Raw genomic sequence first — 112,235 nt, forward strand, 5'->3', positions numbered from 1 at the left:
GCCGGCTGCTGGCGCTGCTGCGGCAGAGCCCCTTGCACGAGACCTACGGCGACACGCTCGACCATCTGCAGGCCAAGGGCCCGGTGGCGGCGACGTTCGATTTGTTGCAGCCGCTCCATGCGGATGAGCAGGCGCGCAGGAAGCTGGCCGGTACTGTCGAGCTGAAGGGCGCGAGGCTGGCGGAAACGCGCTGGGATCTGGTGTTCGACAACGTGCACGGCAAGGCGAAGTACGACGACGGCGGGTTCGCCTCGGGTCCGTTGCAGGTCGTGCACGAGGGCCAGCCGGGCGTGCTCGGCCTGCGCGCCGGCAGCGGAACGCGCGACCGCACCCAGGCGTTCGAGGCCGACCTGTCCGCGATGGTGGATGCCGATCGCCTGCTCGATCGCGCCCCGGAAATGGCGTGGTTGAAGCCCTACATGGAAGGGCGGTCGGCGTGGACCGTGGGCGTGAGCATTCCACGCACCGCGTCGGGTGCGCCCGAAGCCCCCACGCAACTGAGCCTGACGTCCGATCTGGTGGGCACGGCGATGAGCCTGCCCGCGCCGATGCGCAAGTCCCCGGCGACACCGTTGGCGACCACCGTGCGGGCGCCGCTGCCGATGGGCAGTGGTGAGATCGACGTGGCGTTCGGTGACCTGCTGGCGCTGCGTGCACGCAGCACCAACGGCCAGACCGGTGTGCGCGTGGTGCTGGGCAGCGACGTGGTGAAGGACGCGCCCCCGCCGTCCGGCCTGGTGGCGACCGGCCGCACCGGCACGCTGGATGCGCTGGAATGGGTGGCGGTCGCGCGGGGCGGCGGGGAAGGCGACGGCCTGCCGTTGCGCCATATCGATGTCACCGCCGAGCGGCTGCTGATGATCGGTTCGGTGTTCCCCGATACGCGGCTGCAGCTGGCGCCGGCGCAGCGGGCGCTGGCGGTGTCGCTGGACGGCGACGCCCTGTCAGGTGCGCTGCTGGTGCCGGATGCGAAGGGTGCGCCGGTGGCAGGCAAGCTCGCGCGCGTGCATTGGCGCAAGGCGGCGTCCACGGGCGCGGAGGCGTCCGCGGGCGCCGTACGCACGGCCACCGATGACATCAACCCGGCCGAGGTGCCGCCGCTGTCGCTGGATGTCGAGGACCTGCGTTTCGGCAACGCGCGTCTGGGCACGGCCAAGCTGCGCACGCGACAGCAGGCTGACGGCCTGTATGTGGACCAGCTGCAGTTGCGCTCGCCCGGCCAGCAGATCGATGTGCGCGGGCAGTGGACCGGGACTGGCGATGCTGCGCGTACGCGTTTCGCCGCCGAGGTGAAGAGCGAGAACTTTGGTGTGCTGTTCGACGATCTTGGGCTCGGCGACCGCGTGGGCGGTGGTCACGGGCAGGTCACCGCGGATGCCGGCTGGCCCGGCAGCCCGGCCGCGTTCCGGCTGGCCGCGCTGGAGGGCAGCGTGAAACTCGCCGTGCGCGATGGCCACCTGCTCGAAGTGGAGCCGGGCGCCGGTCGCGTGCTCGGCCTGCTCAGCGTGGCCGAAGTGCGGCGGCGGCTGATGCTCGATTTCAGCGACTTCTTTTCCAAGGGGTTCGCGTTCAACCGCATCGATGGCGATATCCGCATCGGCGGTGGGCTGGCGCGCAGCGACAACCTGCTGATCGATGGCCCCGCGGCCGAGATCGCGATCCGTGGCGACACCGACCTGCGCGCCGAACGCTTCGACCAGACGGTCGACGTGAAGCCGAAATCCGCCAACGTGCTGACGGCGGTCGGCGCTGTGGCCGGAGGCCCCATCGGTGCCGCGGTCGGTGCGGTGGCCAATGCGGTGCTGAAGAAACCGCTGGCCGAGATGGGCGCCAAGACCTACCGCGTCACCGGCCCGTGGAAATCGCCCAAGGTCGAAGTGGTGGGGCGCGAACAGTCACGCGCCCGTGACGACGACGACCGCACCGATCGCGCCGGCGCCCCCTGACGCCGGCGTACATGGCCGCGGCGCGGCTTGCCGACGCCGTCCTTCGCCCCCATGGTAACGACATGACCCTGCCGATCTCGCTCGCCGAAACCCGTCTCCTCCTCCCTGCCGGGCTGGACCCCTCCGGACTCGACCGTGCATTCGGCACGCTGCTGGGGCCGGGCATCGACTTCGGCGACCTGTATTTCCAGCACGCCCGCCGCGAGAGCTGGACGGTCGAGGACGGCATCGTGAAAGACGGTGCGCATTCCATCGAACAGGGTGTCGGCGTGCGCGCGATCTCGGGCGAGAAGACCGGCTTCGCCTACTCCGACGACATCAACGCGCAGGCGCTGCTCGATGCGTCCAAATCCGCGCGCGCCATCGCCCGTGATGGTGCCGCGCACGCGCCGCGCACGCTGGTGCGTAGCGGCGGTCGCGCGCTGTACGCCGGCGACGATCCCATCGATGCGATGGGCAATGACGCCAAGGTCGAAGCGTTGCGTGCGGTCGACCGTTTCCTGCGTGCCGCGGACCCGCGCGTGCAGCAGGTGACGGTCAGCCTGTCTGGCGGTATCGACACCGTGCTGGTCGCGCGCAGCGACGGCGTCCTCGCCTCCGACGTGCGCCCGCTGGTGCGCCTGAACGTGCAGGTGATCGTTGAACAGAACGGTCGTCGCGAATCAGGTTATGCCGGCATGGGCGGCCGTTACGGCTATGCCGAGCTGTTCGCCGACGGCAAGCCCGAGGATCTCGCACGCGAGGCGCTGCGCCAGGCCTTGGTGAATCTGGACGCCATCGACGCGCCGGCCGGCGTGATGCCGGTGGTGCTGGGCAGCGGATGGCCGGGCGTGCTGCTGCACGAAGCCGTCGGCCACGGCCTGGAAGGCGATTTCAACCGCAAGGGCACCAGCGTGTACGCCGGTCGCATCGGCCAGCAGGTCGCATCGAAGGGCGTCACCATCGTCGACGACGGCACGCTGCCGGGTCGTCGCGGTTCGCTCAACATCGACGACGAAGGCACGCCGACGAACTGCACCACGCTGATCGAGGACGGTGTACTGGTCGGCTACATGCAGGACACGCACAACGCGCGCCTGGTGGGCGTGGCGCCCACCGGCAACGGCCGCCGTGAGTCCTTCGCGCACCTGCCGATGCCACGCATGACCAATACCTACATGCTGGCCGGGCAGGACGATCCGGAGGACATGATCCGCTCGGTGAAGAAGGGCCTGTACGCGGTCAATTTCGGTGGTGGCCAGGTCGACATCACCAGCGGCAAGTACGTGTTCTCCGCAACCGAGGCCTACCTGATCGAAGACGGCCGCATCACCGCGCCGGTGAAGGGCGCCACGCTGATCGGCAACGGCCCGGAGACCATGCAGAAGGTGAAGATGGTCGGCCACGACCTGGCACTGGACCAGGGCGTCGGTGTCTGCGGCAAGGACGGCCAGAGCGTGCCGGTCGGGGTAGGCCAGCCGTCTTTGCTGATCGAAGGCCTGACCGTGGGCGGGACGAAGGCGTGACGACTATGAAGGCGAAGATCGCTGCGCTTGATCGAGTTCCCGGATGTAGCGGAGCAGGAATCTCGGCGTGCCGTATTTGTGCTTCATCGCCTGCGCTTTCTGGACCAGTGCTTTGAGTCGTTTGCGGTCGGCGGCCGGATACGAGGCCAGAAAGTCCTCGACGGCGGCCAGGCCTTCGGCGATCAACCTGACGCGCCACGCTTCATGCCTGGTCAGGTCCTCGCGCTGCGGCACCTCAGTCCTCGTCGTCACTTCCATGATCCGGGGCATCCGCTGCGGATGCCAACAGGTCCCGCACCTCGCGGAACAGTTCGCGGAAGGCGCGCGGCGGTTTGTTTTTCGCCTTTTCGTCGGCGGCGTTGCGCACCAGCTGGCGGAGCTTCTGCCGATCGGCGGTCGGGAACGCGTCCAGCAGGTCCGCCAGCGCCTGGTCGCCGCCGGCCAGCAGCCGGTCACGCCACTGCTCGGCCTGGTGGAGGCGGGCGGTTTCGAGCCGCGCCGCTTCGCCGCCTTCGTCCATCGCATCGCGGATCGCCTCCAGCACCTCGTCATCCTCGCGCCGCATCTGCTTGGCGAGGAACTGCAGCTGGCGCTTGTGCGCGATGTGCGAGGTGATGCGCTGCGTCTCCACGATATGGGGCATCAGGTCCTCGGGAATCGGCAGGCGCGCCAGTTGCGCGGCCGGCAGGGCCACCAGCTTCTCGGCCAGGCCGCGGATCTCCAGCGCCTCACCCCGTTGCTGGGTGCGGCTGGGGCCAAGGAATTCGCCGGTTTCGGGGTCGCGTCCGCGCATGGTGAAGCCTCTCTTTCGGTTCCGCCGCATCGTGCGGAAGCCTGATCACATATCGATCCGGCGCCCGGGCGCGGATCACAGGACACAAGGATAAAGCATTGAACGCCACCGCCCTGACTACCCCCGACGACAGCCTCGCCCGGCTCGAACGCCTGGAGACGCTGTCGCAGCGCCTGCTGGAGCGCGCGCGGGCGCACGGCGCCACCCAGGCCGAAGTGAGCTGCAGCGAGGAGACCGGGCTCAACGTCAACGTGCGCCTGGGCGACGTGGAGACGGTGGAATCCACCCGCGACCGCGGCATCGGCGTGACCGTGTACTTCGGTCAGCGCAAGGGCAGCGCCAGCACGGCCGACCTGCGCGAGGAGAGCCTGGAGGCCACGGTCGTCCAGGCGTGCGCGATCGCCCGCTACACCGAGGACGACACGGCCTCCGGCCTTGCCGACGCGGCGCTGATGGCGCGCGAGTTTCCCGATCTGGATGTCTGGCATCCGTGGGCGCTCGATATGGACCACGCCGTGGACCTCGCGCTCGCGTGCGAAGCGGCCGGGCGCGATGCCGATGCACGCATTGCGAATTCCGATGGCGCCTCCGTCGGCAGCGGCGAGAGCCTGTCGGTGTACGCCAATTCCCATGGCTTCATCGGCCGCGAACGCGACACCCAGCACACGATCGGCTGCGCGCTGATCGCCGGGCAGGGCGACGGCATGCAGCGCGACGGCTGGTACAGCACGGCGCTGTCGCACCTCGAACTGCAAGACCCGCTCACCATCGGCCGCAAGGCGGCCGAACGCACCTTGTCGCGCCTGCAGCCGCGGTCGCTGGCCACCGGTGAGTATCCGGTGCTGTTCTCGGCGGAGGTCGCGCGTTCGCTGGTTGGCCACCTGCTCGGCGCGGTCTCGGGCGGTGCGCTGTACCGGAAGGCGAGCTTCCTGCTCGACCACGTGGGCCAGCGGATCTTTCCGGACTGGTTCGCCATCGAGGAGCTGCCGCTGCTGCCGCACGGCCTGCGCTCGTCGGCCTTCGATGCCGAGGGCGTGGCGACGAAGCGCTCGCACCTGATCCGCGACGGCGTGCTGGAGCGCTACGTGCTGGGCAGCTATTCGGCGCGCAAGCTGGGGCTGCAGACCACCGGCAATGCCGGCGGCGTGTACAACCTGCAGGTGAAAGCCAACGCCGGCGGCTTCGACGAGCTGCTGGCGGGCATGCGCACGGGCCTGCTGGTCACCGAGCTGATGGGGCAAGGCGTGAATGGCGTGACCGGCGATTATTCGCGCGGTGCGGCCGGCTTCTGGGTCGAAGACGGTGTGCTGGCCTACCCGGTGGACGGCATCACCATCGCCGGCAACCTCAAGACGATCTTCGCCGGCATCGAAGCGGTGGGCAGCGACGTGGATCGCCGCTCGCATGTCGGTGTCGGATCGCTGCTGGTGGGCCGGATGACCGTCGCGGGCGAATAGGGTCCCGCAAGCGTCGGGTGACCCGCCGTGCCATGGATTGCCGTTATGCTTGGGGAGCGGAGTCCACGGCGGAGCCGTGGTACTCGACAGCCCTACCACCATCCATGGGGAACCCTGCATGAGCGAATTCGACAACGTCACCGCACCGCCGCCGCCGCCGTCCGGCAGCCCGGGCGCCGAAGAGAAGCAGTGGGCGCTGTTCGCGCACCTGTCTTCGCTGGTCGGCCTGATCATCCCGTTCGGCAACCTGCTCGGCCCGCTGGTGGTATGGCTGATCAAGAAGGACACGCTGCCCTTCGTCAACGACCAGGGCAAGGAAGCGTTGAACTTCAACATCACCATCCTGATCGCCGCGATCATCTCCGGCATCCTGACGCTGATCGTGATCGGCCTGCTGCTGCTGTTCCTGGTCGGCATCGCGTGGCTCGTGCTGACGATCATCGCCGCGATCAAGGTCAGCAACGGCGAAGCCTACCGGTATCCGTTCGCGCTGCGCCTGATCAAGTAAGCGATCATCGCGCGAAAGGAAAAAGCCCGGCATCGCCGGGCTTTTTTCATGCCTCCGTTCAATGCGTCCGGTGGATGGCGAGGTCGCCGAGCGCGCGCAGCGCATCGGCGCGACCATCGTAGGGTGCCAGCGCTTCGCGCATCTGCGCATCCAGTTCGGCGAGCTTCGCCTTCGCGCCATCCATGCCGAGCAGGGCCGGGTAGGTCGACTTGGCCTGGGCGATATCCTTGCCGGCGGTCTTGCCCAACTGGGCGGAGCTGGCTTCGATGTCGAGGATGTCGTCACGCACCTGGAACGCCAGTCCCAGCGCGGTGGCGAAGGCGTCCAGCCGTTCGAGCGTCGCCGTGTCGGCGCCTCCGGCCAGTGCGCCCATGCGCACCGCGGCGCGGATCAGCGCGCCGGTCTTCAGCGCATGCATCCGTTGCAGGTCGTCCAGCGACTGCTGCGTACCGGTGGCATCGATGTCGAGCGCCTGGCCGCCGCACATGCCGGCCGCACCGGAGGCCTGCGCCAGCGTCGCGAGCCAGTCCACGCGCAGCGTTGCAACAGCATCGGCGGCGGCGAGGTGCTCGAATGCACGCGTCTGCAGCGCGTCGCCGGCGAGGATGGCGGTCGCTTCGTCGAATGCGATGTGCACGGTGGGTTTGCCGCGGCGCAGGTCGTCGTCGTCCATCGCCGGCAGGTCGTCGTGCACCAGCGAGTAGGCATGGATCAGTTCGACCGCGGCCGCGGGGGCATGCAGCGCGGCTTCGTCAGCGCCCAGCAACGTGCCGCTGGCGTACACGAGCAGTGCGCGCATGCGCTTGCCACCACCGAGCACGGCGTGGCGCATGGCGGCGTGCAGGCGCTGCGGGGCGGCGTCGGCGGGCGGCAGCGCCCGGTCCAGATAGTCTTCCAGCGCCGTCGCCCAGAGGGCGAAGCGGGAATCAGCGGCCATCGGGGGCGGGAGCGAAGGGTTCGCCGCTCTCGGGCCGTTCGGGGTCGGTGAGCAGGCGCACGCGCAGTTCGGCCTGTTCGAGCGCCGCCTGGCATTGCCGGTACAGGCCCACGCCGCGTTCGTAGGCGGCGAGCGAGGCTTCCAGGGTCAGGTCGCCGTGTTCCATCTTCTCGACCAGTTGCTCGAGTTCGTCCAGCGACTGTTCGAAATGGGCGACGGGCGAAGCGTCGGCGGGAATCTTCTTGGCCATACGGCAAGTGTGGGGATCGCCTGCGGCCAGGTCAAACAGCAGGCGCCGGGATCAGCCGCGATGCCACACCAGCCGTCGTCCTGCCGCGCGCAGCCAGGCGTCGCAGGCGGCGGACAGGACCAGGTCGCCGGCGGCCCAGAGGACGTCGTCCTGCCACAACAGCGGAAGCTGCCGTCGTTCCCAGGGGGGAATGCCCAACGACTGCAGTACGTCCTTCAAAGCATGCCGGTGCGAGCGGGCAGGAAGTGCGATGCGCTCGCCGCCGCGGCGTCCGGTCACGCGCACCGGCATGTCGAACGGAGCCCCATCGCCTTCCAGTGACAGCCAGCCGCCATCGGGCAAGGGCAGTGTTTCCGCGCCGCTCCAGTCGGTCTGCCAGCCCTCCGGCAGGGCGGGGCGTCGGCGTTCGGCATGCAGCAGATCGCGCCAGCGCCGAACGATCGCGCCGTGCCAGGCGAACTCGGCCTGCGCATCCGGGCGGGCATCGAGCAGTTCCGCATCGATCCTGGCGACGCCTTCGGCAGGAAGCGGCGGCAGCGCGAGCCCGTCGATCCAACGCCGCAGTGCCCGTGCGCGCGCGGCAGCAGCCGCATCGCGCAACGGCGCGACACGCAGGGCGGCCGGATCCGCCGTGGCGGCGGAGGCGAGCAGGTCGCGATCCTGCTTTTCCAGCAGATCGGTGGCCTCGGCACTCAACGCGGCGCTGCGCGCGAAGGCCGCATCCACCTGCGGCCAGCGTTGCCGCAACAGTGGCAGCACCTGGTGGCGCAGGACGTTGCGATCGAACGCAGTGCCGGCATTGCTGGGATCCTCGATCCACGACAGCGATGCTGCGCGTGCGTATGCCTCCAGGTCGGAACGTGGCGAGTCCAGCAATGGCCGCCACAGCCAGCCCGTGCCGAAGGGACGCCAGGCGCGCATGGCCGCCAGGCCCTCGGGGCCCGAGGCGCGCAATGCCCGCAGCAGGAAGGTCTCTGCCTGATCGTCACGATGGTGGGCGAGGGCGATGATGTCGCCCGCCTGCATCACCTCGGTGAAGACGGCGTGGCGAGCGCGTCGCGCGGCGGCTTCGACGCCCTCGCCCCGCGTCATGTCGACGTGCACGCGATGCACCTGCAAGGGCACATCGAGTGTCCTGCAGAGCGCAGCGCAATGCGTGGCCCAGGCATCGGCGTCCGGCTGCAATCCATGGTGCACGTGGATCGCATGGAGCCCGCCCGCGCGCAGCGTTCCCTCCTGCGTGAGCCGGTGCAGCAGCACCGTCGAGTCCAGTCCGCCGCTGAAGGCCACCCATACGCGTCCCGCGACCGGTGGTGGCGACAGGGCCAGCGAGGGAGCAGGGGGGCGGTGCATGCGCCCATGCTAGCGGCGATGCGTGCCGGGTGCAGCCGGCGCATGCCTGTGATCGAGGTGGCGTTGACGGCGCGTGAACCGGTTCATGGCGATCATGGGCAGGACACGCCACGAAGGAGAACGCATGACGGCTTCGACCGCCTCCCCCTCTGCGCAGGAACAACAGCGGCAGCGCGCCCTTGATCGCTATCACGTGGTGGACAGCTTGCCGGCCACCGTCTACGACGACCTGGTGCAAGTGGCCGCGGCGCTCTGCGGCACGCCGATCGCGGTGGTGTCGCTGATCGACCGCGATCGCCAGTGGTTCAAGGCGCGCCTCGGACTGGAGGATCACGAGACCACGCGCGACACTGCCGTCTGCGATCACGCGATCCGCCAGCCGGACGAGCTGCTGGAGGTCCAGGACCTCAGCGAGGACGCGCGCTTCAACGACTTCCCCATCGTCACCGGAGACCTGAAGGCGCGCTTCTACGCGGGCATGCCACTGGTGACCGGCGAAGGCGAGGCCATCGGCACGGTCTGCGTCGTCGACACGCAGCCACGTCGGCTCAACGGACAGCAGAAGGCCTCGCTGCGGTCGCTGGCGCGGGTGACGATGGCCTTGCTCGACGCGCACCGCGCGCAACATGAAGTCCAGGCGCTGGCCGCGCTTCAGTCCGATACGTCTTCCCCGGTGTCAGCGGCCGTCTCCGCAACGGACAAGCCGGACGCGACAGGTCCCGTGTACACCGTGGCCATCATCGAGGTGCAGGGCATGGCCGAGGCCGCTCGACGGCTGGGCGATCGTGCGCTGGAGCGGCAGCTGCAGGCATGGGCCCCCGACTTCGATGCCTGCGTGAAAGCCGCCCAGGGCGACCACGTCAGCCGCGTCACCGACAGCCCCGAGTACATTGCGCTGCTGCATGGCGACAGCCGTGAGGACTGCGTGGAAGCGCTTCGGCAGCAGGCGAAAAGGGTGGGGCAGCGCGATGGGTTGTCGCTGCTGGTAGGCGCGGCAACCGCGTCGCCGGGCGAGGTCCTGCATCGGGTCTACCTGCGCGCGGAGGAAGACCTCAGCCTGCAGAAGGACATCGCGGCGAACGCACGCGCCGCGGCCTGACGCTTCACTGCACGCGCTGCAGGATCACGATCACCGCGCCGGCGCAGCAGGCCGAAACGAACAGGCCGAGGACGAGGTGCTGGCTGGCGCCGTTCCGGTGGAAGCGCCAGCGGTTCACCGCCAGCACCGCGATCAGCACCACGACGAACACCGCCGTGGGCAGATACCACCACGGCATCGAAAGCAGGTTCATGTCGCCTCCGGGCATCGCGGCGGAGAAGGCCGCGATGTCAGGATGCGCCGGGGGCATCGCCGTCGCCTTGATCGCAATCAAGCCGCGAACGCGGCGCTGGGCGCTCAGGCGCGCGGCAAGGCCGCCAGTTCCCGCTTGGCCACCTCGATCCAGTCGCGCTGCTCGCGCTGGTAGTAGCGCGGCGCGGCGTCGGAGCGGTCGAGGATTTCCTGGAACACGCTGCGCGCGCGGGCATGCTCGCCCTGGCGCTTCAACAGCAGACCGTAGCGGGCGCGTGCTTCCTCGCCCGGGTAGCCCTGCACCACGGCTTCGTATTCGTGGAGGGCCGCCGCCGCGTCGGCGGTGTCCTCGACCGCGCGTGCGTACAGCAGATGGCCGTCGGCGGAGCGGAAGCCGGGGTTGGCGGCGATCAGCGCGTCCAGTGTCGCGCGTGCCTTCGCGGATTCGCCCAGTCCGAACTGCGCTTTGGCCAGCCCCAGCATCAGGTCCGGGTCGGTGGCGTACAGGCCTTTCAACGCTTGCTCGAACAACTCGGCCGCATGCGCATAGTCGCCGCTGCGCAGGCTCTCGTCGGCCAGCCGCCTGCGGTTTTCCGGCGTGTCCGCCGCCTTCAGCAGCCTGGCCGCATCGCGGCGGTCGCGGTCCGGGTCGATGCGGTTGCGCACATTGCGCACCGTGCGGCGTGCCGACGGATGATGGCGCAGCTCGGGCAGGATCTCGGCGATGAAATAGATGATCGCCGAGAGGAACGGGAACACCAGCAGGATGAAGACCCAGTACAGCGGACGTCCGGTACGCACCACGTGCACGCAGCAGGCGATCTGCACGGCGTAGGTCAGCAACAGGAGTGGGCTCATGCGGGAGTGGCGTGCCGGCGGAGGAGGGTCAAGCATCCGTCATCCGCGCGGTCGGCGCCAGCGCGGGGAAGAGGCCGGTATGCGCGTGCGCCGCGCTGCGTTGTGCGGCGCCTGTCACAGCCACACGTGCGACTGCTCTGCGACGATGCCGCGTCCTGCCATCGGATGGCGCACGGTCCGCTTCGGGGAAAGAAGTGGACGTGCTGCCGGCGTTCCCCACGCGTCCCCCACGGAGTCGGTGCCCGATGTATTCCCCCATGTTCGTCCGGCGTCCCCGCGCGTCGGTGTTGTCCTTGCTGGCCGTGATGTCGCTGGCGGCGTGCTCCGCTCCGGCCGACGAGTCGGGCGATGCGCCGTTCTGGAGTCGCGCGCGTCCCATGTCCGCGTCCACGCAGAGGGACGCTGGCGCGACGGCGATCGCTGCGGCCGCCGAACCGCAGGCGGCACCGCCGCAGAACATCAACGTCGATCCCGTGCCGCCGGCCCGCTACCGTATCGCCAGCGTGCTGAGCGGCCTGTGCATCGAGGTCCGCGACGGCAGCACCGCCAACGGAACGCCGCTGGTGCAGTCGGCCTGCGACGCCACGCTGCATCGGCAGTTCTACGACGTCATGGAGACCGCGGCCGGGCAATACCGCCTGCGCAACCTGGCGACGCAGAAGTCCGCCGACATTCCCGCCGCTTCCACCGCCGATCACGTCGTCGTGCAGCAGTGGGACGACAACGGCAGCGGTGCGCAGCGGTTCCGTCTGCAGCGCATCGACACCAGTGATCGCTATCGCATCGTCAACGTCAACAGCGGCAAGTGCCTGGGCATTGTCGGCGCGGCGGTCGCAGCGGGAACCGCCGTCGAACAGATCGCCTGCGCGACGGTGCCGGCCCAGCAGTTCCGCCTGGGCGCAGGTGAGCCGCAACCGGTGCGGCAGAATGGCTCGCAGCCGCTGTTGCCGCCACCGCCCGCGGTGCCGCCGTCGGCCACCTACCAGCCGCTGCTATGGCCCGACGACGCGGCGCCGATCCACTACACGCAGGACGATGGCACGCTGGTCACGCATGTCGGTGGCCGCGTGCGCGACCGCCATGCGCGCGAGCCCATCGTTGACGACAGCTACCAGGTGTTCCCGCCGCACTACTTCGAGCGGCGTACGCACGAAATCCTGATTTACGACGATGCCGTGCCTGGCACCTCCGGCGAGCAGCGCGTCCTGACCGTCGTGGTGAAGCCGCAGCACTACTGGTACGGCACCAACTTCCGCCACGGCTACATCGGCCGGCGCAGCGAGGATCCGCTGGAGCCGACGTCGGTGGCGCTGTACGCCGACAACGGCGGCATGAAGCTGCTGCCCGGTGGCGTGGCGGCGCAGACGCCGATCGCCAACTATGCACAGCTGGGTCAGGATCCCAACGGCAACTACACGCCGCCGGCGGGCACGCCGGGCAACGCCTTCGTGCTGGTGAATGAGATCCGCACCGCCGCCAACGAGGCACACCGGGCGCTGCGCAAGGGCGATCTGGTGGAGTTCGAACTGGGCATCTTCCTGGCGGGCAATCCGGACGTCATCGGCCGCTTCAACTACTACGCCGAGGCGCTGGTCTACCGTGCCGGATCGCACGGCATCGTGTCGTGGTACCGCGGGCCGGGTTACGGCGTGCAACGGCCGCTGGATTCGCTGGCGATGCCAGCCGGAGCGCTGTCCGCCGGTCCATGGATGACGCTGCACGAGGACACCTCCAGCGAACCGTTCCGCATGCTGCAGCAGGCCTCGCACAACGTCGCCGGCTACAACATGCAGCCGTGGGCGGAAGGGCGTCGGTTGATCCACACCTCCTTCGCCAGCGGTCGCCACTCCGAGGAGAGCAACACCGTATTCACCACGCACGCGGGCAAGACCGCGCCACGCTTCTCGCAGACGCGCTGCGTGGACTGCCATACCGGCAACGGCCGAAGCTCGCCGGTCGTGGGCGCACCACTGAACCGCCTGGGGGTGTTCGTGGGTGTGGCGGGTGCAGGTACGCAGGCGCCGGACGCGCGCTTCGGCCTGCGGTTGCAGCAGGGCACCTATCGCGAAGCCGGCGCGAACATTGATGGGCGCGAAGCCGAGCTGGTGCTGACCGGCTACACCGAACTGCCGGGCCGCTACGCGGACGGCACAGGTTACGTGCTGCGCCGGCCGAACTACGCCTTGCGCGATCGTGCCGGCCAGCCGCTGGCGTTGCCGACCGCGTTGTCCGTGCGCGTCGCGCCTTCGCTGATCGGCCTCGGTCTGCTGGAGGCCGTGTCCGAGCAGCAGTTGGAGCGACTGGCGCTGGCGCAGCGGGGCGATCCCGACGGCGTGGCCGGGCGACTGCAGATCGTGGCCGATCCGCGCGATGCGGGTGTCAGCCGAGTCGGCCGCTTCGGCTGGAAGGCGGCTGCCGCCACGCTGGAGCAGCAGGCCGCGCTGGCGTTCAACACCGACATGGGCGTCACGTCGCCGCTGATGTCGTCACTGGAATGCGCGCGCGGCAGCCAGGGCACGGCCTGTGCGCAGGTCGACACCGGCAGCGCGAAACTGACGGCGGCCGACATCCACCAGACCACGCTCTATCTGAGCCTGCTGGGCGTGCCGCCGCGGCGCGATTTCGACAACCCGCTGGAGCAGGATGCACAGGCACGGGCGCGCCAGTTGCGCGTCAAGCGCGGCGCGCAGGTGTTCGAGGCGGCGCGCTGCAGTACCTGCCATACACCGGAGCTGCAGACCGGTCACCATCGGTTCGTCGAACTGCGCTACCAGACCATCCGTCCTTACAGCGATCTGCTGCTGCATGACATGGGCCCTGAACTGGCCGACACCTATGTCGAAGGCCGGGCCACCGCGCGCGAATGGCGCACGCCGCCGCTGTGGGGCCTGGGCCTGGCAGCGTCGATCGATCCCAACGTGCGCTACCTGCACGATGGTCGCGCGGCCACGCTGGAAGAGGCGGTGTTGTGGCACGGCGGCCAGGGAACGGCGGCGAAGCAGCGGTTCGAGGCGATGAGTGCCGAGGACCGGCGCGCGCTGGTGGATTTCCTCAAATCGCTGTGACCGCGCGCTCCGCCCTGTTGGCGTGACCTACGGAGTCGCGACAGCCTTGAGCCTCTCGGCACAGTCCGGTGGCGAGAGTCGGGCCACCGCACGTGGAAGCGCGGCATCGGGATCGAATCCTTTGGCCCGCGCGGCGACGTCGCGATAACGCTGGCCGAACCGTTCCGGATTGCGGCAGGGATCGTAGTAGGAAGGTCCCTTCATCAGCGCGATGAGCAGCAGGCGTTCCTCAGGGACGAGCTCGGCCAAGGGGCGGCGATACCAGGCGTGCGCCGCCTGCTCGATACCCGTGGCGTTGCGGCCGAATCCGCTTTCCGCGAGCAGCGTGTCGACTATCCGGTCCACGCGCCAGTGGCGGCTGACCTCGATCGTGGCGGCCAGGTTGATGAGGTGCCAGCGCGTCGCGCCCGCCTGACCCGCTTCTCGTCGGATCATCAGGGCGCGTCCTGCGTGGCCGAGCAGCCGCAGCTGGGAGCCGAGGGGTTCGCGTTGCCGGCCCGCGTTGTGCCAGAGCCCGTAGCTCCAGACGCTGAGAGGATTCAGGCGCGGCACGTCTTCGATGCCGCCCGCTTCCATGTCCAGGTAGAGCGCGCGCAGCTCGGGCGCGGCGCGGTAGCGAGTCGGCTCGAGGTCGTCGGGAAGGCCGGACACCCCATAGGCATACAGACCGAAGCACAGGCCCACGACGAGTACGGCGAGGACCAGCAGGGTTCCGAGGAGGGCTCTGATCCAGGCCATCCCCGGCGAAGGCTCAGGCGGCCTCGTAGGCGCCGTAGCCGCGCAGGCGCTCGTAGCGCTTCTGCAGCAACTGGTCGACGGGCAACTGGTCCAGTGTGGCCAGTTCGTTGAGCAGCACGGCCTTCAGGCGCACGGCCATCTGCCGCGGATTGCGGTGCGCGCCACCGATGGGTTCGCGCACCACCTTGTCGACCAGGCCCAGCCCGTGCAGGCGCTTGGCGGTCAGGCCGAGCTGCTCGGCGGCATCCTTGGCCTTGGCGGCGTCCTTCCACAGGATCGACGCGCAGCCTTCTGGCGAGATCACCGAATAGGTGCCGTATTCCAGCATCAGCGTGCGGTCGCCGACGCCGATCGCCAGCGCGCCGCCGCTACCGCCCTCGCCGATCACCGTGCAGATGATCGGGATCTTCAGCTCGGCCATTTCCATCAGGTTGCGCGCGATGGCCTCGGACTGGCCGCGCTCTTCCGCGCCCACGCCCGGATACGCGCCCGGGGTGTCGATGAAGGTCAGCAGCGGCAGCTTGAAGCGCTCGGCCATCTTCATCAGCCGCAGCGCCTTGCGGTAGCCCTCGGGGCGCGGCATGCCGAAGTTGCGGGCGATCTTGCTCTTGGTGTCGCGGCCCTTCTGGTGGCCGATGATCATCACACTGCGGCCGTCGATGCGGCCCAGGCCGCCGACGATGGCGGCGTCGTCGGCGAACGCGCGGTCGCCGGCCAGCTCCTGGAACTCGTCGCAGAACACCTTGATGTAGTCCAGCGTGTACGGCCTCGCAGGATGGCGGGCCAGCTGCGACACCTGCCACGGCGACAGGTCGCGGAAGATCTGCGCCGTGCGCACCCGCAGCTTGTCCTGCAACGCATGGACCTCGGCATCGACATTCACCGCCGGGCCGGTACTGGCGGCACGCAGGTCCTGGATCTTGGCTTCCAGATCGGCGATGGGCTGTTCGAAGTCGAGGTAGTTCGGATTCATCTGCGGGCCATGGGCCGGAAAGGGGGAAAGTGTAGCCGAAGCGGTCCGGCGGTCACGTACGGGGGGGTAGGGCCGTGATGGCGCGCACGCGGCGCGTCAGTTAGCCCAGGGCCGGCTGAAAGCGGGCTTGGCTGCACGCACGCCGGGCATGGCGCGCAGGGCGTCGAGCAGCTCGGCATCCACGCGGACGGCCTTCTGGCCGTTGAGGTCCAGCATGCCGGCGATCGCAGTGCTGTCGGCGGTCATCAGCAGGTCGAGGCGCAGCGGTGTGCCGCCGGGCCGATGGCGCGACAGCAGGGCGTCGACGCGTTCCCACAGCCCGGGCACTCGCAGGTCCAGGCGCAGCTGCAGGCGGTGCGCATGCTGCTGGCAGAGCTGCGCGTAATCCCACACCTGGCGGATGCGCAGGCTGTAGCCACCGCTGAACTCGTCCTCGCGCAGGCCGCCCTTGATGACCAGCACACGGTCGCGCGTCATCAGCGCGCCGAACTCGGCCAGCGCGTCGGAGAACGCGCTGCATTCGATGCGGCCGCGGCCGTCTTCCAGCTGCACGAAGACCTGGCTGTCGCCCTTCCGGCGGATGCCGACGACCTGGCCCGCGACGATCGCATTGACCTCCGGTCGCCAACCCTTCTTGTCGCCGCCGGACGAACTGGACCAGATGCGGTCCAGCTCGCTGAGGTCACTGCCGACCAGCGAGCGCAGGTCGTCGCGGTACGGGTCCATCGGATGTCCGCTGAGGTAATGCCCCAACGTTTCGCGTTCGCCATGCAGCACCTGCATCAGCGGCCACTCGTCGGTGACCTGCAGTTCGACGTGGATGTCGTCGCCACCGCTGCTGGAGCCGAACATGTCGACGATGCCGGCATTGCGGTTCTTGCTGATCTGGTCGATGGCCTTCAGCACCTCCGGCAACTGCAGCGCCAGCGAGGCGCGGTTGCGGCCCAGTGCATCCAGCGCGCCGGCGTTGATCAGCGCTTCCAGCGCGCGCTTGTTGAGCTTGGAGGAATCGACGCGCTTGCAGAAGTCGAACAGGTCGCGGAACGCTCCGCCCTCGCGACGCGCGTCGACGATGCTCTCGCACACGCCCTGGCCGACGCCCTTCACCGCACCCAGGCCGTAACGGATGCTGTTGGCATCGGTGGCCACGAACATGAAGTCCGAATGGTTCACGTCCGGCGGCATCACGTTGAGGCCGAGGCCACGCGCTTCGTCGAGGAAGCCGACCACCTTCTCGGTCTTGTCCATGTCCGACGACAGCGTGGCGGCCATGAACTCGGACGGGTAGTGCTTCTTCAGCCAGGCCGTCTGGTAGGCGACCAGCGAGTACGCGGCGGCGTGCGACTTGTTGAAGCCGTAGCCGGCAAACTTCTCCATCAGGTCGAAGATTTCGTCGGCCTTGCGCTCTTCCACGCCGCCCTTGGCGGCACCCTCGCGGAAGATCTCGCGGTGCTTGGCCATTTCGGCCGGCACCTTCTTGCCCATCGCGCGGCGCAGCAGGTCGGCGCCGCCCAGCGAGTAGCCGCCGACGATCTGCGCCATCTGCATGACCTGCTCCTGGTAGACCATGATGCCGTAGGTCTCTTCCAGCATGGTCCGCGTGCGCGGGTCGGGATACTCGAACTCCTCGCGGCCGTGCTTGCGCTCGACGAACGAGGGGATCATGTCCATCGGGCCGGGACGGTACAGCGCGTTCAGCGCGATCAGGTCCTCGAAGCGGTCGGGCTTGGCTTCCTTCAGCGCACGCCGCATGCCCGTCGATTCGAACTGGAATACCGAGCCGGTATTGCCGTTGGCGAACACGTCGCGGTAGACGCTGGCGTCGTCCAACGGGATGGTGGTGATGTCCACCGGCGGCACGCCCGCGCGCGCATGGCGCAGGTTGATGGCCTTCACCGCCCAGTCGATGATCGTCAGCGTGCGCAGGCCGAGGAAGTCGAACTTCACCAGGCCGACGGCTTCCACGTCGTCCTTGTCGAACTGGGTGACCGGGTTCTTGCCGCGTCCACCTTCGTCGTGTTCGGCGAACAGCGGGCAGAAGTCCGACAGCGGCGACGGCGCGATCACCACGCCACCGGCGTGCTTGCCGGCGTTGCGTGTGAGGTCTTCCAGCTGGCGCGCCAGGTCGATCAGGTCGCGGACGTCGTCCTCGTCGCGGTAGCGGTCGATCAGTTCCTGCGAGGCGGCTTCGCTGCTGCCTTCGCCCATCGCGTCCTTCAGTGACACGCCGAGGATGTTCGGGATGAGCTTGGCGACGCCGTCGACCAGGCCGTACGGGAAGCCGAGCACGCGGCCGGCGTCACGCACCACCGCCTTCGCCGCCATCGTGCCGTAGGTGATGATCTGGCTGACGCGGTCGCGGCCGTACTTGCGCGCTACGTAGTCGATCACCTCGTCGCGCCGGTCCATGCAGAAGTCGATGTCGAAGTCGGGCATCGACACGCGTTCCGGATTGAGGAAGCGCTCGAACAGCAGGCCGTACGGCAGCGGGTCCAGATCGGTGATCTGCAGCGCCCACGCCACCAGCGAACCGGCACCCGAGCCACGGCCGGGACCGATCGGGATGCCGTGGTGCTTACCCCACTGGATGAAGTCGGCCACGATCAGGAAGTAGCCGGGGAAACCCATCTTGCAGATGGTGTCCAGCTCGAAGTCGAGGCGCTTCTCGTAGTCCTCGCGGGTATGGCCGGGCGCCAGCGGATTCTTCTCCAGCCGCGCCTTCAAGCCGTCGTGGGACTGGCTGCGGATCCAGCTGTCCAGCGTTTCCTCGTCCGGCACCGGATACGCGGGCAGGAAGTAGGTGCCCAGCCGCATCTCGATGTTGCAGCGCTGCGCCAGCGCCAGCGTGTTGTCGATCGCGTCGGGCACGTCGGCGAACAGCTCGGCCATCTGCTCGGCCGACTTCATGTACTGCTCGGCGCTGTAGTCGCGCGGACGCTTGGGATCGTCCAGCACGCGGCCCGAGGCGATGCAGACGCGCGCTTCGTGCGCGTCGAAATCGTCCGGCGACAGGAAGCGCACATCGTTGCTGGCGATCACCGGCAGGCTGCGCGCACCGGCGGCGTGCAGGGCGAAGGCGTTGAACGCTTCTTCGCCATCGCGCTGCGTGCGCGTGAGTTCCAAGTGCAGGTCGTCGCCGAAGGCGCGCTGCCAGTCGGCCAGGTGCTGCTCGGCGAGGTCATGGCGACCGGTCAGTGCCAGGCGGCCTGCCAGGCTCTGCCGGCCCATGATCGCGAACAGGCCCTGGTGATCGGCGCGTAGCCAGTCCGGATCGATGGCGACGCCGTCGGTGCGGTGGCCTTCCATCCACGCGCGAGACAGCAGGCGCGACAGCGACAGGTAGCCTTCGCGGTCGCGGCATAGCAGCGTCACCGGCCACGGCGCGTCGCTGCCGTCGGCGACCAGCAGATCGGCGCCGGCGATGGGCTTGATGCCCACGCCTTCGGCGGCCTTGTAGAACTTCACCAGCGCGAACAGGTTGTTGCGGTCGGTGACCGCGAGCGCGGGCATGCCCAGTTCCACCGCCCGACTCAGCAGGTTCGCCTGCTTGGCTTTCTTGGGATCGGCATGGTCCGGCTTCTCGGGCACGCGGATGATCGAATCCGCGAGCGAGAACTCGGTGTGCAGGTGGAGGTGGACGAAACGGGAAGACATGCCGGCTCGGAGTGCTGTCAGGGCAGCGTACCGGCGGGGGTGGGGTGGGGCAAGGCTTGACTTTCCGGCGTCGCGGAACGGCCCGCAAACGACAAAAAAGAGGCCGCCCGGGGAAAGGCGGCCTAGGGGAAAACCCGAGGGCTCGGGGTGGGGTGGGCGCGGCTCTCTGCGGAGCCGCGCCCGGATCGAATGGAGGTGGATCAGTGGATGCGGAACATCGGGACCGGTTCAGGGGCGTAGCTGCTGAAGCGCACCTGCCGCAGGTGCCACTCCAGTGCCGCCTCGGCATGGCGTGCGGCTTGCCAGTCGGCGCGGGTATAAGCCAGCGTCTCGGGCGGGCAACCGCGCAGTTCTGCTTCGAGACTGCGCAGGCGACGGAAATCAAGATAGTGAGCGGTCTCGTCCGCGATCAGCAGCCAGGTGGCTTCGTCGAGCTGCGTGTCGCCATCGCGGAGCGAAGCGGCGGCCTGCAGCAGGCGCGCACGCAAGGCGGCATCCTGGGACCAGTCACGGTCGGCCAACAGGCTGCGCAGCAGTTGCGCGCGCGTGTCGTCGATGGGACGTGGCGGATGAGGAGAGGAAACAACGGCATGCAACACGGTCATGGCGCACCTCGTGGGGGAAGAGGGCTCCCGGCGCAGGGAGCGCGGGATGCAGGGCCATGGTGCCCTTGCGATGCGATATGCGCGCCTGCTGGAAGCCATCGTGACCATGGGCACCGTGCCGATGGTCACGCGCGGTGACGCGGGTCCGTCAGCGCCGGTCGAGTGCCTTGCGCACGGGTGCGAAGCTGCGCCGGTGGTGGGCGCACGGGCCATGCTGCGTCAGCGCGGACAAATGTGCGGGCGTGGGATAGCCCTTGTGCACATCGAAGCCGTACTGCGGGAATGTCGCGTGCAGCTGCACCATCAGGCGATCGCGCGACACTTTGGCCAGGATCGAGGCGGCCATGATCGCCGGTTCGATGGCATCGCCGCCGACCAGCGTTTCGGCCATGCAGTTCATGCCCTTCGGCGCTCGGTTGCCGTCGATGCGGACCAGGTCCGGCAGCGGCTGCAGGGCGGCGACGGCGCGGCGCATGCCTTCCAGCGTCGCCTGCAGGATGTTGAGGCGGTCGATCTCGTCGGGCTCGACGAAGGTGACGTGCCAGGCGAGCGCGCGTTCCTGGATCAGCGGGAACAGCGCTTCGCGCCTGGCTTCGCTCAGCTGCTTGGAATCGTTCAATCCCGCGATGGGCCGGGACTCGTCCAGGATCACCGCGGCCACGGTGACCGGCCCGGCCAAGGGACCGCGACCGGCTTCGTCGACGCCGGCGACGAGGCGGACGACGGGATCGGGGAACAGCGATGCCGAGGTCATGGCGCAACGCTCCCTGTAGGAGCGACGTGAGTCGCGACCGCGGAAATGAGATCCACGGAGGCTCGTCCCTCGGTATGTACGGACAAAGAGTGTTGTCTGGCGGACGGTGATGACTTCACGGCAGTCATGATTCTCGGTCGCGACTTACGTCGCTCCTACAGAGGGGCCGATCAGTTCAGCCACCGCTTTGGCGGCGCTCGCCGACGCATCCTGGCGCAACGCCTCATGCAGTCGCACGTAGATGGGCTGCAGGGCAGCGACGGCCGCCGGCTCGCGGAACCAGCGCAGGACGGCAGCCGACAGCTGCTCGGGCGTGCAGTCGTCCTGCATCAGCTCGGGCGCGATGTCCTCGCCGGCCAGCACGTTGGGCAGCGCATAGCGTTCGACCTTCAGCAGCCCCAGTCCCTTGACGATGCGGTAGGTCAGCGGCGCGATGCGGTAACCGACCACCATCGGCCGCTTGCACAGCATCGTTTCCAGCGTCGCCGTGCCGGAGGCGAGCAGCACCACCTCGCCGGCGATCATCGCCTCGCGTGCGCGACCCTCGAGCAGATGCCAGGCGGCATCGGCGCCGTGCGCGGCGAACTGCGCTTCCAGCGCCTGGCGGCAGGCGGCGTTGGCGGCAGGCACGACGATCTGCAGGTGCGGTATCCGAGCCGCCACCAGGCGGGCGGCTTCGAAGAAGGCCGGTGCCAGTCGCCCGATCTCACCGAGCCGGCTGCCCGGCAGTACGGCCAGCACCGGTGCATCCGACGACAGCCCGAGCGCCGCGCGTGCAGCGGCCCGGTCCGGCTGCAGCGGGATGTCATCGGCCATCGGATGGCCGACGAAACGCGCATCCACGCCGTGTTTCGCGTAGATCGGCGGTTCCATCGGGAACAGGCAGAGCACGCGGTCGGCGCTGCGGCCGATCTTCTCCGCGCGCTTTTCGCGCCACGCCCAGACCGACGGACTGACGTAGTGCACCGTGCGGACGCCGCGCTCCTTCAGCCAGCGCTCGATGCCGAGATTGAAGTCGGGCGCATCGATGCCGACATAGACATCTGGCTTCCAGTCCAGCACGCGCTGGCGGAACGCCTTGCGCAGGCGCAGCAGGCGCGGCAGATGGCGCAGCACTTCGGCCAGGCCCATCACCGCGAGTTCGTTCGCGTCGAACCAGGTATCACAGCCGGCGGCGCGCATCGCGTCGCCACCGATGCCGGCGAACTCCGCATGCGGGAAGCGAGCCTTCAGTGCGGCGATCAGGCCGGCGCCGAGGCCATCGCCGGAGGCTTCGCCCGCGCACAGCGCGATGCGCAGCGGCAGTGCGGCGGGAGTCGCGTCGCCGGGCTCCCGCACCGGGTCCATCAGCGCTGCAGCGGCCGGTCGCCGCTTTCGATGAACTGGAGCAGTGCCTTCACGTCATCGCTGGCGGTGGCCTGCTCGGCAAGTTGCTGCTTGGCTTCCGCCAGTGGCAGGCCGGCGACGTACAGCGTGCGGTAGGCGCGCTTGATCGCGGCGATGCGGTCGGCGTCGAAGCCGCGCCGCTTCAGGCCTTCGCTGTTGATGCCGCGCGGCCGGCCGGCGGCATCGCCGGCGACCATCGTGAACGGCGGCACGTCGCCGCTCAGCAGCACGCCCATGCCGATGAACGCATGCGCGCCGACGCGGCAGAACTGGTGCACGCCGGCGAAGCCGCTCATGATCACCCAGTCCTCGACGACGACGTGGCCGGCGAGCGTGGAATTGTTGGAGAACACGCAGTGGTTGCCGACGATGCAGTCGTGCGCCACGTGCGTATAGGCGAGCAGCATGTTGTCGTTGCCGACGCGGGTGATGCCGCCGCCCGTGCCGGTGCCGCGGTTGAGCGTGACGAACTCGCGCACCTGGTTGCGGTCGCCGATGACCAGCTCGACGCGCTCGCCCTTGAACTTCTTGTCCTGCGGATCGCCGCCGATCGCGGCATGGCCGACGAACACATTGTCGCGGCCGATGCGGGTGGGACCGGTGACCGTGCAATGCGGTCCGATCACCGTGCCGTCGCCGATTTCCACTTCCGGGCCGATGTAGGCGAACGGGCCGACACGCACGCCCTCACCGAGCACCGCACCGGGATCGACGACCGCGCTGGGATGGATGGCGGTGGGGGCGCTCATCTCAGCGGGTGTCCTCGGCGCACAGCACATCGGCGCAGGCGACCTGTTCGCCGTTGACCGAGGCCACGCCGGTGTAGAAGGCCATGTTGCGGATCAACCGCTTCAGGGTGACGTCCAGGTCCAGACGATCGCCCGGCACCACCATGCGGGTGAAGCGCGCGTTCTCGACCTTCACCATGTAGAACATGCGGCCCGCGGTGTCGCCCTGGTGCGACAGCTGGGTCAGCAGCCCGCCGGCCTGCGCCAGAGCCTCGATGATCAGCACGCCCGGCATGATCGGACGGTCCGGGAAGTGGCCGGTGAAGAAGGGCTCATTCTGGGTGATGTTCTTGTAGGCCAGCACGCGCTTGTCCTTTTCGAACTCCACCACACGGTCCACCAGCAGGAACGGATAGCGGTGCGGCAGCAGCTTGCGGATGGTGGCGGCGTCGATCGGTAGTTGCAGGTCTAGGGTCATCAGGATTCCTTGTCGGCTGCCAGCACCCGTCGTGCGAGGGCGTCCAGTTGCTTGAAGCGGGCGGCGTTCTTGCGCCAGGTACGGTTGTCGGTGAGCGGCGTGCCGCTGGAGTATTCGCCGGGCTCGGTGATGGAACTGGTCACCAGCGACATGGCGGTGACCACCACGCGGTCGCAGATCTCCAGATGGCCCAGGACGCCGGCCGCGCCGCCGATCAGGCAGTAGCGGCCGATGCGCGCGCTGCCGGCGGCGGCGCTGCAGCCGGCCATCGCGGTGTGTGCGCCGATGCGGACGTTGTGGCCGATCTGGATCTGGTTGTCGAGGCGGACGTCTTCTTCCAGCACCGTGTCGTCGAGCGCGCCACGGTCGATGGTGGTGTTGGCACCGATTTCGCAATCGTCGCCGACCACTACGCCACCGAGCTGCGGCACCTTGATCCAGTGGCCGCTGTCCATCGCCAGGCCGAAACCATCGGCGCCGATCACGGCGCCGGGATGGACCAGCACGCGGTGACCCAGACGCACGCGCGTGACCAGGGTGACGCGGGCGACCAGTTCGCAGCCATCGCCGACCATGCAGTCGTCGCCGATCACGCAGCCGGGGCCCAAGACGGCGCCTTCGCCGACGGTACTGCGCGCCCCGATCACGACGAACGGGCCCACATGGGCACCAGGCGCGACACGCGCACTCGGATCGATGACGGCGCTCGGATGGATGCCCGGCTCACGCAGCGGCTTCTGCTCGAACAGCGCCGCCATCTTGGCGAACGCGGTGTACGGGTCCTTCGCGATCAGCACGGCGCCGGTGGCATCCGCGGCGTCATCCGCGCGCAGGACGACCACGCTCGCCCGGCTGTCCGTCAGTTGGCCGCGGTAGCGGCTGTTGGCCAGGAAGGCGAGCTGCCCCGGCTCGGCGCGGGCCAGGGTGGCCACACCGTCGATGCGCAGGTCGATATCGCCGCGCAGCTCCAGCCCGAAGCGGGCGGCCAGTTCGCCGGTGGTGAAGGAGGGGTGGGTCATAGGCCGCGTAGTTTAGCCCCTGCGGCCCGCGAACCGCTTTCACGGTGGCGTATGGTGAACAGCAGAAGGGGGGCTGCGCCCCCCTGTCTGCGGTCCAGGTTGTCTGGCGCCTACGTCAGAACGCGCCGCCGAAGGTGAACTGCAGGCGCTCCAGCTCGTCGCCGTCTTCCTTCTTGATCGGGAAGGCGTAGCTGATGGAGATCGGGCCGACTGGCGCGCGCCACAGCAGGGCGACGCCCGTCGAGGCGCGCAGTTCGCCCGCGTCGAAGTTGTCCGTCCCGTCGAACACGTTGCCGAAGTCGAAGAACGCCGAGACGCGTGCCGCGTTGGAGTCGAACAGCTTCGGGAAGATCAGCTCTACCGAACCGGTGGTCTTCAGCGAACCACCCAACGGCTGGCCACGATAGCCTGCGATCACTTCCGAGCGCGGGCCCAGCGTGTTGTCGCGGAAGCCACGCACCGAGCGCGTACCGCCGGCGTAGAAGTTCTCGAAGAACGGCAGGCCGGTGGCGACCAGTGTCTTGTCCAGCGTGCCGCCATCGGCACACGTGCCGTCGGCGCCCGGCGCGGTGGTGGTGCCCTGGCCCGGGATCTGCGGATCCGAACCATTCACGCGGCAGATGTAGCGGTAGGTGTCGGAGCCGTAGCTGTCGCCGTAACCGACTTCCGCGCGGGTGTTCAGCACGAACGAGGGGCTGAGCGACCAGTACTTGGAGAACTCGTAGTTGAGCTTGTAGTACTGCACGGTGGAGCCGGGCAACGCGATCTCCGCCGACACGCGCTGGTAGGTGCCGCCGGTGGGCATGAAGTAGTCGTTGCGCGTGTCGCGCGCCCAGCCGATCTCGGTGCGCCAGGCATGGAACGTGCGCTGGCCGACCGCATCGATGTAGTTGATGATCGACTGCGGCGTGGAGCCGCCGAACGTCAGGATCTCGTTGCTGTCGATGCCGAACAGCAGCGAGACGGTGTCGTTCTCGGTGATCGGCAGGCCCAGGACGCCCTGCGCCGCCGCGCTGGTGGTCGAGTACTGGGCGGTGTTGAAGTCCGAGTAATCGAACTCGCGCCACCACAGGTTATAGCCCAGCGACATGCCCTCGTCGGTGAAGAACGGGTTCGTGTACGAGAACGAGTAACGCTGCAGGTAGTCGCTGCGCTGTGCTTCGACGGACACGCGGTTGCCGCCGCCGAGGAAGTTGTTCTGCGACAGCTGGATCGACGTGGTCAGGCCGGACAGCTGCGAATAGCCCAGGCCGAACACGAAGCTGCCGGACGTGGTTTCCTTCACGTTGAAGACCACGTCGACCTGGTCGTTGGTGCCCGGCACGGGCGTGGTCTCCACGTCGACGGTCTCGAAGTAACCCAGGCGGCGCAGGCGCACGCGCGAGCGGTCGACCGCGACCTGCGAGAACCAGCTGCCCTCGAACTGTCGCATTTCGCGACGCAGCACTTCATCCGAGGTGCGCGTATTGCCCTTGAACACGATGCGGCGCACGTTGACGCGCGGGCCCGGCACCACTTGCAGGTTGATCGCGACGGTGCGGTTCTCGCGATCGACGGTCGGGATGGGATTGACCTCCGCGAATGCGTGGCCGATGTTGCCCAGCGTGGCGGTGATCGAGTCGGCGGTCATCTCCAGCAGGATGCGGGAGAACGTCTGCTCCGGCTTCACGATCACCAGCTTCTCGATCTCCTCCTTGGGCAGCACGGTATCGCCCGTGACCTTGACGTCGGAGATCTTGTACTGCTCGCCCTCGGTGATGCCGGCGGTGATGAACATGTCGCGCTTGTCGGGACTGATCGACACCTGCGTGGAGTCGATGTTGAAGTCCACGTAGCCGCGGTCGAGGTACCAGGAGTTCAGGCGCTCCATGTCGCCCGACAGCTTTTCCTTCGAGTACTGGTCGTCGCGGCGGTACCACGACAGCCAGCTGGACTCCTTGGATTCCCAGTTTTCCAGCAGGTCTTCGGTGGCGAACTTCTCGGCGCCGACGACGTTGACGTGCTTGATCTTGGCGGCCTTGCCTTCCTTGACCGCGATGGTGACGTCGACGCGGTTGCGGTCCAGCGGGCTGACGGTCGGGGTGATCTCGACGTTGTACTTGCCGCGGTTGTTGTACTGGCGTACCAGCTCCTGCGTCACACGGTCCAGGCTGAGGCGGTCGAAGGTTTCGCCCTCGGCCAGGCCGATGTCCTTCAGGCCCGAGGTCAGGTCCTCGGTCTTGATGTCCTTGTTGCCGGTCAGCGTCAGCTTGTTGATCGCCGGCCGCTCGGTGACCGTGACGACCAGGATGTCGCCCTGGCGGTCGAGCTTCACGTCCTCGAAGAAGCCGGTCTTGTAGAGCGCGCGGATGGACTCGCCCACGTTGGTCGGCGTGACGACATCGCCGCGCTCGATCGGCAGGTAGGTCAGCGCCGTACCGGTCGAGATGCGCTGCAGGCCGTCGATGCGGATGTCGGTCGCCGTGAACGAGCCTTGGCTCAGCGGCGCGGCGGCCAAGGGCGCGGCAGCGGGTTCCGTCGTCTGGGCCAGTGCCGGCATGGCGATGGCCGAAGCCAGGGCGAGGGCAAGCAGGCGGCGGGAAGGCAGTCGCGTCATCATTACATCCGGTTGGGGTGGTTCCTGCGGAGCAGGAGTGGACTGCGGGGCAGCGGTCCGGGGTGCAGCAAGGGGAGGAGCGGCCACCTTGGAGCGGGCCGGCCCGTGGAAGTTCAGGGGCATCAGGTCACCAGACGCGTCATCAGACGCAGGATGTCGTTGTAGAACGCCAGTCCCATCAGGCCCGCCAGTGCCGCCAGGCCCACGTATTGTCCGGCCACCATGTGGCGCTCGCTCAAGGGGCTGCCCTTGACCAATTCAATAAGGTAATACAGCAGGTGCCCGCCGTCCAAGACGGGGATCGGCAGCAGGTTGATGATGGCCAGGCTGAGGGACATCGCCGCCAGGAACCAGAGGAACCAGTCCGGCCCGCGCTGGGCCGAGACATTGGCAACCTGGGCGATGGTGATCGGCCCCGAGACGTTCTTCAGCGAGGCGTCGCCGGTCAGCATGCGGCGGATCATGCCCAGCGAGTCGGAGGTCAGCTTGCCGGTCTCGTGCAGCGCCGCCGGCACGGCGGCCAATGGGCCGAAGTGGAGCCGGGCATCGTAGGCAGGCATCTGCCTCTTGTCCGGGGGAGCCAGGCCGAGCGCCCAGTAGTGGCCCTTGTCCGCTTCAGGGTGCCTAGTCCAGCGGGGCGTCAGTTCGAACGCCAGCCGCTCGCCTGCACGATCCACCTCGATCATGGCCGCGCCGCCGCGCTTGCCGAGCGCGTCGACCTGGCGGGCGATGTCATCGAAACCATGCACGGTGTGGCCGTCCACGGCGGTCACCGTGTCGCCCGGCTTCAGTACCCCGTCCGCCACCGCGCCGGGTGTGACCTTGCCGATGACGGCAGGCGTCACCCAGTGCTGCCATACGAGCCCGCTGAGGCCGATGGCGTTCTCCTGGTCGAAGCCGGCCGGCAGCCGCGACAGCGGCAGGGTACGCGTGGCGCTGGACCCCGAGGCCGTTTCGACCTCCACGGGGAGGTCGTCGCCATCGATCGCCGCCTTGGTCAGCACGATGGACGCATCGGTCCAGGTGTCGATGGTGCGATCGCCGACCCGGACGATCCGGTCGCCACGCTGGAAACCGGCGTCGGCGGCGATGCCGGAGACGCTGCCCAGGGTGGCTGAGTAGTCCTGCTTGCCGATGACGAACATCGCCCACAGCAGGATCACGCACAGCAGGATGTTCGCCAGCGGGCCGGCGGCGACCACGGCGATGCGCAGCCAGACGGACTTGCGGTTGAAGGCCTGGTCGAGCTGCGCGGCGGGGACCTCGCCCTCGGCTTCGTCCAGCATCTTGACGTAGCCACCCAGCGGAATGGCGGCGACCGCGAATTCGGTGCCATGGCGGTCGCGACGGGACCACAGCGGCTTGCCGAAGCCGACCGAGAAGCGCAGCACCTTGACGCCGCAGCGGCGCGCCACCCAGTAGTGGCCGAATTCGTGCAACGTGACCAGCACGCCGAGCGCCACGATCATCCACCAGATTGAGCCCAGCACTTCACTCATCGGATGTCGGCGCTCATGGGGAGAGGTGGCCTGCGAGGTTGCGTTCGGTCAGTTGGCGGGCCCGTACATCCGCCGCCAGCAGGACCTCCAGCGAATCCGCCGGCGCCGCAGGCAGCGCAGCGAGGGCATCCTCGACCAGCGCGGGGATGGATAGGAAACCGATCCGGCCCTGAAGAAAGGCTGAAACTGCGACTTCGTTCGCAGCATTCAGCACAGCCGGCGCGGTGCCGCCCGCCGCCATGGCCTCCCAGGCCAGCCGCAGGCACGGGAAGGCGTCGGTATCGGGCGCCTCGAACTCCAGTCGCGGATGCTTCAGCAGGTCGAGCCCGCCCACGCCGGAATCCATCCGTTCGGGCCAGCCCAGGCCAACCGCGAGCGAGGTGCGCATGTCGGGCAGGCCCAGTTGCGCCAGCGTCGAGCCGTCGACGAATTCCACCAGCGAGTGCACCAGACTCTGCGGATGCACCAGCACGTCCAGACGCTCGCGACCGACGCCGAACAGGTGGTGGGCTTCGATCAGCTCCAGGCCCTTGTTCATCAGCGTGGCCGAGTCGACCGAGATCTTCGGCCCCATCGACCACTTGGGATGCGCCACGGCTTGGTCCCGCGTCACCTGCGCCAGCGCGGCGCGGCTGTACCCGCGGAACGGACCGCCTGATGCGGTCAGCACGATGCGGCTGACGTCGGCCTGAGCCTGTCGTGAACGCAGGCATTGGAAAATGGCGTTGTGCTCGCTGTCGATCGGAATGATCTCGGCGCCCGCCGCATCCGCAGCGGCAATGACCAGCTCGCCCGCGAGTACCAGGGATTCCTTGTTGGCCAGCAACAGGCGCTTGCCGGCGTGCGCGGCGGCCAGTGTCGAGGACAGGCCGGCGGCGCCGACGATGGCGGCCACCACGACGTCGCAGGCCGATGCCGCCACCAGCGCGTCGAGTGCCGCCATGCCGGCGTGCGCCTGCGTGGCGAGGCCGGCGTCGGCCAGCCCGTCGCGCAGGCGCGCGTACAGCGTGTCGTCGGCGATCACGGCATGATCGGGTCGATGCGCGGCGCACAGGGCGAGCAAGGCGTCCACGTTGCTACCCGCGGCCAGCACGCTGGCGCGGTAGCGGCGCGGATGGCGCGCGATCACGTCCAGCGCCGACGCGCCGATCGAGCCCGTCGCGCCCAGGACCGCCACGTTGCGGGGTGCATGCGCGGTCATGCTCAGAATCCGAAGACTTCCTTGCCCAGCACGAAGATCGGCAAGGCGGCCAGCACGCCGTCGATGCGGTCCAGCACGCCGCCGTGGCCCGGGATCAGGTCGCCCGAGTCCTTGGCGCCGACATGCCGCTTGAGGAGGCTTTCGAACAGGTCGCCGACCACCGAGAACAGCACGGTGAAGATCGCCACGACCAGCACCCCGGCCAGTTGGCCGACGCCCGCGCCCGCGATCAGCGCGCCCACCGCCGCCACCAGCATGCCGGCGGCCAAGCCGCCCAGCAGGCCTTCCAGCGTCTTGTTGGGGCTGATCCGCGGTGCCAGCTTGCGGCCCGCGAACCAGCGGCCGCCGAAGTGCCGACCCGCGAAGTAGGCACCGCTGTCGGCCGCCCAGACGATGGCCAGGGCGACGAACAACCAGATGTGGCCGTTCGGCTGCGACGAGTGGATCAGCCCCAGCGCGCACCAGGCGGGCACCACGGCGAGCGTGCCGGCGGCCAGCTTGAACACACGGGCCCAGGTTTCGTGGTCGGAGGCGAAGTTGAAGAAGCGCAGCCACAGCAGCGCCAGCAGCCACCAGGCCACACCCACCAGTGCCATCAGGCGCAGCGGCACCAGGTCGGTGGCATCGCCCGAGCCGCGCGACGCCCACACCAGCGCCACCATCACCAGCAGGTTGGCGGTCAGCAGCACGGTGCGCTGCAAGGTGTCGTCGATCTCGGCGAGCTTGAACCACTCCCACAGGCCGACCAGGAACACCAGCGCGGCCAGCATCGCCAGCCAGGACGTGGGTAGCAGCAGGATCGCGCCGATGGCGAAGGGCGCCATCACCAGTGCGGCGATGACACGGGTACGGGTCGCGCTCATGCGGGGGAGTCCTCGGTGGCGTCGCCGGAGACCTGGGCACTGGTCAGGCCGAAGCGGCGCTCGCGCTGCCCGAAGTCGTCCAGCGCGCGCTGCAGCAGCGCGGCGTCCAGGTCGGGCCACAGCACGTCGGTGAACCAGAGTTCGGTATACGCCAGCTGCCACAGCAGGAAGTTGCTGATGCGGTGGTCGCCGCCGGTGCGGATGAAAAGATCGGGGGGCGGCAGGTCGGCCAGTGCGACGTGCGCGCCGAGCGCGGCTTCGTCGATGTCCTCCGGCCGCAGCCGGCCGGCCGCGACGTCGGCGGCCAGTGCGCGTGCCGCGTGCGCGATGTCCTGGCGTCCGCCATAGCTGGCGGCGATGACCAGGTGCAGGCGCGCGTTCGCGTGGGTCAGGGCTTCGGCGGCGTCCATGCGGGCACGGATGTCGCTGGAGAAGCGGGTACGGTCGCCGATGAAACGCACCCGCACCTCGCGCCGGTGCAATTCGTCGACTTCGCGGTCGAGGGCGTTGAGGAACAGCTTCATCAGCGCGCCGACTTCTTCTTCCGGGCGTCCCCAGTTCTCGCTGGAGAACGCGAACAGGGTCAGCGCGCGGATGCCGCGCTCGAGGCAGAAATCGATGCAGACATTGACCGCGCGCGCACCGGCACGGTGGCCGATCACGCGCGGACGGCGACGGCGTTCCGCCCAGCGCCCGTTGCCGTCCATGATGACGGCCAGGTGGCGGGGCACGGACGCGGGGACGGCAGGGGACATGGCAGTCCTCAGACCGCCATCAGTTCCTGTTCCTTGGCCTTGACGACGTCATCGACGTCCTTGATGGACTTGTCGGTGAGCTTCTGGATCTCGTCCTCGGTCTTGCGCTCTTCATCCTCGGTGATCTGCTTGTCCTTCAGCAGGTCCTTGACCTGCTGGTTGGCATCACGGCGGATGTTGCGGATCGCGACCTTGGCGTCCTCGCCCTCGCTGTGGACGACCTTGGACAGCTCCTTGCGACGCTCTTCGGTGAGGGCGGGCAGGTTCAGGCGGATGGTGGTGCCGGCGGTATTCGGGGTCAGGCCCAGGTCGGAGGCCAGGATGGCCTTCTCGACCGCGCCGACCATCTGCTTCTCCCACGGGGTGATCGTGAGCGAGCGGGAATCGGAGATGGTCACCGTGGCGACCTGGCTCAGCGGCATGTCGGAGCCGTAGTAATTGACCTTCAGGTGCTCGACCAAGGCGGTCGACGCCCGGCCGGTGCGGACCTTCACCAGCGTGTGGCGGAGCGCCTCGATGCTCTTGGTCATGCGCGCCTGCGCGTCTTTCTTGATGTCGTTGAGCATCGCCCTTTCCGTTGCAAAGCCTGTAAACGACCGATTATAGGGCGATTCGCAGCCGCTGCCGACCGCCTGCCGGCCGTTCAGTGCGAATGATGCGGCGCCGCATCGTGCAGGTCGTGGCCGCAACCGGCGCCCCGTTCGATCTGCAGGGTGGCGTGGTTGATGCCGAAACGGTCGTCCAGTGCATGCACGGTGGCATCGATGAAAGCGTCGTGATCGTCCTCGCGCGCCCGTACCAGATGCGCCGTCAATGCGATCTCGTTGGCGCCCAGCGACCAGATGTGCAGGTGGTGCAGGGCCGAGACGCCTGGCTGTGCCAGCAGGAAGACGCGGACCTCGTCCGGGTCCACGCTGCCCGGCACGGCGTCCATGGCGGCGTCGAAGCTGTCGCGCAGCAGACCCCACGAGCCGACCGCTACCACGACCGCGATCAGCAGTGCAGTGGCGGGATCCAGCCACGCCCAGCCCAGGGTCGCCATGCCGATGCCCGCCAGGACGGCGGCGAGCGAGACGGCGGCATCCGCAAGCAGGTGAAGGAACGCGCCGCGCTTGTTGAGGTCGTGCGCATGCCCGTCCTTCACCAGCCAGGCCGCACCGAGGTTGACCAGAATGCCCAGCGAGGCGACCACGATGACCGGCGTGGCGGGAATCTCCGGCGGAGCGCTGAAGCGCCGGAAGGCCTCCCAGCCCAGCGCGCCGGAGAACACGACCAGCAGGACCGCGTTGGCGAGCGGCGACAGCAGCGTCGCGCGGCGCCAGCCGTAGGTGTGGCGGCCACTGGGCCGGCGGCCGGCGAGGGCCGCCGCCCCCCAGGCCAGCGCCAGTCCCAGCACGTCGCCCAGGTTGTGCAGCGCGTCCGACAGCAGCGCCAGCGAATTGGTGTGGAAGCCGTAACCGGCCTCGAGGGCGGTGTAGGCCAGATTGATCAGGGTGACCCAGGCGAAGGTACGCGTGGCCGATGCCTGTGGATGGGCGTGCGCCCCGTGCCCGTGGTGATGTCCGTGTCCCATGGCGGACTAGCGTGCCGGCCGCGGTGGCCGGACACTATTACAGCGGCGCAGGGAGCGCGCCGCGCCTCAGTTGCGACCCTTCACCAGCGTGCCGACATGCTCGCCGCGCAGGATGCGCATCAGGTTGCCGGGCACCGACAGGTCATAGATGCGCAGCGGTACGTCGCTGTCGCGGCACAGCGCGAACGCGGCGGTGTCCATCACCTGCAGATCGCGGGCGATGACGTCGTCGTAGGTGAGCTGGTCGTAGCGCACGGCGTCGGCGTGCTTGCTGGGGTCCTTGTCGTAGACGCCGTCCACCTTGGTGGCCTTCAGCAGCAGGTCCGCGCCGATCTCGATCGCGCGCAGCGCGGCGCCGGAGTCGGTGGTGAAGAACGGGTTGCCGGTGCCGGCCGCGAAGATGGCGATGCGGCCCTTCTCCAGGTGTCGGATCGCACGGCGGCGGATGTAGTCCTCGCACACGTCGTTGATCTTGATGGCGCTCATGACGCGGCACTTGGCGCCGAGCTTCTCCAGCGAATCCTGCATGGCCAGTGCATTGATGACCGTGGCCAGCATGCCCATCTGGTCGCCGGTGACGCGGTCCATGCCGCCGGCGGCGAGGCCAGCGCCGCGGAAGATGTTGCCGCCGCCGATCACCAGGCCGATCTCGGCGCCGGCGTCGCGCGCCTCGATGATCTCGCGGGCGATGCGGGTGATCACGACCGGGTCGATGCCGTAGTCCTCGGCCCCCATCAGCGCTTCGCCGGACAGTTTGAGCAGGATGCGGCGATAGGCGAGGGGAGCGGGCATGGGGTTCTCGGCGTGGGGGCAAACGCGGCAATTCTAGCCGAGAGCCCGGCCCTCAGTCGCCGGGTTCGTAGATCGCATAGAGCTTGCGCGCCGTTTCCAGCACTTCCCACGTGCCGGTGAAACCCGCCGGCACCACGAAACTCTGGCCGGCCTCCAGCGTCACCACCTCTTCACCGTCGTCGCCGCGCAGGCGGACGCGGCCACTGAGCAGGTGGCAGAACTCGTGCTCGGTGTACTGCACGCGCCAGGCACCCACCTCGCCTTCCCATACACCGCAATGGAACCGTTCGTCCTGCGACGAGTAGGCGTTGCCGACGGCCTGTTGCGGCTGGCCTGCCACCAGGCGTTCGGAGGCGACCGGTGCGCGCGTGGCGGCATCCGGTGTGTGCGGCACGACAACGATGCGGGGCATGGGCGGTACCTGGAGGGCGGGATGGCTATGATGGCGTCCTCTTTCCACTGTCATCAAGGAACGACCATGGCCGTGCGCACCCTGCAGGAATTCATCGCTTCGTCCCGCGAAAAGGACGCCAGCCCGGAGGCCTTCGAACTGGAGAGTCCGCATCTGCTCGAGGTCCGGCTGAACGGACTGGTCTGGGCCAAGGCCGGAGCCATGGTCGCGCGCAAGGGGGCGGTGAAATTCACCCGGCAGGGCGTGCTGGAGCAAGGCCTCGGCAACCTGCTGAAGAAGGCGGTCAGCGGCGAAGGCATGCAGCTGATGAAGATCGAGGGGCAGGGCCGCGTCTACCTGGCCGATGCCGGCAAGCGGATCACGCTGTTGCGCCTGGCCGGCGAGTCCATCTTCGTCAACGGCAACGACGTGCTGGCGGTCGAGTCGGGCATCGAGAGTCGCATCACCATGATGCGCAAGGTCGCCGGCATGCTGTCGGGCGGCCTGTTCAACGTGCGCCTGAGCGGCCACGGCATCGTGGCCATCACCTCGCACTACGAGCCGCTGACGCTGCCGGTGAACGCGCAGACCGGGCCGGTGTTCACCGATCCCAATGCGACGGTCGCGTGGTCGGGCAGCCTGACGCCGGAAATCATCACCGACATCTCGCTGGGCACGCTGCTGGGGCGCGGCTCAGGGGAAAGCATCCAGTTGCGCTTCGCAGGCGAAGGCTGGGTGGTCGTGCAGCCGTACGAGGAAGTGGCGCTGCAGCCGCGGCAGTAACCGCGGTGCGGTGGCGCCGGCTCAGGCGCTGGCGCCCACCGAGACGCGGTTGCGTCCTTCACGCTTTGCGCCATACAGCGCCTCGTCGGCGGCGCGCAGCAGGTCGTCGACATGGCGGAACTGCTCCAGCGTGCCCTGCGTGGCGAGGCCGGCGGAGAAGGTGATGTGCAGCGGCTGGCCATTGACGTGGGCCATGGCGGAGCCTGCCACTTCGGACAGGATGCGCCGCACCACGTGCGCGGCGGCTTCTTCGTTGATGCCGGGCAGTACCACCAGGAACTCCTCGCCGCCGTAGCGGGCGACGATGTCGCTGCTACGCACGTGCCGCATCAGCGACTTGGCGAAGTTGCGCAGCACCTCGTCGCCGACCAGGTGGCCCCAGCGGTCGTTGACCTGCTTGAAGTCGTCCAGGTCGATGAAGGCGATCGACAGCGGCCAGCCATGGCGCGTGGCGGCGTCGAACTCCTTCTCCAGCACTTCTTCCAGCTGGCTGCGGTTGTAGGCGCCGGTCAGCGGATCGCGGCGGACCTCCTCGGCCAATCGGCGTGCGCGGTCCTCGTGTTCGTCGGCCTCCTTGCGCGCGCGTGCGGCTTCCTGGATCTCTCGCAGGTTGCGCACCACCAGCAGCTCGCGCGCTTGATCCAGCAACGCCTGGATGCGGGCGGGCGGCGCGGGCGGCACGTCGAACATCGTGCACACCTCGGGCAGGGCCGCGAGCATGTCTTCGGTCAGCGCGAGGAAGGTCGCATAGTCCAGTCCGAGCCGCGTTGCGGCCTGCAGGGCGGCCTGCCGGTGGGCTTCTTCGGTGTGCGCTTCGTCCGCGCCCGCCAGCCAGATGTCGGCGACGTGGCCGGACACGGCGACGCATGCGTTGAATGTGGTGTCGGAGGCCGGCGTCTCGCTCTCCATGATGGCTTCGCGCAGCAGCGCCGGCAGGTTCCATTGCCGCGCCAGCCAGCCGCCGACGGCGGCGTGGTCGCAGCCCAGCAGCTCGCGCTCGGCCGCCAGCAACGCCGCGTTGTCCTCGGCCCGCTCGACGAGCCGTGCGTAGTCGTCGCCCAGCACTTCCATCAGGGCGAGGACGCCGATGTCCTGCAGCAGGCCGGCCAGCATCAGTTCCTCGGCCTTGCGCAGGCCGGCGTGCTGGCCCAGCAGGCGGCATGCCAGCGCGGCGATCACGCTGCGGCGCCAGACGCGCTCCTGCGCGACCGGATGGGTGCCGCTGCCGCAGCGCGCCAGCGAGAAGCCCAGTGCCAGCGTCAGCGTGGCGTTGAGTCCGAGCACCGTCAGTGCCTGCGACAGGTTCTCGACACGGCGACGGCTGGCGTAGAGCGGAGAGTTGGCGATGCGCAGCATGCGCGCGCTGAGCGCGGCGTCCAGGCCGATCGCATCGGCAGCCGTCGCCATCACCACCTCGGGATCCTGCGCAAGTTCGATGATGCGCAACGCCACGCCCGGCGGGCTGGGCAGGTTGCGGCAGTTCGAGAGCTGGGATTCGAGTTCGGGACGCATCCGGGTGCGCACTACGCTGAAGGAAAGTGGCGGGCAGCATGCCAGCAAAGCGTGACGGAATGTCAGCTTTGTAAACAATTTCGGCGCAGGATCGGCAAACTTTAGTCGCGGGCGACGAGCGGTCGTGCGACGCGACGACGCAGGTAGCGTGTATCGCAGCAAAAGAAAAAGCCGCGGTTTCCCGCGGCTTTCCCGGTGAAGCGGTGAGGTTGGCTTACGCCAGGCCCGCCTGCTTCATCACTTCGGCGGCGTAGTCTTCCACCACCTTCTCGATGCCTTCGCCGACCACCAGGCGCTGGAAGCCGATCACGTCGGCGCCGGCGGCCTTGACCACCTGCTCGACCGACTTGTCGCTGTCCAGCACGTACGGCTGGCCGTACAGGGTCACTTCGTTGACGATCTTGTTGATCTTGCCGGAGATGATCTTCTCCAGGATGTCGGCCGGCTTGGCCTTGTCCTTGTCCGACATCTTGGCCAGCTCGATTTCCTTTTCCTTCGCCACGAACTCGGCCGGCACGTCGGCGGCCTTGTTGTGCGGCGGGTTCATCGCGGCGATGTGCATCGCCAGGCCGCGGGCCAGCTCGGCGTCGCCGCCCTTGACCTCGACCAGCACGCCGATCTTGCCGCCGTGCACGTAGGCCGCGACATTGTTGGCGCTGTCGATGGCGACCAGGCGACGGATCTGCATGTTCTCGCCCAGCTTGGCGATGGCGGCGGCGCGCGCTTCTTCGACGGTCTCACCCGAGGCCAGCTTGGCGCTCTTCAGCGCTTCCACATCGGCGGCACCCGAGGTCAGCGCGGCCTGCGCGATGGCGTCGGTGAAGGCGATGAAGTTGGCGTCCTTGGCGACGAAGTCGGTCTCGGAGTTGATCTCGACCAGCACGGCCTTGCCGCCGTCCTGGGCCACGGCCACGCGGCCTTCGGCGGTGACGCGGTCGGCCTTCTTGTCGGCCTTGGCCAGACCCGACTTGCGCAGCCATTCGGCCGCGGCGTCGATGTCGGCGTTGTTCTCGGTGAGCGCCTTCTTGCACTCCATCATGCCGGCGCCGGTGCGCTCGCGCAGTTCCTTGACCAGGGAAGCGGTGATTTCCACGGGATTACCTCGGTTTAGATTGGCAAAGCCCCTCTCCCGTCGGGAGAGGGGTTGGGGTGAGGGTCCGGCGGAACCACGACGCCTGCAGCGTCGACATGCTTGCCGCACCCTCATCCGCCCTTCGGGCACCTTCTCCCGACGGGAGAAGGGAAAAACATGGCCGCCGCGCAGCATGGCGCGGCGGCATTGCAGCCGGGTTACTCGGCAGCGGCTTCGTCGGACTTCTTGCCGGCGGCCTTCTTGGCCGGGGCGCGACGGGCACCCTTGTCGTCGCCGCCTTCGGCGAACTCTTCCTCGCGCACGGTGGCGGCGTTCGGCGACGCGGCCTTGCCTTCCAGCACGGCGTCGGCGGCGGCGCGGGCGTACAGCTGCACGGCGCGGATGGCGTCGTCGTTGCCGGGGATGGCGTAGTCGACCAGGGCCGGGTCGTAGTTCGAGTCGACCACCGCGATCACCGGGATGCCGAGCTTCTTGGCTTCCTTGATGGCGATGTCTTCATGGCCGATGTCGATGACGAACAGGGCGTCCGGGAGGCGGTTCATTTCCTTGATGCCGCCCAGCGAGGCCAGCAGCTTCTCGCGCTCGCGGCGCAGGCCCAGCACTTCGTGCTTGACCAGCTTTTCGAACGTGCCGTCGGTTTCGGCGGCTTCCAGTTCCTTCAGGCGGGCGACCGACTTCTTCACGGTGGCGAAGTTGGTCAGCGTGCCGCCCAGCCAGCGCTGGGTCATGAACGGCATGCCGCAACGCTCGGCTTCTTCCTTCACGGCTTCGCGCGCGCTGCGCTTGGTGCCCAGGAACAGGATGGTGCCGCGCTTCTGCGCGACGCCCGAGATGAAGTTCATCGCGTCGTTGAACAGCGGAACGGTCTTCTCGAGGTTGATGATGTGGATCTTGCCGCGGGCACCGAAGATGTACGGCGCCATCTTGGGGTTCCAGTAGCGGGTCTGGTGGCCGAAATGGACGCCGGCTTCCAGCATCTGGCGCATGGTGACTTGAGGCATTGCAATGACTCCATCGAAGGGGAACCCACCGTCCGGTTCAATGGAGGACGGTGCCCGTGAGGGCGGGGTTCCGGGGTTGGGCCTCCCTGCGGCTTCCGTGTCCGAACCCTTCAGCGAAGGGCACCCCGGCACGGGTTGGGGCAGCAGGTGTGGATTCGTCGGTGTCGCCCGACGTGGACGGTCCGGCCGGGCAGGCCCGGGCGCGAAGCCGCGGGATTATAGCGGCCTTTCCCGCGCTGCCGCAAACCGCCCGATCCCCGTGGACGGGCGCGGGGAGCCCTGGCCGTTCAGCCCGGGCGCCAAATGGGGGATAATCGGCCAATGGCCATCCAGCTCAAGACCCCCGAAGACCTCGCCCAGATGCGCATCGCCGGCCGCCTCGCCGCCGAAGTGCTCCAGGTAGTCGCCCCGCACGTGAAGCCGGGCGTGACCACCGCCGAACTGGACCGCATCTGCCACGATCACATCGTCAACGTGCAGAAGGCGATTCCGGCCAACGTGGGCTACAAGGGCTTCCCGGCCACGGTCTGCACCTCCGTCAATAACGTCATCTGCCACGGCATCCCCAGCGAGGGGAAGGTGCTGAAGGATGGCGACATCCTCAACATCGACGTCACCGTCATCAAGGACGGCTGGCATGGCGACACCAGCCGCATGTACATCGTCGGCACGCCGTCGGTGATGGCGAAACGCCTGGTGGACGTGACCCGCGAGGCCATGTTCCGCGGCATCCGCGCGGTGAAGCCGGGCGCCACCCTGGGCGACGTCGGTCATGCGATCCAGCAGTACGCCGAAGGCGAGCGCTTCAGCGTGGTGCGCGAGTATTGCGGCCACGGCATCGGCAAGGTCTACCACGACGAGCCGCAGGTGCTGCATTACGGACGCCCCGGCGAGGGCGTGGTGCTGAAGCCCGGCATGACCTTCACCATCGAGCCGATGATCAACGAGGGTGCGCGCCACACCAAGGTGCTGCCCGACGGCTGGACCGTGGTGACCAAGGACCGCAAGCTGTCCGCGCAGTGGGAACACACCGTGGCGGTGACCGAGGACGGCGTCGAGATCCTGACCCGCGTGCCGGGCGACGACAACGACCTGTGAGTATCCCGACAGCCGCGAACGGACAGGCGACGCGGCTTCCGGATATCGGCCCGGACGTCGCCGATGACGCGGCCTGGTCGGCGGCGGCACGCGCGTCGCTCGGCCAGACCGACGCGCGACTGGACAAGCGTTTCGACCAGGACGACGGCATGGACCGCATCCTCGCGCTGCGCGCGCGGGCGGTCGACCATCTGCTGAAGGACGCGTGGCTGCGCTGCATCCCCACGGATGCGCCGATGGCGTTGTTCGCGGTCGGTGGTTACGGGCGGGGCGAACTGTTCCCGCACTCCGACGTCGACGTGCTGGTGCTCGCTGCGGCGGACGTGCAGCAGGCCCATCACGGCGCGGTGGCGCGGCTGTTCGCCCTGCTGTGGGATGCCGGCCTGCCGATCAGCCACAGCGTGCGCTCGGCAGGCGAGTGCACGGCCGCGGCGGCGGCCGACCAGAGCGTGCTGACCGCGCTGATCGAGGAGCGGCTGATCGTCGGCGAACCCGTCGACGAAGGCCTGTTGATCGACGCCATCGGCCCGGCACGGGTCTGGCCGCCGCGCGACTTCTTCGTCGCCAAGCGCGAGGAACTGCGCCTCCGTCATGCGCGGTTCGGCGACACGTCCGACAACCTCGAGCCCAATATCAAGGAAGGCCCCGGCGGCCTGCGCGACCTGCACACGCTGGGCTGGATGGCGCTGCGCACGTTCGGTGTGCGCGACCTGGAAGCGCTGGTGGGCCTGGGCCACCTGGGCCCCGACGAAGCCGTCGCGCTGGCACGCGAGCGCCGCGCGCTGGGACGCCTGCGCTACGGCCTGCACCGGGTCGCGGGCCGACCGGAAGAACGCCTGCGCTTCGATTACCAGAAGACGCTGGCGCAACGGCTGCGGTTTGCCGACGACGCCGAGAACCTCGGCGTCGAGAAGATGATGCAGGGCTTCTACCGTAGCGCTGCCATCGTGCGGCGGATCAGCGACCGCCTGCTGCAGCGGTTCGAGGAACAGTTCGACGGCGAGGCGTTGCCGGAGCCGCTGGACGAGCACTTCGCGCTGCGTCGCGGTTACCTCGCCGCGCGCCAGGGCGGCTGGCCGGCGAACGATGTCGGGCAGGTCTTCGCCCTGTTCGCCGCGTGGGCAGCCCATCCCCAGATTCGCGGCCTGCATTCGCGCACCGCCCGCGCGCTGGCGGAGTCGCTGCCGAAGCTGTCCGCCTATCCCGCGGCCACGCGGGCGCAGCGTGATGCCTTCATGGCCCTGCTGCGCGGTCCGCGCGCGGTGGAAACCCTCACCCGCATGGCCAGGCTCGGCGTGCTGGGGCAGTGGATCCCGGCGTTCGCGCGCGTGTCCGGGCGCATGCAGTTCGACCTGTTCCATGTCTACACCGTCGACCAGCACACGCTGATGGTGTTGCGGAACATCGCCGCCTTCGCTGCGGGCCGTGCGGACGAGCGCTTCTCCATCGCGCATGAGGTCTGGCCGCGCCTGCGCAAGCCGGAACTGCTGCTGCTGGCGGGCCTGTTCCACGACATCGCCAAGGGGCGCGGCGGCGACCACTCGGAACTGGGTGCGGTGGATGCGCGCGAGTTCTGCGCGGCACATGCGCTCAGCGAGGGCGACACCGCACTGGTGGCATGGCTGGTGGAGCAGCACCTGCGCATGTCGGTGACGGCGCAGAAGCAGGACATCTCCGATCCCGACGTCATCCACGCCTTCGCCGTCCTAGTCGAGGATCGCGAGCGTCTCGATTACCTTTACCTGCTGACGTGTGCGGACATAGCCGGCACCAGTCCCAAGCTGTGGAACGCATGGAAGGACCGGCTGCTGGCCGACCTGTATTTCGCCGCGCGCCGCGTGCTGCGCGAGGGTCTGGAAAACCCGGTGGCGGTGCACGAGCGGCTGGACGAAGCGCGCGGCAGCGTCCGCGCCATGCTGGAACTGCAGGGCCTGTCGGCGGCGCAGGCGGATGCGTTGTTCACCACCATGCCGGAGGAGAGCTTCCTTCGTTTCCGTCCCGAACAGCTGGCCTGGCAGGCGCATGCCATCCGCGGCGCGAATGCCGGCGAGACGCGGGTACGCGCGCGCCGCATCGCCGACGACGCGGACGCGATGGAAGTGTTCGTGCATTCGCCCGACCGTGACGGCCTGTTCGCCGCCATCCTCGCGACCCTCGACCGCATGGGCTTCGCCATCCACCAGGCACGCGTGCTGGTGGGGCCGCAGGGCGCGATCTTCGATACGTTCGAAGTGCTGCCGGCCGATGCGTACGCGCCGCGGGATCCCGACGACATCGAGCGCACGCTCGGCGAGGCGCTGGCGCGCCCGCTCGACAGCGTGCGCACCTCGCGCCGCGCCGTACCGCGGCAGCTCAAGCATTTCCGGTTCGCGCCGCGCATCGAGTTCGGCACCACGCCCGACGGGCGACGCACCATGCTCGGGCTGGTCGCGCCCGACCGTCCCGGCCTGCTGTCGGACGTGGCCCAGGTGCTGCGCCGGCAGGGATTGCGCGTGCACGACGCGCGCATCGCGACCTTCGGCGAGCGCGCCGAGGACGTGTTCCAGATCACCGACGAGCACGACCAGCCGCTCACCGACACTTCCCAGCAGGACGCGCTGCGCGATGCGCTGCGCGTCGGCCTCGAGACTCCCCCCTAACACGTATCCGGCAGACCGTTTGATGACCCGCAAAGCCAGCAAGACCGAAGAACTGAAGTCCACCATCGAGAGCGCGTTCGAGCGTCGCGCGGAACTGACGCCGCACGAGATCGAAGGCTCCACCCGCGCCGCCGTCGAGCTGGCCATCGAGGGCCTGGAAGCCGGCAAGCTTCGCGTGGCCGAGCCTGACGGCAAGGGCGGCTGGAAGGTCAACGAGTGGCTGAAGAAAGCCGTGCTGCTGTATTTCCGCGTCAACGAAATGGAACTGGTCGAAGCCTATCCCGCGCCGTTCTGGGACAAGGTGGAAGCGCGCTTCGGTGCGTTCGACGAGAACGACTTCCGCAAGCTCGGCGTGCGCGTGGTTCCCGGTGCGATCGCGCGCCGCGGCACGTACTTCGGCAAGGACGTGGTGCTGATGCCGAGCTTCGTCAACATCGGCGCGTACGTGGGCGAGGGCACCATGGTCGATACCTGGGCGACGGTCGGTTCGTGCGCGCAGATCGGCAAGCATTGCCATCTGTCCGGCGGTGCCGGTATCGGTGGCGTGCTGGAACCGCTGCAGGCCAGCCCGACCATCATCGAGGACCACTGCTTCATCGGTGCGCGCTCCGAAGTCGTCGAAGGCGTGGTGGTCGGCCACCACAGCGTGATCGGCATGGGCGTGTTCATCGGCCAGTCCACGCGCATATACAACCGTGCGACGAAGGAAATCACCTACGGCTACGTGCCGCCGGGCAGCGTCGTCGTCTCCGGCTCGCTGCCGGCCGCCGACGGTTCGCACTCGCTGTACTGCGCGGTGATCGTCAAGCAGGTCGACGAGAAGACGCGGAGCAAGACCAGCGTCAACGAACTGCTGCGCGGTCTCGCGGACTGAGCGCAGTCGCGGTGCCGTGGTCTGGCGTGGCGGGATCGATTTCAATGTCGTTCTATGGGTATTGACGTGAGGAAAGTCCAATGTCGACCCGCAACGTTCTCATCTATGTGCTGCTGTTCCTGCTGATCGGAACCAACGCGCTTTGGTGGGTCGCCGGCCGGCACCAAGGAGCCACCGAGGGCGAGGTCTTGTCGAATGCGGCGACCTCGTCCAATCCCGACTGCTATCCCGACCAGGTGGCTTGGGACATCTCCCGTCGCCAGATGGTGCCCTTGATTGCGGCGGTGCAGGCGGCAGGTGCGGATGGCGCCAGTCGTCAGTCCATCGTCGATGCCGTCCGGCGTGCTGCCGACAATCCCGATGCAGTGCGTCGCAAGATGGTGTGCATGGAACGCGATGGTGTGGAGCGCGTTGGCGCCATCGGACTCCAGTTCGACGACCACGGTCGCCTGAGAGGCGCGACCACGGTCATGTGTCCGTACTGATCAGCGCGGCTCACGGATGACCGTCGTGGCCCTGCGGTAACATCGTCGGCGGCACCCTGCGAACAATCGGATCATGACGGCGACGCTCTACGGTTTGAAGAACTGCGACACCTGCAAGAAGGCTACGAAGTGGCTGGACCGCTTCGGCGTGGCCTATTCGTTCATCGACTACCGCGACAACCGGCAGGCACCCGAGACGCTGAAGGGCTGGGCAGACAAGGCTGGTGGCTGGGACGCGCTGATCAACAAGTCGTCGACGACGTGGCGGCAGTTGCCGGAGAACCGAAAGACGCCGGGCTCCGACGCGGAGTGGAAGTTGTTGCTGAAGGAGTATCCGCAGCTCATCCGCCGCCCCGTGGTGATCGGTGGCGTGGCGGGCTTTTCACAGGGCTTCAGCGACAATGGCTTCAAGAAGCAGTTCGGAGCCGAATCGTGAGCGATGTCGTCGAGCTTTCCAGCGAACTGATCCGCCGTCATTCGGTGACACCGGACGATGCAGGCTGCCAGCAGGTGCTGGCGACGCGGCTGGCGCAGTGGGGGTTCCAGTGCGAACACCTGCGCTTCGGCGATACCGACAATCTCTGGGCAACGCACGGGTCGGGCTCACCGGTGCTGGTGCTGCTCGGCCATACCGACGTGGTGCCGCCGGGGCCGCTGTCCGCGTGGACCAGCGATCCCTTCGTGCCTACCGTGCGCGATGGCGTGCTGTACGGGCGCGGCACCGCCGACATGAAGTGCAGTGTGGCCGCGTGCACGATCGCGCTGGAGCGCTTCGTCGACGCGCATCCCGATCATCCGGGCACGGTCGCCCTGCTGGTCACGTCGGACGAGGAAGGTCCTGCACACGATGGTGTGAAGAAGGTCGCCGAGCTGTTCCGCGAGCGTGGACAGAAGATCGACTGGTGCATCACCGGCGAGCCTTCCTCGAAGGATGTGCTGGGTGACCTGTTGCGCGTGGGCCGCCGCGGCACGCTGACCGGCACGTTGCAGGTGCACGGCGTGCAAGGACATGTGGCCTATCCGCACAAGGCGCTCAACCCCATCCACAAGGCACTGCCTGCGCTGGACGAACTGGCGGCACGACAGTGGGACGAAGGCTACGAAACCTTCCCGCCGACCAGCCTGCAGATTTCCAACATCAACGCCGGCACCGGCGCCAGCAACGTCATCCCGGGCGAACTGCAGGTGGTGTTCAACCTGCGCTTCAATCCCAGTTGGACGGCGGAGAAGCTGGAGCAGGAGATCGAAGACATCTTCCGTCGGCACGGCGTCGACTACAGCATCCAGTGGCTGCGCGGCGGCGAGCCGTTCTACACGCCCGAAGGCCACCTGCGCGCCACCGCGCGTGCGGTGCTGGGCGAGTTCGCCGGTGCGCCGCCGGAGGAAAGCACCGCAGGCGGCACGTCGGATGCACGCTTCATCGCACCGCTCGGCGCGGAATGCATCGAAGTGGGGCCGGTCAACGCCAGCATCCACAAGGTCGACGAGAACATCCGCGTGGCCGACCTCGAGGCGTTGCCTGGCCTGTACCAGAAGCTGATCGAGCGGCTGATGCTGCCCGGGCAGCCCTCCTGACGCCGCCGGGCCGCCTTCTTCGCTTTCGGATGAAACAGTTGCCAAGCGCCCGGGCGAGCGGTTACGGTCGCTCCATGCCCTGCCGCACCGCCATCAATAACAACCGCAATAACCTGCGCCCGAACAACGGGACGCGGGCGATGCGGCTCTGCGACTAGGCAAAGAAAGACCTGCCGGATTCCAGAAACCCGCATCGCGAGATGCGGGTTTCTTCGTTTCCGGTCCCTGTTTCCGAACCCCACCAGGAGCTTCCTTCCATGTGTTCGATCTTCGGCATCTTCGGGCTGCAGCCCGGCGACGACGTCCAGGCCCTGCGACGGCAGTCGCTGGAGCTTTCGCAGAAGCAGCGCCATCGCGGTCCGGACTGGAGCGGCGTGTACCACGACGACGGCGCCATCCTGGTGCACGAGCGCCTGGCCATCGTCGATCCGGCGGGCGGATCCCAGCCGCTGCGCTCGGCCGATGGCGACCTGGTGCTGGCCGTGAACGGCGAGATCTACAACCATCGCGAGCTGAAGGCGGAACTGGCGCAGGACTATGCGTTCCAGACCGGCTCGGATTGCGAAGTGATCAATGCCCTGTATCGCGAAGACGAACCGGCTTCGTTCCTCAATCGACTCAACGGCATCTTCGCGTTCGCGTTATGGGACAAGGCGAAAGGGCGCGCGCTGATCGCACGCGATCCGATCGGGGTGTGCCCACTGTACTGGGGCCATGATCGCGAAGGCCGCCTGTGCGTCGCCTCGGAAATGAAGGCGCTGTCGCCGATCTGCGCCGACGTGGCGCAGTTTCCGCCGGGCCACTATTACGACACCGCCACGCGTGCGTTGGTGAAGTATTACGACACGGCCTGGCGCGACTACGCCGCCGTGGAAGGCGTGCAGGTACCGAAGGACGAACTGCGCGACGCGTTCGAGCGCGCCGTGCATCGCCAGCTGATGACCGACGTGCCGTACGGCGTGCTGCTGTCGGGCGGGCTGGATTCTTCGCTGGTCGCCGCCGTCGCCGCGCGCTATGCACGCCATCGCATCGAGGACAACGACAAGACCGAAGCCTGGTGGCCGCGCCTGCATTCCTTCGCCATCGGCCTGGAGGGTTCCCCCGATCTGGCCGCCGCCGAGATCGCCGCGAAGGCGCTGGGCACGGTGCACCACGGGTTCACCTACACCTTCCAGGAAGGCCTCGATGCGATCCCTGAAGTGATCCGTCATATCGAAACCTACGACGTCACCACCATCCGCGCGTCCACGCCGATGTACCTGCTGGCGCGCCGCATCAAGGCGATGGGGGTGAAGATGGTGCTGTCGGGCGAAGGCAGCGACGAGATCTTCGGCGGCTACTTGTACTTCCATAAGGCGCCGAACGCGCGCGAGTTCCATGAGGAACTGGTGCGCAAGCTGGATGCCCTGCACAACTACGACTGCCTGCGCGCCAACAAGTCGATGATGGCCTGGGGCGTGGAGCCGCGCGTGCCGTTCCTCGACGTCGAATTCCTCGAGGTCGCAATGAAGATGGATGCCGCGCACAAGATGATCGACAAGGCTTCTGCCGGTGCGCAGCGCATGGAGAAGGGCGTGCTGCGCGAGGCGTTCGACGGCTACCTGCCGGAGTCGATCCTGTGGCGGCAGAAGGAGCAGTTCAGCGACGGCGTCGGCTACGGCTGGATCGACGGATTGAAGGCGCATGCCGAAGCGCAGGTCAGCGATCGCGAGCTGGCGGCGGCCGACAAGCGCTTCCCGGTCAATCCGCCGCAGACCAAGGAAGCGTATTTCTACCGCACGCTGTTCGAACAGCACTATCCGGGCCAGGCCTGCGCGGAGACGGTACCGGGCGGCAAGTCGATCGCCTGTTCGTCGCCGGCCGCCATCGCGTGGGATGCGAGCTTCGCGAAGATGGCCGATCCATCAGGTCGCGCCGTCGCCGGCGTGCACGCGGCCGCGCACGTGGCCGCGTCGACATGACGCCGTCCGAACTGGTGCGCGAGTGGGTTCGTCGCTTCAACGCGGCGGATGTCGACGGACTGGCAGCGCTGTATGCGGAAGATGCGGTCAACCACCAGGTGGTAACCGATCCGCTGCACGGCCGCGAGGCGATCACGGCCATGTTCCGCACCGAATTCGGTCGCGCCACGATGGTATGCATCCTGGAAAACCTGTTCGAGGATGGCGAGTGGGCCATCCTCGAATGGCGCGATCCGCTCGGCCTGCGGGGCTGCGGGTTCTTCCACGTGCGCGATGGACGGATCGTGTTCCAGCGCGGTTATTTCGACCAGCTCAGCTTCTTCCGGCAGCAGGGGCTGCCGGTACCTTCGCATTACCTCGGCTGAGCGTTGGTCGGGCGCAGCGTCAGCGTATGGGTCGCGGCGCCGGGCAGGAATGGCGTCGGACGGCCATGGACCCAGTCGTCGTGGCCGGCGCCCCAGAACGGCGACATCGGGTGGCCGCTCTGGCCGCCCGGCATGTGGATGATGCCGTCGGCCTCGTGGCCGGGCGACACCACCATGCGTTCGGACGCGCCGAACGCCGGTCCCTGCACGCGTGGCATGGCGCCGTCACCGGCCAGCGGTTCGCCGGGCATGCACAGCTTCGGCTTGAGGAAGGCGGGCAGGGCGTTGGCCAGCGGGTGGCAGATCTTCGCGGTGTTGCGTTCGCCCCAGCGGCGCTCGGCCAGTGGACCCTGGCCGGCGAGGTCGTCGCGGACTTCCTTCGCCGCATCCTCGAGCAGCGCATCCCAGGTTGGGTAGCGGCGCGACAGCAGGTGCGCGGGGCGCTGTTCCAGCAACGGCCACACCGCGCCCTCCAACTGCGGCAGGTCGGGCATGACGAAGTCGTCGCCCAGCGCCGCTTGGGCGGGCGCGGTCAGGCCATCGGCGATGCGCGCATGCACGGCCAGGCGCCAGGCACGCACCAGCCGGTAGCTCACCGAGTCGACGCTGGCGACGCCCTCCCAGGTCCTGCCGGCATCGGCGAGCGCCTTGATCGATGCGTTGGCGGGCTGCCGCTTCGCTTCGTCCTGCAGCAGCTGCCACCAGCGCTGCAGGAACAGCGCCCGGTCGTCGAGCTGGATCGCCAGCAGGTCCTGCTCGGTGAACCGCTCCTTTGCCAGCAGGCCGTCGCGGATCTGCTGCGCGCGTGCGCCCAGCGCGTAGCCGCCATCGCCGACGCGGTCGAGTGCGGCGCCATCCAGCACGCGCGCGTTCGCCGTCCACAGGCGGTGGCTCGTCTGCGAGGTCAGTACCGGCGACAGCTGGCTGGAAATGACCCAGGGCCGGCAGCTGCCCGGCGCCAGGGGGGCTGCATCGTCCTCGGGTGCAGCGGGCGCGAGTTCCAGCGTATGCGGGCAGGACGCCGCGCGCGACGGCAGCGGACCGAGGATGCGCCAGGCGATGCGGCCGTTGTGGTCGGCGATGACCAGGTTCTGCGCCGGGGTCGCGGTGCGTTGCGCGACGGACAACGCGGCGGACAGATCGCCGGCCGCGGCGAAATCCGCCAGCCCGAAGTTCAATGAGCCCGGCTGGTGCGCGACCCAGCGCAACGCCAGCGCCGGCTGTTTGCCTTTCGCCGCATGGATGATCGGCCCGTAGCGCGTTTCCGGCATGTCCAGCGTCACCGGCTCGGCGCCGGCGACCTCGATCGTTTCGGCATGGTGCTCGACCGCGTCGCAGGTCTCCGCGGCATCGCCCTTGCCGCAGGGCTTCACCGGATACCAGTCCGCCGTGTCCGCGTAGCTGTTGGTGAAACCCCATGCCACGTGCCCATTGCTGCCCACGATGACCGCCGGCAGGCCGGGCAGGCTGAAGCCCGAGACATCGACCTTGCCACCGGGCGCGCGCGGATCCGGATAGCGCAGGCGCACGCGGAACCAGATGTTCGGCGCGCGCAGCCCCAGGTGCATGTCGTCGGCGACGATGGCGCGGCCGTCCGCCGTCAGCGCACCCGCCACGGCCCAGTTGTTGCTGCCCGGCGTGCCCTTGTCGGCCAGGCGCTGGTGCGTAACGGTTTCCGGCATCGGCAGCGTACGCAGGTCGACCTGGTCGGCGGTCGGCAGGGGTGCGTTGCCGCGCGGTTCACCCTGCAGGGCCGCATCCCATTCGGTGCCATCGTGGGTCAGCAGCGCATACAACGCAGGCGGGACCTGGCGACGGATCTTCCACAGGCCGAGCTCGCGCACGTTGTCCGCGTCCTGCAGGTCGAAATACATGGCGTAGCCGGCCAGCGCGGAGTCGGCCACTTCCCAGGCGCGCGGCGACTGCCGCAGCAACAGGTACGGCCAGGGTCGCGACTTCAGGGCGCCGAGGCCGTCGTTCACGCCGTCGGCATAGGCCTGCAGCTGCGGCATGCGGTCGCCGGCGAATCCGTCGAGCGATGCGGTCGCGCGCGCCCGCATGCGGTGCATCCGTCGTGATGTGTCCATGTCCACCGCGATGGAGCCGAACAGGCCGGACAGCTCACCGGCGGAGCTGCGCCGCATCAGGTCCATCTCGAAGTAGCGTTCCTGCGCGTGCACGAAGCCGAGCGCACGCACGGCGTCGGTTTCGCTGGCGGCCTCGATGGTCACCACGCCCAGCGCATCGCGCTGGATGCTCACGGGCGCGGACAGCCCGGGCAGCGCCTGTTCGCCATCGAGTCGGGCGAGGCTGCCCCGCATCAGCCACCACGCCACCAGCAACGCCACGACAACCAGGGCCAACAGCAGCAGCGCGATGCGCCGGGTCCACTTCAGCATTGCGGAGTCCTTGCGGTAAAGGCGTGGCGGGTGGCCGGATTATTCCACGGAAGCCAAGGCCATCACCGCCGTGCCGCGACGCCGAACGAGACTGATTCCGATTCGGTCATCGCCGCGAGGGATGGGGCATGATGCGCGCCTCGCCCCAGGAGCCGCCCCCATGAAAGGCCATCCCGACGTCGTCGACTACCTCAAGTTCCTGCTGCGTGGCGAACTCGCCGCCCGCGACCAGTACTTCATCCATTCGCGCCGCTACGAGGACCAGGGGCTCATGGCCCTGTTCCACCGCATCGACCACGAGATGCAGGAAGAAACCGAACACGCCGACGCGCTGCTGCGCCGCATCCTGTTCCTGGAGGGCGACCCGGACATGCGTCCGGAAACCTTCGTTGCCGGCAAGACGGTCGAGGAGATGCTGCAGCGCGACCTCGAGGTCGAGTACGCGGTGCGTGCGCACCTGGCCAAGGGCGTGGCGCTGTGCGAGCAGCATGGCGACTACGTCAGCCGCGAGATCCTGCTGACCCAGCTGAAGGACACCGAGGAAGACCACGCGCACTGGCTGGAGCAGCAGCTGGGCTTGATCAAGCGACTGGGCATCCAGCTGTACCTGACCTCGAAGCTGGAAGGCGAACCCGCCGCCGGGTGATCAGCCGCGGCGGAGGCGGTAGACCGCCGTCTCCAGCGCGCTCAGGCCCTCTTCGCGAAAGCGCGGCTCCTGGTCGAGGATGTCGCGCCGCTCCAGCAGCGTGTGCCGCCATGGCGCCGCAAACAGGGCCTCGACTTCGGCCTGCGCCACCGAGAACGGCGGCCCGGCCTTCTCTTCCTGCGGATACTCCAGCGTGATCAGCAGTCCCTGGCAGCCGCTGGGCGCGCTGGCATAGACGGTGTCGCGGTAGCGCAGGCGCAGGTCGGCGGGCAATGCGATCAGGGCGGCACGGTCATAAATGCTCGCCACATCCGCCAGCAGGGCCGGATCGAGGCCGAAGGCATCGCCCAGGATGATCTCGATCGGCCCGGCACTGAAATGCTCGCCGTAGCGGCTCGTCGTCCGGGCTGGCTCGAGCTTCGCTTCTTCGAAGAACTGCGTCACCGCCAGCGGCGACAGTTCGACACCCAGCACGCGATGGCCCTGCGCCGCCAGCCAGTGCATGTCCAGCGACTTGCCGCACAGCGGCACCAGCACCCGCGACCCTTCCGGCAATTGCAGCGACGGCCAGTGCTTCTGCAGCAGCGGCATCACGTCGTGGCGATGAAAGCCGATCTGGCCTTCCTGCCAACGTTGCAACCAGAAGTCGGCGTCCATTCGTGCGCTCACTCCGCTAAAGAGGGGAAACCCGGGCGTAGAGTCGAGCTTGCTCGACTTCGGTCACCGCTGACGCCTTGCCACGCAGCGGAGCAAGCTCCGCTCTACGACTTCCGTAGTTGTTGTGTCCACTAATAACGCGCCGCAGCGCGCCTGTTCTGCAAACTACTGGACGTCCAGCCCGTCGACCTTCTGCCACCCGCGCGGCAACAATCCGCCCCGCGTCGCTCGCGCGCCGACATACTCGTCCAGGTCCTTGAACGACAGGCTCATCGTGCGCTGGCCGCTCTTGACCAGCAGCGTGGCGCCCGGCGACACGGCGGCGATCGCGACCACGCGTTCGGTGCCCAGCTTGGCCTTCGGGATCTCGATGATCTTGTTGCCTTTGCCCTTGTCCAGTTCCGGCAGTTCGCTGACCGGGAAGGCGAGAAGATGGCCGGCGCTGGTGACGGCGACGATGCGGTCGGTCTCGGTGCTGGGGACTTGCGCCGGTTGCAGTACGTTCGCGCCGATCGTCAGGTTGAGCATCGCCTTGCCGGCCTTCTGGCGGCCGGTGAGGTTCTCGAAACGGGTGACGAAGCCGTAGCCGTGCGAGGATGCCAGCACGAAGCGAGCATCGTTGTCGCCCGTGGCCAGCGCCTGGAACGACGCGCCCGCGGCCGGCGAGAAGCGTCCGGTCAGCGGCTCGCCGTTGCCGCGTGCGGAGGGCAGCGTGTGGACGGCGGTCGAGTAGCTGCGGCCTTCCGAATCCAGGAACGCGACCTGCTGGTTGCTGCGCGAACGCACCGCACCCAGTAGCCCGTCGCCGTCGCGGTAGGACAGCGTGGACGCATCCACGTCGTGGCCCTTCGCCGCACGGATCCAACCCTTCTCCGACAACACCACGGTCATCGGTTCGCTGGCGACCAGTTCGGTTTCGTCCAGCGCCTGCGCGGCATCGCGCTGCACCAGCGGCGACAGGCGCGCATCGCCGAACTTCTTCGCGTCGGCGGTCAGCTCGTCCTTGATCAGCTTCTTCAGCTTGGCCTTCGATTCCAGGATGCTGGCGATCTTCTCGCGCTCGGCCTGCAGTTCGTCCTGCTCGCCGCGGATCTTCATTTCCTCGAGGCGCGCGAGCTGCTTCAGCTTGGTGTCGAGGATATAGTCCGCCTGTTCCTCGCTCAGCTGGAAGCGCGCGATCAGCGCGGCCTTCGGCTCGTCCTCGGTGCGGATGATGCGGATGACCTCATCCAGGTTGAGGAATGCGACCAGCAAGCCTTCCAACAGGTGCAGGCGACGCTCGACCTTCTCCAGCCGGTGCTTCAGGCGGCGGGTGACGGTGTCGCTCCGGAATGCCAGCCATTCGGTCAGGAACATCTTCAGGTTCTTGACCTGCGGACGCCCGTCCAGCCCGATGATGTTGAGGTTGACCCGGTAGCTCTTCTCCAGGTCGGTGGTGGCGAACAGGTGGCCCATCAGCTGTTCCGCATCCACGCGGTTGGAACGCGGGATCAGCACCACGCGCACCGGATTGGCGTGGTCCGACTCGTCGCGGATGTCCTCCAGCCACGGCAGCTTCTTGGCGCGCATCTGCGCGGCGATCTGTTCGATCACCTTCGACGGCGACACCTGGTAGGGCAGGGCGTCGATGACGATGTTGGCGTTGTCCTTGCGCCACACCGCGCGCGCGCGGACGCTGCCGGTGCCGTTCTCGTACATCGCACGCAGGTCGGAGGCCGCGGTGATGATCTCGGCCTTGGTCGGATAGTCGGGACCGCGGACGTGTTCGCACAGGTCGGCGACGGTCGCGTCGGGATCGTCGATCAGGCGGATGCAGGCGCTGACGATCTCGTTGAGGTTGTGCGGCGGCACGTCGGTCGCCATGCCGACGGCGATGCCGGTGGTCCCGTTGAGCAGCAGGTGCGGCAGGCGCGCCGGCAGCCAGGTGGGCTCCTCCAGCGTGCCGTCGAAGTTCGGTATCCAGTCGACCGTGCCCTGGCCCAGCTCGCCCAGCAGCACTTCGGCGATCGGCGTGAGCTTGGATTCGGTGTAGCGCATCGCGGCGAACGACTTCGGGTCGTCGGGCGAACCGAAGTTGCCCTGGCCTTCGATCAGCGGGTAGCGGTACGAAAATGGCTGCGCCATCAGCACCAGCGCTTCGTAGCAGGCGCTGTCGCCGTGCGGGTGGTACTTGCCGATCACGTCGCCGACGGTGCGCGCCGACTTCTTCGGCTTGGCACCAGCATTGAGGCCCAGTTCGCTCATCGAATAGACGATGCGGCGCTGGACCGGCTTCAGCCCGTCGCCGATGAAGGGCAGGGCGCGGTCCAGGACGACATACATCGAGTAGTCGAGGTAGGCGCGCTCGGCGTACTCGCGCAGCGGGATCTGTTCGAAGCCGTGGAAGGTGGGGCGGATCGTTTCGGTCATTGCGGGCGTGCGGTCTGCAGGGCGGAAAGCCCGGCCATTCTACCCGCCGCCCCGTCTCAACCGCTGCTACCGGGGACCAGCGGGCCGCCGAGCCAGAGCCAGCGTGCCAGCCAGGCGGTGGTGATGGCGATGGCCGCCGTCAGCGGGATGCCTACGCGCAGGAAGTCGCCGAAGGTGTAGCGCCCCGGGTTGAGGATCAGCAGGTTGCCGTGGTGGCCGATGGGGGTCAGGAACGAGGCCACCGCGCCCATCGCCGTGCAGACCACGAAGGGCACCGGGTTCAACCCCAGGCCGGTCGCGAGCGCCAGCGCGATCGGCGCCAGCAGCACCGTCGTCGCGGCATCGGACAGGATCTGCGTGAGCAGGGCGGCGGTGCCGAACATCACCAGCAGCAGCACCAGCGGGGACCAGTGCGCGGTGTGGTTCTGCAGCAGATCGGCCACGAGCGCCGCGGTGCCGGTCTTCTCCATCGCGATGCCGAGCGGAATCACGCCGCCGATCATCACGAAGATGCGGACATCGATCTCCTGGTAGGCGCGTTCGATGTCCACGCACCGCGTCAGCACCATCGCCACCGCGCCTGCGAGGAACGCGATGTGCGGCGCCAGCGTTTCGGTGGCGGCCGCCGCCACCGCGGCGACCATGATCGCCAGCGCGACCGGTGCGCGACGACGGGGCTTCTTCTGGCCGCCGAACGGCACCAGCATCAGGAAGCCGTGGTGCGCCGCCAGCGGCTCGAAGTTCTGTTGCTGGCCCCACAGCACCAGCAGGTCGCCCTCCTGCAGCACCATTTCCGACAGCTCGCCGTGCAGCCAGCCTTCGCGACGCCACAGGCCGACGACGACCACGCCCAGGTTCCGCAGGAAATCGATATCGGCCACGCTGCGGCCGATGAATTCCGAGTGCGGCGCGACCACCGCCTGCACCAGTTGCTCTTCGCCCAGGGCTTCGCTCTTGCCTTCCTCGCGCTTCTCGCCGTACTTGGCCACTGCGTGCAGGGCCAGGCCGGGTTCGTCGCGGATGGAGGCGATCTCGTCGGGCGACGCGCGCACCAGCAGCACGTCGCCGGCGGCCAGCACGCTGTCCAGCCGCTGGTTGCGGCGGCGCATGCCGTGGCGCAGCCAGTCCACCACCTGCAGGCGGTCGTCGAAGGTCTTGGCGAACTCGCCGCGCTCCTTGCCGATCCACGGAGAGTCTTCCTCCACCAGCAGCTCGGTGTAGTAGCGGTCCAGCTTCAGGTAGTCGCCCTGTGGCGCGTCGCTCTCGCGCTTGGGTACCAGCCAGCGCCCGAGCAGCATGTACACCGTGCCCAACACCACCAGCGCGATGCCGATCGGCGTGATGGCGAAGATATCCAGCGCCGGCAGGCCGGCGCGCTTGATCAGGTCGTTCGACAGCAGGAACGCGGGGGCACTGAACAGCGTCAGCGTGGTGCCCAGCGAGGCGGCCAGCGACATCGGCATCAGCAGGCGCGACGCGGCGAGTTTCTGGTCGCGCGCGATGCGCATCAGGATCGGCAGCATCATCGCGGTGACCATCACATGGTGCGAGAACGCGGCCAGCGCCGCGGTCGCGGGCATCACCACGGCGATCGTGCGCCATTCGCTGCCGCCGGCCGCACGGCCGATGCCCGCGCCGATGCGCTCGGTGATGCCGGTGGCCGACAGGCCGGCGGACAGCACGAATACCGCGGCAACGATGATCGCCGGTTCGCTGGCGAAGCCGGACAGCGCTTCCTTCGGGCCGAGGATGCCGGTCAGCGTCAGTGCGAGCAGCGCCAGCAGAGCGACAAGATCGACGCGCAGCTTTTCACTGATGAACAGACCCAGGGTGATCGCCAGGATGGCGAGGAACAGGATCTGCTGGAACTCCATGTGCGCCCCCTGGCGTTACGTCGTGTTGCGTGGCCGGCAGCCTACTGCGGGGCGCCGTGAGGACGTGTGAGGTCGGGAGGGCATGTGCATGCCGTCGTCGCACGAAGCCGGAAACGAAAAACCCCCGCTTTCGCGAGGGTCTTCGTTATGCGTGGTGCCCAGGAGAGGACTCGAACCTCCACGGTTTTACCCGCTAGTACCTGAAACTAGTGCGTCTACCAATTCCGCCACCTGGGCAGGTAAGCGAGGCGCGCATTTTGAGGATCGGGCGAGGGAATGTCAACGGTTCGTTCGCATGATGTTGTTCAGGCGAGGTGTACCATCCCGCCATGACCAAGAAAACACCACGAAGCGGCGGCAAGACGCCCGCCGGGAAAGGAAGCAAGCCGGGCAGCGTGTCCGCCTCCCGCACCACCGGAAAGCCGGCCAAGACCGGCAAACCCGCCAAGAAGAGCCTGCCGCCGTGGATGCCCGACGTGGCGTCCCGTCCATCGAACGCCAAGGCGCCGTCCCGTCGCCCGCCGGCCGGTCCCGCACCGCGCGCCGCCGGCCGGTTCGTCGACCCGCACGCGCAGCGCGAAGCCCAGCGGTACGAGCAGCCCATCGCCAGCCGGGAGGCCATCCTCGGCTTCCTTGAAGCCGCCGACGGTCCGCAGACGGCGGAAGAAATCGCCGGGCCGCTGGGCCTCGATGCCGCCGACCGTTTCGACGCGCTGTCCAAGCGGCTGGGCGCCATGGTCCGCGACGGCCAGCTGGTACAGAACCGCCGTGGCGGCTTCGCGCCGGTGCAGCACACCGACCTGATCGCCGGCACCGTGATCGCCAATCCCGATGGTTTCGGCTTCCTGCGCCCGGATACGGGTGGCGGCGACGACCTGTTCCTGCCGCCCTATGAAATGCGCAAGGTCATGCACGGCGACCGTGCGCTGGCCAACGTCACCGGTATCGACCGCCGTGGTCGCCGCGAGGGCAGCATCGCGCGCGTGTTGGAGCGCGGCGTCACCCGGTTGATCGGACGGTTCGGTTTCGAGGTCGGCATCGCCTACGTGGCGCCGGACGACAAGCGCATCCAGCGCAACGTACAGATTCCGCAGGACGCCACCGGCGGCGCGCGCGACGGCCAGCTGGTCGTCGTCGAACTGACGCAGGCGCCGGATGCGCGCCGTCCGCCCATCGGCAAGGTCATCGCCGTGCTCGGCGACAGCCTGACCCCGTCGCTGGTGGTCGAGGCCGCGATCCATGGCCACAACCTGCCGCACGAGTTTCCGCAGGAGGTACTGGACGAGGCCACCGCGGTACCGCTGGTGGTCGAGCCGGCGATGATCGGCGACCGCGTCGACCTGCGCACTACGCCGCTCGTGACCATCGACGGCGAGGACGCCAAGGATTTCGACGACGCGGTCTACTGCGAACCGACGCGCGACGGCTTCCGCCTGATCGTCGCCATCGCCGACGTCTCGCACTACGTCCGTCCCGGCGCGCCGCTGGACGACGAGGCGCAGAAGCGCGCCACCTCCGTGTACTTCCCCGGCTACGTGGTGCCGATGCTGCCAGAGACGCTGTCCAACGGCATCTGCTCGCTTAACCCGAAGGTCGACCGCATGACCTTCGTCTGCGACATGCAGGTCAACCGCGATGGCGAGGTGACCAGCTCGAAATTCTACGAAGCGGTGATGAACTCGCACGCGCGCCTGACCTACACGCAGGTGTGGAAGGCGGTCGGCGAGAACGACGAGGACGTCCGTGCGCAGATCGCGCCGGTGCTGCCGCACGTCGAGCGCCTGTACCAGCTCTACCAGGTGCTGGCGAAGGCGCGCACGCAGCGCGGCGCCATCGAGTTCGAAAGCTCCGAGGTCCGCTTTGTCCTCGATAACACGGGCGAGGTCACGCAGGCCGGCATGCTGGTGCGCAACGACGCGCACAAGCTGATCGAGGAATGCATGATCGCCGCCAACGTCCAGGCGGCCCTGTTCCTGCTGAAGGCGCATATCCCGGCGCCTTACCGCATCCACGACAAGCCGCCGGAAACCAAGTACATGGACCTGCTGGAATTCCTGAAGGAGTTCAAGCTGTCGATGCCGTCGTGGGGCAAGGTGCAGCCCAAGGACTTCACCAATCTGCTGAAGAAGGTGCGCGAGCGCCCCGACGCGCCGCTGCTGGAGTCTGTGCTGCTGCGCAGCCAGAGCCTGGCGGTGTACTCGCCGGACAACGTCGGCCACTTCGGCCTGGCGCTGGAGGCCTACGCGCACTTCACCTCGCCGATCCGCCGCTATCCCGACCTGCTGGTGCACCGCGCGATCAAGCACGGGCTGACGAAGAAGTCACCGGACGCGTTCCAGTACTCGGCGCGCGACATGGCCGCGCTGGCGCTGCAGTGCTCCGAGCGCGAGCGCCGTGCCGACGAGGCCGAGCGCGAGGTCGACGAGCGCTTCCGTGCCGCGTGGATGGAGAAGCACGTCGGCGGCCAGTTCGACGGCGTCATCAGCGGCGTGACCAGCTTCGGCCTGTTCGTCGAGCTGGACGAGTCTAAGGTCAACGGCCTGGTCCACGTGACCCAGCTGCCGCACGACTACTACCACTTCGACCCGGTGCGGAAGACGCTGTCCGGCGAGCGCCGCGGCCTGTCGTTCCGGCTGGGCGACCGCGTGCGCATCATCGTGCTGAAGGCCAGCCTGGAGGAACGCAAGATCGACTTCCGCCTGGTCGAGGACAAGACCAAGGACAGCGGCCTGCCGCCGCCACCGCCGCGTGGCCAACCGGTCAAGCGGAAGAAGCAGAAGTATTGATAAGCAGCCGTCATCCCGGCGAACGCCGGGACCCAGTGACTTAGTTTCCGTTGCGATAACGCTTCCACGTACTCACGCTGAAGGTTGAGTCGCTGGGTCCCGGCGTTCGCCGGGATGACGGTCGGATTTCCCCCATCTTTTCGTTGACCCCGGAGCCACCATGCCTTCCGAGATGCACACCGGCGGCTGCCAATGCGGCGCGATCCGTTTCCGCGTCACCGGTGAGCTGAAGGACGCGTCGATCTGCCATTGCCGCATGTGCCAGAAGGCGTTCGGCGCCTACTACGCGCCGTTGGTGTCGACGCGCGGCGCAGTGCTGGAATGGACGCGGGGCGAGCCGAAGCGCTTCCAGTCGTCGAACGTGGTCAGCCGCGCCTTCTGCGCCGACTGCGGCACGCCGTTGACCTACGAGGCGCCGGATGGCGTGGCGTTGGCCGCGGGTGCGTTCGACGATCCGGCCGGGCTGACGCCGTGGGTGCAATACGGCGTCGAGGGCAAGCTGCCTTACGTGGACGGCCTGTCGGCGCTGCCGCAGCGGCGCACCGAGGAGGACGAGGCGGCCGCGGCATTCCTCGCCGGGGTGGTGTCGTTCCAGCATCCGGACCATGACACGACCGCGTGGCCGCCGCGCTGAGCCGGCGGTCGGTGCGATAATGCCGGCCTTTCCAACGCGGCCGTACAGCGCATGAGCAAGCAGAACCAGTGGATCGTCGGCGTCAACGCGGTCGCCTCGGCCGTCGAGAACGATGCCGACAACGTGCGCGAGATTCTGGTCGAAGGCGGCAGCAAGAACGCGCGCCTGACCGAGATCGAAGAGAACGCCCGCCGCAAGGGCATCGACGTGCGCCGCGTCACCGGCCAGGCGCTGGATGGCGTGGCCGGTTCCCTGCGCCACCAGGGTGTGGCCGCACGCTATGCCGCTGCGCCCACCTGGGATGAGAACGAACTGCAGGGCCTCGTCGAAGCCGCCGAGGGCAAGGCGCTGCTGCTGGTGCTGGACGGCGTGCAGGACCCGCACAACCTCGGCGCCTGCCTGCGCAGCGCGGCCGCCGCCGGCGTCACCGCGGTGATCATCCCCAAGGACAAGTCGGTCGGCGTCAACGCGACCGTGCGCAAGACCTCGGCCGGCGCCGCCGACCGTATCCCGGTCGTGCAGGTCACCAACCTGTCGCGCTGCCTGCGCGATCTGCAGCAGCTCGGCGTGTGGATCTACGGACTGGCCGGTGAAGCGGAGGCGTCGCTGTATTCGATCGACCTGCGCGGCAACGTGGCGCTGGCGCTGGGCGGCGAAGCCGACGGCCTCCGTCGCCTGACGCGCGAGCACTGCGACGGGCTGGTGAAGATCCCGATGCCCGGCGACATCGAAAGCCTCAACGTCTCGGTCGCGGCCGGCGTCACGCTGTTCGAGGCCGTCCGCCAGCGGCAGTAATCAGGGAATCCCGCATGAGCATGGAACGCCGCATGATCTTCCGCCGCCTGGTCGCCTTGTCGCTGGTGGTGTGTTCCTTCTCTGCCGTCGCACGCGACGAGGTGCGCGTACGCGCGCGCGACCTCGGCGTCGCCCCGGGCATCTTCACGCCCGGTGCGTACAACGCCATCACCGATGTCGCCGGCGTGCGCGTCGGCCAGGTGACGCTGACGGAAGGTGACACCGTGCGTACCGGCGTCACTGCGATTCTGCCGCATCCCGGCAACGTCTATCGTTCGCGCGTGCCGGCGGCGGTGCATGTCGGCAACGGCTTCGGCAAGTTCGTCGGCAGCACCCAGGTCAACGAACTGGGCGAACTGGAAACGCCGATCCTGCTGACTTGCACGCTGTGCGTGTGGAAAGCCGCCGATGCGATGGCGGACTGGATGCTGTCGCAGCCCGATATGCAGCAGGTGCGCTCGCTCAACGTGGTGGTCGGCGAGACCAACGACGGCGGCCTCAATGACATCCGGGCGCGACCGGTCACGGCCGATGCCGTTCGCCGCGCATTGCAGAGCGCGTCCGAGGGTCCGGTGCAGGAAGGCAGCGTCGGCGCCGGTACCGGTACCGTGGCGTTCGGCTGGAAGGGTGGCATCGGTACGTCCTCGCGCACGCTGCCCTCGTCGCTCGGCGGCTGGACCGTCGGTGTGCTGGTGCAGAGCAATTTCGGCGGTGTGCTGCAGGTGTCGGGTGCGCCGGTGGGACGTGAGCTGGACCGCTACGCCTTCCAGAAGGCGGTCGCCGTGCAGGCCGATGCGCGTCGCGGGTTGGCGGATGACCGCGGCGATGGCTCGATCATCATCGTCATCGCCACCGATGCGCCGTTGAGCGACCGCAACCTGCGTCGTGTCGCCTCGCGCGCGATGATGGGGCTGGGCCGCACCGGCAGTTCGGCCTCCAACGGCAGCGGCGACTACATCCTCGCGTTTTCCACCGCGGACTCGGTCCGTCGCACGTTCGACGCGCCGCGCCTCGAGACATCGGAGCTGGCCAACGAGCAGATGAGCGCCGTGTTCCAGGCCAGCGTGGAAGCGGTGGAGGAGGCGATCTACAACTCGCTCTTCATGGCCACCACGGTCAGCGGCAACGGCGAGACCGTCGAGGCGATCCCGCTGGATCGCGTGCGCCGGATCCTGAAGCAGCACGGTATCGCACCGTCGACGAAGTGAGCCTCCGCGATCAGTGCACGACGTTGCGGATGAAGCGCAGCGGCGTGTCGCCGTCGTTGCGGTAGGCGTAGTCGCAGTCGCTGGGGAAGACGAAGAAATCACCCGCCGCGACGACGTGTTCGCGGTCCGGGAGTTCGATCACCAGATTTCCCTCGATGACGAAGAACATCTCGTGCCAACCGGCCGGATCGGCCGCCGAGGTGTAGCGGTCGCCCGGCATCAGCGTCCACGCCCACAGTTCGACATCGTGCGCGGCCGGGGCGGTCGCCAGCAGCACGCCCTGCGAGCCCGGCGTGCGCCCGCTCCAGGCCAGCGCCTCGATGCGGTCCAGGCCCGGCGCACTCGGCGGTTTCACCAGGTCGGCGAACGTCACCTTCAACGCTTCGGCGATGCGGTCCAGCGTATTGAGGCTGACATTGGCATCGCCGGATTCGATGCCCACCAGCATGCGACGGGACACGTCCGCGGCGACCGACAGCGCCTGCTGGCTGAGGCCCGCGTCCGTCCGCAGGCGGCGAATGTTCTCGGCGACGTGTTCCAGCACACTCATAGGCAGGGGTTGCGCACTATATTGCGCATCCGGTAAGCTTCGGTCTGCGCAATATAGTGCGCAATTCGTTATCCCTTCAAGCGCGGCGCCCGGGCGTCCGCAGGTCGTGCCGTCATGTCGTCCCCGAATTCCCACGCAACCCTCGCCTGGCAGCCGATCGCGCTGCTGCTCGTCGCGATGCTCTCCATCCAGGCCGGCGCCTCGATGGCGAAGAGCCTGTTCCCGGCCGTCGGCGCCACCGGCGCGACGGCGCTGCGCCTGGCGCTGGCGACGCTGATGCTGGTGATCGTGTTCCGGCCTTGGCGCGCGCGGGTGACCCGGGAGCAGTGGCCGCTGCTGATGTTCTACGGTGCCTCGCTGGGCCTGATGAACCTGCTGTTCTACAAGTCGCTGGAAACCGTGCCGTTGGGCATCGCAGTCGCGCTCGAATTCACCGGACCGCTGGCCGTGGCGCTGTTCGGCTCGCGGCATCTGCGCGATGTGATCTGGGTGGTGCTCGCCGTCGTCGGCCTGGTGCTGCTGGTGCCGGAGCAGGGCAATCAGCCGCTGGATCTCACGGGCGCGGCCTACGCGCTGGGCGCGGGCGCGTGCTGGGCGATGTACATCGTGTTCGGCCAGAAGGCGGGCAACGCGCACGGGCCGCAGACGGTCGCCATCGGCAGTTGCATCGCCGCGGCGGTCGCGGTGCCGTTCGGCGTGGCGCATGCGGGTACCGCCTTGTTGGCGCCGGTACTGCTGCCGGTCGCGCTGGCCGTGGCGCTGCTGTCCACTGCGATTCCCTACAGCCTGGAGATGGTGGCGCTGACGAAGATGCCGACGCGCACGTTCGGCATGCTGATGAGCCTCGAGCCGGCCATCGCCGCGCTGTGCGGGCTGATGTTCCTGCACGAGCGGCTGTCGATGCTGCAGTGGCTGGCGATCGCCGCGATCATCGTCGCGTCCGCCGGTGCGGCGATGACCTCGCGTCCTCCGGTGCAGACCGCGGCCAACGGCGAGGCGTAGGTCAGTCGAGCAGGGCCAGGTAGAGCGCCAGGTCGTCGGTGGAGAAGCAGCAGAAGATCACGTCCGGCGGCGCGTTCGAAACGGACAGCGCCGCGCGCACCGTATCGACCGCGACGCGAGCCGCAGCGTCCGCGGGATAACCAAAGATGCCGGTGCTGATGCAGGGGAAGGCGATGCTGCGAAGGCCGTGCTTCTCGGCCAGTGCGAGGCTGTTGCGATAACACGCGGCGAGCAGCGCCGGCTCGCCTTGTTCCCCACCACGCCAGACCGGGCCGACGGTATGGATCACATGGCGTGCCGGCAGGCGATACCCCTTCGTGAGCTTCGCCTCACCCGTCTTGCAGCCGCCGAGCAGACGGCATTCGTGCACCAGCTCCGGACCGGCCGCGCGATGGATCGCGCCATCCACGCCGCCGCCGCCGAGCAGCGAACTGTTCGCTGCGTTGACGATGGCGTCGACCTGCAGGGTGGTGATGTCGCCACGCAGCGCGTGGAGGGCCATCACTTGTACTCGCCGATGACTTCGATGGTTCCCACGATGTTGTCGTTGAACAGCTCCAGTTCCTCCGCGGGTACCCACCACTCGGTATGGTGCGCGCCGCCGACCTTCTGGATGGGGTAGCGGGACATGAAGTCCTTGCGCACCCTGAAACGCGTCACGTAGCCCACGCCGCTGTCCTTGATATTCCAACGCTCCGCGATCTCGGCGGCATACTGTTCGTTGGTGACCGGGTAGAAGATCGGCTGCTCGGGCAGACGCGGTGGCCAACGACGGAACTCGCGCTGGGCCAGCAACGCCAACTCCTCAGGGCCGGTAGGCCGGTACATCGTGATCGTGTCCTGTTCCGGTTCGGAGACAGACGCTGAGGCGAGCGGCTTCGGCCACATGTTCACGATGTTGCAGAACAGGCGTGCGGTCTGTTCGGCATCGTAGACGGCCGAATGCGCATCCTCGGCGTTCCAGTCGAAACCGGCTGCCTGTACGGCGCGGGCGAGCACGGTCTGGCCGTAGGCCACGCCGGCCAGCGTCACCGTGTCGAACACGCTGAAGGGGTGGAACGGGTTGCGCTTGTGCGCCACGCGCGCGACCGCGGCGTTGAGGAAGTTGAGGTCGAAGTGCGCGTTGTGGCCGACCAGGATCGCGCGCTGGCAGCCATGCTTCTTCACCGCCGCGCGGACGGGCGCGAACACGTGATCCAGCGCATCCTTCTCGTGCTTGGCGAAGCGGAACGGGTGGTCCAGGTCGATGCCGGTGACTTCCAGCGACTTCGGATCGATCTCGGTGCCGGGGGCCGGGTGCAGGTGCACGCTCGAGGTCGTGCCGCAGACCAGCAGGCCGTTCTCGTCCAGGTCCAGCGGCACCGCCGCCAGTTCCAGAAGGGCGTGCCTGTTCCAGTCGAAGCCGCCGGTTTCCACGTCCACCACCACGGGCAGGTAGCCGCGGAAGCGCTGGGCCATGGGGGTGATACGGGCGGTCTCGGGGGTGTTTTCCATGCGGGAAAGGGTAGCAGAGGGCCGGGACGCTTCCTTGGCTGGAAGCCCAACCGCGATCCGGACTTTTGCCTGTGGGAGCGACGTCAGTCGCGATTGCCTGCCGACGTGCACTCTGCCCATCGCGACTGACGTCGCTCCCACAGGTCAGATCCTGGGATGGGTCCCCAGCACCGTGCCCTCGTCGCGCATGCGCGCGAGCATCGTAACGCCCTGCTCGATGAAGGCGGGTACGTCACCCACGCCGGCTTCCATGGCCAGCTGGCGCAGGGCATCGGAACCGGTGCGGCCGCCTTCCCCAAGCAATTCCACCAGCCGGTACACCAGCGGCGAGATCGCAGCGAACCGTACCTGGAAATCCGTGTCGCGACGTACCAGCAGCAGCGTCGGTTCGGTCAGAGGTGCATCCGGCTGAAAGTCCGGACCGATGCGATGCACAGGCCACTGGTAGGCCAGCGCCCAGGCGAACGGCGACAGCACGGGTTCGCCGGCCAGCAGGTCGCCGCCGGCGACATGCGCAGGCACGGTGTCGTCGGCGATCTGCAGGGCCAGTTCGACCCATTCGTAATGCGCGAGTTCGCGCAGCCATGGCGGAAGCGCGCCGTCGTCGCGGGATTCCAGATAGCGGATGAACTCGCGCGCGATCTCGGGGAACAGGGGGGTATGGCTGCGGTGCGTCGCGTAGAACTGTCGGACGAGCGCTCGCCATGCCTCGTAGCCCAGCGTCTTGCGGATCACCGGGAAATTGCCGGCCAGCAGGCCTTCGATGTTGTTGAAGAACAGGTCGCGGTAGATGGCGAGGCGACGTTCCTCCATGCCGGGCGGTGGCGGATGCGCCGACGGATCGCGTAGGTGCCGCGCCAGCGCGAACTGCTGGTCGTGCAGCGTGTCAGCCATGGACGGCCTGCGTTGCGCCCGTGCGGGCCACACCCTGCAAGGCGCGGATACGTTGCAGTTCGTCGGCCAGTTCGGCGAGCGGCGGGAAGTTGAAGTCGCGCTCCAGCAGGGTGGGGCGCACGCCATGGGTGTCGTAGGCCAGCGCCAGCAGCGACCACACATCGTCCTTCACCGGGGCGCCGTGCGTGTCGACCTTCAGGTCCTCGGCTTCGTCGTAGTGGCCGGCGATGTGGTACGACGCGATCCGCGCCGACGGCATGCGCGCGAGGAACTCACGCGCGTCGTAACCGTGGTTGATCGCGTTGACGAAGATGTTGTTGACGTCCAGCAGCAGGTCGCAGTCGGCTTCGTCGAGTACGGCGATGACGAAATCCACTTCGGGCATCGCCTGGTAGGGAGCGGCGTAGTAGGAGACGTTCTCCACCGCGATGCGCCGGCCCAGCGCGTCCTGCGTCTGGCGGATGCGTGCGGCGACGTGATGGACGGCTTCCTCGGTGAACGGGATCGGCATCAGGTCGTACAGGTGGCCGTCGTCGCTGCAGTAGCTGAGGTGTTCGCTGTACAGCGCGACACCATGCCGGTCGAGGAACCGACGCGTGCGTGCGAGGAAGGTGTCGTCCAGCGGCGCCATGCCGCCGAGCGACAGCGACAGTCCGTGGCAGGTCAACGGGTGGCGCGAAGACAGCGTCTGCAGGGCTTCGCCATACCGGCCGCCGACGCCGATCCAGTTGTCCGGCGCGCACTCGAGGAAGTCGAACGCGCCTGCCGGCGCCGCCACCAGTTCGTCCAGCAGGGCGCGGCGCAGGCCCAGGCCGGCGGTGTCGGGAGAGAGAGGGGTGCCCATGCGCGAGGTCATGGCGGGTCCCGGTGCGTCGCCGGGACCCGCATCGACCGATGACGTCTTACTTGTCGCCGGTCTTCTTGTCGCCGCCGCACTTGCCCTCGCCGCATTTGCCTTCACCGCACTTGCCCTCGGCGCCCTTGGTGCCGGCATGGGCCTTGTGCTCGGCCGCGTCGATGAAGCCGTCCTTGTTGGTGTCGATCTCGGCGAACTTGGCCGCCTTGTCCGGATGCGCGGCGGTGAACTCGGCCTGCGAGACCTTGCCATCCTTGTCCGTGTCGGCCTTGGCCAGGCCGCATTTGCCTTCGCCGGCCTTGGCGGTTTCGCCGGCGGCCAGCAGATAACCCTGTGCCAGAGGTTCCATGGCGAAGGCGGAACCGGTCAGGGCGAGGCCGCCGACCAGGGCGATGGCGACAGCGGCGGGCTTGTTCGTCTTGGACATCGTCATGCTCTCCAATGGGGTGCGACGGGGGCCGCACGGGAAGTGGCGACAGTGTAGACGTTGAGCGTTAGATCGCCGTATGCGGATCCCTGAACGCAAACACCCCGCGTGGGAGCGGGGCATCTGCGGTGCTGCAATGCGGAAGGTCGGGGATCAGACTGCCGTGGTGCTGGTCTCGTCGCGCTTGTCGCGGGGCGGCAGCGGCTGTTCACCATGCACCAGGAACCAGACGTTCTCGGCGATGTTGGTGGCGTGGTCGCCGATGCGTTCCAGGTTCTTGGCCATGAACAGCAGGTGCGTGCACGGCGTGATGTTGCGCGGGTCTTCCATCATGTAGGTCAGCAGTTCGCGGAACAGCGCGGTGTAGTGCGCGTCCAGTTCGGCATCGCGTGCGCGGACCTGCACGGCGTACTCCGCATCGCTTTCTTGGTAGGCCGTCAGCGCATCGCGCACTTGGCGCGCGGCCAGCTTGCCGAGTGCGCGCAGGCCGGTGATCTGCGGCATTGGCGGCGCCAGGTTCAACGCGATCGAGCGCTTGGCGACGTTGGCGGCGTAGTCGCCGATACGCTCGATGTCGGCCGGGATGCGCAGGCCGGCCAGGATCACGCGCAGGTCGCGCGCCATCGGGCCACGCAACGCCAGCTGCATCAGGTCGTGGCTGACCTGGTGCTCGATGGCGTCGATGGCTTCGTCGTTGGCGATGATCCGCTGGGCGGCCTTGTCGTCGCGGCGTTCGACCACGTCCAGTGCGGCCTCCAGCTGGGCGACGGCGGTTTCGCCCATGCGCACGATTTCGCCGACCACGCGGCGCTGTTCTTCGTCGTAGCTCTTCACGATATGGTCGTGTGGTTGGGTGTTCATGGTGGGCGTGTCCTTAGCCGAACCGGCCGGTGATGTAGTCTTCGGTCTGCTGCTTGCCGGGGTTGGAGAAGATGGTCGACGTGGCGTCGTGCTCCACCAGCTCGCCCAGGTACATGAAGGCGGTGTAGTCGGACACGCGCGCCGCCTGCTGCATGTTGTGGGTGACGATGGCGATCGTGTACTGGTGCTTCAGTTCCTCGATCAGCTGTTCGATCTTGCTGGTCGAGATGGGGTCCAGTGCCGAGGTCGGCTCGTCCAGCAGGATCACGTCAGGACGCAGCGCCACCGCGCGCGCGATGCACAGGCGCTGCTGCTGGCCGCCGGACAGACCCAGCGCGCTCTGCTTCAGCTTGTCCTTGGCTTCGTCCCACAACGCCGCCTGGCGCAGCGCCTGCTCGACGCGCACGTCCATGTCGGCCTTGTTCAAGCGCTCGTGGTGGCGGATGCCGTAGGCGACGTTCTCGAAGATCGTCATCGGGAACGGCACCGGCTTCTGGAACACCATGCCGACCTTGCTGCGAAGGCGGTTCATCGGGTACTTGGCGTCGAGGATGTTCTCGCCGTCCAGCAGCACGTCGCCCTTGGCATGCAGCTTCGGGTACAGCGAATAGATGCGGTTGAACACGCGCAGCAAGGTGGACTTGCCGCAACCGGAGGGGCCGATCAGCGCGGTGACGCGCTTTTCCGGGATCTCCAGGTTGATGTTCTTCAGTGCGTGGAAATCACCGTAGTAGAAGTCCAGGCCCTTGGCCGCCAGCTTCACGCTGGCGGGCGCGGCGAGGTCGTCGTGGCGCTGCGGCGTCACCACGGCAATGCGGGCGGCGTCATTCATGGGTCACCTTGTTTCGAAGAAGGATGGTTCGCGCAATCAGGCTGAGGACCAGCACCATGCCGGTGACGAGGAAGGCACCGGCCCAGGCCAGCGAGTTCCACGAGTCGTAGGGGCTCATCGCGTACTGGAAGATCACCATGGGCAGGTTCGCCATGGACTGGTTGAGATCCGTGCTCCAGAACTGGTTGTTGAAGGCGGTGAACAGCAGCGGCGCGGTTTCGCCGCTGATGCGCGCCAGCGCCAGCAGGATGCCGGTGACGATGCCCGGCAGCGCCGAGCGCATCAGCACCTGGGTGGTCACCTTCCACTGCGGCACGCCCAGCGACAGCGCGGCCTCGCGCATCTGCTGCGGCACCAGCCGCAGCATCTCGTCGGTGGTGCGCACGATCACCGGCAGGGCGATGAACGCCAGCGCGACCGCGCCGGCCCACGCCGAGTAGTGGCCCATCTGCGCCACCATCACGGTGTAGATGAAGAGGCCCAGCACGATGGAAGGCGCCGACAGCAGGATGTCGTTGACGAAGCGGACGGTCTCGCCCAGCCAGTGCTTGTTGGCGTACTCGGCCAGGTAGGTGCCGGCGGCGATGCCGATCGGCGTGCCCAGCAGGATCGCCAGCAGGCTGATCACCACGCTGCCGAACAGGGCGTTGGCCAGGCCGCCGGGTTCGTTCGGCGGCGGCGTCATCTGGGTGAACAGGTCCAGGTTCAGGCTGCCCATGCCCTTGGTGATCGTGGTCCAGAGGATCCAGACCAGCCACATGAGGCCGAACGCGGCGGCGGCGATGGACAGCGTGAGCGCGGCGACATTCTTGACCTTGCGCCAGGTGTAGAGCGACGTGGACATCAGGTGCCCTCCCGCTTGGCGAGCTGGCGCAGCATCAGGCGGGCGATCGCCAGCACGATGAAGGTCAGCACGAACAGGGTGAAGCCGAGCAGCAGCAGAGAACCCTTGTGCAGCGGGTCGGTGGCTTCGGCGAATTCGTTGGCCACGGTCGCGGCGATCGAGGTGCCGGGCTCCAGCAGCGCCAGGCTGATCGCGTAGGCGTTGCCGATGACGAAGGTCACCGCCATCGTTTCGCCGAGCGCGCGGCCCAGGCCGAGGAACACGCCGCCGATCACCGCCGAGCGGGTGTACGGCAGCACGATGTCCCAGACCACTTCCCACTTGGTCGAGCCCAGCGCATAAGCCGATTCCTTCAGGCGGCCGGGCACGGTCAGGAAGACCTCGCGCATCACCGACGAGATGAAGGGGATCACCATGATCGCCAGCACCAGGCCGGCGGTCATCATGCCGATGCCCAGCGGCGGGCCCGACAGCAGCATGCCGACCAGCGGCAGCTGGCCGAGGTTGTCGTTGATCCAGGGGTAGACGTGTTCGCTCAGCTGCGGCGCCAGCACGAACAGGCCCCACATGCCGTAGATGATCGAGGGGATGCCGGCCAGCAGTTCGATGGCCATGCCGACCGGGCCGCGCATCCAGGCCGGTGCGACTTCGGTCAGGAACACCGCGATGCCGAAGCTCACCGGCACCGCGATCAGCATCGCGATCCCGGCGCTGACCAGCGTGCCGAAGATCGGCACCAGCGCACCGAACTCGCGCGTGCCGACGTTCCAGTCGGTGCTGGTGAAGAAGCCGAGGCCGAAGGTCTGCAGGGCTTCGCGGCCGCCCCACAGCATCGAGGCGGCGGCGGCAATCAGGGAGAACAGGACGAACAGGCCGGCGCCGGTCAGGGTCAACCGGAACAGTCTGTCGGCACGTGCGTCTTTCGCAGTGCGCACGTCCGTCAGGGAAGCGGGGAGGGCGGTGGCGTTCATGCAACCCGGGAAGTGGGGGAGGGGCGGTTGTCGCGTGAAGAGCTAGTGCACGGTGGTGCGGTTACCGCGTGATGACAGCGGGCCGCCCTGGTGGGCGGCCCGTTGCATGACAGGGATCAGAGCTTGATTTCGGCGGTCCAGTACTGCTCGATCTGGCCGACGAGTTCCGGCGGCAGCGGCACGTAGTCCAGCTCGTTCGCCTGCGCCTGGCCCTGCGCGTAGGCCCACTTGAAGAACTCCAGCGTGTGCTTGGCCTTCGTGGCGTCCTTCGGCTGCTTGTAGACCAGGATGAAGTTCGTGGCGGTGATCGGCCACGCCTGCTCGCCCGGTGCGTTGGTGATGACCAGATTGAAGTCCTTCGCGTTCGCCCAGTCGGCGCTGGCCGCAGCGGCGGCGAAGCTTTCCGGCGTGGGCTTCACGAACTGGCCGGCCGCATTCTGCAGCGAGGCGTACGACATGTTGTTCTGCTCGGCATAGGCCAGTTCGACGTAGCCGATCGAGCCCTTCAGCTGGCGCACGTAGGCGGCGACGCCTTCGTTGCCCTTGCCGCCGACGCCGCCCGGCCAGTTGACCGACGTGCCTTCGCCGACCTTGGACTTCCACTCCGTGCTGACCTTGGACAGGTAGTTGACGAAGTTGAAGGTGGTGCCCGAACCATCGGAGCGGTGCACGGTGTTGATCTTGCCGGTGGGCAGGGTGACGCCCGGGTTCAACGCGACGATCGCCGGGTCGTTCCAGGTGGTGATCTTGTGCAGGAAGATGTCCGCCAGCACGGTGCCGTTGAGCTTCAACTGGCCCGGCTGCAGGCCTTCGACGTTGATCACCGGCACCACGCCGCCGATGACCGACGGGAACTGCGCCAGACCGGCCTGCGCCAGTTCCTCGGACGAGAGGGGTTTGTCGGACGAACCGAAGTCGACGGTGGCGGCCTTGATCTGGGCGATGCCACCGCCGGAACCGATGGACTGGTAATTGATCTTGGCGCCGGTGGCCTTGTTGTAGTCGGTGGACCAGCGGGCCATCAGCGGATAGATGAAGGACGCGCCGGCGCCGGTCAGCTCGGCGGAGATCTTCTGGGCGCCCGCGGCGGTCGGGGCGGCCGTGTCACCGCCCGTCGTGGCGGCGGGGGCGTCGGTCTTGCCGCCGCAGGCAGCGGCGAAGAAGGCGGTGGCCAGGGCCAGCGTGGCCAGGCGGGCGGTACGGACGTGCATGGAGTCTCCGGACGGGTCGTTTGTGATCCACGCTATGAAATGATGTTTTTGTTACAGCGTGATGACATCGCCATCTCGCGCTGTCATGCGACGACGGGCGGGGCGGCGCCCAACAAAAAAGGCGGGCCCGAAGGCCCGCCCGGTGATGTGGCGCGGGAGGAACGCCCCATCGGGCCGGCACGGGGGAGAGATCCGTGCCGACGGGAGCGATCAGTACTTCAGGTTGGCCTTCCAGTAGGTCTCGATCTGCTGGACCAGCGCCGGCGGCAGCGGCACGTAGTCGAGCGACTTGGCCTGGGCGTCGCCGTTGGCATAGACCCAGCGGAAGAAGTCGCGAGCGTCCTTGTTGCCCTTCTTCGGCGCCTTGTACATCAGGATGAAGTTGGTGGCGGTGATCGGCCAGGACTGCGCGCCCGGGGCGTTGGTCATCACCAGGTAGAAGTCCTTCGACTTGCCCCACTCGGCGCTGGCGGCCGCGGCGGCGAAGCTCTCTTCGCTCGGCTGCACGAACTGGCCGGCGGCGTTCTTCAGGCTGGCGTACGACATCTTGTTCTGCAGCGCGTAGGACAGTTCGACATAGCCGATGCCGCCCTTGATCTGCTTCACGTACGCGGCGACGCCTTCGTTGCCCTTGCCGCCCACGCCGGTCGGCCACTGCACGGTGGTGCCTTCACCGACCTTGCTCTTCCACTCCGGGCTGACCTTGGACAGGTAGTTGACGAAGTTGAAGGTGGTGCCCGAGCCGTCCGAGCGACGGACGACGGTGATGCGCTGCGCCGGCAGGGTGACGCCCGGGTTCAGGGCGGCGATGGCCGGGTCGTTCCAGGTCTTGATCGTGCCCAGGAAGATGTTGGCCAGGGTCGGGCCGTCCAGCTTCAGCTGGCCCGGCTTCAGGCCGGCCACGTTCAGCACCGGCACCACGCCGCCGATCACCGACGGGAACTGCGCCAGGCCGTACTTGGCCAGTTCTTCCGGCTTCAGCGGGGCGTCGGACGAACCGAAGTCCACCGTGCCCGCCTTGATCTGCGCGATACCGCCGCCCGAACCGATCGACTGGTAGTTGACGCGGTTGTTGGTGGACTTGGCGTAGTCGGCGGACCACTTGGTCATCACCGGGTACACGAACGACGCACCGGCGCCGGTCACGTCGGCGGCGAACGCCTGCGCCGAGAAGGCCGAGGCGAGCGCGAGCAGCGCGACGCGGGATTTGATCGAGTTGAGCACGGAAATCTCCTGGGAGAAGGCAGGGTGGAAGGACGGGGCATGCCCGTTGGGTGGCCATTCCACGACGTTTGTGTGACAGCCCGGTGTCGGCATTGCGACAGTCGCGTGACGCCGGGCGGATCCGCGCCCGCCTGCGCTGTGTGGCGATAGAGGCGGGCATGTCGGGTGTCGTACGCGGGACGATGCGATCGGATGTCTCGCGACGCATACATATAGGAGAGGTCATCCGTGGATCGCGGGTGCTCGCGGTGCTTGCGCGTGCGTTGTCACATCACGGTCACGAAACTCACATGTGACTGCAAGATTTCACTCCCATCCTTTAGCGCATCTTTGACGGGCGCTTAATGATTTCCGAAGGTCATCTCGGAAGCGAAGCAGGGCGCCCACGAAGCCTGCGCTCTTACTTCTACTTCCACTCGGAGAGTCACCATGCGTTATTCCCTCCTGGCCGCCGCGCTCGCCGTCGCCATGGGCAGCACCAGCTTCTCGGCGTCCGCCGCCGACTCCCGCGATCAGACGATCGCCGAACTGAAGGCGCAGCTGGAAGCGCTGTCGGCCAAGGTGGCCGAACTGGAAGACCGCACCGACGCACAGTCCGACGTCAACCTCGACACGGCCGCGGCGCTGGACAAGATCACCACGGGCTCGCCGAAGATCGACACCAAGGGCGGCATCAAGGTCACCTCGGCCGACGGCAAGTTCGAAGCCACCGTCGGCGGCCGCATCCACTTCGACACCTACGCGTTCGACCGCGACATCGCCAGCACCACCGGCACCACCGAGTTCCGCCGCGCGCGCCTGACCCTCGCCGGCAAGGCCTACGGCTGGGAATACAAGATGGAACAGGACTTCGGCGCCGGCACCAACCTCGACGGCCTGCGCGATGCCTACATCGCCAAGTCCGCGCTGGGCGGCAAGTTCACCATCGGTCACTTCAAGCCGTACCGCGCGATGGAAGAGCTGACCAGCTCCAACGAACTGCTGACCATGGAGCGTCCGTTCGTCTCCGCCACCGGCCTGTTCTCCAGCCGCCAGTTCCAGCAGGGCGTGGGCTACCAGCGCGCCGGCGAGAACTACACCGCCGGCCTGAGCGTGTTCAACCTGCGCGGCGCGGCTGCGGCCCGCAACGAAGGTATGGGCTACGCCGGTCGCGTGACGTGGGCGCCGATCAACACCGACAACAGCACGCTGCACGTCGGTGGCTGGTACAGCTACGAGAACGCCAACAACGGATCGGCCGATCTGGTCGCCACGTCCAACTACGCCGGCCGTCGTGGTCCGTCGCAGACCATCGCCACCACCACCGGCGCCAGCCGCAACGAAGTCAGCGTCTACGCGCTGGAAGCCGCCGGCTCGTTCGGTCCGGCCTTCTTCCAGGCCGAGTACGCCGATGCCACCTTCGGCCAGCCGCTCGGCCGCGACCAGGACGTGACCAGCTACTACGTGCAGGGCAGCTTCATGCTCAACGGCGGGCACAAGGGTTACAAGGCCGCCACCGGCGTGTTCGCGTCGCCGAAGGTCGTCGACAAGGGTCTGTGGGAGTTGACCGCACGCTATGACTACGTCGAGAACGAGACGCTGAACCGCGAAGTCACCAGCTGGATCCTCGGCATGAACTACTACGTCAATCCGAACCTGCGCTTCATGTTCAACTACACGCAGGGCGACAACGAAGTCACCGGCGACGAGACCGCCCAGTACGCGCTGCGCACGCAGTTCGCCTGGTAACCACGGGACGCGGCAGCTTGCCGCCACCGTGCGAACGCAAGGCCCGGGATCGCATCCCGGGCCTTGTCGTTTCCGGACTCCGGATCCGGACGACCATGACCATTGGCAGGGGTCCGTCGCGCTCCACGCGGAGACACTGGGGGACGGCCCGGGCACCTGTCCCTGTGGCCGAGGGATGGGGATCCTTCCAGAACCAGGGGGCGTGGTGAAGCATTTGGCGTGTGTTGCAGCGGTGGCGTTGTGGGCGGGGATGTCGATGGCGGGGCCGGTACGGGCCGCCGAGCCGGTCGACCTGGACATGGTGGCGAAGATCCGTAGCGAGGCGCTCCATCGCTCGCAGGCCGCCGCGAACCTGAAGGAGCTGACCGAGACCATCGGGCCGCGGCTGACCAACTCGCCCAACTACACGCAGGCCAGCGCCTGGGCGCGCGGCAAGCTGTCCGGCTGGGGCTTGTCCAACGTCCACGACGAGGTCTACGACCCGGCATTCGGCCGCGGCTGGGCGTTCCGCGCGTCGCGCGTGGAAATGCTGTCGCCGCGCCAGTTGCCGGTGCATGCGCTGCCGAAGGCATGGACGCGCGGGACCGACGGTCCGGTCGAAGGCGAGGTGGTGCTGGCATCGTTCAAGACGCTGGAGGACATCGAGAAGCAGCGCGGCAAGCTGCGCGGACGCATCGTGCTGGTCGACGAGGCGCGCGCCTACAAACCGTCCGAGAAGACCGATTTCCGCCGCTACACCGCCGCCGAGCTGGGCGAGCTGCAGACCTTCCCGACGCCGGAAGATGCTGCGCCCGACGCGCAACAGAAGCGCCTGGACGAGTACCGCAAGCGGACCGCACTGAGCAAGGCGCTGAACACCTTCCTCGCCGAGGAGGGCGTGCTGGCCACGCTGTCGATCAGCTCCTGGGACAACGGCATCATCCGCGCGACCGGCGGTGGCGCGCGCAAGGCCGGCGAACCCGTCGGCGTGACCGAACTGGTCCTGCCGGCCGAGCATTACAACCCGCTGGTGCGTGCGGTGCAGGGCAAGCAGCCGGTGCGCCTGCGCATCGATGTGGATTCCGCGTTCACCAGCGAACAGGATCTGCCCGCCACCAACACCTTCGCCGAGATCCCTGGCAGTGGGAAGGCGGATGAAGTGGTGATCATCGGCGCGCACCTGGATTCCTGGCATACCGGTACCGGTGCCAGCGACAACGGCGCCGGCGTGGTCGTGATGATGGAGGCCATGCGCATCCTCAAGACGATCGGCGCGAAACCGCGGCGCACGATCCGCCTGGCGTTGTGGGGTGGCGAAGAGCAGGGCCTGCATGGATCCGCGGGCTACGTCGCGAAGCACATGGCCGATTATCCGGAACCGACCGATCCGGAACAGAAGGCACTGCCGCGCGCTTACCAGCGCGGGACCGGTCCGCTGCAACGCCGGCGCGGCTACGACCGCTTCTCGACCTACTTCAACTTCGACAACGGCACCGGCCGCATCCGCGGCATCTATGCGCAGGAGAACCATGCAGCCGTGCCGATCTTCAAGGCGTGGCTGGAGCCGTTCAACGACCTCGGCGCGAGCATCGTCACCACCCGCAACACCGGCAGCACCGACCACATCTCGTTCGACCGCGTCGGCCTGCCGGGCTTCCAGTTCGTGCAGGATCCGGCGGACTACTTCACCCACGTGCACCACACCCACCTGGACACCTACGACCACGTGGTGCCGGAAGACCTGAAGCAGGCCGCGGCGATCATCGCCTCGTTCGCGTACCACGCGGCGATGCGCGAAGAGCGGCTGCCGCGCAAACCCTTCATCGAGCGGGACGCGCAGTAAGCGTTGACGCAACAGGCGGCGGCGTCAGGCCGCCGTCTTTTCCTTGAACCGGCAGAGATCGTGGGTCACGCACTGCGGACAGTCCGGCTTGCGCGCCGGCCCGCAACAGCATGTGTGCGCCTTTCGCAACGAGGCCGCGCCGGCGGCAGATGGTCCTGCCGCATCAAGCGGCGGTTTTTTCCTTGAATCGGCAAAGAGCGCGGATCACACATTGCGGGCAATCCGGTCTACGGGCCTTGCAGACGTAACGGCCGTGCAGGATGAGCCGGCCCGCAACAGCCCATCGGCGCCCTCTGAAACGAGGCCGCGCCCGCGGCAGACGATGCCACCGCATCAGGCGGCCGTTTTTTCCTTGAACCGGCAAAGGTCGCGGATCACGCATTGCGGGCAATCCGGTTTACGGGCCTTGCACACGTAGCGGCCATGCAGGATCAGCCAGTGATGCACATCCAGCATGAACTCCGCCGGCACCACCTTCAGCAGCCGGTCCTCCACCGCGCGCACATCCTTGCCGGGCGCCAGGCCGGTGCGGTTGGAAACGCGGAAGATATGCGTGTCCACCGCAATGGTCGGTTCGCCGAACGCGGTGTTCATCACCACGTTCGCGGTCTTCCGGCCGACACCGGGCAGCGCTTCCAGCGCTTCGCGCGAACGCGGTACGTCGCCGCCGTGTTCGTCGATCAGGATCCGGCAGGTGGCGATGACGTTCTTCGCTTTCGCGTTGAACAGGCCGATGGTCGAGATGTACTTCTTCAGCCCATCCTCGCCCAACGCGAGGATCGCGGCAGGCGTGTTGGCCACGGGGAACAGCCGCCGTGTCGCCTTGTTGACGCCCACGTCGGTCGCCTGCGCCGACAGCGTCACCGCGACCAGCAGTTCGAACGGCGTGCGGTACTCCAGTTCGGTGGTCGGCTTGGGATTGAGTTCGCGCAGGCGCGAGAACAGCTCGACGACCTCGGTGCGACTCAGCGTCGCACTGCGCCTGGGGGCTGGCGTCATGGTTTCATCCTCTCGGCCGCCTTCGCCTTGGCGCGCGCAAGGATCGCGGCGGCACCGGTCGGCAGGGCAGGGCGAGCAGGCTGGACACTGTCCGTCAGCTCGGTGGCCTTCAGCCGGCGCGCGTCCCGTTCCTCTGCGCGCCGCGCCAGCCTGGCCTCGCGCTGACGGTAGCGTTCCCGTGCGTCCCATGCCGTGCGCAGGCGCTGCTGCACCTGCATCACTTCAGCAATGCGGTCGTCTGCGGAGCCGCAGGCCTGGAAGGTCATCAGTCCTGCCTTGATCGCGGCATCGACGTCACTGGTTACAAGCAGGGCATGCAGTGCACGCGCCTGGTCGCAACGAGGGCAGGACGGAATGGTCACGCGTATCGCCGCGCTTCAGTGGCCGGTGAAGGCAGGCTTGCGGCGCTCGACGAAGGCGCGCGTGCCTTCGCGCATATCGTCCGTGGCGAACATCAGGCCGAACTGCGCGCTCTCGTACTGGAGGCCTTCCTCGATGCCGCACTCACCGCCGATATTGACCACGTCGAGCGTCGCACGCAGCGCGAGTGGCGCCGAGGCGGCGAGCTGGGTGGCGATCTTCAGGGTTTCGGCCTCCAGCTCCGCCGCGGGTACCACGCGGGTGACGATGCCCAGCTGCAGTGCGCGCTCGGCCGTAATCGGCGTGCCGAGCAGGCACAACTCCAGCGTGGCGGACCGCCCGGCCAGGCGCAGCAGGCGCTGGCTGCCGCCGAACCCCGGGATCAGGCCCAGGTTGATTTCCGGTTGGCCGACCTTGGCGCTGTCCGCGGCGATGCGCAGGTGGCAGCCCATCGCCAGTTCCAGTCCGCCGCCCAGGGCGAAGCCGTTGACCATCGCGATCACGGGCTTGGGCAGCGTCTCGATGGTGCGCATCAGCTTCTGGCCGCGCAACGAAAAATCCCGGCCCTCGGTCGGGCGCAGGTCCGCCATCTCGGCGATGTCGGCGCCGGCGACGAAGGCTTTGGGGCCGGCACCCGTGAGCACCACGACCCGCACGGCGGCATCGGCCGCCGCCTCGTCGAACGCCGTTTGCAGGGCGTCCAGGGTGTCGGCATTGAGGGCATTCAGTTTGTCGGGACGGTTGACGGTGATGCGGCGGATGCCGGCGTCGTCGGCGACAAGGACAAGGCGTTCGGACATGGGTTTTCCGGGGATTTTTGTAAATTTTGAGTGAAATCGGAACTCTGCCGACAAGGCCCGGTCAGAGCCGCCTGTCGTCAGTGGCGGTTAAGCGCCCCGGCGGCTATCCTAGCGCGTCCATTCCAGACGGTATGCCGCCGTCGCCCTATCTTCGGAGAGTGTGTTGATGAAGTTGCGTTCGATTGCGGTCGCTGTTGCGGCATTCGCCATGGCCGGTAGCGCCCTGGCCCAGGACGTCTCGTCCGAGAAAGGCAAGCTGAGCTACTACTTCGGTTACGACTACGGCAACAACCTTGCCGAACTGACCGCACGTGGTGAGCAGCTGGACATCAATTCCGTGGTGAAGGGCCTGCAGGACGCCTACGCCAAGAAGCAGCCGGCCCTGACGGCCGACCAGCTGAAGCCGGCACTGGAAGCCTTCCAGAAGCGCGAGCAGTCCCGCGCCCAGCAGGCCAAGGCCGAATACGACAAGGTCGCCGGCGAGAACAAGACCAAGAGCGACCAGTTCATCGCCCAGTACAAGGGCCAGGCGGGCGTGAAGACGCTGGCCAGTGGCGTGCCCTACAAGGTGATGGAGAACGGTACCGGTGCGAAGCCGACGCAGGCCAGCACGGTCGAGCTGCTGGTGTCCGGTCCGTATCCGTTCGGCCAGCGTCCGGCGGAAGCCCGTCCGCCGCAGCCGATGAAGGACCTGAAGATCAGCGCCGTCGAGATGCCGGCGATGCGAGAGGCGCTGCTGCAGATGCCGGCCGGTGCCAAGTGGGAAGTGGCGCTGCCGCCGGACAAGGCCTATGGCGCCGACCCGCGCACCGGCTTCCCGCCGAACGTGGCCGTCGTGTTCGAGATCAAGCTGGTCAGCGTCAAGTAATTCCAGCAGTCGTTACATCCCCTGCGCCGGCCTTGTGCCGGCGCAGTGCTTTTCAGCGCCGGGTGGCGTTTCCGCGCTACCCTCCGCAGGTGCCAGAAGAAATGAATACCGCATTCCGCGCCGTGCTCAGTCCGTGCATCGGCGTCTGCACGCTGGACGACGACGGGCTGTGCGAAGGCTGCCTCCGCACCACTTCCGAAATCGCGCGCTGGTCGCAGATGAACGATGACGAACGCCTGCGTCTGATGGAGCATGTGCTGCCTGCGCGCGAACACGCGCGCGCGCCGTTCGCGCTCGAGCCGCGCTTGCGCGAGGGCGGGCACCTGCGTCGCGCCCTGCATCCGCTGGGCGACGTGCCGAGCGCGGCAGGCTGGAACCATGACGAGCTGATCGACCTGCTGCCACCGGGCCCGCTGGCCGAGGCAGCGGTGCTGGCGGGACTCGTCCCGCGCGGGAACGGCACGCAGGTGCTGCTGACACGCCGTACCGATGGCCTGCGCCATCACGGGGGACAGGTGAGCTTTCCCGGTGGCCGCGTAGAGCCCTCCGATGCCGACGCGGTCGCAGCGGCACTGCGCGAGAGCTACGAGGAGATCGCCTTGCCGGCGTCGCAGGTCGAGCCGCTCGGCTTCCTGGACCCCTTCACCACCATCAGCGGGTTTCGCGTGGTGCCGGTCGTTGCGCTGATCGATCCCGCATTCGTGCCCGTGCCCGAGCCGAACGAAGTCGCCGACGTGTTCGAGGTTCCGCTCGATTACCTGCTGTCGCCCGACAACCTGCGCCGCGTCGAGGTCGACTATCGCGGGCGGCGGCGTGTGGTGCTCGAATACGCATGGCCCGGGCAGCGCATCTGGGGCGCAACCGCCGCCATCCTGTTCAACCTGCGGCAACGGCTGGAGCAACTTGCATGAACTGGACGACCCTTGTCGATGCTGCTGCGTTGTCCAACGCCCTCGACGATCCGGAATTGCGGCTGGTCGATGCCCGTTTCGTCATGCTCAACGCGGCGCCGGAAGCCGGTCGCCATGCCTACGCGGAATCGCATCTGACGGGTGCCGTTTACGCCGACCTCAATCTTGACCTGTCGGATCTGTCGAAGGTCGGTGCCGGCCGGCATCCGTTGCCTGACGAAGGGGCGTTCACCCGCAAGCTGGGTGAGTGGGGCATCGGGCCGTCGCATCAGGTGGTGGTCTACGACGCGGGCGACGGCAGCATGGCGGCGGCTCGTCTGTGGTGGCTGCTGAAGCTGCTCGGTCATGTCCGCGTGGCGGTACTCGACGGCGGCCTGGCGGCGTGGCGCGCAGCGGGAGGCGAGGAAACTTCCGAGGTTGCCGCGCGTTCGCCCATTGCGGCGTATCCATCGCACTTCGACGCCGGCCAACTCGTCGATGCGCCGGACATCCTCGCGCGGCTGGACGCGGACAGCGGCTGGCTCATCGATGCGCGGGCCGCCGAACGCTTCCGTGGCGATGTCGAACCCATCGATCCGGTCACCGGGCATGTTCCCGGCGCACTCAACCGTCCGTTCGCGCAGAACCTGCGGGACGGTCGCTTCAAGTCGGCTGACGAGCTGCGCACGGAGCTGGCGGCGCTGCTGGGGAACCGGTCCCCCGCGAACACCGTGCTGATGTGCGGCTCAGGCGTGACCGCCTGCCATCTGCTGCTCGCCTTCGAACATGCGGGCCTGCAGGGTGCGCGCATCTATCCGGGCTCCTGGAGCGGCTGGATCTCTGATCCGGCGCATCCGGTGGCGCGCGGCGACTGATCCGGCGGGCCGTCATGGCCCTGTCATCCGTACACGTCACGCTCCCGCGCTTCATCAGGGGGTGATCCGTGTTCCAGCGTTTTCTAACTGTCGCCTGTGTGGCGACGGCATTGTCCTGCGTTGCTTCTCCCGCGACGGCCCAGGATGCAGAGGTCGAACGCCTGCGCATCCGCGGCTCCAATACGGTCGGCGCCGAGGTGATGCCGCGCATCGTCACGGCCTGGCTGGGTTCCATCGGCTACATCCGCATCGAACGGCGGAACGTCGGTGTCGACCGCACCGAGATCGCCGCCGTCCGCGATGGCGAGCCGCTCATCGTGGAGATCGACCGACGGGGCTCCGCTGTCGGCTTCCAGGCACTGGTGGACGGCGAGGCCGAACTGGCGATGATGGCGCGTGCGCCGTCGGCGGCCGAGCGCGATGCCGGCTGGCAGCTGGGCGACCTGTCGTCGCCGGAGCAGGAGTTCTCCATCGCGCTCGATGGTCTGGCCGTGGTGGTCGATGCGCGCAATCCCGTGCGCTCGATCAGCGTGGCGCAGCTGCGTGAGGTCGCCGCCGGCCGCATCCGCAACTGGGCGCAGCTCGGCGGGGCCGATGCGCCGATCCAGGTGCACGGTGGACCCGTCCGCGGGGGCAGCCGCGAGTTCCTCGATCAGCGCGTGATGGCAGGGCAACCGGCTGCCGCCGTTCTTGCACATCCACGCCTGTGGCAGGCCGCGCGCGTCGTAGCGGACGATCCGGGTGCGCTCGCGATCGTCGAGCTGGCCACGCGTATTCCACCTAGCACACGCACGTTGGCCGTCACCGACGGTGGCGTGCCGGTGCAGCCGACGCGGCTCAACGTGGCCAGCGAGGACTATCCGCTGCTGCGCCGCTACCGCCTGTACGGCGCACCGCTGATGTCCGCGCTGGGTCGCAGCCTGGCCCTGTATGCCATCGGTCGCGAGGGCCAGCAGGCCGTCGAATCGACAGGCCTGCAGTCCATGACGCTGCGTCCCGCAGTCCAGCCGGGGCGGTTGCAGGGTGGGGCCGCCTATCGCGACGCCGTGGCCGGCGCGACGCGTATTCCCCTGGGCCTGCGGTTCAACATGGGCTCGTTGAGTTCGCTGTTCGAAAGCCGCAGCGCGTCCGACATGGAACGGCTGGTCGCGTTCATGCGGTTGCCGCAGAACCGGGGCAAGTCGGTGGTGGTGGTGGGCTTCGCGGACCACGCGCCGGGCAACCGCTTGCTGCCGACCATGTTGAGCAACGAGCGCGCGGACATCGTTGCCGACCATCTGGTCAGGCAGGGCATTCCGGTGGCGCGCTCGATAGGGTTGGGCGATGCGCGCCCCCTGGTGTCCATCGGCGGGATCAACGCACGCGCCCGCAACGAACGCGTCGAGGTCTGGTTGCGCTGACGCGGCCTACTTTTTCAGCTTGTCCACCAGCGCCCGCAACGCGGTCTGCGTATCGGGCGCATGCCAGGCATCGACGAAGCGTTCGAGCTGGATCAGCGCAGGGTCCAACGCCTCGACCAGGTCGCGCCGGGCGAGCGTGCGCGTCTGCAGCATCGGATGGTGCGGCAGGCGCAGCAGCTGCTGCAGCCATGCGACGGAGCGTGTGGTCACCTCTTCCTGGCCGACGAGTTCATCGACCAGCCCGATCTCGAGCGCGCGTTCCGCCGGAACCATCTCGCCTGCGACCAGCAGGCGTTCCGCGCGATAGGGGCCGACGACGCGGCGCATCAGGCGCTGGATGCCTTCCGGCACCACCAGCCCCACCTGCGTTTCATTCAGTCCGAGCGCGAAGGGACGCGCCGGATCCGGGCTGCGCGCCATCACTCGGTAGTCGCAGCAGAGCGCCAGCACGCAGCCACCCGCCGGGGCATGACCGGTGATCGCGGCCACCACCGGCACACGCGATTCGGCCAGCGTGCGTGCCGCGCCGAAGAACGCCTGCCACGCATCAAGCAGGGCATGGCGGTCGTCGCCGAGCGACAGCAGGTAGGGCACGTCCATGCCGGCCGAGAAGATCTTCGGATTGCCGGCCAGTACGATGCCGCGCGTGCCATGGTCGAGCGCTGCGTTGAGGGCATCGATCAGGGCGCGGCACAGGTCGGTGTTGAGCGCATTGACCGGTGCCCGCGCCAGCCGGATCTCGCGGATGTCGCCGTGGTCGGTGGTTTCGATGAGGCCCGTCATTCATCCGCTCCCTGAAGTCTGGCCAGTATCATAGGCGCATGAACCGTCGCATCGAAACGCTCTGCCTGTCCGTCCTGCTGCTTTCGTCGCCGGGCGTGGCCCTCGCAGCGGAATGCCTGCCCGTCGCAAAGGCGGCTTGGATACGCCTGCCGCCGGTCGCGATGCCGATGATGGCCGGATTCGCCCGAATCGAGAATCCGTGCAAGACGCCGGTCAGCGTCGTCGGCGCGGAGAGCCTCGCCTTCGACGATGTGTCGCTGCATGAAACACGCGAAGAGAACGGCGTCAGCCGCATGCGCGAAGTGGCCGCGTTGCCGATCGCGCCCGGAAAAGCCGCCGAGCTGAAGCCGGGCGGGCTGCACCTAATGCTGCACGGGCCCTATCAGCCGCTGGCCGCAGGCGAGAAGCCGGTGATCACGCTGAAACTGGCCGATGGCCGTTCGCTGCCGGTGGTCTTCGAGGCGCGCAAGAGCGCGCCCTGATGTCCGCGGAACGTGGTGTGGGAGCGACGCAAGTCGCGAGCTTTTCCCGAGGCTAAGAGAAGAGCTCGCGACTTGCGTCGCTCCCACAACCCCACGACGCTTCCTGTGGTTACTCCGATGCTGCGCGGATCGCGGCAGGCAATGCCGCGCTCTGGCCGGTCTGCGTATCCATCCAGACGACCACGACGTTGCCGTCCGAATAGAGCACGCTGTCGTCCTTGGCCGACACGATGCGATGGCCGATGGTGACGCTGCTGGTGCCCAGCCGGTCGACATAGAGCTCGACCACCACATCGTTCGGCCATGTCAGCGGCCGCTTGTAGTTGATGTTGTTGGCGGCGACGACCGGCGCGATGCGGTCGGTCATCGACACGTCCGGCACGGTGAGCATCCAGCGCACGCGTGCCTCTTCCAGGTACGAGATGTATTTGGCATTGTTGACGTGGCCCATGCTGTCCATGTCCCGCCAGCGCACGCTGATCGGGATCTTCGCCAGCAACTTGCGGCCGGTGTCGTGTGCGTCGCTCATCGTGCGGCCTTCTTTGTCGTGGTCTTGGTGGTCTTGGCCGCTTTCGTGGCGGATTTGCGCGGCGGCAGCACGTCGGGCTTGGCAACCGCGGCCGGCTTGGTCGGCTTCGGCGCCTTGGCGGCGGGCAGCAGCTTGGCGAGGAAGCGACCCGTATGCGAATCCGGATGTGCCGCGATGTCCTCGGGCGTGCCGGTGGCCAGGATCTGGCCGCCACGGTGTCCGCCTTCCGGCCCCAGGTCCACGACCCAGTCCGCCGTCTTGATGACGTCCAGGTTGTGCTCAATCACCACGATGGTGTTGCCGTCGTCGCGCAGCTTGTGCAGCACGGCGAGCAGGTGCTCGATGTCGTGGAAGTGCAGGCCGGTGGTCGGTTCGTCGAGGATGTACAACGTGCGACCGGTGTCGCGACGCGACAGCTCCTTCGACAGCTTCACGCGCTGCGCTTCGCCGCCGGACAACGTGGTCGCGCTCTGGCCGAGCTTGACGTAGCTCAGGCCGACATCCACCAGCGTTTCCAGCTTGCGCGCGATCGACGGCACCGGTTCGAACAGGGCCAGTGCGTCTTCGACCGTCATTTCCAGCACGTCGTTGATGTTGTAGCCCTTGTAGAGAATCTCCAGCGTCTCGCGGTTGTAGCGCTTGCCGTGGCAGACGTCGCAGGGCACGTACACGTCCGGGAGGAAGTGCATTTCGACCTTGATCAGGCCGTCGCCCTGGCAGGCTTCGCAGCGGCCACCACGCACGTTGAAGCTGAAACGGCCCGGCGAATAGCCACGCGCGCGCGCTTCCGGCACCTGCGCGTACAGTTCGCGCAACGGCGTGAACAGGCCGGTGTAGGTCGCCGGATTCGAACGTGGCGTGCGCCCGATCGGCGACTGGTCGATGTCGACGACCTTGTCGAACAGGTCCAGGCCGGTCACCTCGCGGTACGGGGCGGGTTTGTGCGAAGCGCCGTTGATTTCGTTGGCGGCCAGCGAATACAGCGTGTCGTTGATCAGTGTCGACTTGCCCGAGCCCGACACGCCGGTGATGCAGGTGAACAAGCCGGACGGAATGTCGAGATCCACATCCTTCAGGTTGTTGCCGGTGGCGCCGCGCAGGTGCAGCGTCATTTTCGGGTTGGCCTTGTGGCGTGCCTTCGGTACTTCGATCTGGCGCTTGCCGGACAGGTACTGGCCGGTCAGCGAACGCGGCGCCTCCAGCAGGTCCTGCAGCGTGCCCTGGCCGACGATCTCACCGCCGTGCACGCCCGCGCCGGGGCCGATGTCGAGCACATAGTCTGCGAGGCGGATCGCGTCTTCGTCGTGCTCGACCACGATCACTGTGTTGCCCAGATCGCGCAGGCGCGTCAGCGTGCCGAGCAGGCGCTCGTTGTCGCGCTGGTGCAGGCCGATGCTCGGTTCGTCGAGCACGTACATCACGCCGACCAGACCGGCACCGATCTGCGAGGCCAGACGGATGCGCTGCGCTTCACCACCCGACAGCGTGTCGGCCTTGCGTTCCAGCGTCAGGTAATCCAGGCCCACGTCGACCAGGAAGCCGAGGCGCTCGGCGATTTCCTTGACGATCTTGGCGGCGATCTCGCCGCGCCAGCCGGGCAGGTCGAGGCTGCGGAAGAACGCCAGCGCTTCGTCCACCGGCAGCACGACCAGCGACGGCAGGGGACGATCGGCGACGAACACGTTGCGCGCCGACTTGTTGAGACGCGCTCCCTGGCAGTCGGGGCAGGGACGGTCGCTGATGTACTTCGCCAGTTCCTCGCGCACCGCCGGCGATTCCGTCTCGCGGTAACGACGCTCCAGGTTCGGCACGATGCCTTCGAAGCGGTGCTTGCGCTGCGTGCGCCCGCCCGATTCGGTGAGATAGGTGAAGGTGATGACTTCCTCGCCGCTGCCGTACAGCACGGCCTGCTGCACGTTCTCAGGTAGCGACTGCCAGGGCGCATCGGTGTCGAACTGGTAGTGCTTGGCCAGCGAGGCGATCAGCTGGAAGTAGTAGGCATTGCGGCGATCCCAGCCACGCACGGCGCCGGCGGCCAGCGACAGCTCCGGATGCACGACCACGCGCGCAGGATCGAAGAACTGCGCCACGCCCAGGCCGTCGCACGTCGGACAGGCGCCGACCGGCGAGTTGAACGAGAACAGGCGCGGCTCCAGTTCCGGCAGCGAGTAGTCGCAGACCGGGCAGGAGTACTTCGACGAGAACAGCAGCGGTGCGGCGTCCGGCTGGTCCAGCGACATCACCTGGACCATGCCGTCGCCCAGCTTCAGGGCGGTCTCGAAGCTCTCGGCAAGACGCTGCTTGAGGTCCTCGCGCGGACGGAAGCGGTCGATCACCGCTTCGATGGTGTGCTTCTGGCGCAATGCCAGTGCAGGCACGGCGTCGATCTCGTACAGCTCGCCATCGACGCGCACGCGCACGAAGCCCTGCGCGCGCAGCTGGTCGAACACCTGCGCATGCTCGCCCTTGCGCTCCCGGATCACCGGCGCCAGCAGCATGTAGCGCTGTTCGCCGTCGAGCGCGAGCACCTGGTCGACCATCTGGCTGACCGTCTGCGCTTCCAGCGGATAGCCGTGGTCCGGGCAGCGTGGCTGGCCGACGCGCGCATACAGCAGGCGCAGGTAGTCGTAGATCTCGGTGATGGTGCCGACGGTCGAACGCGGGTTGTGGCTGGTCGACTTCTGTTCGATCGAGATCGCCGGCGACAGGCCCTCGATGTGGTCGACGTCGGGTTTCTCCATCACCGACAGGAACTGCCGCGCATACGCCGACAGCGATTCCACGTAGCGGCGCTGGCCTTCGGCGTAGATGGTGTCGAACGCCAGCGACGACTTGCCGGAACCGGACAGGCCGGTGATCACGATCAGCTTGTCGCGTGGCAGGTCGAGATCGATGTTCTTGAGGTTGTGGGTACGGGCTCCGCGGATGCGGATGAAGTCCATGGCCATCGGGTGGGGGATCCGGAAAGCGAACAAGGAAGCGTAGCGATCTGCCTAGGTGGGGGCAAATAGCGCCATTGCCAGCGAAGCAGTGGGGTCGGGTAGGCGGCCGGTCAGTCCCGGGACGTGGCCGTCGGTGCCGCGTCCGGTCGGGGCGAGCACGGGCGGCATCGCTGGGAAGATCCAGTCAAGTCATTGATTTACAATGGGGCGCCCCGAAAAGAGGCGCCGACGAGGGGCGCCATCGAGGTCAGTCTGCGCCGCATTGCGGACGAACCCTGTCCGTAAAGGCGCGCGGCGCGGGCGCCCGGGACGGGCGAGTCAGGTCAGGGTTGACCCTAACTCCATGAATCCACTACAATTCCGCTTCTGTTCGCCCTCGATGGCGGGCAGGCTCCAGAAAATAACTACAGAAACCAAGGAATCCACATGTACGCAGTCGTAGTCACGGGCGGTAAGCAGTACCGCGTGATGAAGGGCGAGACGCTCCGCGTCGAGAAACTCGAGGCCGAAGCCGGCAACGAGATCACCTTCGACAACATCCTGATGCTGGGCGATGGCGAGACCATCAGCCTGGGCGACGCCCTGAAGGGCGCCAGCGTGACCGCCAAGGTCGTCGGCCATGGCCGCGCCGACAAGGTCCGCATCATCAAGTTCCGCCGCCGCAAGCACCACATGAAGCGCCAGGGTCATCGGCAGCACTACACCGAAATCGAAATCACCGGCATCACCAAGTAAGGAGAAGCAGTCATGGCACACAAAAAAGGCGTAGGTTCCTCGCGCAACGGCCGCGACTCCAATCCGAAGATGCTGGGCGTCAAGGTCTTTGGTGGTCAGGCGATCGATGCGGGCAACATCATCATCCGCCAGCGCGGCACCCAGTTCCATCCGGGTCCGGGCGTCGGCCTGGGTCGCGACCACACGCTGTTCGCGCTGGTCGACGGCAAGGTCGAGTTCTCGGTCAAGGGCGCCAAGAAGCGCCGTACCGTGAGCGTGGTCGCGGAAGCCTGAGGCTTCCCCACACGCCGAGCGAAGGGCCCCGCCGCGTGCGGGGCTTTTCGTTTGCGGCGCTCGTTTTTCGATCCCGCATCCGTTCCATCCTTCCTCTTCTTTACCCCAGTCCAATCCCATGAAACTCGTAGACGAAGCAGAAATCCAGGTCGGCGCCGGCAACGGCGGCAACGGTTGCGTGGGATTCCGCCGCGAGAAGTTCATTCCGCTGGGTGGCCCGGACGGGGGTGACGGCGGCAACGGCGGCAGCGTCTGGCTGCAGGCCGACGAGAACCTCAACACGCTGGTCGACTTCCGCCACCAGACCCAGTTCCGCGCGCAGCGCGGCGAGAACGGCATGGGCCGGCAGATGTACGGCAAGGCTGGCGAAGACCTGACCATCACGGTGCCCGTGGGCACGGTGGTGACCAACGTCAGTACCGACGAAGTGATCGGCGACCTCACCCAGCACGGCGATCGCCTGCTGGTGGCCAAGGGTGGCAAGGGCGGCCTGGGCAACATGCACTTCAAGAGCTCCATCACCCGTGCGCCGCGCAAGGCGACCCCGGGCGAGGAGGGCGAAGAGCGCCTGCTGAAGCTGGAACTGAAGCTGCTCGCCGACGTCGGCCTGCTCGGCTTCCCCAATGCCGGCAAGAGCACCTTCATCCGTGCCGTGTCGGCTGCCACGCCGAAGGTGGCGGACTATCCGTTCACCACGCTGTATCCGAACCTGGGCGTGGTCAGCGTCGAAGCCCATCGCAGTTTCGTCATCGCCGACATCCCGGGCCTGATCGAGGGCGCCGCCGACGGCGCCGGCCTGGGCGCGACGTTCCTGCGCCATCTGCAGCGCACCCGCATCCTGCTGCATCTGGTGGACATGGCGCCGATGGAAGGCGGCGTGGAAGACGTCGATCCGGTCGAGCAGGTCCGCGCGATCGAGCGCGAGCTGGAGAAGCACGATCCTGAGTTGCTGCAGAAGCCGCGCTGGCTGGTGCTCAACAAGGCCGACCTGATGTTCGAGGACGAAGCCAAGGAGCGCGCCGAACAGATCATCGCCAGCCTCGGCTGGACGCAGCCATGGTTCCAGGTCTCCGCCATCTCGCGCGAAGGTACCTGGCCGATCATGAAGGACGTGATGGCCTTCTTCGACCGCCAGAAGGAAGAGGCGGACGAGGCGGCCCGCGAGGGCTGAGACAAGAAAAAACCCGCCGGTTGGCGGGTTTTTCTTTACCGGGAGGCGGTGGGCCTCAGCGGCCATCCTCCGCGCGCAGCGAGGCGGAATCGGCGATCACCTGCGGCTCCAGGTTCTTGTGGCGCTGGGTGGCGCTTTCCAGATTGGCCTGGCCCCATTCCAGCGACTTGGGGCTGTTGATCGTCAGCTGCGTGCCCTTGTCCCATCCGGCGAAGTCCTTGCCCGCGAACGCGTCCTGGTGCACCGGCGACAGTCCCCAGATGCCGTCGATGATGTGGGCGCGGAAGTAGTAGGTTTTTCCGGCCTCCACGTTGGCCTTGTAGAAGCGCACACCGCCATCGCCGCCGAAGACCGTGGTCATGAAGACGTGCTCGCCCGCCGGCACCTGGTAGGCCACCTTGCTGCCGGCATCCAGGATGCCAATGAACTTGGTCTCGTCGCCCGTCACGTCGAACAGCGGCACGGCGACGGCGGCGCCGACGAACTTGCCCGGTCGCATGAAGACGACGGCGGCCTTGTCCGGTTCCAGCGTCAGCGGTTCATTGGATTTGGTCATCTTGCCGGCCTGTGCCGACATCGACGCGGTGGCCAACAGGACGGCGAGCGCCGTCGCACGAAGCAGTTTCATCGTGTTCCCCTTGTTGAATTCCCCCTGCCTCTCCGGTTGGCGAGGCGTGCGCATCAGAACCGGGGCAGGGGATATGCGTCAATGGGGGGCGAGCAGGCCAAAAAAGAAACCCGCCTTTCGGCGGGTTCCCAGTGTCTTCGCGTTGCGTACCGCCGTGAATCAGGCCGCTTGCAGGGCCTTGATGCGGGCGTTCAGGCGGCTCTTGTGGCGGGCAGCCTTGTTCTTGTGGATCAGGCCGCGCGAGCTCAGGCGATCGAGGATCGGCTGGGCCGACACGAACGCGGCCTGGGCGCCGGCGGCGTCATTGGCGTCGAGCGCCTTCAGGACTTTCTTGACAGCGGTGCGCAGCATCGAACGCTGACCGGCATTGCGCGCATTGCGCACGACGGTCTGCTTGGCGCGCTTCTTGGCGGACTTGATATTGGCCACAGTGGGATTCCTGATGAATACCTGAGAGAATTCAGGGGGTGAACGGAAGACGGGTAATTGAGCCGGAAATTATGGGGCATTCAATAGGTTGCGTCAACCTGGGTCATCCCCGGGCAAAGGGCGGGCGATGAGCGGCAATCGGCTCCTGCGGTCCGCTGCCGTGTTCAGCTCCATGACCTTCCTGTCTCGCCTGTCCGGACTGGTCCGGGACCAGGTCTACGCCCACGTCTTTGGCGCCGGCGGCATGATGGACGCCTTCTTCGTGGCGTTCCGCATCCCCAACTTCATGCGGCGACTGTCGGCCGAGGGCTCGTTCTCGATGGCCTTCGTCCCGGTTCTGGCCGAGTACAAGGCCACCCGCAGCGCCGGGGAGGTCAAGGCCCTGATCGACCGGGTCGCCGGCACCCTGGCCGCCGTGCTGCTGCTGCTGACGGCCGTCGTCATCCTGCTGGCGCCGCAGATCGCCCGCCTGATCGCGCCGAACTTCGACGACGCGCAGATGGCGATGCTGACCGACCTGCTGCGGGTCACGTTCCCCTACGCACTGTTCATCTCGCTGGCCTCGCTGGTCGGCGCCATCCTCAACAGCTACCAGCGCTTCGCCATCCCGGCGCTCTCGCCGATCCTGCTGAACGTGGCGATGATCTCGGCGGCCTTCGCGGCGCAAACGTGGTTCAGCAGTTCGGTGATGGTGCTGGGCTGGGGCGTGTTCATCGCCGGTCTGCTGCAGCTGGGGTTCCAGTTGCCGTCGCTGTTCCGGCTGGGCCTGCTGCCCCGGCCGAAGCTGGATGCCGCCCACGCCGGCGTGCGCAAGATCCTGACCCTGATGGTGCCCACGCTGTTCGGCTCCTCGGTGGCGCAGTTCAACCTGCTGCTGAACACCTGGGTCGCCGCGCTGCTGATCAGCGGCAGCGTCAGCTGGCTGTACTACAGCGACCGCCTGCTGGAGTTCCCGCTGGGCATGTTCGGTGTCGCCATTGGCACGGTGATCCTGCCGCACCTGTCCAGCCGCCACGCGGAGACCGATCCCGAGGGCTACTCGAAGGGACTGGACTGGGGTTTCCGGCTCTGCCTGCTGATCGGCCTGCCGGCCTGCGCCGGCCTGATCCTGTGCGCCCAGCCGCTGCTGTCGACGCTTTTCCAGTACGGCCGCTTCGGCGCCACCGACGTGCAGATGGCCAGCTGGAGCCTGATGGCCCAGTCGATCGCCATCCCCGCGTTCCTGCTGGTGAAGGTGCTGGCGCCGGCGTTCTATTCGCGCCAGGACACCCGCACGCCGGTCAAGGCGGCGGTGGTGGCGGTGCTGACCAACGCGCTGTGTACGGTGCTGTTCTTCGCAGCGATGCTCTACGGCACCGAGCCGGGCCGGCAGGCCCTGCAGGCCGCGGGCGGCGACCTGAAGGCCGCGCTCGGCCAGGTCCAGGGCGCCCACGCATTGCTGGCGCTGGCCATCGCCATCGCCGGCTGGGTCAACGCGCTGCAACTGGCCTGGCTGCTGCGCAAGGCAGGCGTCTATCGCCGGCAGCCGGGCTGGGCCCGGTTCCTGCGCCAGATCGTGCTGGCCACCTTGGCGATGACGCTGGTGGTGCTGGCGTTCCGCTTCGTCTGGGTCGAATGGACCCCGTGGGCCTGGTGGGAGCGCGGCTGGCGGCTGGCGGTGATGGTCGGTGCCGGTGGCGGACTGTATGCCGCTCTGCTGTACCTGCAGGGCATTCGGCCGCGTGACCTGCGTGGGCATTGAGGACGGGCAGGGCCGGCTATACTTCAAGGTCTTGCAACATCCCGGATCCGCCGCCTGGCGCATCCGTCCTGACAGGAATCCATGAGCAGGCTGTTCCGTGACGTCGATGGCGGGCCTCTGTGCCCGCACGGTAGCGTGGTCTGCATCGGCGCCTTCGATGGCCTGCACCTGGGCCACCGTGCGCTGGTGCGGCATGCCGTCGCCCGTGCCCGCGCGCTGGGTGTGCCGGCCGTGGTGGTCACCTTCGAACCGCTGCCGCGCGAGTTCTTCGCCAGGGACACCCCGCCGCCGCGCCTGACCCTGGCGCGCGCCAAGGTCGAAGGCCTGCTGGATCTCGGCGCCGACCACGTCGGCCTGCTGCGCTTCGATGCCAAGCTCTCCGCGATGTCCGCCGAAGACTTCGCCCGCGTGCTGCTGTCCGGCCGCCTGGCCGCCCGTGAAGTCTGGATCGGTCCGGAGTTCCGCTTCGGTCATCGCCGCGGCGGCGATCTCGCCCTGTTGCAGGCGATGGGCCGCGAACTGGGCTTCACCGCCGGCGAAATCGAGCCGGTGCATGCGCAGGGCGAACGTGTCTCGAGTACCCGCATCCGTGAAGCGCTGAAGAGCGGCGACTTCGCCACCGTCGAGCGCCTGCTCGGCCGCCCGTACGCCATCGGCGGCCGCGTGGTGCGCGGCAAGCAGCTCGGGCGCACGCTGGGTTTTCCGACCGCCAACCTGCGCTTTCCGAAGACGCCCGCGCTGTCCGGCATCTACGCCACCTGGGTGCACGGCGTCGGCGACCAACCGTGGCCGTCGGTGTCCAGCTTCGGTACGCGCCCGACGGTCGACGGCGTCGAGCCGTTGCTGGAAGCCCACCTGTTCGACTTCGCCGGCGACCTCTACGGGCGCCACATCGACGTCGAATTCGTCGCCAAGCTGCGCGACGAACTGAAATTCCCCGATCTGCCCAGCCTCACCGAGCAGATGCACCGCGATGCCGCCGAGGCGCGCGACCTCCTTTCCGAACATCAACGACGAGCGACGGCGTGAGCCAGGACTACAAAGCAACCCTCCATCTGCCCGCCACCGAGTTCCCGATGCGCGGCGACCTGCCCAAGCGCGAGCCGGACACGCTGGCGCGCTGGGAAAGCCAGGGCCTGTACGCGCAGCTGCGCGACAACGCCAAGGGCCGCCCGCTGTTCGTGCTGCACGACGGCCCGCCGTATGCCAACGGTGCGATCCACCTGGGCCACGCGGTCAACAAGATCCTCAAGGACATCATCGTCAAGTCGCGCTACCTGGCCGGCTTCGATGCGCCGTATGTCCCCGGCTGGGACTGCCATGGCCTGCCGATCGAGATCGCCATCGAGAAGAAGTTCGGCAAGGTCGGCGTGAAGCTCGACGCGGTCGAGTTCCGGCAGAAGTGCCGCGAATACGCCGAGTCGCAGATCGAGATCCAGCGCAAGGACTTCAAGCGCCTGGGCGTGATCGGCGACTGGGACAACCCGTACAAGACGCTCGACTTTCGCTTCGAGGCCAACGAGATCCGCGCGCTGGCGAAGATCGTCGCCAACGGCCACCTGACGCGCGGCGTGAAGCCGGTGCACTGGTGCTTCGATTGCGGCTCGGCGCTGGCCGAGGCCGAGATCGAGTACGCCGACAAAGTCTCGCCGGCGGTGGACGTCGCCTACGCCGCGCGCGATGCGCAGGCGGTGGCGAAGGCGTTCGGTATCGACGTGCCCGCCGATGTCGAGGTCGCGCTGCCGATCTGGACCACCACGCCGTGGACGCTGCCCGCATCGCTGGCCATCTCCATCGGCGCCGATCTGGACTACGCCCTGGTCGAAGGCCCCACGCATGACGGCAAGCGCCGCTGGCTGGTGCTGGCCGATGCGCTGGCCGAGCGCGCGCTGCAGCGTTACGGCGTCACCGACGTGGCCGTGCATGGCCGCGTGAAGGGCGCTGCGCTGGAAGGCCTGCATTTCGCGCATCCGTTCTACGACGAACGCGACATCCCCGTGCTGCTCGGCGACCACGTGTCGGCCGAGGACGGTACCGGTGCCGTGCACACCGCGCCCGGCCACGGTCAGGAGGACTACGTCGTCAGCAAGCAGTACGGCCTGCTCGACAAGTACACCGCTGCGCAGCTCAATCCGGTCGATGGCCGCGGCGTGTATCTGCCGTCCACGCCGGCCGCGCATGGCGTCGAACTCGCCGGCCTGCACATCTGGAAGGCGAATGACACCATCATCGAGGTGCTGAAGCAGAGCGGCGCGCTGCTCGCCTTCAGCAAGCTCGAACACAGCTATCCGCACTGCTGGCGCCACAAGACGCCGATCGCGTTCCGCGCCACGCCGCAGTGGTTCATCTCGATGGAGCAGGCCAACCTGCGCGCCGATGCGCTGGAAGCCATCAAGCACGTCGGCTGGTTCCCGCAGTGGGGCGAGGCGCGCATCGCCGGCATGGTCGATGGCCGTCCGGACTGGACCATCTCGCGCCAACGCACCTGGGGCGTGCCGATCGCGCTGTTCGTGCATCGCGAAACCGGCGAACCGCATCCGCGCAGCGTCGAGCTGATGCGCGCGGTCGCCGATCGCGTGGAGCAGGGCGGCGTCGATGTCTGGTACACGCTGGACGCGGCCGAACTGCTGGGCGACGAAGCCAAGGACTACGACAAGATCACCGACATCCTCGATGTCTGGTTCGACTCCGGCGTCACGCATGAAGGCGTGCTGCTGGAGCGTGGCTTCGGCAAGCCGGCCGATCTCTATCTGGAAGGTTCGGACCAGCATCGCGGCTGGTTCCAGTCCTCGCTGCTGACCGGCGTGGCGATCGACAAGGCCGCGCCGTACAAGCAGTGTCTCACCCACGGCTTCACCGTGGACGAGCACGGCCGCAAGATGTCCAAGTCGCTGGGCAACGGCATCGAGCCGCAGGACATCATGAAGACCCTGGGCGCGGACATCCTGCGCCTGTGGATCGCCAGCGCCGACTACAGCAACGAGATGTCGCTGTCGCAGGAAATCCTGAAGCGCAATGCCGACGCCTACCGTCGCCTGCGCAACACCGCGCGTTTCCTGCTCAGCAACCTCAACGGCTTCGACCCCGTGCGCGACCTGCTGGCGCCGGCCGACATGGTCGCGCTGGACCGCTGGATCGTGCACCGCGCGTACGAAGTGCAGGAGAAGATCAAGGCGGCCTACGACCGTTACGACTTCGCCGAGATCGTGCAGGCACTGCTGAACTTCTGCAGCGTCGACCTCGGTTCGCTGTACCTGGACGTCACCAAGGACCGCCTGTACACGATGCGCGAGGATTCGCGTGGTCGCCGCAGTGCGCAGAGTGCGATGTTCCATATCGCCGAAGCCTTCGTGCGCTGGATTGCGCCGGTGCTCAGCTTCACCGCCGACGAGATGTGGGGCTACTTGCCGGGTGAGCGCACGGGCAACGTGTTGTTTGCCACCTGGTACGACGGCCTGGCGCCGCTGCCGGAAGGTGCCGCGCTGAACGCCGCCGACTTCGACCAGCTGCTGGCCCTGCGCGAGCAGGTCGCCAAGGTGCTGGAGCCGATGCGCGCCAACGGCCTGATCGGCGCCGCGCTGGAAGCGGAGATCACCGTGTCGGTGAATGCGCTGACCGCCGCCAAGTGGCAGCCGCTGGCCGAGGAGCTGCGCTTCTTCTTCATCAGCGGCGACGTCACCGTCAGCGAAGTCAGCGCCGACGAGATCTTCGTGCTGGCCACGCCGACCACCAAGACCAAGTGCGTGCGCTGCTGGCACTACCGCGCCGATGTCGGCCAGCATGCCGCGCATCCCGAACTGTGCGGCCGCTGCGTCAGCAACATCGACGGCGCCGGCGAAGACCGGGTGTGGTTCTGATGGTCGCCAAGCCGAAACCCAACGCGCTGGCCTGGCTGCTGCTGTCGGTCATCGTCATCGTGCTGGACCAATGGTCGAAGGCGTGGGTGCTGGCCTCGCTGCCCGAGTACACCGCCATCCCCGTGATCGAGGGCTTCTGGAACTGGTACCGCACCTACAACACCGGCGCGGCGTTCAGCTTCCTCGCCAACGCGGGCGGCTGGCAGTTGTGGTTCTTCACCGTGCTGGCCGTGGGCATCAGCGGCCTGCTGGGCTTCTGGCTGTCGCGTACCGCGCGCGGCGACTGGCGCCAGGCGCTGCCGTATGCGCTGGTCATCGGCGGCGCGCTGGGCAACGTGATCGACCGCCAGATCCACGGCCACGTGATCGACTTCATCCAGTGGCATTGGCGCGACCATTACTGGCCGGCGTTCAACATCGCCGACTGCGCGGTGGTGGGCGGCGCCATCGGCATCGCGCTGTTCGGGCTGTTCGACGGCAAGAAGAAAGGCGAGTGAGCCGGGTGGCATCGCGGCGGCCAGCCCTCACCCCGTTCCCCTCTCCCGCAGGCGGGCGAGGGGCGAAGGTGCCGGGCGGTTCCGTCTACGGATGCCGGTTCATCTCCCTGCGTTTCCGCCTTCGGTAGAATTCGATCCTATGGACGTCCTCCTCGCCAATCCCCGTGGTTTCTGCGCCGGTGTCGACCGCGCCATCGAGATCGTCAAGCGCGCCATCGAAACGCTGGGCGCACCGATCTACGTGCGGCATGAAGTGGTGCACAACCGCTTCGTGGTCGACGACCTGAAGCAGCGCGGCGCGGTGTTCGTGGAAGAACTGGACGAAGTGCCCGACGGCGCCACCGTCATCTTCAGCGCGCATGGCGTCGCCAAGGCCGTGCGCAACGAAGCCGACCGCCGCGGCCTGAAGGTGTTCGACGCCACCTGCCCGCTGGTGACCAAGGTGCATTTCGAAGTGGCCCGCCACTGCCGCGCCGGCCGCGACGTGGTGCTGATCGGCCACGCCGGCCACCCCGAGGTGGAAGGCACGATGGGCCAGTGGAACCGGGAAGGCGGGGCAGGGCAGATCTACCTGGTGGAAGACATCGACGGTGTCGCCACGCTGGATGTGAGCCAGCCCGAGAACCTGTTCTACACCACCCAGACCACGCTGTCGGTCGACGACACGGTGGGCATCATCCAGGCCCTGCAGGCGCGCTTCCCGGCGATCCAGGGGCCGAAGAACGACGACATCTGCTACGCCACGCAGAACCGCCAGGATGCCGTGCGCGACCTGGCCAGGCAGTGCGACCTGGTCCTCGTGGTCGGCTCGCCGAACAGCTCCAACTCCAACCGCCTGCGTGAGCTGGCCGAGCGCGACGGCGTGGAGTCGTACCTGATCGACGGCGCGCACGAGATCGACCCGCGCTGGATCGAGGGCAAGCAGCGCGTCGGCGTCACCGCCGGCGCCTCCGCGCCGGACGTGCTGATCGAGGGCGTCATCCAGCGCCTGCGCGACCTCGGCGCCGCCGGCGTCAGCGAACTGGACGGCGAGCCCGAGAGCATGGTCTTCGCGCTGCCCAAGGAACTGCGGCTGCAGCTGGTCGGCTGATCCGTCGGCGCGGAACGCTCCACACCGGCACGATACGTCGCAAAGACGGTATGGCATTGGCAGGCGTGCACGCGAACGCGTAGCGGCCCTGGTGTCGTCCCCTCGCGCTCCGGGACGACTGCTTCCATGACACGCATGTCCCGCGTCCGGCAGGTCGTTGCCGGACGCTCGCTCGTTGCCGCGATCATCGCGTACACGCCGGCCCTGTCCGTCGAAATCGGGACGGATGCCGCTGCGGTCAGATGCGTGCGATGTCCTGTGCATCGCGCCCACCGCGAATATCCCCTCGCGACGTCACGCATACGAACGTAGGTGCGACGTCCCGCGATACGCGTCACGTGCGGTGGCACGGGCGCATCAGATCAACAGGGGATAGCGAATGGAACGTCGAATCACTTTGCCGGTCACGGCAACGCAGGGGCATGCCGCCCGCGTGTCGCACACGACGCGCCTGCGTGCGGAAGGCGTGACGTCATGAGTCTCTCCGCATGCCGCATGCTGGCCGTGGTCGCGTTGGCAGGCATCGCCGGACCGGCGCTGGCACAGCAATGCGGTTTCGGGACGTACCAGTCCTTCGCTGCCCTCAACGGGCAAACCGGCTCGAGCGAGACGGTGATCAATGGCAACAACGTCTATGTGGGCACGTCCCGCGTGCAAGTGGACAACACCACCTTCGGTAACGGCACGATCACCACCAACGACATCAGCGACAACCACTACGCCGGTGAGCCGGGCATCCGCATCGGCCACAGTGCCGGCAACACCGGCAGCGAAGCCAACCGCATCCAGACTACGCTGCATTTCCGCAATCCCGATAACCTCGGCCAGTATCTGCCCGTCGGCAACCTGAGCTTCCGCCTGCACGACCTGGATGCGGGCGACAGGATGAGGGTCAACGCCTACGACCAGAACGGTGCGCTCATCACGCTGACAGCGTCGATGTATTCGTTCTATGCCAACTCGCTGCTGTCTTACGCAGGATCCAACCTGTTCCAGGCACCCGACGGCAGCACCGACGCGCTGAGCAACGGACGACGGGGCACGGTGGACATCGACCTGACGGGCTACCAGGTGTCGCGGATCGAGTTCCGCTACTGGGACCCCAACGCAAACGGGACGTACACCATCGCGCAGATGCACGGCTGCAGCGTGCCGCTCACGCTGTACAAGGTCACCCAGCCTGTCGCGGGCGGTCCTTTCGCCTTCACCCTGGCCAACACCACACGCAACACCGGCAGCACGGTGACCACCTCGGCGGCAGGCACGCCGGTGCAGGTGGACGGCAATACCGCGACCGGCATGCAGCCGTTCACCGTGGCCACCCCGGGTACCGCCGTCACGATCACCGAAAGCACGTTGCCGTCGGGCTGGAGCGTGGTGGACGCCGTCTGCACCACGGCTGCCGGCAACTCCGTCGGCAGCCGCAGCGGCGCCACGTACACGATTCCCGCGCCGAGCACGGCGGCGGGCGCGGCGTTGACGTGCACGTTCGCCAATGCACGCACGACCTTGCGTCTGCAGAAGGCCTTGCCGGGCGGCCGCATGCAGGCGGCCGACCAGTTCACCCTGTCCATCGCCGGTGCGGGCGCGCCGGCATCGGTCACCACCACCGGCAGCGGTAGCACCGCCAGCGGCGTGGTGACGCACGCCACGCCCACCGCGAACAGCGTGTACACGCTGTCCGAATCGGCGGCAGGCGGCGCGGTGCTGGCCAACTACACCACGACGTACGCCTGCACCAATACGCGGCCGGGTGGGCAGACGCCGAGCGGCAGCGGTACGACGTTCAACGTGACCCCTGCAGCGGGCGACGACCTGACCTGCACCTTCAGCAATACCCCGCGCCCGCGGGTGACGATCCGCAAGACCAGCGTGAACGGCACCGACAGCTTCACCTTCAGTGGCAGCAACGGCATCGCGAACCAGACCCTGGTCACCGCCGCCGCCGGCACGCCCGTCAGCGGCGCGGTGCAGATCCTGGCGGCGGCCAACACCGCGACCACGATCACCGAAGGTGCGCCGCCGGCGAACTACGTGCTTACCGACATCACCTGCACCGGACTGCCCACGGGTGGCACCGCCACGCCGAACCTGGCCTCGCGGCAGGTCGTGCTGGATGCGGCGGCCACCGTGGCCGGCGCGAACGTCACCTGCACCTTCACCAACACGCTGCGACGGGCGGACATCCAGGTACTGAAGACAGCCACGCCGAATCCCACGCCGAGCGGAGGCGTGGTGACGTACACGCTGGTGGTGACCAACAACGGCCCGGTGGCCGCCCCCGGGACGGTGTTGACCGATACGCCAAGCCCCGGCCTGAACTGCACCACGCCCGGCACCACCTTCGCGTGTGCCGCCGCCGGTGGTGCAACGTGTCCGTCCGCCACGGTGCCCGTGTCCACACTGCTGGGTGCCGGCATGGTGATTCCGACGCTCCCCGTGGGGGGGCAGGTCACGGCGACGCTGCTGTGCACGGTGACCGCAACGGGGCAGCCCTGAACCCGCCCGTCGGTGACGCGGTCGCGATGACGGAGGAGAGCACGCCGTCGTCGCCGCAGGATCTTCGCCGGTGACGAGATCGATCGTCCCGCGGCCCAGATTGGGGTGAGCCTGCGAACCCCAACATGCAGGGATGATCGTGCGCCATGGCATGTCGGCATGTCGCTCGTCCGTCGTCTCATCCCGCGCGACGCTCCCCGACCAGACTGTCCATCACGGACCGAGGGGATCACCGATGACGCGCATGCACCGGATGGCTTTCAGGATGTACCTGCCGACGCTGGCGTGCCTGCTGCTGGCATTCGCCTCGACGTGGTGGCTGCCGGGATGGGGGCAGTCGGCGTACCTGGCCGCGCTGGGTGATGCGCTTCGCTGGCTACCGTATGGACTGTTGGGCCTCGCCGTTTTGCTGGGGATCTTCGCGAGCCTCCGGTTGATGCGCTGGGAGACCGGCGATGCGTTGATCTGCAGCTGCGGTGGATTGCTGGGAGGTGAGCGGGAGGGACGTTTCGGCGCGTACCGGATGTGCATGGCGTGTGGAAGGAAGCGCGCGGTGGGCGGGCGGGGCTCGCATGGATGCGGCCATAGGTTGGGGTGAGCAACGCGAACCCCAACATGCGGGGACGATGACGCGTCATGGCATGTCGGCGAAGCGCCCCGCGTAACACTGCGGTATGGGGCGGCTTCGATTTGACCAGCCCTCTCTGTCCGGGAAGGAAGACGCTGTTGGGGTTCGCTGTGCTCACCTCAACCTATGCGCCCCACCAAGACGGGCTTGCCGCGAAAGCGTTGACGGACTTCCTACGTCTCCGGAGTGACCGTTGGCAGTAAAACCGACGCACTGCCGAACAAATACTTCTCCCCGTCGAACCGTTGAAACTCCCCCGTGCACCACGATGGTTCGGCGTCATCGAGTGAAGCCTCGCGGCCGAACCAGAAATCCTTGGCGGCAAGGATACTTTCTTCGACACCTCGACCCGGAAAGGCTCGACGCCAAGGCGGATTTCCTTGCCGTCGACCCTGTGAGGCTCCCGCTCAAGGAAATGTTCCTCGTCGTCTCACAGGAACACCTCGCGATGCGAGGAAACTTTCCTTGTCATCTCACTTCAGTGCCGTGTGCACGCACCTTTCTGGGTCGATGTCTCACATACGTGCGCTGCGGGCGATGCCCAGCGAAGCCGGTACGTACGAATAGGTCGCTATTGTTAGTCATTTCGCCTCGTCACCGTCTTGGATGGGTACGGGCGACGAGGTAGCGTGGACCTGCCGTCGGATGCGGCGGCATCACCTGACATGGAATCAAGGAGTGACAATGAGTCAGAACCTCGTGGACCTGCCGATCGACAGCACGCTTCTCGACCCGCTGGATGCGGCCATCACGCAGATGGAAACGTGCCTGACGGGCCTGATCTCGCTGACGCCGGAGCAGCGGCGCGGCCTGATGAAGATGGGCGAGAAGTCCGAAGCCTTCTGCCGTGCCGCGCTCAACGTGGCGCAGCAGCACAGCGGCATCATGGCGCGCGACTTCGACATCGACGCCTTCCAGCGCGACCAGCAGACGCTGGACCTGCTGCGCCCGCGCATCCTTCGCATCGCCCATCTCTACCAGCGGGCTATGGACACCGAGATGGCACTGGGCAGCGACCAGATGGTGGCCGCACTGGAGGTGTACGGCGCGCTGAAAGTCGCCGGCAAGGGCAAGAGCCTGGACGAAGCGCGCCGCAGTCTGGCCAGCCGCTGGCGCGTCAGTACGCAGGCGGCGGATGACGTGCCTGCGGGACCTCAGTCGGACTAGTCCGTCGGTAGTGGAATGTTGGATGGAACGGAACGGCCCCGCGATGCGGGGCCGTTCTGGGTCCGTGCTGCCGCTGCAACGAAGCGCGCGCGCCAGGCGTCAGGCCGCATCGGTCGCCGCCGCATAAGTTGGGGCGAGCGCACGTACCTCCAACACGAAATCAGGGCTACCTCTCGTCCGTCGACCTTCAGCCAATGCTGGTGTACCGTTCCAAGTAGATCCAGCCCATGGGTTCGTCCATGCGGCCATCGTATGTAGCCTAGTCACACAGACTGCGACGGCGTAGCCGCAAGATGGCGCTCTCGCATCAGCAGGAAGGTCGGCAAAGCCAACGATGGGCCGACCAGCATGCACGCCGCAGGAATCCACAGGCGACGCATGGCGAGCCTCCGCCCCTCTACGGCAATGAACACCAGTACCGCGATCCCCGACACCAGCACGTCAGCCCACGCAAAAGCAGACACCGGGGTTGCTATCGCCTGCTGGAGCAACAAAGGCATGTTGAGCCCGTTGGCAGACAACCATGGGATGAACTGGGACAGGGGCAAGGCCGCTCCGATGACGCAAAGCACAAGGTAGATCAGCTGCATCGGAACTCCGTTGTGGCACTGGTGGTGCTGGACAAGATGTCAATAGGATACTGCCCATGCCCTGTTGGCAGGTGTCCCCTCGTTGGTTACGCTGCCGGTGTCTCGGGGCAAGCAGGGGATTCCATGCGTAAGACGGTAAGCGTCATGTCCGCCCGTTGGGCCGCTTGTTTGACACTGGCTGCCGGTGCGGTCTTCTACGCACAGGCGCAGGAGTACAGGGACACTGCCGTACCCAATGCCCAGATACCGAACGTCCTGCGCGACGTCGCGCAGTGGCACGACTTCCAGCATCCGGATTGCAAGTACAAGCAGCCAGTTGGGTCAGTGCGTGCCGAAGGCGAAGATGGCGATGAAGAACACTGGACCATCGTGGGCTGCGATGGACGACAGTTCACCTATCGGGTGTCTGTGATATCCCAGCATCGTGGTGGTGTCACCGTCTTGGTTGGCAACGTGGGTGGTGCCCCTGTCGAGCAGAAGCCCAAAGTAGGAAAGGGCCAGTTCAAGCCGTCGTGTGACGACATTGGCAAAGAGCTCGCCTCTTTCGGGGATGACATCGACAAGGTTCCCGATGACAAGATCAACCGAATGGCGCAGTTAGCCGCTGACAACGCAGCTTGTCAGGGTGAAGCCAAAGCAGCAGGCGACCGCTAGAGCGCAACCAGCACGCGCCTGGCCTGTTACGTGTTGCCTCTGACGCGCCGATAGTGCTCGGAGTGCAGGGCGCGGCAGGTAGCGATTGGTGTGCTTTAGGATGCGTCGCAGCAAGCGGGGACATCAAGGCTATAGCCCGCACGCGAACCTCTGACTTGTCGGTCCCGGCTTAAGTAACGTCGCCCAAGACGGGCCGGGGCGCTGGGTCGGTCCGGTAGTGCTTGATCCGTAAGGAGATCAGCGTCGGAACCAGCCGCAGGGGCGACGCATACACAATGCGCCGCTCCCCTGACTGATCTCAATGCGGATGCTCCGCATTACGGGGCATCGAAGTCCTAGAACCGCAGTGGAAACACTGCCCCGAACGCGCCGAAGTGGAGGATGGACTGGATGCACTCCATACAGGGGCGGGGCTAGCGCTAGCCAGCCCCAGACGCACTGATGGCTGAAAGCTGGCTGGGCCGGGTCGAAGTAAAGACTGGTCTTGCGAACGTAAATACGTTTATGTCTCTTGCAGCACGGCAGCGTGCTGAGCTGCTAGTAATCTCAATTTCCTTCTAATGACGGTATCTGAGATACCTGGCCTGCTAGGTCAGAGTCATGCGTTGCTCCGTCTGAGGCGACAGCGAGTCCAGCATGAGGATGCTTGCGGACCGTAGGGCCGTCGACGCTAACTAAAAATGATTGGAGGGAAGCGTGAACAGCGTCCGATCCACATTTCGTGTTCTGGCTATCGCGCTGGCTTGCACGGCCGGTCTGGTTACTGGCGAGGCCTTAGCGCTAAAGATTGACTCACATGTGTACATATCCCAGCAGGTTCTTAACGACGTAGTAGATGATGGGCAAATATCCATCGATGTTGGTGGTCAGATTAGAAGCTTTCCCGTGGATCCTGCGATCGTCAGCGCAATCAGGCAAAACCCGTCATATTTTAGAATGGGCTCGCTGGGCCCGGATGCGTTTCCGGGTGTGATAGCAGGACAGATGGTTATCCATCCTGGAGATGAGAGTCCGTTCGGTTGGGGAACAGGTGATTGGCTTAGCCACATTGAGAGCTCAGCAAAAACTCCTGAAGAGCAAGCATTCGCCGCTGGCTACAAGGTGCATGCAGCGACGGATGCCTTCTCGCACACGTACGTGAATCACTATTCTGGTGATGTTTGGGAGCTAAAGGGCGAGACGCATGTTGAAGCTCGGCACTTCATTCTCGAGTCATTCATAGCTTCAAAAAATCCCCCTATAACTAATGAACTTGGAGCCTCAGTCGGGAGTCCGCTTGATGCTATTAGGGCGCCAAGTGGCGAACTTGCCATTCCTGAAGACTTCATAGCTAGGACGCTGATCTTCACGCCAGAGGCTGGTCGATACAGTTCAGGTGCGCCACACCTGTCGTTCATGGCTAGTCATGAACGAAATATAGCGAGATCAATTGAGAAGGCGGAGAACATTGCGATTGAGATTGATCGCCTAACGGTCTTCTTCTCGACCGGAATCCTAGCAAATAAGGAAGAGGTTAGAGAGCTGAGAGATCTGGCTAGGAAGATTGGAGCGGGAGCAATTCCTTTTGATGAAGTCGAGCGCGCGATAGGGAAAATTCAGGACATCAGGAAGAACCACGCAGCAATTCCCGCTGACGTTCTGGGTGGTCTCCTAAGTGAGCTGTCAAACGTCTATAAAGAGTATGCGCGGCTACAGGGCGAGATGAACAAAGCTGCCCTCGATGCGGCGTCAATTAGCGACAAGATCAACTCATCCATCAATGCGTGCCAGTCCGGAAAAGCTGTTGCGCAAGCAGTATGCAAAACGGGAACAAGGAGCCTGTGCGAGAAGCTGAAGCTGGGTAAGAAGGCATGCGGGGCGCTGGATGTGTTTGATCCAAGTTGCATGGCGACCCAGACTCGCATCTATCACGAAGCCTTGAGAGCTTGCGAGAATATTCATGACGCGGTTCAGTTGCGCCCTCTGCTCGCGGCGGCAATTGAAGCTAAGAACAAAGCTGAGCTCGAGAGCTTAGGGCTAGGCGAACAGCTAAGAAGTGTAGCCAGCGAGATTGAGAACCTTACGGTTACTCAGATTGAGCTAGAGACGGCGCTTATGACAGCAGCCTTGAATATGGCCGAGCTCTCGTTGTCGGATATAAATGCGGTTGTAGCATCGCTCAAGACATGGCACTCAGGAATCAGGAGGGCAGGCGTTAGGTATGTCCATGCAAATGCTCAAGCAATGATAAATGCTCTGAGCCCAGATGGCGATCCGTTAGCGCCACTGATGGAGTGGGTGAGCTGCTATGGGCCAGTCTTGGCTGGAATTCCACATCCGCTGATGGATGCAGCTTGCGCTGTGGACGACGCCAGAACAAAGGCGCTGGCGTCGCTGAAGCGAGTGCTAGAGTCACTTGCAAAAATAGATATTGCTTCCAGGATGCTTCTTGAAACGGTAGAGAAGCTGGAGAAGGAGATTGCGGCGATCATTACTGAGGCAGTGATTGATGCTGTTGAAACGGTTGCCGGCGCGCCAGTGAAAGAGCTCCTGGCGATCATAAAAAAGCCTGGCTCTGTAGAGGCTGTGACGCTTGCATTCACGGAGGGGGAGTCGCTAGGTCTTCGGTCAATCCCTGACGCCGCGTACAGAGTCGCCGCCGAAATGGGGATAACGGAGAGTCGTTCTTTCTTCGATCAAGACAAATTCCATGTCGTATACAACTCAGTAGTTCTATCAAAGCTAAGCTTACTTTCGTCCCGCCAGCTGAACAAATTGGCTGAGATCGAGGGTGTCGCGGGTCAAACATCGTACGGGAGTGCTCTCTACAACCAGGAGACGAGAAGGGGCAGCAATGTACTAACTGGGGCGCTTCGATCTATAGACGGATCTTTCCACTGGTATGAACGGGGCATGCCATTCCTAAGGAGGTGGGGTCATGAGCACCCGCCAGTCGGTCGTTACACGTTCCTTAGATCAGACGACCCGGAGAATGGATTTAGACTGTGGCGCGATGAAAGGGCGCGAGATCAGTTGTTTCGTCGCATCTTCAGGGGGCCGATGATCGCGGGGATTGATGCTCCAGAAGTGATCGCGTTTCCGCCACTTCTCTTGGAGAAGTACCCATACAAGGTGTGCGAGCAGAATCCTTGGCCGCTCGAGAACTCTCCGAGCGATCCGGACGTCTCGTTGGACAACACCTGCACTCCAAACACATTGGAGTCTCTGTTCGCTCCAGATTCTTCCCGAAGAATGGAGCGCATGGACACGGTTATGTCAGTGCATAAGGCGATTGCACCGCCAGGTCCGCCGGCCGAAAAGTTAACTGAACCAGTTGAGTGGCATTGCCTATCAGCGGATCGAGCTAGTCGCGGCGCGCATCGCTGGAGCATCAAGTTCTATCCAGACGGTCTGATGCGTACTAACGTTACCTATACCACCTCGGATCTAAAGACGGATGTCTCACAGTCCGCTACCGCAGATGCAGACTTCAAGATAGTCGGAGACTTCCTGTTCGCTTTTCCAAGGCGCGCAGGGGTGATTGAGTCGCGAGATGCGCCAAAGGCGGCAACGCTTGATCGTAGATTTACGAGTCAGCCCCAACGCTATTGGATGCAGCTACCGGAGGATGGAGAGCTGCTTCTAACTAATCACGATGGCACAAAGCTGGCCTGTGTTGACCCTATCCGATTAGCGGCTCAAGAGCGACGTTCGAGTAACTGAGGTCAAGACTGAGTGCTTCCGTTGAGGAACTGCATGAGATGCCAGCGACAGCCAATCCTGCACTAGACCGATATCCCCCTCCTATCTCTCTCAGCATTTCGGACGTGCAAAGTCCTGCTCCTCGGACTGGACGCGTCCTTGCTCCGACACGCACAAGGTCGCTTCGTACTACGACATGTTGAGGGAAGCGGGGTAAAGCACGCATCCGAGCTTTAGGGTCCGCCTTCCGCCCCACCCCACACCCGGCTTCCCAGGGGCTTATCACTCCACCGCCGACACCCCCGCATTGACCCGCCCCCACCCCAACCCCTAAAATTCGCGGCTCCGCCGGAATAGCTCAGTTGGTAGAGCGGCGCATTCGTAATGCGTAGGTCGTAGGTTCGATTCCTATTTCCGGCACCAGTTGTGACAAAGCCCCGCTTCGGCGGGGCTTTGTTTTTCCGGGTCTCGCCCGTGGAGACGGCGGGCCGATACAGTAGCCGCTCGCCTTCACGACAGGTTCCCCGTGGCCAAGACCTCCGCCAAGTCCCGCACCGCCTACGTCTGCACCGAATGCGGGGCCGAGCACAGCAAGTGGCAGGGCCAGTGCGCCGACTGCGGGGCGTGGAACTCGCTCAGCGAGATCGTGCTGGAGGCCGCGGCCGGGTCACCCGCCGCCGCCCGCCGCTCCGGTTGGGCCGGCAAGGCCGAAGCCCCCAAGATCACCGCCCTCAAGGACGTCCGCCACAGTGAAGAGGCGCGCGTAACCACCGGCATCGGCGAGTTCGACCGCGTGCTGGGCGGTGGCCTGGTCGAAGGCGCCGTGGTGCTGGTCGGCGGCGACCCCGGCATCGGCAAGTCCACCCTGCTGCTGCAGGCGCTGGCCCGCATGTCGGCCAGCCTGCCGGCCCTGTACGTCACTGGCGAGGAGTCGCTGGCCCAGGTCGCCGGCCGCGCCGTGCGCCTGGACCTGCCGCTGGACAACCTGCAGGCGCTGGCCGAGACCGGCATCGAGAGCATCCTGCAGCACGCCTCCGTCGCCCGGCCCAAGCTGATCGTCGCCGACTCCGTGCAGACCCTGTGGACCGAATCGCTGACCGCCGCCCCCGGTTCCGTCAGCCAAGTGCGCGAGAGCGCCGCCCGGCTGGTGCGCTACGCCAAGGAGACCGGCACCGCCGTGTTCCTGGTCGGCCACGTGACCAAGGAGGGCGGTATCGCCGGCCCGCGCGTGCTGGAGCACATGGTCGACGCCGTGCTGTATTTCGAGGGCGAGAGCGGCAGCCGCTTCCGCGTGCTGCGCGCCTTCAAGAACCGCTTCGGCGCGGTCAACGAACTGGGCGTGTTCGCGATGGGCGAGAAGGGCTTGAAGGAAGTGCCCAACCCGTCGGCGATCTTCCTGTCCGGCAGCGCCCAGCAGCCCGGCAGCTGCGTGATGGTCACCCGCGAGGGCACGCGCCCGCTGCTGGTGGAAGTGCAGGCGCTGGTCGACAGCTCGCCGCTGTCCAACCCGCGCCGCGTGGCGGTGGGTCTGGAACAGAACCGCCTGGCGATGCTGCTGGCCGTGCTGCACCGGCACGGCGGCGTGGTGGTGGGCGACCAGGACGTGTTCGTGAATGTCGTCGGCGGCATCCGTGTGCAGGAAACCGCGGCCGACCTTCCCGTGTTGCTGGCCGTGCTGTCCTCGCTGCGCGACCGCCCGCTGGCCGAGAAGACCGTGGCCTTCGGCGAAGTGGGCCTGTCCGGCGAGATCCGCCCGGTACCCAACGGCGAAGAGCGCCTGCGCGAAGCGGCCACGCACGGCTTCAAGCGCGCCATCGTGCCCAAGGGCAACGCGCCTAAGTCGGGCGCGTTCAAGGGCCTGGAAGTGGTGGCGGTGGAGCGGTTGTCGCAGGCGCTGGAAGCGGCGGCGGAGTAGACGGTGCCCTAACGCCGCGCTGCTAGCATGCGGCACGGCCCACGCAACGTGGCCGCATAACGCGAGGGAGGCGACTGTGAAGGGAATTTGCAGTGTCGTGGGGAAGCGCGCGGGGTGGGTCGCAGTGCTGTTGTGGGTCGCGATGACGATGACGGCGTACGCGCAGAACGTCGTCGATCACCTGAAGGTCCCCGGACCGATCGCGTTCTCCGGTGAAACCTTCCGCCTGGCATGGAGCAGCCATCCCAGCGACCGCCTCTACAAGCAGGAATACCTGCCCGCCGGCCAGACACTCAAGCGTTACCAGGGCATGCTGATGCTCGACCTGATGTTCGACGGCGTGACGCCGCGCCAGAAGGCGGAAGCGTTTGCCGCGACCCTGCAGGCGCGCAAGAAAACGGACCCGGTGGTCAACTTCCAGCTGCTGCAGGGCGACAACGGCCAGGTGATCCTCGACTTCGTGTTGTCCGGCAAGCAGCCCAACGGTGAGATCATCATCGAGTGGAACGCCTACCGTTACAGCGCGCTGGGCGAGGGCGTGCAGATGGTGGGCATCAGCCGACGCGCCTACGGCGACGCGGCGGCAGAGGATTTCCTGCGCAACCGGCTGAAGGCCTTGCGTGACCGCGACATCACGGCGCTGGCGGGCCTCGAGATGAGCGCGACGCTGCCGGCGAAGTGACGCGTCGCGATAGTGGATGCGGAGCGGGGGGCGGTGACGCCGCGCCTACAGGCGCATGCCCAGCCAGATGACGGCCTCGGTCGAGACGCGCACGACGGGGGTCAGGATCGGCGGCCAGAACGCGCCTGCCTGCATCGCGTCGCGACCGTGATCGTGGTGTTCCTGTTCTTCCGCCACGATGCGCGACACGGCATCGAAGGCGTCGGAATCGATGGGCTCGAGCTGCCGCCGTTGCTCGATTAGATGCTGCACCACCACGCTTTCGACGGCATACGTGGTGGCCGCGATGGCGGACGGTCCCAGCAGGCCGGTCAGCAGCCCCAGCGTCCAGCCGCCGGCGCCGCACAGCAGATAGCTGCGGCAGCGACGAACACCACGCGCCTGGAGCCGCTCCCGGAACAGTGCGCGATGGCCACGTTCGTGTTCGAGGAAGTGCCGGAGCAGGGGCACCAGCTGTGGCGCCGTCCAGCGCGCCATGAGGATCTGTGCGCGGTAGATGTTGACCGCGCCGTGTTCGCCCGCGTGATCGACCTTCAGGATCCGGTCGCCCAGCCGCGTGCTCAACCGCGCCTCAGCACCATCTCGTAGACGAACTTGCTGCCGAAGAACGCGAGCAACAGCAGCACCATCGCGGTGAGCGTCCAGTGCACGGCCTTGGCGCCGCGCCAGCCGTAGCGCCAGCGGCCGATCAGCAGGGCGCCGAAGGTCAGCCACGACAGCACGCTCAGCACGGTCTTGTGGGTGAGCTTCTGGACCAGGAAATTCTCGACGAACAGCACGCCGGTCAGCAGCGTGGCGGTCAGCAGGATGAAGCCGACCGTGATCGTGCGGAACAGCAGGTCTTCCAGTTCCGTCAGCGGCGGCAGGGCGCGCAGCCACACATGGAACTCGCGCCGGCGCAGGGCGCGCTCCTGCGCCGACAGCATCACCGCCAGCAGCGCGGCGATCGCCAGCGCGGCATACGCCAGCAGGGCCAGCCAGGCGTGCAATTGCACGCGCCAGTCCAGCCCGACCGACGTCTGGTGCCCGTAGACGTGGTAGAGCGTCAGCATCAGGGAGGCCAGCGGAAAGGCGACCACGCCCAGGGCCGCCATCCGGCCGCGGACCGCGACCAGCAGCGTCATCGCCGCCATGCCCAGCGACACCAGCGACAGCGCGGCGAAGAAATGCATGTCCGGCCCGCCCGGCGTGCGCCAGGCGACCAGCAGGTGGTAGGTGCCATGCAATACCACCGCCGCCAGGGCCGGCCAGGCCCAGGGGCGCGGCGCATCGCCGGTGTCGCGGGTGACGGAACGGACCACCAGGCCGGCGGCCAGCAGATAGAGGGCGACGGCGATGAGAATGATTGCCATCGGGGAAGTGTCGCACAGCGGACGGCGCCGGCGCAGGGGCGCTCGCGGCCGTGATGCGCGTGCAACGGAGGTCGCGGGCGGGGCCGCTATAATCGCCGTCCGTTTTCCCTGGTCCTGCCCGCCCTCATGTTCGAATCCCTGACCCAGCGACTCTCCGGCACCATCGAGCGCCTGCGCGGCCGCGGCCGCCTGAGCGAGGAGAACATCCGCGAGGCAACCCGCGAAGTACGCATCGCGCTGCTGGAGGCCGACGTGGCCCTGCCGGTGGTGCAGGCGCTGATCGAGCGCATCAAGGTGCGCGCGGTCGGCCAGGAAGTGCTGAAGTCGCTGACCCCCGGCCAGGCGCTGATCAAGGTGGTCCGCGACGAGCTGACCGCGGTGATGGGCTCGCAGGCCAGCGACCTCAATCTCAACGTGCCCGCGCCCGCCGTGATCCTGATGGCCGGCCTGCAGGGCGCCGGCAAGACCACCACGGTCGGCAAGCTGGCCAAGCACCTGCGCGAGAAGCGCAAGAAGAAGGTGATGGTGGTCAGTGCCGACGTCTACCGTCCGGCCGCCATCGAGCAGCTGAAGACGCTGGCGCAGCAGGTCGACGTGCTGTTCTTCCCGTCCGACGCGGGCCAGAAGCCCGAAGCCATCGTCCGTGCCGCCATCGACGATGCGAAGAAGTCCTTCGTCGACGTGCTGCTGGTCGATACCGCCGGCCGCCTGGCGATCGACGAGGCCATGATGGCCGAGATCAAGGCGCTGCACGCCGCGGTCAAGCCGGTGGAGACGCTGTTCGTCGTCGACGCGATGACCGGCCAGGACGCGGCCAACACCGCCAAGGCCTTCAGCGAGGCGCTGCCGCTGACCGGCGTGGTGCTGACCAAGACCGACGGCGATGCGCGCGGTGGCGCGGCGCTGTCGGTGCGTTACATCACCGGCAAGCCGATCAAGTTCATCGGCGTGGGCGAGAAGCCCGACGGCCTGGACGTCTTCCACCCCGAGCGCGTGGCCAACCGCATCCTCGACATGGGCGACGTGCTGTCGCTGGTGGAGCAGGTCGAGCAGAACGTCGACCGCGAGAAGGCCGAGAAGCTGGCTGCGAAGGTCATCAAGGGCAAGAAGTTCGACCTCAACGACATGCGCGACCAGTTGGAGCAGATGCAGAACATGGGCGGCATCAGCGGCCTGATGGACAAGCTGCCGGGCATGGGCCAGATTCCCGAGCACGTGAAGCAGCAGGTGCAGCAGGGCAAGGAAGTGCCGCGCATGATCGCCATCATCAACTCGATGACGAAGAAGGAGCGCCGCAACCCGGCGTTGCTCAACGGCTCGCGCCGTGCCCGCATCGCCAAGGGCGCGGGCCTGACGCCGGCCGACGTCAACAAGCTGATGAAGCAGTACCAGCAGATGGAAAAGATGATGGGCAAGCTGGCTGGCGGCGGCATGAAGGGCATGATGCGCAACATGAAGAGCATGATGGGTGGGCGCGGCGGCATGCCGTTCCGCTGAGCCTCCGCTGTTCTATCCTGTGGGAGCGACGCAAGTCGCGATCGTGTCTCCGCTCATCGCGACTTACGTCGCTCCCACATTCGACCGAAGCGGAGATCCGGCCCGCATGACCTCGGCCTTCCTCAACGGCAGCCCCGCCAGCGCCGACGACCTGCGTGCGCTGGCACTGGCCAATTACGGCCACTTCACCTCGATGCAGGTGCGCAATGGCGCGGTGCAGGGACGTGCGCTGCATGTGCAGCGTCTGCAGGAGGCGACGCTGGCGCTCTTCGGCACACAGCTGGACGGCGACGGCGCGTTGAAGCTGGCCGCGCGGGCCCTCGATGAGGCGGGTCTGCGTGATGCGTCGGTGCGCGTCACGGTGTTCTCCACGCAATTCGATTACCGCGATCCCGCGCGCAGCGTGACGCCCGATGTGCTGGTGACGCTGTCGCCCGCCTCCTCGCCGGACAAGCCGGCTTTGCGGGTGAAGTCGTATCCGTTCGTGCGTCCGCTGCCGCAATACAAGCATGTGGGTACGTTCCCGCTGTTCCACTACCGCCGGCAGGCGCTGGCCGACGGCTACGACGATGCGCTGTTCGTCGATCCGGCGGGGCAGGTGGTCGAGGGGTCGATCTGGAACCTGGGCCTGTGGGATGGCCAGTCCATCGTCTGGCCGGAGGGCCCGGCCTTGCGGGGAACGGCCGAACGGTTGCTCCAGGCCGGCTTGGACCGGGCGGGCATCCCGCAGCGTGCCGCGCGGG

Annotated in this window: 99 protein-coding genes, 2 tRNA genes and 3 pseudogenes (2 of these 104 running past the window's edge); 46 read left to right on the forward strand and 58 right to left on the reverse strand. The window is 67.2% G+C overall.

The window, feature by feature from the left end:
* Together ACSQ1W_RS03455 and tldD are read left to right on the forward strand one after the other, a co-directional pair.
* Window positions 1–1,946 carry the 3' portion of a YhdP family protein gene (locus ACSQ1W_RS03455; protein WP_436041667.1) on the forward strand. Its footprint begins 1,888 nt before the window's first position, so the window shows 1,946 of its 3,834 coding nt (coding positions 1,889–3,834); its start codon lies off the left edge, out of view; it ends in the stop codon at window positions 1,944–1,946.
* Window positions 1,947–2,008: 62 nt separating this feature from the next.
* A complete protein-coding gene (gene tldD, locus ACSQ1W_RS03460) occupies window positions 2,009–3,451 on the forward strand; it encodes a metalloprotease TldD (RefSeq protein ID WP_192269663.1) in 1,443 nt (480 codons plus the stop codon).
* 3 nt (window positions 3,452–3,454) lie between these two features.
* On the opposite strand, the gene ACSQ1W_RS03465 is transcribed toward tldD, so the two are convergent.
* The gene (locus ACSQ1W_RS03465) at window positions 3,455–3,709 is read right to left on the reverse strand and encodes a dual-action ribosomal maturation protein DarP (RefSeq protein ID WP_436041668.1); all 255 of its coding nucleotides are present in this window, start codon (window positions 3,707–3,709) and stop codon (window positions 3,455–3,457) included.
* Complete coding sequence (gene yjgA, locus ACSQ1W_RS03470) at window positions 3,687–4,244, reverse strand: ribosome biogenesis factor YjgA (protein ID WP_436041669.1); 558 nt, start codon at window positions 4,242–4,244, stop codon at window positions 3,687–3,689. The genes ACSQ1W_RS03465 and yjgA overlap by 23 nt, the downstream gene beginning before the upstream one ends.
* A gap of 98 nt (window positions 4,245–4,342) precedes the next feature.
* On the opposite strand from yjgA, the gene pmbA reads away from it, so the two are divergent.
* On the forward strand, window positions 4,343–5,701 hold the full coding sequence (pmbA, locus tag ACSQ1W_RS03475; RefSeq protein ID WP_436041670.1) for a metalloprotease PmbA: 1,359 nt from the start codon (window positions 4,343–4,345) through the stop codon (window positions 5,699–5,701).
* A gap of 118 nt (window positions 5,702–5,819) precedes the next feature.
* Window positions 5,820–6,209, forward strand: a complete 390-nt coding sequence (locus tag ACSQ1W_RS03480) for a DUF4870 domain-containing protein (protein ID WP_436041671.1) — start codon at window positions 5,820–5,822, stop codon at window positions 6,207–6,209.
* Window positions 6,210–6,267: 58 nt separating this feature from the next.
* Here the strand turns inward: ACSQ1W_RS03480 and ACSQ1W_RS03485 are convergent, their stop codons facing one another.
* Genes ACSQ1W_RS03485 through tilS form a run of 3 tightly spaced genes read right to left on the reverse strand, consistent with a single transcriptional unit; the run spans window position 6,268 to window position 8,749 of the window.
* Window positions 6,268–7,146: a polyprenyl synthetase family protein gene (locus ACSQ1W_RS03485; protein WP_436041672.1), complete on the reverse strand. Its 879-nt coding sequence runs from the start codon at window positions 7,144–7,146 to the stop codon at window positions 6,268–6,270.
* Window positions 7,136–7,396, reverse strand: coding sequence for an exodeoxyribonuclease VII small subunit (locus tag ACSQ1W_RS03490; RefSeq protein WP_436041673.1), 261 nt, complete (start codon window positions 7,394–7,396; stop codon window positions 7,136–7,138). Before ACSQ1W_RS03490 ends, ACSQ1W_RS03485 begins: the two co-directional genes overlap by 11 nt.
* 51 nt (window positions 7,397–7,447) lie before the next feature.
* Window positions 7,448–8,749: a tRNA lysidine(34) synthetase TilS gene (gene tilS, locus ACSQ1W_RS03495; RefSeq protein ID WP_436041674.1), complete on the reverse strand. Its 1,302-nt coding sequence runs from the start codon at window positions 8,747–8,749 to the stop codon at window positions 7,448–7,450.
* 124 nt (window positions 8,750–8,873) lie between these two features.
* Here tilS and ACSQ1W_RS03500 point away from each other — a divergent pair, with 124 nt between their 5' ends.
* The gene (locus tag ACSQ1W_RS03500) at window positions 8,874–9,848 is read left to right on the forward strand and encodes a GAF domain-containing protein (protein WP_436041675.1); all 975 of its coding nucleotides are present in this window, start codon (window positions 8,874–8,876) and stop codon (window positions 9,846–9,848) included.
* Window positions 9,849–9,852: 4 nt separating this feature from the next.
* On the opposite strand, the gene ACSQ1W_RS03505 is transcribed toward ACSQ1W_RS03500, so the two are convergent.
* Both ACSQ1W_RS03505 and ACSQ1W_RS03510 read right to left on the reverse strand, forming a co-directional pair.
* Window positions 9,853–10,041 (reverse strand): hypothetical protein, encoded by a 189-nt coding sequence (locus tag ACSQ1W_RS03505; RefSeq protein WP_192269636.1) that lies wholly within the window; start codon window positions 10,039–10,041, stop codon window positions 9,853–9,855.
* Window positions 10,042–10,145: 104 nt separating this feature from the next.
* Entirely contained in the window at window positions 10,146–10,898 is a 753-nt protein-coding gene (locus ACSQ1W_RS03510; protein ID WP_436041676.1) for a tetratricopeptide repeat protein, read from the reverse strand.
* Window positions 10,899–11,143: 245 nt separating this feature from the next.
* Between ACSQ1W_RS03510 and ACSQ1W_RS03515 the strand changes: the two genes are divergently transcribed.
* Complete coding sequence (locus ACSQ1W_RS03515) at window positions 11,144–13,963, forward strand: di-heme oxidoredictase family protein (protein WP_436041677.1); 2,820 nt, start codon at window positions 11,144–11,146, stop codon at window positions 13,961–13,963.
* A gap of 27 nt (window positions 13,964–13,990) precedes the next feature.
* Here the strand turns inward: ACSQ1W_RS03515 and ACSQ1W_RS03520 are convergent, their stop codons facing one another.
* The 18 genes from ACSQ1W_RS03520 to ACSQ1W_RS03605 form a co-directional block, all read right to left on the reverse strand.
* Window positions 13,991–14,701, reverse strand: coding sequence for a transglycosylase domain-containing protein (locus ACSQ1W_RS03520; protein ID WP_436041678.1), 711 nt, complete (start codon window positions 14,699–14,701; stop codon window positions 13,991–13,993).
* A gap of 13 nt (window positions 14,702–14,714) precedes the next feature.
* Window positions 14,715–15,674, reverse strand: coding sequence for an acetyl-CoA carboxylase carboxyltransferase subunit alpha (locus ACSQ1W_RS03525; RefSeq protein WP_436041679.1), 960 nt, complete (start codon window positions 15,672–15,674; stop codon window positions 14,715–14,717).
* Between the two features lie 96 nt (window positions 15,675–15,770).
* A complete protein-coding gene (gene dnaE, locus ACSQ1W_RS03530; protein ID WP_436041680.1) occupies window positions 15,771–19,328 on the reverse strand; it encodes a DNA polymerase III subunit alpha in 3,558 nt (1,185 codons plus the stop codon).
* 200 nt (window positions 19,329–19,528) lie between these two features.
* Window positions 19,529–19,933, reverse strand: coding sequence for a hypothetical protein (locus ACSQ1W_RS03535; RefSeq protein WP_192269621.1), 405 nt, complete (start codon window positions 19,931–19,933; stop codon window positions 19,529–19,531).
* A gap of 148 nt (window positions 19,934–20,081) precedes the next feature.
* Window positions 20,082–20,687 (reverse strand): ribonuclease HII, encoded by a 606-nt coding sequence (rnhB, locus tag ACSQ1W_RS03540; protein WP_436041681.1) that lies wholly within the window; start codon window positions 20,685–20,687, stop codon window positions 20,082–20,084.
* A gap of 144 nt (window positions 20,688–20,831) precedes the next feature.
* A complete protein-coding gene (gene lpxB, locus ACSQ1W_RS03545; protein ID WP_436041682.1) occupies window positions 20,832–22,034 on the reverse strand; it encodes a lipid-A-disaccharide synthase in 1,203 nt (400 codons plus the stop codon).
* The gene (gene lpxA, locus ACSQ1W_RS03550; RefSeq protein ID WP_436041683.1) at window positions 22,034–22,822 is read right to left on the reverse strand and encodes an acyl-ACP--UDP-N-acetylglucosamine O-acyltransferase; all 789 of its coding nucleotides are present in this window, start codon (window positions 22,820–22,822) and stop codon (window positions 22,034–22,036) included. Before lpxA ends, lpxB begins: the two co-directional genes overlap by 1 nt.
* Before the next feature lies 1 nt (window position 22,823).
* The gene (gene fabZ, locus ACSQ1W_RS03555) at window positions 22,824–23,279 is read right to left on the reverse strand and encodes a 3-hydroxyacyl-ACP dehydratase FabZ (RefSeq protein ID WP_062354858.1); all 456 of its coding nucleotides are present in this window, start codon (window positions 23,277–23,279) and stop codon (window positions 22,824–22,826) included.
* Window positions 23,279–24,298, reverse strand: a complete 1,020-nt coding sequence (lpxD, locus tag ACSQ1W_RS03560; RefSeq protein ID WP_436041684.1) for a UDP-3-O-(3-hydroxymyristoyl)glucosamine N-acyltransferase — start codon at window positions 24,296–24,298, stop codon at window positions 23,279–23,281. Before lpxD ends, fabZ begins: the two co-directional genes overlap by 1 nt.
* Window positions 24,299–24,413: 115 nt before the next feature.
* Window positions 24,414–26,894 (reverse strand): outer membrane protein assembly factor BamA, encoded by a 2,481-nt coding sequence (bamA, locus tag ACSQ1W_RS03565; protein WP_436041685.1) that lies wholly within the window; start codon window positions 26,892–26,894, stop codon window positions 24,414–24,416.
* Window positions 26,895–27,016: 122 nt separating this feature from the next.
* The gene (gene rseP, locus ACSQ1W_RS03570) at window positions 27,017–28,393 is read right to left on the reverse strand and encodes an RIP metalloprotease RseP (protein ID WP_436041686.1); all 1,377 of its coding nucleotides are present in this window, start codon (window positions 28,391–28,393) and stop codon (window positions 27,017–27,019) included.
* Between the two features lie 13 nt (window positions 28,394–28,406).
* Window positions 28,407–29,594, reverse strand: a complete 1,188-nt coding sequence (gene dxr, locus ACSQ1W_RS03575) for a 1-deoxy-D-xylulose-5-phosphate reductoisomerase (protein WP_436041687.1) — start codon at window positions 29,592–29,594, stop codon at window positions 28,407–28,409.
* Window positions 29,595–29,596: 2 nt separating this feature from the next.
* Entirely contained in the window at window positions 29,597–30,457 is an 861-nt protein-coding gene (locus ACSQ1W_RS03580; protein ID WP_436041688.1) for a phosphatidate cytidylyltransferase, read from the reverse strand.
* Entirely contained in the window at window positions 30,454–31,212 is a 759-nt protein-coding gene (uppS, locus tag ACSQ1W_RS03585; RefSeq protein WP_436041689.1) for a polyprenyl diphosphate synthase, read from the reverse strand. The genes ACSQ1W_RS03580 and uppS overlap by 4 nt, the downstream gene beginning before the upstream one ends.
* Before the next feature lie 8 nt (window positions 31,213–31,220).
* Window positions 31,221–31,778, reverse strand: a complete 558-nt coding sequence (gene frr / locus ACSQ1W_RS03590; RefSeq protein ID WP_192269591.1) for a ribosome recycling factor — start codon at window positions 31,776–31,778, stop codon at window positions 31,221–31,223.
* Window positions 31,779–31,855: 77 nt separating this feature from the next.
* Complete coding sequence (locus tag ACSQ1W_RS03595) at window positions 31,856–32,785, reverse strand: cation diffusion facilitator family transporter (protein ID WP_192269588.1); 930 nt, start codon at window positions 32,783–32,785, stop codon at window positions 31,856–31,858.
* A gap of 66 nt (window positions 32,786–32,851) precedes the next feature.
* A complete protein-coding gene (pyrH, locus tag ACSQ1W_RS03600) occupies window positions 32,852–33,577 on the reverse strand; it encodes a UMP kinase (protein WP_192269585.1) in 726 nt (241 codons plus the stop codon).
* A 52-nt stretch (window positions 33,578–33,629) separates the two neighbouring features.
* Window positions 33,630–33,989 carry a cupin domain-containing protein gene (locus tag ACSQ1W_RS03605; protein ID WP_436041690.1) on the reverse strand — a complete coding sequence of 120 codons (360 nt, stop codon included), beginning with the start codon at window positions 33,987–33,989 and terminating at the stop codon, window positions 33,630–33,632.
* Between the two features lie 66 nt (window positions 33,990–34,055).
* Here ACSQ1W_RS03605 and ACSQ1W_RS03610 point away from each other — a divergent pair, with 66 nt between their 5' ends.
* On the forward strand, window positions 34,056–34,751 hold the full coding sequence (locus ACSQ1W_RS03610) for an AIM24 family protein (protein WP_436041691.1): 696 nt from the start codon (window positions 34,056–34,058) through the stop codon (window positions 34,749–34,751).
* A gap of 21 nt (window positions 34,752–34,772) precedes the next feature.
* Here ACSQ1W_RS03610 and ACSQ1W_RS03615 read toward each other — a convergent pair whose 3' ends face one another.
* The 3 genes from ACSQ1W_RS03615 to rpsB all read right to left on the reverse strand — a co-directional run bounded on the left by ACSQ1W_RS03615 (window position 34,773) and on the right by rpsB (window position 38,357).
* Entirely contained in the window at window positions 34,773–36,263 is a 1,491-nt protein-coding gene (locus ACSQ1W_RS03615) for an HDOD domain-containing protein (protein WP_436041692.1), read from the reverse strand.
* A 214-nt stretch (window positions 36,264–36,477) separates the two neighbouring features.
* Window positions 36,478–37,356: a translation elongation factor Ts gene (gene tsf, locus ACSQ1W_RS03620; protein ID WP_192269573.1), complete on the reverse strand. Its 879-nt coding sequence runs from the start codon at window positions 37,354–37,356 to the stop codon at window positions 36,478–36,480.
* Between the two features lie 197 nt (window positions 37,357–37,553).
* The gene (gene rpsB, locus ACSQ1W_RS03625; RefSeq protein WP_192269570.1) at window positions 37,554–38,357 is read right to left on the reverse strand and encodes a 30S ribosomal protein S2; all 804 of its coding nucleotides are present in this window, start codon (window positions 38,355–38,357) and stop codon (window positions 37,554–37,556) included.
* A 321-nt stretch (window positions 38,358–38,678) separates the two neighbouring features.
* On the opposite strand from rpsB, the gene map reads away from it, so the two are divergent.
* The 8 genes and pseudogenes from map (at window position 38,679) to ACSQ1W_RS03665 (ending at window position 47,354) form a co-directional block, all read left to right on the forward strand.
* On the forward strand, window positions 38,679–39,455 hold the full coding sequence (gene map, locus ACSQ1W_RS03630) for a type I methionyl aminopeptidase (protein WP_436041693.1): 777 nt from the start codon (window positions 38,679–38,681) through the stop codon (window positions 39,453–39,455).
* A gap of 2 nt (window positions 39,456–39,457) precedes the next feature.
* On the forward strand, window positions 39,458–42,094 hold the full coding sequence (glnD, locus tag ACSQ1W_RS03635; RefSeq protein WP_436046084.1) for a [protein-PII] uridylyltransferase: 2,637 nt from the start codon (window positions 39,458–39,460) through the stop codon (window positions 42,092–42,094).
* Window positions 42,095–42,140: 46 nt separating this feature from the next.
* Window positions 42,141–42,968, forward strand: a pseudogene (dapD, locus tag ACSQ1W_RS03640) (2,3,4,5-tetrahydropyridine-2,6-dicarboxylate N-succinyltransferase); the annotation flags it as partial.
* Window positions 42,969–43,048: 80 nt separating this feature from the next.
* Complete coding sequence (locus ACSQ1W_RS03645; protein ID WP_436041694.1) at window positions 43,049–43,453, forward strand: hypothetical protein; 405 nt, start codon at window positions 43,049–43,051, stop codon at window positions 43,451–43,453.
* Between the two features lie 73 nt (window positions 43,454–43,526).
* Window positions 43,527–43,889, forward strand: coding sequence for a Spx/MgsR family RNA polymerase-binding regulatory protein (locus ACSQ1W_RS03650; protein ID WP_436041695.1), 363 nt, complete (start codon window positions 43,527–43,529; stop codon window positions 43,887–43,889).
* The gene (gene dapE / locus ACSQ1W_RS03655) at window positions 43,886–45,028 is read left to right on the forward strand and encodes a succinyl-diaminopimelate desuccinylase (protein WP_436041696.1); all 1,143 of its coding nucleotides are present in this window, start codon (window positions 43,886–43,888) and stop codon (window positions 45,026–45,028) included. Before ACSQ1W_RS03650 ends, dapE begins: the two co-directional genes overlap by 4 nt.
* Window positions 45,029–45,285: 257 nt before the next feature.
* On the forward strand, window positions 45,286–46,989 hold the full coding sequence (asnB, locus tag ACSQ1W_RS03660; protein WP_436041697.1) for an asparagine synthase B: 1,704 nt from the start codon (window positions 45,286–45,288) through the stop codon (window positions 46,987–46,989).
* Window positions 46,986–47,354: a nuclear transport factor 2 family protein gene (locus ACSQ1W_RS03665; protein WP_436041698.1), complete on the forward strand. Its 369-nt coding sequence runs from the start codon at window positions 46,986–46,988 to the stop codon at window positions 47,352–47,354. Before asnB ends, ACSQ1W_RS03665 begins: the two co-directional genes overlap by 4 nt.
* On the opposite strand, the gene ACSQ1W_RS03670 is transcribed toward ACSQ1W_RS03665, so the two are convergent.
* The gene (locus ACSQ1W_RS03670) at window positions 47,342–49,753 is read right to left on the reverse strand and encodes a penicillin acylase family protein (protein ID WP_436041699.1); all 2,412 of its coding nucleotides are present in this window, start codon (window positions 49,751–49,753) and stop codon (window positions 47,342–47,344) included. The genes ACSQ1W_RS03665 and ACSQ1W_RS03670 overlap by 13 nt on opposite strands.
* Before the next feature lie 160 nt (window positions 49,754–49,913).
* Between ACSQ1W_RS03670 and bfr the strand changes: the two genes are divergently transcribed.
* On the forward strand, window positions 49,914–50,399 hold the full coding sequence (gene bfr / locus ACSQ1W_RS03675; protein ID WP_225589205.1) for a bacterioferritin: 486 nt from the start codon (window positions 49,914–49,916) through the stop codon (window positions 50,397–50,399).
* Here the strand turns inward: bfr and ACSQ1W_RS03680 are convergent, their stop codons facing one another.
* The 4 genes from ACSQ1W_RS03680 to ACSQ1W_RS03695 all read right to left on the reverse strand — a co-directional run bounded on the left by ACSQ1W_RS03680 (window position 50,400) and on the right by ACSQ1W_RS03695 (window position 55,576).
* Window positions 50,400–51,056 (reverse strand): thiopurine S-methyltransferase, encoded by a 657-nt coding sequence (locus ACSQ1W_RS03680; protein WP_436041700.1) that lies wholly within the window; start codon window positions 51,054–51,056, stop codon window positions 50,400–50,402.
* 165 nt (window positions 51,057–51,221) lie between these two features.
* Complete coding sequence (gene parC, locus ACSQ1W_RS03685) at window positions 51,222–53,465, reverse strand: DNA topoisomerase IV subunit A (protein ID WP_436041701.1); 2,244 nt, start codon at window positions 53,463–53,465, stop codon at window positions 51,222–51,224.
* A 56-nt stretch (window positions 53,466–53,521) separates the two neighbouring features.
* Complete coding sequence (locus ACSQ1W_RS03690; RefSeq protein WP_436041702.1) at window positions 53,522–55,339, reverse strand: SLC13 family permease; 1,818 nt, start codon at window positions 55,337–55,339, stop codon at window positions 53,522–53,524.
* A gap of 152 nt (window positions 55,340–55,491) precedes the next feature.
* Window positions 55,492–55,576 (reverse strand) — tRNA-Leu (locus tag ACSQ1W_RS03695).
* 92 nt (window positions 55,577–55,668) lie between these two features.
* On the opposite strand from ACSQ1W_RS03695, the gene rnr reads away from it, so the two are divergent.
* The 4 genes from rnr to ACSQ1W_RS03715 all read left to right on the forward strand — a co-directional run bounded on the left by rnr (window position 55,669) and on the right by ACSQ1W_RS03715 (window position 60,762).
* Window positions 55,669–58,125, forward strand: a complete 2,457-nt coding sequence (gene rnr, locus ACSQ1W_RS03700) for a ribonuclease R (RefSeq protein WP_436041703.1) — start codon at window positions 55,669–55,671, stop codon at window positions 58,123–58,125.
* Window positions 58,126–58,285: 160 nt separating this feature from the next.
* Window positions 58,286–58,759 (forward strand): GFA family protein, encoded by a 474-nt coding sequence (locus ACSQ1W_RS03705; RefSeq protein ID WP_436041704.1) that lies wholly within the window; start codon window positions 58,286–58,288, stop codon window positions 58,757–58,759.
* 51 nt (window positions 58,760–58,810) lie between these two features.
* Window positions 58,811–59,554: a 23S rRNA (guanosine(2251)-2'-O)-methyltransferase RlmB gene (rlmB, locus tag ACSQ1W_RS03710; protein WP_436041705.1), complete on the forward strand. Its 744-nt coding sequence runs from the start codon at window positions 58,811–58,813 to the stop codon at window positions 59,552–59,554.
* A 14-nt stretch (window positions 59,555–59,568) separates the two neighbouring features.
* A complete protein-coding gene (locus ACSQ1W_RS03715) occupies window positions 59,569–60,762 on the forward strand; it encodes a P1 family peptidase (RefSeq protein ID WP_436041706.1) in 1,194 nt (397 codons plus the stop codon).
* Window positions 60,763–60,772: 10 nt separating this feature from the next.
* Here the strand turns inward: ACSQ1W_RS03715 and ACSQ1W_RS03720 are convergent, their stop codons facing one another.
* Window positions 60,773–61,312, reverse strand: a complete 540-nt coding sequence (locus ACSQ1W_RS03720; RefSeq protein ID WP_436041707.1) for a helix-turn-helix domain-containing protein — start codon at window positions 61,310–61,312, stop codon at window positions 60,773–60,775.
* 114 nt (window positions 61,313–61,426) lie between these two features.
* On the opposite strand from ACSQ1W_RS03720, the gene rhtA reads away from it, so the two are divergent.
* On the forward strand, window positions 61,427–62,314 hold the full coding sequence (gene rhtA, locus ACSQ1W_RS03725; protein ID WP_436041708.1) for a threonine/homoserine exporter RhtA: 888 nt from the start codon (window positions 61,427–61,429) through the stop codon (window positions 62,312–62,314).
* Window position 62,315: 1 nt separating this feature from the next.
* On the opposite strand, the gene ACSQ1W_RS03730 is transcribed toward rhtA, so the two are convergent.
* The 12 genes and pseudogenes from ACSQ1W_RS03730 to pstS (ACSQ1W_RS03785) form a co-directional block, all read right to left on the reverse strand.
* Window positions 62,316–62,816: an O-acetyl-ADP-ribose deacetylase gene (locus ACSQ1W_RS03730; RefSeq protein ID WP_436041709.1), complete on the reverse strand. Its 501-nt coding sequence runs from the start codon at window positions 62,814–62,816 to the stop codon at window positions 62,316–62,318.
* Window positions 62,816–63,202: an ADP-ribosylation/crystallin J1 gene (locus ACSQ1W_RS03735; RefSeq protein ID WP_436046086.1), complete on the reverse strand. Its 387-nt coding sequence runs from the start codon at window positions 63,200–63,202 to the stop codon at window positions 62,816–62,818. Before ACSQ1W_RS03735 ends, ACSQ1W_RS03730 begins: the two co-directional genes overlap by 1 nt.
* Window positions 63,185–63,808 (reverse strand): annotated as a pseudogene (rnt, locus tag ACSQ1W_RS03740) (ribonuclease T); the annotation flags it as partial. The pseudogene rnt and the gene ACSQ1W_RS03735, both read right to left, overlap by 18 nt.
* Before the next feature lie 144 nt (window positions 63,809–63,952).
* Complete coding sequence (locus tag ACSQ1W_RS03745) at window positions 63,953–64,702, reverse strand: HvfC family RiPP maturation protein (RefSeq protein ID WP_436041710.1); 750 nt, start codon at window positions 64,700–64,702, stop codon at window positions 63,953–63,955.
* The gene (locus ACSQ1W_RS03750) at window positions 64,695–65,546 is read right to left on the reverse strand and encodes an HvfB family MNIO-type RiPP peptide maturase (RefSeq protein ID WP_436046087.1); all 852 of its coding nucleotides are present in this window, start codon (window positions 65,544–65,546) and stop codon (window positions 64,695–64,697) included. The genes ACSQ1W_RS03745 and ACSQ1W_RS03750 overlap by 8 nt, the downstream gene beginning before the upstream one ends.
* A gap of 58 nt (window positions 65,547–65,604) precedes the next feature.
* Window positions 65,605–65,985 (reverse strand): HvfA family oxazolone/thioamide-modified RiPP metallophore, encoded by a 381-nt coding sequence (locus tag ACSQ1W_RS03755; RefSeq protein ID WP_436041711.1) that lies wholly within the window; start codon window positions 65,983–65,985, stop codon window positions 65,605–65,607.
* Window positions 65,986–66,138: 153 nt separating this feature from the next.
* Window positions 66,139–66,846, reverse strand: coding sequence for a phosphate signaling complex protein PhoU (gene phoU, locus ACSQ1W_RS03760; protein ID WP_436041712.1), 708 nt, complete (start codon window positions 66,844–66,846; stop codon window positions 66,139–66,141).
* 13 nt (window positions 66,847–66,859) lie between these two features.
* Window positions 66,860–67,678 carry a phosphate ABC transporter ATP-binding protein PstB gene (gene pstB, locus ACSQ1W_RS03765; RefSeq protein ID WP_213605259.1) on the reverse strand — a complete coding sequence of 273 codons (819 nt, stop codon included), beginning with the start codon at window positions 67,676–67,678 and terminating at the stop codon, window positions 66,860–66,862.
* Window positions 67,671–68,522, reverse strand: a complete 852-nt coding sequence (gene pstA / locus ACSQ1W_RS03770) for a phosphate ABC transporter permease PstA (RefSeq protein ID WP_192269497.1) — start codon at window positions 68,520–68,522, stop codon at window positions 67,671–67,673. The genes pstB and pstA overlap by 8 nt, the downstream gene beginning before the upstream one ends.
* Window positions 68,522–69,493 carry a phosphate ABC transporter permease subunit PstC gene (gene pstC, locus ACSQ1W_RS03775; RefSeq protein ID WP_436041713.1) on the reverse strand — a complete coding sequence of 324 codons (972 nt, stop codon included), beginning with the start codon at window positions 69,491–69,493 and terminating at the stop codon, window positions 68,522–68,524. The genes pstA and pstC overlap by 1 nt, the downstream gene beginning before the upstream one ends.
* A 116-nt stretch (window positions 69,494–69,609) precedes the next feature.
* A complete protein-coding gene (gene pstS / locus ACSQ1W_RS03780; RefSeq protein ID WP_436041714.1) occupies window positions 69,610–70,704 on the reverse strand; it encodes a phosphate ABC transporter substrate-binding protein PstS in 1,095 nt (364 codons plus the stop codon).
* A gap of 210 nt (window positions 70,705–70,914) precedes the next feature.
* Window positions 70,915–71,916 (reverse strand): phosphate ABC transporter substrate-binding protein PstS, encoded by a 1,002-nt coding sequence (gene pstS, locus ACSQ1W_RS03785; protein ID WP_436046089.1) that lies wholly within the window; start codon window positions 71,914–71,916, stop codon window positions 70,915–70,917.
* Window positions 71,917–72,357: 441 nt separating this feature from the next.
* Between pstS (ACSQ1W_RS03785) and ACSQ1W_RS03790 the strand changes: the two genes are divergently transcribed.
* Together ACSQ1W_RS03790 and ACSQ1W_RS03795 are read left to right on the forward strand one after the other, a co-directional pair.
* Window positions 72,358–73,656 carry an OprO/OprP family phosphate-selective porin gene (locus tag ACSQ1W_RS03790; protein ID WP_192269484.1) on the forward strand — a complete coding sequence of 433 codons (1,299 nt, stop codon included), beginning with the start codon at window positions 72,358–72,360 and terminating at the stop codon, window positions 73,654–73,656.
* A gap of 250 nt (window positions 73,657–73,906) precedes the next feature.
* Window positions 73,907–75,478, forward strand: coding sequence for a M28 family metallopeptidase (locus ACSQ1W_RS03795; RefSeq protein WP_436046091.1), 1,572 nt, complete (start codon window positions 73,907–73,909; stop codon window positions 75,476–75,478).
* A gap of 163 nt (window positions 75,479–75,641) precedes the next feature.
* On the opposite strand, the pseudogene ACSQ1W_RS03800 reads toward ACSQ1W_RS03795, so the two are convergent.
* The 4 genes and pseudogenes from ACSQ1W_RS03800 to ACSQ1W_RS03815 form a co-directional block, all read right to left on the reverse strand.
* Window positions 75,642–75,743: pseudogene (locus tag ACSQ1W_RS03800) on the reverse strand (endonuclease III); the annotation flags it as partial.
* A 68-nt stretch (window positions 75,744–75,811) separates the two neighbouring features.
* Window positions 75,812–76,477, reverse strand: coding sequence for an endonuclease III (nth, locus tag ACSQ1W_RS03805; RefSeq protein ID WP_436041715.1), 666 nt, complete (start codon window positions 76,475–76,477; stop codon window positions 75,812–75,814).
* Window positions 76,474–76,833, reverse strand: coding sequence for a hypothetical protein (locus ACSQ1W_RS03810; protein WP_436046092.1), 360 nt, complete (start codon window positions 76,831–76,833; stop codon window positions 76,474–76,476). Before ACSQ1W_RS03810 ends, nth begins: the two co-directional genes overlap by 4 nt.
* Before the next feature lie 21 nt (window positions 76,834–76,854).
* Complete coding sequence (locus ACSQ1W_RS03815) at window positions 76,855–77,637, reverse strand: enoyl-CoA hydratase/isomerase family protein (protein WP_192269474.1); 783 nt, start codon at window positions 77,635–77,637, stop codon at window positions 76,855–76,857.
* Window positions 77,638–77,803: 166 nt separating this feature from the next.
* Here ACSQ1W_RS03815 and ACSQ1W_RS03820 point away from each other — a divergent pair, with 166 nt between their 5' ends.
* From ACSQ1W_RS03820 to ACSQ1W_RS03835, 4 genes are all read left to right on the forward strand, one after another.
* Window positions 77,804–78,505, forward strand: coding sequence for an FKBP-type peptidyl-prolyl cis-trans isomerase N-terminal domain-containing protein (locus ACSQ1W_RS03820; protein ID WP_213605251.1), 702 nt, complete (start codon window positions 77,804–77,806; stop codon window positions 78,503–78,505).
* Window positions 78,506–78,606: 101 nt separating this feature from the next.
* The gene (locus ACSQ1W_RS03825) at window positions 78,607–79,416 is read left to right on the forward strand and encodes a CoA pyrophosphatase (RefSeq protein WP_436041716.1); all 810 of its coding nucleotides are present in this window, start codon (window positions 78,607–78,609) and stop codon (window positions 79,414–79,416) included.
* Window positions 79,413–80,270 (forward strand): sulfurtransferase, encoded by an 858-nt coding sequence (locus ACSQ1W_RS03830; protein ID WP_436041717.1) that lies wholly within the window; start codon window positions 79,413–79,415, stop codon window positions 80,268–80,270. Before ACSQ1W_RS03825 ends, ACSQ1W_RS03830 begins: the two co-directional genes overlap by 4 nt.
* Window positions 80,271–80,338: 68 nt before the next feature.
* On the forward strand, window positions 80,339–81,670 hold the full coding sequence (locus tag ACSQ1W_RS03835; RefSeq protein ID WP_436041718.1) for a substrate-binding domain-containing protein: 1,332 nt from the start codon (window positions 80,339–80,341) through the stop codon (window positions 81,668–81,670).
* 6 nt (window positions 81,671–81,676) lie between these two features.
* Here the strand turns inward: ACSQ1W_RS03835 and ACSQ1W_RS03840 are convergent, their stop codons facing one another.
* The gene (locus ACSQ1W_RS03840) at window positions 81,677–82,453 is read right to left on the reverse strand and encodes an enoyl-CoA hydratase/isomerase family protein (protein ID WP_436041719.1); all 777 of its coding nucleotides are present in this window, start codon (window positions 82,451–82,453) and stop codon (window positions 81,677–81,679) included.
* 38 nt (window positions 82,454–82,491) lie between these two features.
* Here ACSQ1W_RS03840 and ACSQ1W_RS03845 point away from each other — a divergent pair, with 38 nt between their 5' ends.
* Window positions 82,492–82,935 (forward strand): copper chaperone PCu(A)C, encoded by a 444-nt coding sequence (locus tag ACSQ1W_RS03845; protein ID WP_436041720.1) that lies wholly within the window; start codon window positions 82,492–82,494, stop codon window positions 82,933–82,935.
* A gap of 109 nt (window positions 82,936–83,044) precedes the next feature.
* On the opposite strand, the gene ACSQ1W_RS03850 is transcribed toward ACSQ1W_RS03845, so the two are convergent.
* Together ACSQ1W_RS03850 and uvrA are read right to left on the reverse strand one after the other, a co-directional pair.
* Window positions 83,045–83,464, reverse strand: a complete 420-nt coding sequence (locus tag ACSQ1W_RS03850; protein ID WP_062355033.1) for an acyl-CoA thioesterase — start codon at window positions 83,462–83,464, stop codon at window positions 83,045–83,047.
* Window positions 83,461–86,412 carry an excinuclease ABC subunit UvrA gene (gene uvrA, locus ACSQ1W_RS03855; protein WP_436041721.1) on the reverse strand — a complete coding sequence of 984 codons (2,952 nt, stop codon included), beginning with the start codon at window positions 86,410–86,412 and terminating at the stop codon, window positions 83,461–83,463. The genes ACSQ1W_RS03850 and uvrA overlap by 4 nt, the downstream gene beginning before the upstream one ends.
* A gap of 420 nt (window positions 86,413–86,832) precedes the next feature.
* On the opposite strand from uvrA, the gene rplU reads away from it, so the two are divergent.
* From rplU to cgtA, 3 genes are all read left to right on the forward strand, one after another.
* Window positions 86,833–87,141 (forward strand): 50S ribosomal protein L21, encoded by a 309-nt coding sequence (gene rplU, locus ACSQ1W_RS03860; RefSeq protein ID WP_062355039.1) that lies wholly within the window; start codon window positions 86,833–86,835, stop codon window positions 87,139–87,141.
* A gap of 12 nt (window positions 87,142–87,153) precedes the next feature.
* Window positions 87,154–87,414, forward strand: a complete 261-nt coding sequence (gene rpmA / locus ACSQ1W_RS03865; protein WP_062355042.1) for a 50S ribosomal protein L27 — start codon at window positions 87,154–87,156, stop codon at window positions 87,412–87,414.
* Window positions 87,415–87,532: 118 nt separating this feature from the next.
* Entirely contained in the window at window positions 87,533–88,585 is a 1,053-nt protein-coding gene (cgtA, locus tag ACSQ1W_RS03870) for an Obg family GTPase CgtA (RefSeq protein ID WP_436041722.1), read from the forward strand.
* 55 nt (window positions 88,586–88,640) lie between these two features.
* On the opposite strand, the gene ACSQ1W_RS03875 is transcribed toward cgtA, so the two are convergent.
* Complete coding sequence (locus ACSQ1W_RS03875; protein WP_436041723.1) at window positions 88,641–89,213, reverse strand: hypothetical protein; 573 nt, start codon at window positions 89,211–89,213, stop codon at window positions 88,641–88,643.
* 159 nt (window positions 89,214–89,372) lie between these two features.
* Complete coding sequence (gene rpsT / locus ACSQ1W_RS03880; RefSeq protein WP_062355047.1) at window positions 89,373–89,642, reverse strand: 30S ribosomal protein S20; 270 nt, start codon at window positions 89,640–89,642, stop codon at window positions 89,373–89,375.
* A 127-nt stretch (window positions 89,643–89,769) separates the two neighbouring features.
* On the opposite strand from rpsT, the gene murJ reads away from it, so the two are divergent.
* From murJ to ACSQ1W_RS03920, 8 genes are all read left to right on the forward strand, one after another.
* Window positions 89,770–91,383 (forward strand): murein biosynthesis integral membrane protein MurJ, encoded by a 1,614-nt coding sequence (gene murJ, locus ACSQ1W_RS03885; protein ID WP_436041724.1) that lies wholly within the window; start codon window positions 89,770–89,772, stop codon window positions 91,381–91,383.
* Window positions 91,384–91,464: 81 nt separating this feature from the next.
* Window positions 91,465–92,412 carry a bifunctional riboflavin kinase/FAD synthetase gene (locus tag ACSQ1W_RS03890; protein ID WP_436041725.1) on the forward strand — a complete coding sequence of 316 codons (948 nt, stop codon included), beginning with the start codon at window positions 91,465–91,467 and terminating at the stop codon, window positions 92,410–92,412.
* Entirely contained in the window at window positions 92,409–95,240 is a 2,832-nt protein-coding gene (ileS, locus tag ACSQ1W_RS03895; protein WP_436041726.1) for an isoleucine--tRNA ligase, read from the forward strand. Before ACSQ1W_RS03890 ends, ileS begins: the two co-directional genes overlap by 4 nt.
* Window positions 95,240–95,737: a signal peptidase II gene (gene lspA / locus ACSQ1W_RS03900; RefSeq protein WP_436041727.1), complete on the forward strand. Its 498-nt coding sequence runs from the start codon at window positions 95,240–95,242 to the stop codon at window positions 95,735–95,737. The genes ileS and lspA overlap by 1 nt, the downstream gene beginning before the upstream one ends.
* A gap of 139 nt (window positions 95,738–95,876) precedes the next feature.
* Complete coding sequence (ispH, locus tag ACSQ1W_RS03905) at window positions 95,877–96,827, forward strand: 4-hydroxy-3-methylbut-2-enyl diphosphate reductase (RefSeq protein ID WP_436041728.1); 951 nt, start codon at window positions 95,877–95,879, stop codon at window positions 96,825–96,827.
* A gap of 474 nt (window positions 96,828–97,301) precedes the next feature.
* Window positions 97,302–99,326 (forward strand): prealbumin-like fold domain-containing protein, encoded by a 2,025-nt coding sequence (locus ACSQ1W_RS03910; RefSeq protein WP_436041729.1) that lies wholly within the window; start codon window positions 97,302–97,304, stop codon window positions 99,324–99,326.
* Window positions 99,327–99,561: 235 nt separating this feature from the next.
* Complete coding sequence (locus tag ACSQ1W_RS03915; protein ID WP_436041730.1) at window positions 99,562–99,924, forward strand: hypothetical protein; 363 nt, start codon at window positions 99,562–99,564, stop codon at window positions 99,922–99,924.
* A gap of 714 nt (window positions 99,925–100,638) precedes the next feature.
* Complete coding sequence (locus ACSQ1W_RS03920; RefSeq protein ID WP_225589197.1) at window positions 100,639–101,121, forward strand: hypothetical protein; 483 nt, start codon at window positions 100,639–100,641, stop codon at window positions 101,119–101,121.
* A gap of 263 nt (window positions 101,122–101,384) precedes the next feature.
* Here the strand turns inward: ACSQ1W_RS03920 and ACSQ1W_RS03925 are convergent, their stop codons facing one another.
* A complete protein-coding gene (locus tag ACSQ1W_RS03925; protein ID WP_436041731.1) occupies window positions 101,385–101,711 on the reverse strand; it encodes a DUF2834 domain-containing protein in 327 nt (108 codons plus the stop codon).
* A 123-nt stretch (window positions 101,712–101,834) separates the two neighbouring features.
* On the opposite strand from ACSQ1W_RS03925, the gene ACSQ1W_RS03930 reads away from it, so the two are divergent.
* From ACSQ1W_RS03930 to ACSQ1W_RS03950, 5 genes are all read left to right on the forward strand, one after another.
* On the forward strand, window positions 101,835–102,365 hold the full coding sequence (locus tag ACSQ1W_RS03930; protein ID WP_436041732.1) for a hypothetical protein: 531 nt from the start codon (window positions 101,835–101,837) through the stop codon (window positions 102,363–102,365).
* A 696-nt stretch (window positions 102,366–103,061) separates the two neighbouring features.
* Window positions 103,062–106,067 (forward strand): hypothetical protein, encoded by a 3,006-nt coding sequence (locus ACSQ1W_RS03935; RefSeq protein ID WP_436041733.1) that lies wholly within the window; start codon window positions 103,062–103,064, stop codon window positions 106,065–106,067.
* 326 nt (window positions 106,068–106,393) lie between these two features.
* Window positions 106,394–106,469 (forward strand) — tRNA-Thr (locus tag ACSQ1W_RS03940).
* A 103-nt stretch (window positions 106,470–106,572) separates the two neighbouring features.
* A complete protein-coding gene (gene radA, locus ACSQ1W_RS03945) occupies window positions 106,573–107,961 on the forward strand; it encodes a DNA repair protein RadA (RefSeq protein WP_436041734.1) in 1,389 nt (462 codons plus the stop codon).
* A 124-nt stretch (window positions 107,962–108,085) separates the two neighbouring features.
* Entirely contained in the window at window positions 108,086–108,643 is a 558-nt protein-coding gene (locus ACSQ1W_RS03950; RefSeq protein WP_436041735.1) for a hypothetical protein, read from the forward strand.
* A 45-nt stretch (window positions 108,644–108,688) separates the two neighbouring features.
* Here the strand turns inward: ACSQ1W_RS03950 and ACSQ1W_RS03955 are convergent, their stop codons facing one another.
* Both ACSQ1W_RS03955 and ACSQ1W_RS03960 read right to left on the reverse strand, forming a co-directional pair.
* The gene (locus ACSQ1W_RS03955; protein ID WP_436041736.1) at window positions 108,689–109,207 is read right to left on the reverse strand and encodes a demethoxyubiquinone hydroxylase family protein; all 519 of its coding nucleotides are present in this window, start codon (window positions 109,205–109,207) and stop codon (window positions 108,689–108,691) included.
* Window positions 109,204–109,995: a cytochrome C assembly family protein gene (locus tag ACSQ1W_RS03960; protein WP_192269408.1), complete on the reverse strand. Its 792-nt coding sequence runs from the start codon at window positions 109,993–109,995 to the stop codon at window positions 109,204–109,206. Before ACSQ1W_RS03960 ends, ACSQ1W_RS03955 begins: the two co-directional genes overlap by 4 nt.
* Window positions 109,996–110,121: 126 nt before the next feature.
* On the opposite strand from ACSQ1W_RS03960, the gene ffh reads away from it, so the two are divergent.
* Together ffh and ACSQ1W_RS03970 are read left to right on the forward strand one after the other, a co-directional pair.
* Entirely contained in the window at window positions 110,122–111,492 is a 1,371-nt protein-coding gene (gene ffh, locus ACSQ1W_RS03965; protein ID WP_162339050.1) for a signal recognition particle protein, read from the forward strand.
* Between the two features lie 106 nt (window positions 111,493–111,598).
* Window positions 111,599–112,235, forward strand: the 5' portion of a protein-coding gene (locus ACSQ1W_RS03970) for an aminotransferase class IV family protein (RefSeq protein ID WP_436041737.1). It continues 164 nt past the right edge of the window; only the first 637 of its 801 coding nucleotides appear in the window; its start codon is at window positions 111,599–111,601; its stop codon lies off the right edge, out of view.

This window comes from Pseudoxanthomonas sp. LjRoot143 (assembly GCF_964252945.1).
Classification (GTDB): domain Bacteria; phylum Pseudomonadota; class Gammaproteobacteria; order Xanthomonadales; family Xanthomonadaceae; genus Pseudoxanthomonas_A.

What these genes read in the sequence shown, in the direction of transcription:
- tldD (WP_192269663.1), top strand. Translation starts at nt 2,009, where the DNA reads ATGACCCTGCCGATCTCGCTCGCCGAAACCCGTCTCCTCCTCCCTGCC.
- ACSQ1W_RS03465 (WP_436041668.1), bottom strand. Translation starts at nt 3,709, where the DNA reads ATGGAAGTGACGACGAGGACTGAGGTGCCGCAGCGCGAGGACCTGACC.
- yjgA (WP_436041669.1), bottom strand. Translation starts at nt 4,244, where the DNA reads ATGCGCGGACGCGACCCCGAAACCGGCGAATTCCTTGGCCCCAGCCGC.
- ACSQ1W_RS03480 (WP_436041671.1), top strand. Translation starts at nt 5,820, where the DNA reads ATGAGCGAATTCGACAACGTCACCGCACCGCCGCCGCCGCCGTCCGGC.
- ACSQ1W_RS03485 (WP_436041672.1), bottom strand. Translation starts at nt 7,146, where the DNA reads ATGGCCGCTGATTCCCGCTTCGCCCTCTGGGCGACGGCGCTGGAAGAC.
- ACSQ1W_RS03490 (WP_436041673.1), bottom strand. Translation starts at nt 7,396, where the DNA reads ATGGCCAAGAAGATTCCCGCCGACGCTTCGCCCGTCGCCCATTTCGAA.
- tilS (WP_436041674.1), bottom strand. Translation starts at nt 8,749, where the DNA reads ATGCACCGCCCCCCTGCTCCCTCGCTGGCCCTGTCGCCACCACCGGTC.
- ACSQ1W_RS03500 (WP_436041675.1), top strand. Translation starts at nt 8,874, where the DNA reads ATGACGGCTTCGACCGCCTCCCCCTCTGCGCAGGAACAACAGCGGCAG.
- ACSQ1W_RS03505 (WP_192269636.1), bottom strand. Translation starts at nt 10,041, where the DNA reads ATGAACCTGCTTTCGATGCCGTGGTGGTATCTGCCCACGGCGGTGTTC.
- ACSQ1W_RS03510 (WP_436041676.1), bottom strand. Translation starts at nt 10,898, where the DNA reads ATGAGCCCACTCCTGTTGCTGACCTACGCCGTGCAGATCGCCTGCTGC.
- ACSQ1W_RS03515 (WP_436041677.1), top strand. Translation starts at nt 11,144, where the DNA reads ATGTATTCCCCCATGTTCGTCCGGCGTCCCCGCGCGTCGGTGTTGTCC.
- ACSQ1W_RS03520 (WP_436041678.1), bottom strand. Translation starts at nt 14,701, where the DNA reads ATGGCCTGGATCAGAGCCCTCCTCGGAACCCTGCTGGTCCTCGCCGTA.
- ACSQ1W_RS03525 (WP_436041679.1), bottom strand. Translation starts at nt 15,674, where the DNA reads ATGAATCCGAACTACCTCGACTTCGAACAGCCCATCGCCGATCTGGAA.
- dnaE (WP_436041680.1), bottom strand. Translation starts at nt 19,328, where the DNA reads ATGTCTTCCCGTTTCGTCCACCTCCACCTGCACACCGAGTTCTCGCTC.
- ACSQ1W_RS03535 (WP_192269621.1), bottom strand. Translation starts at nt 19,933, where the DNA reads ATGACCGTGTTGCATGCCGTTGTTTCCTCTCCTCATCCGCCACGTCCC.
- rnhB (WP_436041681.1), bottom strand. Translation starts at nt 20,687, where the DNA reads ATGACCTCGGCATCGCTGTTCCCCGATCCCGTCGTCCGCCTCGTCGCC.
- lpxB (WP_436041682.1), bottom strand. Translation starts at nt 22,034, where the DNA reads ATGGACCCGGTGCGGGAGCCCGGCGACGCGACTCCCGCCGCACTGCCG.
- lpxA (WP_436041683.1), bottom strand. Translation starts at nt 22,822, where the DNA reads ATGAGCGCCCCCACCGCCATCCATCCCAGCGCGGTCGTCGATCCCGGT.
- fabZ (WP_062354858.1), bottom strand. Translation starts at nt 23,279, where the DNA reads ATGACCCTAGACCTGCAACTACCGATCGACGCCGCCACCATCCGCAAG.
- lpxD (WP_436041684.1), bottom strand. Translation starts at nt 24,298, where the DNA reads ATGACCCACCCCTCCTTCACCACCGGCGAACTGGCCGCCCGCTTCGGG.
- bamA (WP_436041685.1), bottom strand. Translation starts at nt 26,894, where the DNA reads ATGACGCGACTGCCTTCCCGCCGCCTGCTTGCCCTCGCCCTGGCTTCG.
- rseP (WP_436041686.1), bottom strand. Translation starts at nt 28,393, where the DNA reads ATGAGTGAAGTGCTGGGCTCAATCTGGTGGATGATCGTGGCGCTCGGC.
- dxr (WP_436041687.1), bottom strand. Translation starts at nt 29,594, where the DNA reads ATGACCGCGCATGCACCCCGCAACGTGGCGGTCCTGGGCGCGACGGGC.
- ACSQ1W_RS03580 (WP_436041688.1), bottom strand. Translation starts at nt 30,457, where the DNA reads ATGAGCGCGACCCGTACCCGTGTCATCGCCGCACTGGTGATGGCGCCC.
- uppS (WP_436041689.1), bottom strand. Translation starts at nt 31,212, where the DNA reads ATGTCCCCTGCCGTCCCCGCGTCCGTGCCCCGCCACCTGGCCGTCATC.
- frr (WP_192269591.1), bottom strand. Translation starts at nt 31,778, where the DNA reads ATGCTCAACGACATCAAGAAAGACGCGCAGGCGCGCATGACCAAGAGC.
- ACSQ1W_RS03595 (WP_192269588.1), bottom strand. Translation starts at nt 32,785, where the DNA reads ATGGGACACGGACATCACCACGGGCACGGGGCGCACGCCCATCCACAG.
- pyrH (WP_192269585.1), bottom strand. Translation starts at nt 33,577, where the DNA reads ATGCCCGCTCCCCTCGCCTATCGCCGCATCCTGCTCAAACTGTCCGGC.
- ACSQ1W_RS03605 (WP_436041690.1), bottom strand. Translation starts at nt 33,989, where the DNA reads ATGCCCCGCATCGTTGTCGTGCCGCACACACCGGATGCCGCCACGCGC.
- ACSQ1W_RS03610 (WP_436041691.1), top strand. Translation starts at nt 34,056, where the DNA reads ATGGCCGTGCGCACCCTGCAGGAATTCATCGCTTCGTCCCGCGAAAAG.
- ACSQ1W_RS03615 (WP_436041692.1), bottom strand. Translation starts at nt 36,263, where the DNA reads ATGCGTCCCGAACTCGAATCCCAGCTCTCGAACTGCCGCAACCTGCCC.
- rpsB (WP_192269570.1), bottom strand. Translation starts at nt 38,357, where the DNA reads ATGCCTCAAGTCACCATGCGCCAGATGCTGGAAGCCGGCGTCCATTTC.
- map (WP_436041693.1), top strand. Translation starts at nt 38,679, where the DNA reads ATGGCCATCCAGCTCAAGACCCCCGAAGACCTCGCCCAGATGCGCATC.
- ACSQ1W_RS03645 (WP_436041694.1), top strand. Translation starts at nt 43,049, where the DNA reads ATGTCGACCCGCAACGTTCTCATCTATGTGCTGCTGTTCCTGCTGATC.
- ACSQ1W_RS03650 (WP_436041695.1), top strand. Translation starts at nt 43,527, where the DNA reads ATGACGGCGACGCTCTACGGTTTGAAGAACTGCGACACCTGCAAGAAG.
- asnB (WP_436041697.1), top strand. Translation starts at nt 45,286, where the DNA reads ATGTGTTCGATCTTCGGCATCTTCGGGCTGCAGCCCGGCGACGACGTC.
- ACSQ1W_RS03665 (WP_436041698.1), top strand. Translation starts at nt 46,986, where the DNA reads ATGACGCCGTCCGAACTGGTGCGCGAGTGGGTTCGTCGCTTCAACGCG.
- ACSQ1W_RS03670 (WP_436041699.1), bottom strand. Translation starts at nt 49,753, where the DNA reads ATGCTGAAGTGGACCCGGCGCATCGCGCTGCTGCTGTTGGCCCTGGTT.
- bfr (WP_225589205.1), top strand. Translation starts at nt 49,914, where the DNA reads ATGAAAGGCCATCCCGACGTCGTCGACTACCTCAAGTTCCTGCTGCGT.
- ACSQ1W_RS03680 (WP_436041700.1), bottom strand. Translation starts at nt 51,056, where the DNA reads ATGGACGCCGACTTCTGGTTGCAACGTTGGCAGGAAGGCCAGATCGGC.
- parC (WP_436041701.1), bottom strand. Translation starts at nt 53,465, where the DNA reads ATGACCGAAACGATCCGCCCCACCTTCCACGGCTTCGAACAGATCCCG.
- ACSQ1W_RS03690 (WP_436041702.1), bottom strand. Translation starts at nt 55,339, where the DNA reads ATGGAGTTCCAGCAGATCCTGTTCCTCGCCATCCTGGCGATCACCCTG.
- rnr (WP_436041703.1), top strand. Translation starts at nt 55,669, where the DNA reads ATGACCAAGAAAACACCACGAAGCGGCGGCAAGACGCCCGCCGGGAAA.
- ACSQ1W_RS03705 (WP_436041704.1), top strand. Translation starts at nt 58,286, where the DNA reads ATGCCTTCCGAGATGCACACCGGCGGCTGCCAATGCGGCGCGATCCGT.
- rlmB (WP_436041705.1), top strand. Translation starts at nt 58,811, where the DNA reads ATGAGCAAGCAGAACCAGTGGATCGTCGGCGTCAACGCGGTCGCCTCG.
- ACSQ1W_RS03715 (WP_436041706.1), top strand. Translation starts at nt 59,569, where the DNA reads ATGAGCATGGAACGCCGCATGATCTTCCGCCGCCTGGTCGCCTTGTCG.
- ACSQ1W_RS03720 (WP_436041707.1), bottom strand. Translation starts at nt 61,312, where the DNA reads ATGAGTGTGCTGGAACACGTCGCCGAGAACATTCGCCGCCTGCGGACG.
- rhtA (WP_436041708.1), top strand. Translation starts at nt 61,427, where the DNA reads ATGTCGTCCCCGAATTCCCACGCAACCCTCGCCTGGCAGCCGATCGCG.
- ACSQ1W_RS03730 (WP_436041709.1), bottom strand. Translation starts at nt 62,816, where the DNA reads ATGGCCCTCCACGCGCTGCGTGGCGACATCACCACCCTGCAGGTCGAC.
- ACSQ1W_RS03735 (WP_436046086.1), bottom strand. Translation starts at nt 63,202, where the DNA reads ATGTGGCCGAAGCCGCTCGCCTCAGCGTCTGTCTCCGAACCGGAACAG.
- ACSQ1W_RS03745 (WP_436041710.1), bottom strand. Translation starts at nt 64,702, where the DNA reads ATGGCTGACACGCTGCACGACCAGCAGTTCGCGCTGGCGCGGCACCTA.
- ACSQ1W_RS03750 (WP_436046087.1), bottom strand. Translation starts at nt 65,546, where the DNA reads ATGGGCACCCCTCTCTCTCCCGACACCGCCGGCCTGGGCCTGCGCCGC.
- ACSQ1W_RS03755 (WP_436041711.1), bottom strand. Translation starts at nt 65,985, where the DNA reads ATGTCCAAGACGAACAAGCCCGCCGCTGTCGCCATCGCCCTGGTCGGC.
- phoU (WP_436041712.1), bottom strand. Translation starts at nt 66,846, where the DNA reads ATGAACACCCAACCACACGACCATATCGTGAAGAGCTACGACGAAGAA.
- pstB (WP_213605259.1), bottom strand. Translation starts at nt 67,678, where the DNA reads ATGAATGACGCCGCCCGCATTGCCGTGGTGACGCCGCAGCGCCACGAC.
- pstA (WP_192269497.1), bottom strand. Translation starts at nt 68,522, where the DNA reads ATGTCCACGTCGCTCTACACCTGGCGCAAGGTCAAGAATGTCGCCGCG.
- pstC (WP_436041713.1), bottom strand. Translation starts at nt 69,493, where the DNA reads ATGAACGCCACCGCCCTCCCCGCTTCCCTGACGGACGTGCGCACTGCG.
- pstS (WP_436041714.1), bottom strand. Translation starts at nt 70,704, where the DNA reads ATGCACGTCCGTACCGCCCGCCTGGCCACGCTGGCCCTGGCCACCGCC.
- ACSQ1W_RS03790 (WP_192269484.1), top strand. Translation starts at nt 72,358, where the DNA reads ATGCGTTATTCCCTCCTGGCCGCCGCGCTCGCCGTCGCCATGGGCAGC.
- ACSQ1W_RS03795 (WP_436046091.1), top strand. Translation starts at nt 73,907, where the DNA reads ATGTCGATGGCGGGGCCGGTACGGGCCGCCGAGCCGGTCGACCTGGAC.
- nth (WP_436041715.1), bottom strand. Translation starts at nt 76,477, where the DNA reads ATGACGCCAGCCCCCAGGCGCAGTGCGACGCTGAGTCGCACCGAGGTC.
- ACSQ1W_RS03815 (WP_192269474.1), bottom strand. Translation starts at nt 77,637, where the DNA reads ATGTCCGAACGCCTTGTCCTTGTCGCCGACGACGCCGGCATCCGCCGC.
- ACSQ1W_RS03820 (WP_213605251.1), top strand. Translation starts at nt 77,804, where the DNA reads ATGAAGTTGCGTTCGATTGCGGTCGCTGTTGCGGCATTCGCCATGGCC.
- ACSQ1W_RS03825 (WP_436041716.1), top strand. Translation starts at nt 78,607, where the DNA reads ATGAATACCGCATTCCGCGCCGTGCTCAGTCCGTGCATCGGCGTCTGC.
- ACSQ1W_RS03830 (WP_436041717.1), top strand. Translation starts at nt 79,413, where the DNA reads ATGAACTGGACGACCCTTGTCGATGCTGCTGCGTTGTCCAACGCCCTC.
- ACSQ1W_RS03840 (WP_436041719.1), bottom strand. Translation starts at nt 82,453, where the DNA reads ATGACGGGCCTCATCGAAACCACCGACCACGGCGACATCCGCGAGATC.
- ACSQ1W_RS03845 (WP_436041720.1), top strand. Translation starts at nt 82,492, where the DNA reads ATGAACCGTCGCATCGAAACGCTCTGCCTGTCCGTCCTGCTGCTTTCG.
- ACSQ1W_RS03850 (WP_062355033.1), bottom strand. Translation starts at nt 83,464, where the DNA reads ATGAGCGACGCACACGACACCGGCCGCAAGTTGCTGGCGAAGATCCCG.
- uvrA (WP_436041721.1), bottom strand. Translation starts at nt 86,412, where the DNA reads ATGGCCATGGACTTCATCCGCATCCGCGGAGCCCGTACCCACAACCTC.
- rplU (WP_062355039.1), top strand. Translation starts at nt 86,833, where the DNA reads ATGTACGCAGTCGTAGTCACGGGCGGTAAGCAGTACCGCGTGATGAAG.
- rpmA (WP_062355042.1), top strand. Translation starts at nt 87,154, where the DNA reads ATGGCACACAAAAAAGGCGTAGGTTCCTCGCGCAACGGCCGCGACTCC.
- cgtA (WP_436041722.1), top strand. Translation starts at nt 87,533, where the DNA reads ATGAAACTCGTAGACGAAGCAGAAATCCAGGTCGGCGCCGGCAACGGC.
- ACSQ1W_RS03875 (WP_436041723.1), bottom strand. Translation starts at nt 89,213, where the DNA reads ATGAAACTGCTTCGTGCGACGGCGCTCGCCGTCCTGTTGGCCACCGCG.
- murJ (WP_436041724.1), top strand. Translation starts at nt 89,770, where the DNA reads ATGAGCGGCAATCGGCTCCTGCGGTCCGCTGCCGTGTTCAGCTCCATG.
- ACSQ1W_RS03890 (WP_436041725.1), top strand. Translation starts at nt 91,465, where the DNA reads ATGAGCAGGCTGTTCCGTGACGTCGATGGCGGGCCTCTGTGCCCGCAC.
- lspA (WP_436041727.1), top strand. Translation starts at nt 95,240, where the DNA reads ATGGTCGCCAAGCCGAAACCCAACGCGCTGGCCTGGCTGCTGCTGTCG.
- ispH (WP_436041728.1), top strand. Translation starts at nt 95,877, where the DNA reads ATGGACGTCCTCCTCGCCAATCCCCGTGGTTTCTGCGCCGGTGTCGAC.
- ACSQ1W_RS03910 (WP_436041729.1), top strand. Translation starts at nt 97,302, where the DNA reads ATGAGTCTCTCCGCATGCCGCATGCTGGCCGTGGTCGCGTTGGCAGGC.
- ACSQ1W_RS03915 (WP_436041730.1), top strand. Translation starts at nt 99,562, where the DNA reads ATGACGCGCATGCACCGGATGGCTTTCAGGATGTACCTGCCGACGCTG.
- ACSQ1W_RS03920 (WP_225589197.1), top strand. Translation starts at nt 100,639, where the DNA reads ATGAGTCAGAACCTCGTGGACCTGCCGATCGACAGCACGCTTCTCGAC.
- ACSQ1W_RS03925 (WP_436041731.1), bottom strand. Translation starts at nt 101,711, where the DNA reads ATGCAGCTGATCTACCTTGTGCTTTGCGTCATCGGAGCGGCCTTGCCC.
- ACSQ1W_RS03930 (WP_436041732.1), top strand. Translation starts at nt 101,835, where the DNA reads ATGCGTAAGACGGTAAGCGTCATGTCCGCCCGTTGGGCCGCTTGTTTG.
- ACSQ1W_RS03960 (WP_192269408.1), bottom strand. Translation starts at nt 109,995, where the DNA reads ATGGCAATCATTCTCATCGCCGTCGCCCTCTATCTGCTGGCCGCCGGC.
- ffh (WP_162339050.1), top strand. Translation starts at nt 110,122, where the DNA reads ATGTTCGAATCCCTGACCCAGCGACTCTCCGGCACCATCGAGCGCCTG.